This is a genomic window from Agrobacterium genomosp. 13 str. CFBP 6927 (assembly GCA_900012615.1).
Taxonomy (GTDB): Bacteria; Pseudomonadota; Alphaproteobacteria; order Rhizobiales; family Rhizobiaceae; genus Agrobacterium.
This window is the reverse complement of record LT009756.1, coordinates 149,739-261,405: the sequence shown is the minus strand read 5'-3', so window position 1 is coordinate 261,405 and position 111,667 is coordinate 149,739. Positions and strand designations below refer to the sequence as shown.

Below are 111,667 nucleotides of genomic sequence, written 5' to 3'. Positions count from 1 at the left end.
AGCCGGTCATCGATCTCGATTATCTGGAGGATTCCTCGGCCGAGACCGACGCGAATTTCGTCATCACCGGCTCCGGCGGCATCGTCGAGGTTCAGGGAACGGCGGAAGGCGCCCCCTTCTCCGAAGAGGAATTCCTGACGCTGCTTAGCCTTGCCAAGACGGGCTGCGGCGAACTGGTCGCCCTTCAGAAACAGGCGATCGCCTGAGCCACGGGAAAACGTCATGCGCAAGCTCGATACCAGAACGATCGTCGTCGCCAGCCACAACAAGGGCAAGATCGCCGAAATCGCCGACCTGATCGGACCTTTCGGCTTCTCTGCCAAGTCGGCTGCCGAGCTGAATTTCGAAGAGCCGGAAGAAACGGGCACCACCTTTGAGGACAATGCCGCCATCAAGGCGCTTGCCTCCGCAAAGGCATCGGGTCTGCCCGCCTTGTCCGACGATTCCGGTCTGGTCATCGATGCGCTGGATGGGGCACCGGGCGTCTATACCGCCAATTGGGCGGAAACGGCCGATGGCACCCGCGACTTCGCCATGGCGATGCAGAAGGTCGAGGATGCGCTGGCCGAGCGAGGCGCATCGAAGCCGGAAGACCGCACTGGCCGCTTCGTCAGCGTGCTTTGCCTCGCCTGGCCGGATGGGCATGTCGAATATTTCCGCGGCGAGGTGGAGGGCACTGTGGTGTGGCCGCCGCGCGGAACGAGCGGTTTCGGTTATGACCCCGTCTTCAAACCCGAAGGCTATGACACTACATTCGGTGAGATGACGGCGGACGAAAAACACGGCTGGAAGCCGGGTGACGCGGCAGCGCTGTCGCATCGCGCCCGCGCCTTTAAAAAATTCGTAGAAACCTGCCTGGAGGCATGAACCCGATGGTCGGGGAGCATCATTTTTCTGCCCCCGGCGCATCGCTTCTGCCGGATACGGGCGATCCCGGCTTCGGGATCTATCTACATTGGCCCTTCTGCGCGGCCAAATGTCCCTATTGCGATTTCAACAGCCATGTCCGCCACCGCCCGGTGGATCAGGAACGGTTTACGGCTGCCTTTCTCCGTGAAATGGAACATATGCGGGCATTGAGCGGCCCGCGCGTCGTCACCAGCATCTTCATGGGCGGCGGCACGCCATCGCTGATGGACCCGCAGACGGTCGCAGCACTTCTTGATGGCGTCTCGCGCTTCTGGCATGTGCCCGACGGTATCGAGATCACGATGGAGGCGAACCCTTCCAGCGTTGAGGCGGAGCGCTTTCGCGGTTACCGGGCAGCGGGTGTCAACCGCGTCTCGCTCGGCGTACAGGCGCTGAACGATCGGGACCTGAAGTTCCTTGGCCGCCTGCATGATGTTGCCGATGCCTTGAAAGCCATAAGGCTGGCGCGGGAGATTTTCCCGCGCATGTCCTTCGATCTCATCTACGCCCGCCCGAACCAGACGGTGGCCGAATGGGACGCCGAACTGAAGGAGGCGGTTTCCTATGCCGTCGACCATCTGTCGCTCTACCAGTTGACCATTGAGGAAGGCACGCCCTTTTACGGGCTGCACAAGGCAGGCAAGCTCATCGTGCCGGATGGAGAGCATTCGGCCGTGCTTTATGAGGCGACGCAGGAAATCACCGAGCGTTACGGCATGCCGGCCTATGAGGTTTCCAACCATGCCCGGCCCGGCGCGGAAAGCCGCCATAACCTCACCTATTGGCGTTATGGCGATTATGCCGGCATTGGCCCCGGCGCGCATGGACGCCTGACGAGAGGCGCCTCCAAGCTCGCAACCGCCACCGAGCGCCACCCGGAAAACTGGCTCGAAACCGTTGAGCGGGAAGGCCATGGCATGGTCGATCAGGAAATGCTCGGCGTGGATGAGCAGGCAGACGAATTGCTGCTGATGGGGCTTCGCCTGCGCGAGGGTATCGATCTTGCCCGCTGGAGCGATCTGTCCGGCCGCGATCTCGACCCGGAAAAGGAAGAATTCCTTCTCCAGCACGGTTTCGTGGAAAGGCTCGGCAATTCCCGCCTGCGCTGCACGCCTTCCGGCATGCTCATTCTGGATGCGGTGGTGGCCGATCTCGCCTGCTGACCTGCGGGACCCGAAAAGCCAATAAAAAAGCGGCCCAGAGGCCGCTGAGGGTAACAACGCAGTCGGAAAACCTCTCCTCGCGTCGTGCTCGGGCCTGTCCCGAGCATCTGCAAACGATTGACTTTCCGAAACGTGGTTGGTCCTCGGGACAAGCCCGAGGATGACGTCGCGTGACAGGGTATGATTGCCAAAAGGTTGAAGCGGCCCGAAGGCCGCTTTTATTAGGCGTTGTTTTCGTTGATCAGGCGCTTCAGCAGCTCAACCTCATGGCCGAGCTTGGTATCGCCGGAAATCAATTCCTCGATCTTGCGCACCGCGTGGAGAACCGTGGTGTGGTCGCGACCGCCGAAACGGCGGCCGATCTCGGGGAAGGAACGCGGCGTCAGCATCTTGGCCAGATACATGGCGATCTGGCGCGGCTTGACGATGACGCGGGTACGACGGTTGGACACCAGCTCCTGCCGCGACACATTATAGTGCTTGGCGACGATGCGCTGAATATCCTCGATGCGCACGCGTTTGGCCTCACCGCTTCCGACGAGGTGCGACAGCAGCTCATCGACGCGGTCAACCGAGAGGTTCGGCTCGAAAGAGCGACGGAACATCAACTGGTTGAACGCACCTTCAAGCTCACGCCCGCTTGCCGTCACGCTTTTGGCAACGTGGGTCAGGATTTCGTCCGAAATCTCGAAAGACGGATCGTCCTGACGCGCTGAACCCATGCGACGGTTGAGCATTTCATAACGCATATCGTAGTCGGGACCTTCGATCTCGATGGCCATACCGCCCTGAAGACGCGAACGGACACGCGGATCGAGCGATTCCAGCTCCCAGGGCGCCCGGTCAGCAGCGACCACGACCTGCTTGGCGCTGTCGAGCAGCATGTTCAGCAGGTGGCAGAATTCGTGCTGGATCATCTTGCCCTGCAGGAACTGCATGTCGTCGATGACGAGCAGATCGATATTGCGCAGCGTGTCCTTCAGCGTCAGCGCGTCATTGTCACGGATCGCGGTCGCGAAACGCCACATGAAATATTCGGCCGTCAGATAGACCACGCGTGGATTGCGCGGGCTGTCGATGGCGGCATTGGCAATCGCCTGCAGAAGATGCGTCTTGCCGAGGCCGACGCCCGCATGGATGAACAGCGGATTGAAGCGCACAGCGCCAGCACCCGCTTCCGCGATTGTCTTCGCCGCCGCAAGGGCCACGCGGTTGGACGAGCCTTCGACAAAGGTATCAAAGGTGAAACGTGTATCGAGCGGCGAGCCGAACAGCGGGCCGGAGCTACCCTGACGCAGGGTTGCCTGGGCCGCCGCGGGCTGCGCAGCAGGCGTCGTCGCGGGCTGCGACGGAATGAAGGACTTGTTGCGTGCAACAGTGCCCATGTCCTGAACCGGCTGCACCCTCTCCTCGGCCTGCGCGGGACGGACCGGACGGCTGGCAGAGCGGACAAGAATTTCCACCTTCAGCACATCCGCATCCTCGCTTTGCACGAGGTTGGTGATCAGATCCATATAACGGTTGTTGATCCAGGACTTCAGAAAGGTCGTCGGAACGGTAAAACGGACGACGCTTTTCGAAACGGAATGGAGTTTGAGCCGTGCAAACCAGCTTGCATAGACCTCGGGACCAACCTGTGCCTTGAGCCGCGCGCTAAAACGTTCAAACAGCGCATCGTGCTTCATTGCCGATTTGTCCCCTGCCGCATCTGAGCAAGCTGCATCACAAGCCTTCGGTGCGCGGTCCCCATCAGCCACCGCACCCATCGCCAAATTCAATTGCATATTGCCGCCTTTCAAATTGCCAATCATAGCCTGACGACCAAAAATCGATCGCCAGGGATCCCCCTCGTATTATTCTTGCCTTCAGCGCTCCCCTCGAAAGAACGTCAAAGGCTTCTACTCGTTTGCGAGCCGGTTATCCCATTTCCCTCCCCCTCATGGAGAGGCCTGCGACACGCTAAAGACGCTCCTTTCATCACAACCTAAAGGCGCATTCTTGAGGACAAAAAGCTCCCGCCCGTTCCGAGACCGAAACGGCACAAAAAGCTCCATGACCTGAGAAAACGGACCTCGAAAGACCCGCCAGCAAGAAGGTGAATACCGTCGATGTGATCATCACGATAATCTGTGGACTGCGATCCGCACCCCTTGTTGAAATGCATTTAGGCAGGATCGTGGGGAGAGATCAATGGCGTTTTTTCTGCAAAAACTCAGATCGGCCATTGACTCGCAAAGACCGTTTTGCATCACGGGCAAGGTCCGAAGCAGAATCGCTTATGAATCAATGAGATTCAATTTTGGCATTTTTTAAGAGGCGATTTTGGCAAAAAAATAAAAATCTTCTTGACTCAAAACTCGTCGGGACTTCCGTAGAGAAAGCCTCCCATTTCCAGAGACACCTCCGGCAAGCTATTGTTTTTATTTAATATTTCCTGTCGTCCATCTGACACGCGTTTGTCACGTTACGGCAGGATTGCTTAACAGGTGGTTAGAATCACAAAAAGCCCGGTCAAAAGACCAGGCTTTTAGAATAATTATTTGTGATTAGCCGGATTAGGCGGAAAGGGCCTTAACGCGCTGTGCGAGACGCGACACCTTGCGGGATGCGGTGTTGCCATGCAGAACGCCCCGGGTGGCGGCGCGCTGGATCTCGGGCTGAGCTGCCTTCAGAGCTTCGGTGGCTACTGCCAGATCGCCCGAAGCAATCGCTTCCTCGACCTTGCGGATGAAGCCGCGAACGCGCGAACGGCGAGCCTTGTTGACTGCGGTACGGCGAGCGATCTTGCGGGTCGCCTTTTTCGCCGAAGTTGTATTGGCCATGTATGCCTCTCTTCGAATTCAAACCAAATTCCGCAACCACAGGATCGGGTCGTTCGACGACCTCACGTAACCCAAGAATGCGGGAGTAATTTCGGACAAGCCGGATGGCTTTCCTTAACCGTGGGCGGGCATATACCGCTAAAGCTTACGCCCGTCAACGCGCAAAACGCTTAAAAGCGCCGATATTCCGAATCCTTAGCGATTCCGGAAAGCGGGTTTGCGCTTTTCGACGAAGGCCGCCATGCCCTCCTTCTGATCCGCTGTTGCAAAGAGCGACTGGAAGGATCGTCTTTCATATCTGAGCCCCTCCGCCAGAGGGACCTCGAAGGAGCGATTGACGCTTTCCTTGGCCATGAGGACGGAAGCGCGCGACAGCGAGGCGATGCGTGTCGCAGCCTCCACTGCCTCATCCATGAGATTTGCAGCCGGCACGATCCGCGACACGAGACCGGCGCGCTCGGCTTCCGCCGCATCCATCATGCGGCCGGTCAGAACCAGATCCATGGCCTTCGCCTTGCCCACGGCCCTCGTCAGCCGCTGCGAGCCGCCCATGCCGGGAATGACGCCGAGCGTGATTTCCGGCTGGCCGAATTTCGCCGTGTCGGAAGCGATGATGAAATCGCACATCATCGCCAGCTCACACCCGCCACCCAGCGCAAAGCCGGAGACTGCGGCGATGACCGGCTTGCGTGTCGATGCGACCTCTTCCCAGCCGCCGAGGAAGTCGCCGACATAGGCGTCGACAAAATCCAGCCCCTGCATTTCCTTGATGTCGGCGCCTGCGGCAAATGCCTTTTCCGATCCGGTGATGATGATCGCACCGATGGAATCGTCAGCGGAAAAAGAGGAAAGAATGTGCCGCAGTTCTTTCAGAAGCACCGAATTGAGAGCGTTGAGCGCCTTGGGGCGATTGAGCGTGATGACGCCCACCTCATCGCGTTTCTCCACCAGTATCGTTTCATAATCCACGGCAGTCTCCCCTTCTCCGCTATTCCAACTCAGCTATTTCTGGCAGGCAGCACAATAGAAGGTCGAACGACCAGCCTGCACCACCCTTTCAACCGTACCCCCGCAGCCGGGTGTCCGGCAAGGCTGGCCTTCCTGATCGTAGACCGAAAAGGAATGCTGGAAATAACCAAGCGTTCCATCCGTCTGTATATGGTCGCGCAGGGAAGAACCGCCGGCGGCGATGGCGTCCGCAATCACGTCGCGGATTTTTTCGGTGAGGTCGACGAGCTGCGGTTTCGGCTTGCCGGTTTTCGTCACCAGCGTTCCCGCCGCCCGCAAAGGTGAAAGGTGCGCGCGCCACAGCGCCTCGCAGACATAGATATTGCCGAGGCCGGCTATGATCTTCTGATCCAGCAGCGTGCTTTTCAAAGGCTGGCTTTTGCCGTCAAACCGGCTCGCCAGATAATCGGCGCTCAGTGTGTTGCCTGTCGGCTCCGGGCCGAGCTCCGCAAAAGCAGGGTAAAGGTCGAGCTTGTTGCGCTCGACAAGATGCATGAAACCGAAGCGGCGCGGATCGTTATAGATGACGCAGACGCGCTCTTCTCCCTTATCGAGATGAAAGACGACATGGTCATGCTTGCCGTCTTTCGAACGGGCATAATGAAACGCGCCGGGCGCGTCCCTGTCACCGGCCCCATCGATCTCTGCCTCAATACGAAATGAGCCGGACATACCCAGATGAGCGACGATGGTCAGCCCGTCCTCCAGTTCGATCAAAAGATATTTCGCCCGGCGCCCGAGCGATATGATTGTCTTGCCTTCGATCAGCGCCGCAAAATCCTCTGGAAACGGAAAGCGCAAATCGGGACGGCCGAGATGGAGCCTGCGGATGCTTGCCCCTTCCATGGCTGGTGCAAGGCCGCGTCTGACGGTTTCGACTTCTGGCAATTCTGGCATCTGGCTTATCCGGCAGTTTATCGTTAGGACCATGTGGTCTATACAGTGCACGCGAAATGTCGCGCCCAGGCGATGCGGCAACAGATAGCGTCGCCATGGCGTTTCCGCTATGGTCCGCCACGCAATAAATATGGAGACAGACGATGACCGACGCCCGTACCACTGCCCAAGGCGGCATGGAAACGTCCTATGGCTTCCACAAGGTGGACGAAGGCAAGAAGCAGGGGCTGGTCAACGAGGTCTTCCACAAGGTGGCCAAGCGTTACGACATCATGAACGACGTGATGTCGGCTGGCATGCACCGCTTGTGGAAAGACGCCATGGTCTCCTCGCTTTCGCCGCGCAAGGATGCCTCCTACAAGGTTCTGGACGTGGCGGGCGGCACCGGCGATATCGCCTTCCGCATCGTTGAAGCCTCCAATCGTCTGGCGCATGCCACCGTTCTCGACATTAACGGCTCTATGCTGGCGGTTGGCGAGGAGCGCGCGGCGAAAAAGAAGCTTTCTGACAATCTGACCTTCGTGGAGGCGAATGCCGAGGAGCTGCCCTTCGAGGCAAACACATTCGATGCCTATACGGTCGCATTCGGCATTCGCAACGTGCCGCGCATCGATGTGGCGCTGAAAGAGGCTCACCGTGTGCTCAAGCGTGGCGGGCGGCTGCTGGTGCTGGAATTCTCCGAAGTCGAAATGCCGTTGCTCGACCGTGTCTACGACGCATGGTCGTTCAACGCCATTCCGCAATTCGGCAAGATGATCACCGGCGATGCAGAGCCCTATCAATATCTGGTCGAGTCGATCCGCAAATTCCCCAATCAGGAGGATTTCGCGGCGATGATCCGCACCGCAGGCTTTTCCCGCGTGACCTATACGAATTACACCGGCGGCATCGCCGCCCTGCATTCCGGCTGGAAGCTATAAGATAATGGCCGGCAAGAGCAGGAGACAGGCATAAGCATGAGCACTTTGGGCGCATATTTCCGCCTCGCAAGGGTTGGCTGGGTTCTCGTGCGCGAAGGCGTTGTGCTGGCACTGCCGTCCGATGACCTGCCTGCACCAGCACAATTGCTGAAAGCGGTGCTGAAGCCATTCGCCCGCAGCAAGGCCAAGCGGGCGCAGCGCAGCGACCGGCTGGCCACGGCTGTCGAGCGGCTTGGCCCTTCCTATGTGAAGATGGGTCAGTTTCTGGCCACAAGGCCTGATGTCGTCGGAGCTGATTTTGCCGATGATCTCGCGAGCCTTCAGGACCGCATGGCGTTTTTTCCCGCAGCCGCGGCGAAGGCCAATATCGAAGGTTCGCTCGGGCGCCCGGTTTCAGAGCTTTACAGGGAATTCGGCGATCCGATCGCCGCCGCTTCCATCGCCCAGGTTCACCCGGCCATAGTGGATACGCCGAAAGGGCCGCGCAAGGTGGCCGTCAAGGTCATACGCCCCGGTGTACGCCAGCGCTTCCAGAACGATCTCGAGGCGATGTATCTGATCGCCGACCTGCAACAGCGTTTCGTCCGCTCCGCCCGTCGCCTGCGCCCGGTTGAAGTGACGCGCACGCTGGAACAGACCACCAAGATCGAGATGGATCTGCGGCTTGAGGCCGCCGCGCTTTCCGAACTTGCGGAAAACACCAAGGACGATCCCGGGTTCCGCGTTCCCGAGGTCGACTGGGAACGCACCGGCCGCGATGTCGTCACCATGGAATGGATCGACGGCGTCAAGATGTCGGATATCGAGGGGCTGAAGGCCGCCGGTCACGACCTGAATCAGCTCGCCGACACGCTGATCCAGTCTTTCCTGCGGCACACGCTGCGTGACGGCTTTTTCCATGCCGATATGCATCCCGGCAATCTCTTCGTGGATGCTGAGGGCGAGATCGTCGCCGTCGATATGGGTATTGCCGGACGCCTCGGCAAAAAGGAGCGCCGTTTCCTCGCCGAAATCCTCTACGGCTTCATCACCCGCGATTACATGCGCGTGGCGGAAGTGCATTTCGAGGCCGGTTATGTGCCGGGTCATCACGATAAAGCCAGCTTCGCCCAGGCGATCCGCGCCATCGGCGAACCGATCCACGGCCAGCCGGCCGAGACGATCTCCATGGGCAAGCTTTTGACGCTGTTGTTTGAAGTAACCGAACTCTTCGACATGGAAACGCGCCCGGAACTGGTGATGCTGCAAAAGACCATGGTGGTGGTGGAGGGCGTGTCGCGCATGCTCAATCCGCGCTTCAACATGTGGAAGGCGGCCGATCCGGTCGTCGGCGGCTGGATCAGGGATAATCTCGGCCCGAAGCGCATCGTCACCGATCTGAAGGACGGCGTGAAGGCGGCTCTCAAGCTTGCGGAGGCAGCGCCCGAGATCGCTGCCAAGACGGAGAAGCTTCATTCGGACCTGATGTATATGAGCGAAAACGGCCTGCGTTTCGACGCCCAGACGGCGGAAGCCATCGGCAAGGCGGAAGCGCGACATACCAGATGGGGACGAGCTGCGCTCTGGGTGATTGCGCTGACGCTTCTCTATATTGCAATCCGAATCAGTTAAGGGTTAGCCGAACGTGGAGGGTCAGCACGCAAGGTTGGAAGCCTCTGCCCGACCAATATGATCGAAGCATGCCATGCTCATGCAATCTAACGAGGAATAGTCACCTGATCTTTTAACGGAACAGGTGACCGATGAGATTGCTCACGTTTCTGGCGGCTTCGATATTCCTCAGCCTTCCGCCGGTGTCAGCGCCGGGAGTGATGGCGGAACATGTGTTTTACGACCCCTGTAAGGATGGTCGCATGAGTGATGGCAAACCGCGCAGTTGCGGCGAGCTGAAGCGTGAACTGCGGCGCACCGAGAGGCATGGCCGCAGGGAATGGGACTATTATCGGCCGACGCGGCCAATGCGAACCGATCCCTGCCGGGACGGGCGCTTCAGCGACGGGCAACCGCGATCCTGCGAGGAGTTGCGCCGCTGGTTGGATGTTAGATGATTGCCGGACGGGAATTGAGATTCATGGCAAAAACTCAGGCAATAAAACAGGTCCTTACCTACGCTTCGTGGCCGATGGTGTTTTTCTCCGGCCTTGCCGGCTCCTATGTCGCCTTCACGAGCAGCCACCCGATAACGGGGTTCCTCGCCGTCTATGCCTGTGCGGTGATGGCCCTGTTTCTTCTTGAACGCTATATTCCCTATGAGGTCGAATGGCTTGAGGGTGACGGTGAGACCGCAACCAGCATTGGCCACACACTTTTGACCAAGGGTCTTGTCCAGCTTGCCGCCGTTGCGGGGGCAATCTTTCCAATGGTTACCGCCAATGTGCTGCAACCGCTTGCAGCCATGCGGTTCGACATGTGGCCGTCCGATCTGCCGATGGTGGTTCAGGTCGCACTTGCGGTCACCATCGCCGAATTCGGTCTCTACTGGGCCCACCGCATCGCGCATGAAACCGTGTTCTTCTGGCGTTTCCATGCCCTGCACCACAGCGTTGTGCGGCTGTGGGTGGTCAATACGGGCCGCTTTCATGTGGCGGACTCGCTTTTCAAGATCGCGCTCAGCCAGATACCGCTCTATTTCATGGGCGCACCTTTGCAGGTTTTCTGGTGGCTTGGGGCCGTTACCGCCTTCATCGGCATTCTGACCCATTGCAATGTCGACATGAAAACCGGCCTGCTCGACTACGTGTTCAGCACGCCGCGGCTGCACCGGTGGCACCATTCAAAGCAGCTTCCGGAAGGAAACACCAATTACGGCGAGAATCTCGTCATCTTCGATGTGATCTTCGGCTCCTATCACAATCCGGATCGGCCCTCTTCCACCGATATCGGCATCAAGGGTGAGATCGCGAAGGGATTTGTGCCGCAGCTTTTGCAACCCTTCACCAAGGAAGGCGTCCGCCAGATCATCGGCAAAGACAAGAAGGTCAACTGAAACGAAAAACTATATCGTGGGCGTGGTGTCGGTCACTATGCCCAGTTCGCCCCGCAGCTTCTTCGTCAGGCCGGCTGCGACAAGTTCGTAGGAGCGGCGCACATAATGCTCCAGCTCTTCGTGCTCCAGCGGCGAATGGTCGGCAATCGACACCCATTTGCGTTTGGCGAAATAGGGCGCCTGACCGATACCTTCCAGTGAGGTGAGGATTTCGAAGCTTTCCTCCGAACATTTCACCACAAGCCGCCAATCCACTCGCTCTCCCAGCACCGCAAAGACCTTGTCTCCGACCTTGGCGACATGGGAATCCCATTGATCGACAAAACGCACGCCCGGCCATTCGCCGAGCACCCGGTCGAAGGTCTTTTGATCGAACAGGCTCATGCCAGTTTCTCCGCGATAAGGGCCGCCAGGCGTTTTGCGACGTCTGCCTTGTCCAGATCCGGCCAAGCCTCGACACCGTCGGCCGAAATGATCTTCACGCTGTTGCGGTCCCCTCCCATGATGCCGGTTTCGGCGGACACATCATTGGCGACGATATAATCCGCACCCTTACGTTCCAGCTTGGCCCGGCCGTTCGTTTCGACATCCTGCGTTTCGGCGGCGAAACCCACCACCAGTTTCGGGCGCTTTTCATGGTGGCCAACGGTTTTGAGAATATCGGGGTTTTCCGTCAGTTGCAGCGCCGGTGGGGCATCGCCCGGCTGCTTCTTGATCTTCTGTTCCGACGCGCCTGCCACCCGCCAGTCGGCGACGGCCGCGACCATGACGGCAATATCCGCCGGCAGTCTGGAGATCACCGCATCGCGCATCTCCTCGGCGCGCTCAACGTGGATTGTTGCCACCCCCGCCGGATCGGCAATGGTGACCGGACCGGAGACCAGCGTGACCTGGGCTCCCAGTTCAGCCAGCGCCGCTGCGATGGCATGACCCTGCTTGCCGGAGGAGCGGTTGGCGATATAACGCACCGGATCGATCGGTTCATGGGTGGGGCCGGAGGTGACGATGGCCGTCCTGCCCTTCAGAGGCTTCGGCCCGGCGTCGAGCAGCGCCGCCACGGCCTCAACAATCTGCAAAGGCTCCGCCATGCGGCCAAGACCCGCCTCGCCCTTTTCCGCCATCTCGCCCGCCATGGGGCCGATGAAAAACACGCCGTCTTTTTTCAGCGTCTCGATATTGCGCGCTGTCGGCCTGGCTGACCACATTTTCGGGTTCATTGCAGGTGCGACCAGCACCTTGCGATCAGTCGCCAGAAGGATCGTGGAGGCAAGATCGTCAGCCAGCCCATGCGCCATCTTTGCCATCAGATCGGCAGTGGCGGGCGCGACCAGCACGAGGTCACAGTCGCGCGCAAGCCGGATATGCCCGACATCCTGCTCGTCCTGCCTGGAAAAAAGCTCGGTGAAAACGTGGGTGGCGGACAGTGCGCCGACCGCAAGCGGCGTGACGAATTCCTGTGCGCCCTTCGTCATCACAGGCGTCACCTTCGCGCCGCGCTCTTTCAGGCGGCGGATGAGATCAAGGCTCTTATAGGCCGCGATGCCGCCGGAGATGATGAGAAGAATATGTTTGCCTGAAAGCGTCATGATACCGGACCAGTTTCCCGTTTAACGGGGAAACTAGAGCATTTCCGGTGAATAATCACCTTCAATGCTCTATCTCTTTGTTTTTCCGCATTTCCGGACGGAAAACCGCTGCGCACTTTTCCTGAAAATGCTTCAGGCCCTTGGCATACAAAGTGCAATCCGGCTGATATCACGCCGCCTTGGCGACGTGATATTCCTTGATCGCGACCATCTTGATCGCCGGAAAACGCTCGGACTCATAGCGGAGCGAGAAAGCGTCCTGCGCCAGAAACACCGGATCGCCATCCAGATCGCGGGCGATATCGCCGCGCTTGACGTTGAGGAACTTGTCCATTTCCGCCGGCTGATCGGAAGAAATCCAGCGGCAGACGGAAAAGCGCGACATTTCGAAGGAGACCGGCAGGCCATATTCGCCCATCAGACGCTCCTTCAACACGTCGAGCTGCAGCGCGCCGACAACGCCGACGATAGCGGGTGAACCGTCTTCCGGGGAAAAGAGCTGAACCACGCCCTCTTCCGCCATCTGCTGCAGGGCTTCCTTCAGCTTCTTGGCCTTCATGGCGTCTTCCAGACGCACACGACGCAGGATTTCCGGCGAGAAGTTCGGTACGCCCTGGAAGACGAGGTTTTCACCCTCGGTCAGCGTATCGCCGATGCGGAGCGTGCCATGGTTCGGGATGCCGACCACGTCGCCCGCAAAGGCCGTATCGGCCAGCTGGCGCTGCGAGGCGAAGAAGAATTGCGGCGCAGTGAGGCCCATCTGTTTGCCGGTGCGAGCAAGCCGCGCCTTCATGCCACGCTCCAGCTTGCCGGAGCAGATGCGGGCGAAAGCGATACGGTCACGATGGTTCGGGTCCATATTGGCCTGAATCTTGAAGACAAAGGCCGTCATTTTCTCTTCAGCCGCATGGACGGTGCGGGTATCGGCCACCTGATCGCGCGGCGGCGGCGCGAAGTCACCAAGCGCATTGATGAGATCACGCACACCGAAATTGCGCAGCGCCGAGCCGAAGAAAACCGGCGTCATGTGACCTTCGAGAAATGCCTGACGATCGAAAGGACGGCAGGCTTCCAGCGCCAGTTCGGTTTCCTCAACAAAAAGGTGGCGTTCATTTTCCGGCAGGCGGTCGGCAACAGCCTGGGGGCCGTTCACCGGCAGCCCGTCCACCTGGGTATCGTTGCCGCGGAAGGTGTTTTCAGCGAGATTATAGGCGCCGCAGAAAGTCTTCGCCCGTCCGACCGGCCAGGTGATCGGCGCGGTATCGAGCGCGAGCTTCTCTTCCACCTCATCCAGAATCTCGAAGGGATCGCGGCTTTCGCGGTCCATCTTGTTGATGAAGGTGATGATCGGAATATCGCGCATGCGGCAGACTTCGAAGAGCTTCAGCGTGCGCGGTTCGATACCCTTGGCGGCATCGATGACCATGATCGCCGCATCCACCGCCGTCAGGGTGCGGTAGGTATCATCGGCGAAATCCTCGTGGCCGGGCGTATCGAGAATGTTGAAAACGCGGTCGTTATATTCGAAGGTCATGACCGAGGTGACGACCGAAATGCCGCGCTCACGCTCGATCTTCATCCAGTCCGAACGGGTCTGGATGCGATCCTTTTTCGCCTTCACCTCACCGGCAAGCTGGATCGCTCCGCCGAACAGCAGCAGTTTTTCCGTAAGCGTGGTCTTACCCGCGTCCGGGTGCGCAATAATAGCAAAGGTGCGGCGGCGGGAGACCGCCTCGGCAAGTGTTTCGGCCATCTGACAAATCCTGTGGAATTGCGGGGTATCTAGCGTTTCAGGCCCGCTTTTGCAATTGACCTTGCCGCGATCTCGGCAAACTAATGCCCCATGACCGTTCAAAACGACAATAGACCCCTCCTCCGGCTCGTCCGTCTCGCCAATGGCGCAGACCTCGAATTGCCTTCCTATGAAACCCGTGGCGCGGCCGGCATGGACCTGCGCGCGGCGGTGCCTCTGGGTGAACCGCTGACCCTCAAACCCGGCGAACGGACGCTCGTGCCGACAGGTTTCGTTTTCGAAATTCCGCAAGGTTATGAGGCGCAAATCCGCCCCCGCTCCGGCCTCGCCATCAAGAACGGCATTACCTGCCTCAATTCCCCCGGCACGGTGGACAGCGATTATCGCGGCGAAGTGAAGGTCATTCTCGCCAATCTGGGGCAGGATGATTTCGTCATCGAGCGCGGCATGCGCATCGCCCAGATGGTGATCGCTCCCGTAACGCAGGTTGTCGTCAGTGAAGTAACCGAGACATCCGAGACAGCGCGCGGCGCCGGCGGTTTCGGTTCGACAGGAATCTGACCAGCGGGCCTCTATGATCCGATTGTTTTTACCCGGCGATTTCGCTATGGATTTAGCGGATTTCCGGGAAAGACGACTATGACGCTGACGACCCTGCTTGCCTATGCCACCGCCCTCTTCATCGCCGCCGCCATTCCTGGTCCCGGCATGACGGCAATCGTGGCGCGGGCGCTGGGATCGGGCTTCCGGGAAACCTTCTTCATGGGCCTCGGGCTGGTGCTGGGCGACATGATCTACCTGACCGGCGTGATATTGGGCCTCGCCTTTGTGGCGCAGACCTTTCAGGAGGCCTTCATGGTCCTGAAATTCGCGGGCGCGGCCTATCTCCTCTACATCGCCTGGAAGCTCTGGACCGCCGGCCTTTTGCCGCAGGACCTGAAGGCTAAAAAGAGCACCAGCATGCCCATGTCCTTCCTGTCCGGCCTGCTGATCACGCTTGGCAATCCCAAAACCATGCTGTTTTACGTGGCGCTGGTGCCGACGCTGATCGATATCCGCATGATCGGGCCGTCGGAATATGCGACACTTCTCGCCATCACCTTCGTCGTGCTGATGGCGGTTCTGCTGCCTTACATCCTGCTCGCAGCCAAGGCACGTAACCTGCTTAAACGGCCGAGCGCCTTGACGATCCTCAACCGCACCGCGGCCGGTATTCTGGCCGGAACGGCGACCATGATCGCGATCCGCAGCACCTAAAATAAATTCGTGCATTTGGCTGTTTTATCGTGAAATTTTTCCATTAAACCAGCCATATAAGGATGAACGTTCGCTAGATTGACGCGACGATTGCTCCTATTCTGCCGCTCAAATCTTGCGGTCACTATTCTGTGGCCTTCATACAGGAGAGCATCATGCCCGAAGCCAGAAAGCCCGGACGCGGACGCGTCTATTCCTCCATCACGGAAACAATCGGCGATACGCCGATCGTGCGGCTGGACAAGCTGGCGAAGGAGAAGGGCGTGAAGGCCAATCTTCTCGCCAAGCTTGAATTTTTCAATCCCATCGCTTCCGTGAAGGACCGCATCGGCGTCGCCATGATCGAGGCCCTGGAAGCGCAGGGCAAGATCACCCCCGGCAAAACGACGCTGGTGGAGCCGACATCAGGCAATACCGGCATCGCGCTCGCCTTTGCCGCCGCTGCCAAGGGCTACAGGCTGATCCTGACCATGCCGGAGACCATGTCGGTCGAACGCCGGAAAATGCTGGCCCTGCTTGGCGCCGAGCTGGTCCTGACCGAAGGCCCCAAGGGCATGAAAGGCGCGATCGCCAAGGCGCAGGAACTGGCAGAAACACTGCCCGACGCCATCATTCCGCAGCAGTTCGAAAACCCCGCCAATCCGGATGTTCACCGCAGGACGACAGCCGAAGAAATCTGGAACGATACTGACGGCACGGTCGACATTCTAGTCTCGGGCATCGGCACAGGCGGCACGATTACCGGCACGGGCCAGGTGCTGAAATCCCGCAAGCCGGAGGTAAAGGTCATTGCGGTCGAGCCCGCCGATAGCCCTGTGCTTTCCGGCGGCAATCCCGGCCCCCACAAGATTCAGGGCATCGGCGCAGGCTTTGCGCCCGCTATCCTCGACACCGGAATCTATGACGAGATCGTCACCGTTACCAATGACGAGGCTTTCGAAACGGCCCGTCTGGTGGCGAAACTGGAAGGCGTGCCTGTCGGCATCTCTTCCGGTGCCGCGCTGGCGGCGGCGATCAAGGTAGGCGCGCGCGAGGAAAATGCTGGCAAGAACATCGTCGTCATCATTCCTTCCTTCGCGGAACGTTACCTTTCGACGGCGCTTTTCGAGGGGCTTGGGCTTTAAGCCACGCCTTCAGGCGCGGCGTGATCGCGTGCCAGATTCGCGAATATTCCAATGTGCCGCTGGCCCCGCTGGCGGCACATTGATTTTCAGGCGGTGCACGACGGGCGGCCTTTTAGTGCACATCCTGTTTAGACGGAGTCGCCGACCCTACTCTAGCTCTTTGTTTTCACGCATTTTCCGGACTTAGAACCGCTTCGCACTTTCCCCGGAAATGCTCTAGGCCGCCGCCGTCAGCCTTTCGCCCGCGATACGATAGGATACGGCCTCGGCGACATGGATGCGGCCGACCGTCTGTTTGCCATCCAGATCGGCCAGGGTACGGGCAACCTTGAGAATGCGATGATAACCGCGCGCGGAAAATTTCAGCCTCTCGGCCGCGTCGCGCAGCAATTGCAGCCCGGACGCATCCGGCTCGGCATATTTTTCTATCAGGGTCGTCGTGCAGCGGGCATTCGTGCGAATGGCGGGAAATCCTGCCGCCGCATAGCGTTCCTGCTGCGCAAAGCGCGCCCGGGCGACACGGGCGGCCACCATGGCACTCGGCTCGGCCGCCACGGGGCGAATGAGATCGGCGGCGGAGACAGCGGGAACGTCGATACGGATATCGATGCGATCCAGCAGCGGGCCGGAAATGCGGGCCTGATAATCCGTCACACAACGCGGGCCGCGGGCGCAGGTGAAACCCGGCTCTCCCGCCATACCGCAGCGGCAGGGATTCATTGCCGCGACGAGCTGGATTTCCGCCGGATAGCTGACGCGGTGATTGGCCCGCGCAATGATGCATTCGCCCGTCTCCAGCGGCTGGCGAAGCGCATCCAGCACCTGTGGTGAAAATTCCGGGAACTCATCGAGAAAAAGAACGCCGTGATGGGCAAGCGAGGCCTCGCCCGGTTTGGCACGTAATCCTCCGCCAATCAGCGCTGCCATGGTGGCGGAATGGTGCGGCGTGCGAAACGGTCTGCGGTCCGAAAGCTTGCCGCCGGACAATTGGCCGGCGATGGAATGAACCATGGAAACTTCCAGCAACTCCGCCGCCTCGAGCGGTGGCAGGATGGAAGGCAGGCGCGCCGCGAGCATGGATTTGCCCGACCCGGGCGGACCGACCATGAGCAGATTATGGCCGCCGGCCGCCGCTACTTCCAGCGCCCGTCTCGCGCTCTCCTGCCCCTTGATATCGGCAAGATCAGGCAGATTGACGGGATTGGCGCGGATAGCGGGCGTCGGGCGCGACAGGAGCTGGGTGCCGCGAAAATGATTGGCGAGCGCAATGAGGCTGCGCGGGGCGAGAATATCGATACCGGCTCCGGCCCAGGCTGCCTCCGGTCCGCTTTCGGCCGGGCAGATCAGTCCCTTGCCAAGTGCATTGGCGCCAATGGCAGCAGGCAGAGCGCCCGAAACCATACCGATGGTGCCATCGAGATTGAGTTCGCCGAGAACCACATATTTTGCCAGCGCTTCCGCCGGTATGGCCCCTAAAGCGGCCATGAGACCCAAAGCGATGGGAAGATCGAAATGCGACCCCTCCTTCGGCAAATCGGCAGGGGCCAGATTGACTGTGACTTTTTTTGCCGGCAGCGCCAGACCCGAGGCATGCAGGGCGGCCTGCACCCGCTCCCGGCTTTCGGCCACTGCCTTGTCCGGCAGGCCAACGATCTGGATTCCGACCCTTCCAGGTGCGACCATGACCTGCACCTCGACCGGCACACCCTCTATGCCCTGAAATGCAACCGTATTGACCCGTGCCACCATGGCCTGCCCCCGCAAACCGGCCACGACATCAGAGCTTCATGCTCCATGGCGCGCCACCCATAAGCAACGTGCCATGCAGCAAAGAATAAAACAAGAACATCGAAGGAACAATTTCACGCGATCGGTGTATTTTAGTTGCACCGAGTTGTACGCATGGAACAAAGGGAGGCCGGTGGCGCGCCTCAGAAATCCTGCGCTTCGCGCTTTTTCTCGATCGCGTCCCACAACAGGCTTGCAACATCGGCACCGCCGAATTTTTGCACTTCGCGAATGCCGGTCGGCGAGGTGACGTTGATTTCCGTCATATAATCGCCAATCACATCGATGCCGACAAACAGGAAACCACGCTCGCGCAGGGCAGGACCGATGCGGCGGCAGATTTCCTTTTCGCGCGCTGTCAGTTCCGTCGGTTCCGGGCGGCCGCCGGCATGCATGTTGGAGCGGGCATCATTTTCCGCCGGCACGCGGTTGATTGCGCCAACCGGCTCGCCATCCACCAGCAGGATACGCTTGTCGCCCTTGCGAACATCGGGAAGATATTGCTGGGCGATGTAAGGCTCGCGGAACATCTGGCCGAACATTTCCAGCAGCGAGGAGAAATTGCGGTCATCGCGTGCCGAATGGAAGACGCCGGCACCACCATTGCCGTAAAGGGGCTTGAGGATGATATCGCCCATTTCATTGCGGAATCTGGCGATCTCGGCGACGTCCTTGGTGATCAGCGTTTTCGGCATCAGATCGGCGAATTCGGTGACGAAAATCTTTTCCGGCGAGTTGCGGACCCAAGCGGGATCGTTGACCACCAGCGTTTTCGGATGAATGCGTTCCAGCAGGTGGGTCGAGGTGATGTAGGCCATGTCGAATGGCGGATCCTGACGCAGATGGATGACATCCATGGTCGAGAGATCGACACGCTCCGGCGCGGAAAGCGAGAAATGGTCCCCCTTGATGTCGCGCAGCTCCATCTGTTCGACGGTGGCGTAAATCTTGCCGTCGCGCATGGAGAGACGGTCAGGCGTGTAGTGGAACAGCCGGTATCCGCGTGCCTGCGCCTCAAGGCTCATGGCGAAGGTGGAGTCACCGGCGATGTTGATGCCGGAGACATGATCCATCTGGATCGCGACGTTTTTGATCTTCGCCATGCGCATGTTCCTCTTGCAGCATGCGGACGCTTTGCCGGTCCACCGTGCCCATTGCCTCGTCTTTTCCCGATTCCCGGCAGGACCGGAAGTGACCCGGAAATGCTTCAGAAAACCCTGAAGATGTAGGGCAGCGACCATTCAAACGCAACTGCTGCGAGGGGTGCTTTTTGTGAGTTTTATTGAACCTTCACAATTCGGCCGACGGAGCCCGGCAGGCTCGTCGGCCGGAAGGTTTTATCGTTTCAGGCCGCGAGCTTGTAGGAGCGACCGGCAAACAGCTTGTTCTTGACCCGGTAAGCCAGAGCCAATGCCGTGGGAAATGGGCGGCGCATGAAAGCGACCTTGCGGACATATTCATCCACCCGCCAGGTGGCCCAGGTCCCCGCACGGAAATATGCGACATCGCCAACCCGCAGGATGCTGACCGAGCCGTCTTCGGCGGTCACATGCACCTCGCCTTCGAGAATATAGACGGTCTCGTCCCAGCCGAAGAACCAGCGGAATTCACCCGCCGTGCAATCCCACATGGCGGTACTGGAGGCGCGGTCGCCGCTTCTGGAGTGATCCGCCGCGCGCGCCTGGGGATTACCGGAAATAATCCAGTCAGGGTTGATGGGGGCCGGCTGAAGCCGCAAATCCGTGCACGATGCGCTGACGACACTTTCGTCTTTTGCCCGGCGCAAAGAGGCCGGCAATATCGGCACCGAGCGGATCGCCATGGTTGCCGCTGTCGCGAACATCATTTTGAAAGACATGCCAGAAAACCCCCGTGAGATATTGGAGGTCTTCTATCACCGGGATCGTAACAAACCGGTTTTGACAATCGGCGCAATTTTAGCCATCGCGCCGATTTCTCCCGATATAGTCAGGCCGTTGCCAGTTCAGACGGCTGCACCACAGCTTGCTCCGCCTTGCCGGAAATCCGCTTGCCGGTTTCGCTGGAGAAGAAGTGCAGCTTGTCCGGGGATATGGCAACCGACAGGGTAGCCGGAACCTCAACCTCGGGCGAAAACGCCACTGTGAGGTTCTGATCGCCGATCATACCGTGGATGAGACGCTGGGAGCCGAGCTCCTCGATATAATCGACGCGCAGCACGAAACCCTGCTCGCCTTCCGCCGCCAGACGGAAATCTTCCGCCCGCATACCGACCGTGACCGGACCGGAGGTCGGCGCGAAACCGCCAAGCGAGACCAGCGACGGCCCGATGGCAAGGCCATCCCCGTGCAACTCGCCGTTCAGGAGGTTCATGGCGGGAGAGCCGATGAAGCTCGCGACGAAGGTGGAAGCCGGGGTGTGATAAACCTCGAGCGGCGCGCCGATCTGCTCGATGCGGCCACCATTCAGCACCACCAGACGATCGGCCAGGGTCATGGCTTCCAGCTGGTCATGGGTGACATAGATGGAGGTTGTGCCAAGGCGCTTCTGCAGGCGCTTGATCTCGCCGCGCATCGAAACACGCAGCTTGGCGTCAAGGTTGGACAAAGGCTCATCGAACAGGAAGGCCGCCGGTTTGCGCACAATGGCGCGACCCATGGCGACTCGCTGCCGCTGACCGCCGGAAAGAGCACGCGGCTTGCGGTCAAGATAAGGTTCGAGCTGCAGCATGCGGGCGGCCTCAGCAACACGCGCATCAATCTCCGCCTTCGGCGTCTTGCGGTTCTTCAAGCCGTATTCCAGGTTCTGCCGCACCGACATATGCGGGTAAAGCGCATAGTTCTGAAACACCATGGCGATATCCCGGTCGGCCGGATCGACCTGGTTGACCAAGCGGTCACCGATCTTGACCGTGCCTTCGGAGATATCCTCAAGGCCGGCCACCATGCGCAGAAGCGTGGACTTGCCGCAGCCGGAGGGGCCGACCAGAACGATGAACTCACCGTCCCTGATGTCGATATCGACGTGATGTACGGCGCGTACGCCGCCATGATAATCCTTGCAGACCTGACTGATTTCTATCGCGGCCATTTCGGTCTCCTTATTTATCGCTCTCGGTGAGGCCCTTGATGAACCAGCGCTGGAAGATCACGACGATCAGCACAGGCGGCAGCATGGCCAGGACGGCAAGCGCGAAAGCTTCGTTATAATCGGGAATTTGCGAACCGACCCAGACCTGCAGGATCGACTTGATGCCGCGCATCAGGGTGAAGAAACTCTCATCCGTCGTCATCAGCATGGGCCAGAGATACTGGTTCCAGCCATAAACGAACATGATGATGAAGATCGCCGCCATCATGGTACGGGAAAGCGGAATGATGACATCGATGAAGAACTTGACCGGACCGGCACCATCGATGCGGGCGGCTTCCAGCAGTTCCTCCGGAATGGATTTGAAGAATTGCCGGAAATAAAAGGTGCCTGTCGCAGACGCCAGAAGCGGCACGATCAACCCGGTATAGGAGTTCAGGAGCCCGAGTTTGCTCATCACCTCGTAGGACGGCATGATGCGCACCTCGAGCGGCAGAAGCAGCGTGGTGAAAATGATCCAGAAGGCAAGCGTTGCAAAACGGAAGCGGAAATAGACGATCGCATAGGCCGCCGTCATCGACAGGATAATCTTGCCGACGGCAAAACCGATGCCGAGGATGAGCGAGTTGATCACCATGTTGATGCCGGTGATCTGCCCGGTGAAGCCACCCTTCTGCGTCAGGACCTTTTCATAGGTCTCGATGAAATTATCACCGGGAACCAGCGTCAGGCCGCTGCGGTGAATTTCCGCCGCTGTATGGGTGGAAGTCATGAAGGCCACGACGACCGGCAAGATCAGGAACAGCGCGCCGATGATCAGCACCAGGTGATCGAGGGGTTTTGTCTTGTACATCGTCTTTTCCCTCAATTGTAGTGGATGCGCTTCTCGATGAAGCGGAACTGGATGATGGTGAGGACGAAAACGACCAGCATCAGGATGACGGACTGGGCCGAGGAGCCGCCGATGTCATTGCCGCGGAAACCGTCGAGAAACACCTTGTAGACCAGGGTGATCGGGTTGTTGGCCGCCTTGTCCTTCACCATCACGTCGATGACACCGAACGTATCGAACAGGGAATAGGTGATGTTGATGATGAGCAGGAAGAAGGCGGTGGGTGCCAGCAACGGCATGATGACCGTCCAGAACCGGCGAAAACCCGAGCGGCAGTCGATGGCGGCAGCCTCACGCACGGCGACGGAGACACCCTGCAAGCCGGACAGGAAAAAGATGAAATTGTAAGGAATCTGCTTCCAGACAGCGACGACCACCATGGCGAAAGCCGTATCGAAATAATTGAGCCCGACCTTCATGTCCCAACCGAGCATCGCGGCCATCTTGACGAAAGGCCCGATATGCTGGTCGAAGAACATCATGCCGATGAGGCCCGCGACCGGCGGCGCAATGGCATAGACGGAAATAAGCACCGTCTTGTAGGTCGAACTGCCGCGAATGACGGCATCGGCCTTGACGGCTAGCAGCAGGCCAAGCGCCAGCGAGAAGAAGGTCACCAGCACGGTGAAGATGACCGTGAACTTGGCGATGCTGAGATATTCCGGATTGAATATCGCGTCCGAATAATTGGCAAACCCGACAAAAGAGGCGCCGAAGCCGAAGGGGTCTTCAATATAGAACGATGAATGCACGGCCTGAACGGAAGGCCAGTAAAAGAAGATGAAAATCACCGCCAGTTGCGGCGCCAGAAACAGATAGGGCACGAAGGACGAGGAGAACTGTACGCGCTTCATGCCGGCTTCGGCGGCGCTGACGGGTTTTCCAGCCTTTGCGGACCGGCCGGACAAAAACCGGGCCAGACGCGGTTGAGACGATGTATAGGCCACGCTTGCGCCTCCTTATCCAGAAGCGAGCCTCCCTTCCGTTGGAAAGGAGGCTCGACAACGATCATTGGTTTCGAAAAGATCGATCAGCCGGCCGTCTTGGCGAAACGGGCCAGAAGGTCATTGCCTTCCTTCTCGATGATGTCGAAGGCGTCCTTCGGCGTGACTTCGCCGGAGAAGATGCGGTTGTATTCACGTTCCATGATGGCGCGGATCTGCGGGTAGAAACCGAGACGGTAACCCTTGGACCATTCGCCGCCCGGCAGCGACAGCTGCTGGATACCAACTTCGGCAATCGGCTTTTCCTTGTAGAAACCTTCAGCCTTGGCCTTTTCGTAAGCAGCCTTGGTGATGGCGACGTAACCGGTAGCCTTGTGGTAGAAGACCTGGATTTCCGGCGAGGTCAGGAACTGGAAGAAGTCAGCCACGCACTTGTTTTCGGCTTCGGACTTGCCCGACATTGCAAAGAGGGCTGCACCGCCGATGAAGGAGTTGGTGCCGGCACCCTTGATGGAGCCCCAGTAGGGAAGGAAGGTTGCCGAGAACGGCATGGTCGCCGTCTTCTGCAGGCCGCCGAACGAACCCGAAGAACCGATCCAGAAAGCAACCTTGCCTTCTTCGAAGGGCTTCTGGTTGTCGTTCCAGCCAGCGCCGTAATAAGCGAACAGGCCCTTGTCCTTCCAGTCCTTCAGCTTGTCGAACATCATGACGAGGTTCGGGTCGGTGACCTTGAGCTTGGTGTCGGCAACGCTGTCGTAACCGTTATTGTTGGTTGCGAACTGGATATTGTTGCGGGAGAAGAAGTTCTCCGTGAACTGCCAGGTCAGCTGCGACTGGACGAGCGGGATGTAACCGGCTTCCTTCAGCTTCGGAGCGACCTTTTCAAAGTCTTCCCAGGTCTTCGGAGCTTCGACGCCGGCCTTTTTCAGGGCTTCGTCGTTGACATACATGATCGGCGCGGAAGAGTTGAACGGCATGCCGACGAACTTGCCGTCAGCAGCAGCGTAGAAATAACGCACGCCGTTGATGAAGGCGTCACGGTCGAACTTGTAGCCGGCCTTGTTGATGAGGTCTTCCGCGGGAATGACAGCGCCCTTGGCGTTGATGATGGTGGCAGCGCCAGCATCGAAAACCTGGAGAATGTTCGGCTGTTCGCCCGAACGGAAGGCGGCGATGCCGCTTGCCAGTGCTTCTTCGTAGGAGCCCTTGGAAACCGGCGTCAGCGCGCATTCCTTCTGGGCTTCGTTGAACTTCTGGGCGACTTCGTTGATGACTTCGCCGTTGCGGCCGCCCATGCCGTGCCACCAGGTGATGTTGGTCGCCGCCATGGAAGATGTAGCCGAAATGCTGACGGCCACCGCGGCCATGGAAATCTTCTTCAACATAATTTTGTCCTCTCCGCCAGTTAGTGGGGTGAGGATGCGAATAGAGACGTTCCATGACGCCTCTTTAACAGTTTGATGTCAGATTTGTTACAGCGCCTGCGAATGGAGGCCGCTCCCTCAAAAACGCGTGCCTCACGGGTCCCTGCGCTTTATCGGACGGGCCGGATTTCCCACCACGGTCGTGCCCGGCAGCACATCCCTGGTTACCACCGAACCGGCACCGACGATTGCGCCGTCGCCGATGGTGACGCCCGCAAGAAGGATCGCTCCGCCGCCGATCCAGACATCACGGCCGATCGTCACCGGCTTTGCGATTTCAATGCCCTGCGAACGCGGAACCGGGTCCAGATGGTGCTCGGCGCAATAGATCTGCACGGCGGGTCCCAGCATCGAGCCATCGCCTATCGTCACCTTTGCCGAATCCAGGATCGTGCAGCCGGTATTGAGGTAGACGTTTTTACCAAGGGTGATGTTGAAGCCGTAGGCACAATGAAACGGCGCTTCAATAAATACCCCTTCCCCGCTGGCGGCGAAAAGCGCCCCCAGCAATGGCGCCATGGCTCCGCGCTCATCCGGCGGCATGGTATTATGCTGGTGAACCGCGCGCCGGGCGCGGGAACGCAACACATCCAGTTCGGCGTCCATGCAGCTGTACCATTCGCCCGCGGCCATTTTTTCCCGCTCGGTCGGCATCATTGTCCCTCCCCTTCAAAATGCATCGATGAAATGCTGCGGCAGGCGTCGCGGCAGAACGGCGACGATATCGAAACGCAGCGAAAATCGCCCTGCATCCCTGCGCCGGGACAGCCAGAGATCGGCCGCCGCGCGGATGCGTTGCTGCGAACGCCAGCCGACGGCGTCGACCGCGCCTTCGGCGGATGATCGCGCCTTGACCTCGACGATGGCGACGACATCCTTCTTGCGGGCAATTAGATCGATTTCCCCAAGTCGGGTGCGGTATCGAATGGCGAGGATACGATAGCCTCTCAACAGCAGATAAAGCGCGGCCCAATATTCCGCGGCGTGGCCGCGTCGCTCGGCCTCGCGTCTTTTGTTGTTTCGCCCGTCAGCGGCCATCCGCGTCCTTCATATCCAGCAGCCGCTGATAAAGCTCCTTGCGCGGCAGGCCGGTCAGCTTCGACGCCTCGGCGGCGGCCCTGGCGGCAGGCATCGTTGTGACGAGATCCTTCAACAGCTTCTCAACGTCTTCGATATCGGGAATTTCATCGTAGGAGGGCGGCTCCACCAAAAGCACGATCTCGCCCTTCACCACGCGGTCGCCGTCATAATAATCTGCAAGTTCGCCGAGCGTGCCACGACGGAACTCCTCGAAAGTCTTGGTCAATTCGCGGCAGACCACGGCGCGACGGTCGCGACCGAGCACTTCCGAGGCAACCCTGACGGTGGCGCCGATGCGGTGCGGCGATTCAAAAAACATCAAGGTCGCGGGAATTTTCGCAAGTTCCGCAAATCGGTCGCGCTTGCCACGATCCTTCACCGGCAGGAAGCCCGCGAACAGAAAGGCATCGCTCGGCATGCCCGATCCGACGAGGGCGGCAAGCGGTGCGGACGCACCCGGCACCGGTACGACGCGATGACCGGCCTCGAGCGCAAGCTGACCGAGACGATAACCGGGATCGGAGACGAGCGGCGTTCCGGCGTCCGACACCAATGCCACGGACTTTCCAGCCTCAAGCGCCGCGATGAGCTTGGGACCAGCCTCTTTCGCATTATGCTCATGATAGGAAAGCGGGCGCGTGCGAATACCGTAACGTTCGAGCAGGATGCGGGTGACGCGGGTATCCTCGCAGGCGAGAACATCGGCGGATGCCAGCGTTTCCAGCGCCCGGATGGTGATATCACCCAGATTGCCGATGGGGGTGGCCACGAGATAAAGCGCCGGCTCCAGCGGCCGCGCCGGAATGGTGGCCGTGCCGATCCTGAACTCCCTGTTTGTCGGTTTGGGGTCCCTGTTCGCTATTTCTTCCGTCACGCGGCTTCCAATCATTCTGGCCGATCATTGAAGGCCGGTCGCTCCATTTTCGCCCCTTTATGGGCAATAGGGAAGCGGCGAACAAGGTCTGCGGGCTGCCGCAACCTGTGGATCATGCTGTATAGCAGCAAAATGACCTCCAGCAGATGCACTCGGCTCTTGCATTTTCTGCAATAACTCTGCCATTTTGCCCGTCCACATTATCCGGCTTTTGGGCCGGTCAAGACTCTTCTTGCCGATCCGGCGGTGGCCGGTTCGCAACGGTTGAAAGCGGTAGCGTCCATGCGTATTACTCTTGAGCGGTCGAACCTTCTTAAATCGCTGAACCACGTCCACAGGGTTGTCGAGCGTCGCAACACGATCCCGATCCTGTCCAACGTTCTCCTGCGCGCATCCGGCGCCAATCTGGACATGAAGGCGACCGACCTCGATCTCGAAATCACCGAAGCGACACCGGCCATGGTTGAGCAGGCGGGCGCCACCACCGTGCCGGCGCACCTGCTTTATGAAATCGTGCGCAAGCTGCCTGATGGTTCCGAAGTGCTTCTGGCGACCAATCCTGACGGCTCCACGATGACGGTTGCCTCCGGTCGTTCGAAATTCTCGCTGCAGTGCCTGCCGGAAACCGATTTCCCGGATCTGACCGCCGGCACCTTCAGCCACACTTTCAAACTGAAGGCGACCGATCTGAAGATGCTGATCGACCGGACGCAATTTGCGATTTCGACGGAAGAGACGCGTTATTACCTGAACGGCATTTTCTTCCACACCATCGAAAGCAATGGCGAGCTGAAGCTGCGCGCGGTTGCGACGGACGGCCACCGTCTGGCGCGCGCCGATGTGGATGCGCCCTCCGGTTCGGAGGGCATGCCTGGCATCATCATTCCGCGCAAGACCGTCGGCGAATTGCAGAAGCTGATGGACAATCCTGAACTGGAAGTCACCGTTGAAGTCTCGGATGCGAAAATCCGCCTGACCATCGGCTCGGTCGTTTTGACCTCGAAGCTGATCGACGGCACCTTCCCCGACTATCAGCGCGTCATCCCCACCGGCAACGACAAGGAAATGCGCGTGGATTGCCAGACCTTCGCGCAGGCTGTCGACCGCGTGTCGACCATTTCTTCCGAGCGCGGCCGCGCCGTGAAACTGGCGCTGACAGATGGCCAGCTGACGCTGACGGTCAACAATCCCGACTCGGGCAGCGCAACCGAAGAAGTGGCTGTGGGCTACGATAATGATTCGATGGAAATCGGCTTCAATGCCAAATATCTCCTCGACATCACCTCGCAGCTATCCGGCGACGACGCGATTTTCCTTCTGGCGGATGCCGGCTCGCCGACGCTCGTTCGCGACACGGCCGGTGACGATGCGCTTTACGTTCTGATGCCGATGCGCGTCTAAACCGCCTCCATTTTTTTCAATTTAATCAAAAACGCCGGTGGATCGCTTCACCGGCGTTTTTTGATTCGGCGGCTGCGCATTTCAAACCTTAAGTGAATTTTTCCAGTTACGACATTTTGCCTTGTTTTTGCGCCAAATGGGATCAACAGTACGTAACCGTTTTTTGACAATGACCAAAATTTATCCGAGGGGAATTATGGCACTTAACCTGAAGCGACGCCTTGAACAGAAATTCGAGGAAGAAATCCGTTTTTTCAAGGGCATGGTCAGCCAGCCGAAAAAAGTGGGAGCCATCGTTCCGACCTCCTCCATCACGGCAAAAAAAATGGCGAGCGTCATCAATCCCCATTCCGGCCTGCCGGTTCTTGAGCTCGGCCCGGGCACCGGCGTCATCACCAAGGCTATTCTGGCGCGCGGCATCAAACCGGAGAACCTGACCGCCATTGAATATTCGACCGATTTCTACAATCAGCTGCTCAGAAGCTATCCCGGCGTCAATTTCGTCAATGGCGACGCCTTCGATCTCGATGCGACACTCGGCGAGCACAAGGGGCAGATGTTCGACAGCGTGATTTCCGCCGTGCCGATGCTGAATTTCCCGATGGCCGCCCGCATCAAGCTTCTCGACGAATTGCTGAAGCGCGTGCCGCATGGCCGCCCCGTCGTGCAGATATCCTACGGCGCCATTTCCCCGATCGTCGCGCAGCCGCATCTCTACCATATCCGCCATTTCGATTTCATCGTGCGCAATATTCCGCCGGCGCAATTGTGGACCTATACGCGGGCCTGACCACGCGGCAGAATGGGCAAGACCGTCATTTCCCGGTCGTGACGGATGGTTAGGGTTTTGAGTTACCCTTTCCATCGCCATCAAGGACCGATTTTGATGCATGCGCTCTACATCACCCATCCCCAGGTCAGGATCGATCCGGCGGTTCCCGTTCCCGAGTGGGGACTTTCTGACATCGGTGCCGAGCGGGTGCGGGAGGCGAGCCGCCTGCCCTGGGCGCAGGCGTTGCGGCGCATCGTCTCCAGTGCCGAAACCAAGGCGATCGAAACCGCCCGCATCCTTTCCGATAGATCCGGTGCGGCAATAGACATCATTGAGACGATGCATGAAAACGACCGGTCGGCCACCGGTTTCCTGCCACCGCCAGAGTTCGAGAAAGCGGCTGACTGGTTCTTCGCCCATCCGCAGGAAAGTTTTCACGGCTGGGAAAGGGCAATCGATGCGCAAGCGCGGATTGTCGATGCTGTCAGAGCCGTTCTCGACCGGCACGACCTGCAGCAACCAATCGCCTTTGTCGGCCATGGTGGCGTGGGCACACTTCTCAAATGCCATATAGAAGGCCGCGGCATCAGCCGCAGCAAGGACCAGCCGCCCGGCGGCGGTAATCTTTTCCGCTTTTCCATCGCCGACTTTTCTCTTGCAGCCGCGTCCCCCACATGCGACTGGACGGCAATGGAAACATGGCAGGGATAAGACAATGACCGCGCGCGAAAAACTCATCGTCGGGCTCGATGTTCCGACTGTGCAGCAGGCCGAAGACATCGTGTCAAAAATCGGCGACGAGGTTCTGTTCTACAAGATCGGCTATCAGCTGGTATTCGCCGGCGGTCTCGAATTTGCCCGCGACCTTGCCCAGAGTGGCAAGAAAGTCTTTCTCGACATGAAGCTGCTCGATATCGACAATACGGTCGCCTCCGGCGTCGAAAACATCGCCCGTATGGGCATGTCGATGCTGACCCTGCATGCCTATCCCAAAGCGATGCGCGCCGCTGTCAAGGCTGCCGAAGGCTCCGGCCTCTGCCTGCTGGGTGTCACCGTGCTGACTTCGATGGACGACACCGACCTTGCTGAAGCCGGTTACGCCGCGGATGCCCGTTCGCTCGTATTGCGCCGGGCGCAACAGGCGCGCGAAGCGGGCATGGGCGGCATCGTCTGTTCGGCGGAGGAATCGACCGCCGTGCGTGAAATCCTCGGCCCTGATCTTGCCGTTGTAACCCCCGGCATTCGCCCTGCCGGCGCGGATCTCGGCGATCAGAAGCGGGTGATGACGCCTTACGACGCCATCAAGGCCGGTTCGAGCCATCTGGTCGTCGCCCGCCCGATCGTCAGGGCGGAGGACCCGAAGGCGGCAGCCCGCGCCATTCTGGATGACATGCTGCGCGCCAGCTTTCCGGCCAATCAATAACGACAGAAGGAGATGACATGCCCAAGGGATATTGGATCGCCCGCGTCGATGTGCGCGACAGCGAGCGCTACAAGGATTATGTCACGACGGCGAAACCCGCTTTCGAGCGGTTCGGCGCCAATTTCCTGGCCCGTGGCGGCGCCTTGACCGAACTGGAAGGCAAGGCGCGTGCGCGCAATGTCATCATCGAGTTCCCCTCCGTGCAACACGCCATCGATTGCTACAATTCGCCCGAATACCAGGCTGCTGCCAAAATCCGCCAGGAAATTGCGGATGCGGAGATGATGATCGTCGAGGGAATTTGACGGTCGTCAACCGCATTTCCAAAACCGGCCCCAAAACTAGACCCGGGCTGCACGACAACGTCTCTTCACCTGCGCCCGGCTTTGGGCTAAGAGACTGAAAAACGCTTTATCGACAGCTTCTGAGGAGCCTCCCATGACCTTGGCCAACCTTCCACCCCTCGTCACCGTTTTCGGCGGTTCGGGTTTTGTCGGGCGCCATGTCGTGAGAATGCTCGCAAAGCGCGGTTATCGCATCCGTGTCGCCGTGCGCCGTCCCGATCTTGCCGGCTTCCTGCAGCCGCTCGGCAATGTCGGCCAGATTTCCTTTGCACAGGCCAACCTGCGTTATCGCGATTCCATCGTCAAAGCCGTCGAAGACGCCGACCATGTGGTCAATTGCGTCGGCATTCTGACTGAAAGCGGCCGCAACACTTTCGACTCCGTGCAGGAATTCGGTGCGAAGGCCATTGCCGAAGCCGCCCGCGATGCAGGCGCCACGCTGACGCATATCTCCGCTATCGGCGCGGAAGCGGGCTCGCCGACCGGTTACGGCCGCACCAAAGGCCGCGCCGAAGCTGCCATTCATTCCATCCTGCCCGGCGCGGTTATCCTGCGTCCATCGATCATTTTTGGCCCTGAAGACGATTTCTTCAACAAATTCGCCAAGATGGCGCGTGGCCTACCCTTCCTGCCGTTGATCGGCGAGGGAAAAACAAAGTTCCAGCCGGTCTATGTCGAGGATGTCGCCGAGGCCGTCGCCCGCAGCGTCGATGGCAAGCTGAAGCCCGGCGCCATCTACGAACTCGGCGGTCAGGATGTGATGACATTCCGTGACTGTCTCGAGGCGGTTCTCGCTGCAACCTATCGCCAGCGTCCTTTCGTCAATCTGCCTTTCGGCATTGCCTCGACGATCGCCAAGGTCACATCGCTGGTACCGCTCATCGCACCGCCGCTGACGGTTGACCAGGTAACCATGCTGAAAAAGGACAATGTCGTTTCCGCAGACGCGGAAAAGAGCGGCCTGACGCTGGAAGGTATCGGCATTACACCTGTTCGTGTCGCTTCCGTCCTGCCGTCCTACATGGTGCAATATCGCCCACACGGCCAGTTCTCAAACGCAGGCAAGGCGGCCTGAGGCTCCCTCCGATGCCAGCGATCTAAACGAAAGCGAGAGCCATTCCCGCTTTTTGTTTTTGCGCAATTCAATCGCAACCAAACCGCTATTTGTGCATTTCCCCCTCAACTGAAGGGGATGTGTACTATCGACTAAAGCTGCTTTGAAAAGCCGGGTAAAATTTAGCGGCCATCTGACCTCCACACGCAAGCGTGGCACAAGCGCAACTGTGGAAAAGACTTCGCATTAACCCGGTATTCAGCAAGCCGCTTTATTGATAATGGCCACATTCCAAACATATCCAGAACCCTCACTTCACACACGGCGGCGTAATCCGCGCGAACGAACGTCTGAAAGGCAATAATAAAATGGGCAGATCTATCGCACTCTTTTTTGCGTGTGCGGCTTTGGTGGTTCTGGCGGGTTCTTTCATGGCGCCGGGAACGGTTGCAGCGGGCAAAAGCGGTTGCGCTCCCGCTTATGGCGTCGACCCCTGCGCAACGGCTTCGATCAGCACCAACTGATCGGCCTTTGAGAGTTTCAAAGAAAAAGCGCCTCCGGTTCTCCGGGGCGCTTTTTCGTTTTCAGTCCGGCCATTCAAAATGGCCGGCTATTTCTAAAATCGGCTCAACCGAAGACCAGAAGTGCGATTAGGCCGAGCGAACCGATGACGATGCGCCACCAGGCAAAAGGCGCAAAACCCCGTCGCGAGACGAAGTCCAGCAACGAGCGAACGACGAAGAGGCCGGAGACGAATGCGGCGATGAAGCCGACGGCAATCAGCGCGCCATCATCGAAACTCAGTGCGTCGCGGTTCTTGTAGAGATCGAGAGTAAAAGCGCCGAGCATGGTCGGCATCGCCAGGAAAAACGAAAATTCGGCGGCGGAGCGCTTGTCGGTGCCCATCAGCAGCGATCCGACGATCGTGGCCCCGGACCGGGACGTGCCGGGAATCATGGCAAGGCACTGGAAGAGACCGATCTTGAAGGCAAGCGACGGCGGATAGTCCATGATGTCGGTATATTTCGGTTTCAGCGGCATCCGGTCCACCGCGAGCAATATGACGCCGCCGATAATCAGGACGACGCAGATGAGCATCGGCGTTTCGAACAGCACGGTCTTGATGAAATCATGCGCCAGCGCCCCGATAACCGCTGCCGGCAGGAAGGCGAGAGCGACGGCCAGCACGAAACGGCGCGCCTTGGCACTTGTCGGCAAAGCGAGCGCGATCGACACAAGCTTTTGAAAATACACAAGAAGGATGGCAAGGATCGCGCCAAGCTGGATGAGGACGGCAAAGGTGTTGCCCGGCGATTTGAAGCCAAGGAAATGGCCGGCCAGCAGGACATGCGCCGTTGAGGAAACGGGAATGAACTCCGTCAGACCCTCGATAATGCCCAGCAAAAGCGCGCTGATGATCGATTGGTCACCCATGAGGTATCCTTTTTTTCAGGGGAAAGCGGCAATGGAAAGCAATTGCGTTAAACTTGTTTTAAAGTAGCCAAGCTCTTATAGCGTCTTGATGAAGCGAAACTGAAAAAGTTTTCCGGCAAATGCCGATCATGACAACCAATCGTAAAAATTGAGTACCAATGCCAACTCTCTATCATTCTCCGATGTCGACCGCATCCCGGTTCGTTCGTCTGATCCTTTCGGAATACGGGTTCCAGACCGATCTCGTCGAGGAGCAGCCGTGGGAAAGACGGCGGGAGTTTCTGGCGCTCAATCCGGCCGGTACCCTGCCGGTCTATCTTGATGATAATATGCGGTCGCTCAGTGGGCCTTATGTGCTTGCCGAGTTTCTCGACGAAACGCACGGGGTCTTGAAGCGCGACAGGCGGTTGCTGGCGGAAGACCCGTTTCAGCGCGCGGAAATCCGCCGCCTGACGGAATGGTTCCTGCAGAAGATGGAAAATGACGTGACCCGGCCGCTGGTGCGGGAGCGGGTCTATAAATTGCAGATGACGGCCGCGCAGGGTGGCGGGCCGCCGGACTCCAAGCTTTTACGCACCGCGCGCAACAACATCCGCCAGCACATCAAATATCTGGAATGGCTGGCGGGTTCGCGCACCTGGCTTGCAGGCGACCGGCTGAGCTATGCCGACCTTGCCGCCGCCGCCGGCGTTTCGGTGCTGGACTATCTCGGTGAGATCAACTGGCTCGAAGCACCCATCGCCAAGGAATGGTACCAGCGGCTGAAATCGCGGCCGTCCTTCCGGCCGTTCCTGAGCGAGCGCATTCCGCGCCTTGCCCCCTCCTCCCACTACGCCGATCTGGATTTCTAGGTTCCGGTCTTCCGGTTATTTGCTGCGGCGCGCACCAAGCATATATATGTCGCAGAATAACCTGCGGGAGAAACGGCTATCGACGTCGCCAGCGACAAGCAGCGGATACGCGCACGCAAACTGACGGATTTCATTCGTCAGGAAGCGCTTTCGCTTGGCTTTGATCTCTGCCGCATCACGGCGCCCGACAGCATTCCGCTCGCGCCGGAACGGCTGAGGCAGTTTCTCGACAAGGGCTACCACGGCACGATGGCGTGGATGGAGGAGACCGAGGCCCGCCGGGCGGAACCGAAAACGCTGTGGGGTGACGTGCGCTCCATCGTGATGTTCGGGCTCAATTACGGCCCTGAGGAAGACCCGCGCGGCGTACTTTCGAAACCGGACAAGGCGGCCATTTCGGTCTATGCCCGTAATCGCGATTATCATGACGTGATCAAGGGGCGGCTGAAGGAAATCGCCACCCGGTTTGCAGCGCGCGCCGGCGAGGATGTGAAGGTCTTCGTCGACACTGCCCCTGTCATGGAAAAGCCGCTTGCCGCGGCAGCTGGTCTCGGCTGGCAGGGCAAGCACACCAATCTGGTGAGCCGCACCCATGGCTCCTGGCTGTTTCTTGGCAGCATGTTCACCACCGCCGATCTCTGTCTTGATGAGGCCGAGAAGGATCATTGCGGTTCCTGCCGTGCCTGTCTGGATGCCTGTCCGACGGCTGCCTTCCCCGCCCCTTATCAGCTCGACGCTCGCCGTTGCATCTCCTACCTCACCATTGAGCACAAGGGGCCGATCCCGCACGAATTCCGCCCTATGATCGGTAACCGCATCTATGGCTGTGACGATTGCCTTGCCGCCTGTCCCTGGAACAAATTCGCGGCCAGCGCCTCCGAGATGAAGCTGCAGGCACGTGAGGATTTGAAGGAACCCTCCATCGCCTTCCTGCTGACGCTTGACGATGCCGCCTTCCGCAGCTTCTTCAGCGGCTCGCCTGTCAAGCGTATCGGCCGCAACCGTTTTATTCGCAATGTCCTGATCGCAGCGGGCAATTCCGCCGACCGGCAATTCCTCGAGCAATGCAAGGCGCTCGCCGGGAGAGACCCTTCGCCGGAGGTGCGCGGCATGGCCGCATGGGCCTTGTCACAGCTTATGGACAGGGAGGAATTCCGTACATACTCTGCCACACGCGCACCGGAGACTGATCCGGAAGCGGAAATGGAATGGCAACTGGCAGAGGCGTGAACCATGCATGTGATGATTTTCGGCGCGGGATATTCAGGCAAGGCCATCTCAAACGCGCTGAAAACCGAAGCCGCGACCATTGCCGGCACCACCCGCAGCGAAGACAAATTCTCAAGCCTGACCGCCGCAGGCATGACGCCCTTTCTCTTTAACGGCGCGCATCTCAATGACGAGCTCATCACTGCAATGGGTAATGTCACGCATCTGGTGCAATCCATTGCACCGGGCAAGGAAGGCGACCCTCTGCTTGCATTGCTCGGCGATGATTTGAAAAGGCTGCTGCCCAATCTGAAATGGCTGGCCTATCTTTCCACCGTTGGCGTTTATGGCGACCATGGCGGTGCCTGGGTGGATGAGGATACGCCCTGCCGCCCGGTTTCCGCCCGGTCCGTGGAACGGGTTGCCGCAGAGACCGCCTGGGCCACGGCCGCGCAAAGGGCGGATGTGCCGCTTGCCATCCTGCGTCTTTCCGGAATCTACGGTCCCGGACGCAATGCCTTCATGAACTTCGAAAAGGGAGCGGCGCGAAGGCTGGTGAAGAAGGATCAGGTGTTCAATCGCATCCGGGTCGAGGATATCGGCGCGGCCCTGGCTTTCCTGGCACAGAGAAACCAACGCGGCGTCTTCAACGTGACGGATGACGAACCCGGCCCGCCGCAGGACGTGGTGAGCTATGCCGCCACGCTGATGGGCGTTGAACCGCCGCCTGAACAGCCATTCGAGACCGCCGATCTGACGCCGATGGCCCGCTCCTTTTATGGCGAGAACAAACGCGTTTCCAACGCCAGGATCAGGCGCCTCGGCTTTGATTTCGGCTTCCCGGACTACAAAATGTCGCTGGCCCAATTGTGGAAAAACGGCCTCTGGCGGGGCTGAAAATCCCGCCATGGAAAGCGATGAAAAATCCTTCCAAACCCACTTTTGCGGATGGTTTTCGTCGCATTTCAGTCAATTAGGATTTTATTAACCAAACAAAAATCGCTAAAATCATAGTCATTAGAAAAATATTTCAGTGACATTTCGTGAAGTGGATTCACGAAGCAGTGACTTGCAATAGCATTTCCATTGAGCATTGATTCTGCATTATTTTTTCCGAATTGTGACAATAGGGGCCTCGAGGCGCCTTTCCGGCTAACGATCACAAATATTACAGACTGTAACAGTTCGTGATTTGAGCTCAGCTTTTTTTCGCCATTTTTCCCTCGCCCTACAATCTCGCATCAAAAGGCGTTCAGGCCAGCAAATGGCCGTTTAGCAAGGGCACAAACAACCGGCGCGGGGCCGGTTTTCAGGGAAGCACAGTTTGTTGAATATCCGTCGTATAACTTTCACCGCTGCAACTATAGCCGCCTGTTCCATCATCGCGCCTCTTCAGGCGAATGCGGCAAATGGTTGTGGAGGCGCATCGTGGTATGCGTTGACCTCCAAGACTGCTTCTGGCGAGCGCATGAACGCCGCCAACCTGACCGCCGCCCACCGCTCGCTGCGGTTCGGCACCAAGGTCAAGGTGACGAATGCCCGCAACGGCAAGGCCGTGGTGGTGCGCATCAACGACCGCGGTCCGTTCATCAAGGGCCGCGTTCTCGATCTCTCGAAGGCAGCCGCCAAGAACATCGGCATGATCAGCTCCGGCACCGCCAAGGTCTGCTACGAGATCGTCAAAGCCGATTGAGCCTTGCCCTTGCCGCCATTCGCGTCTACCAACCGGCTTATCAGCAAGATGAGGTAGACAATGCGTTTAGGCGGGCGTTTGGCCGGAGCAATCGAAGTATTGGCGGATATTGAGGGACGCAGGCGTCCCGTCGCTGATGCTCTGAAAGATTGGGGCCTTGCCCATCGTTTCGCCGGTTCCGGCGACAGGGCGGCAATCGGCAACATCGTCTATGACGCGCTGCGCATGAAACTGTCGCACGCCTGGCTGATGGATGACGACAGCGCCGCCTCGCTTGGTTATGCCGTGCTGCTGCGCCAATGGGGCAAAAGCTTTTCGGAACTGGCGGCGGAATTTGATGGCGATAAATTCGCCCCCGCCGCACCCGACGAACAAAGGCAGCAAGCCTTTCTCTCCCGCTCACTATCCGATGCACCAGCCCATATTCAGGGCGACATCCCCGAATGGGTGCAGCCTTCCTTTGAGGCGGCATTCGGAGAGGGCTGGCTCGCCGAGGCGCAGGCGCTGAACGAGCGGCCGACCCTTGACCTGCGCGCCAACACGCTGAAGGCAACCCGCGACAAGGTGCTGAAGGCGCTTGAGGAAAGCGGCGCGGAAGCCACACATGTCGCCCGGCAGGGTGTACGCATCCCCGCCGGTGAGGGGCCTTCCCGCCTGCCGAATGTAACCGCCGAACTGTCCTTCCAGAAGGGCTGGTTCGAAGTGCAGGACGAGGGATCGCAGATCGTCGCCGATCTCGCCGGCGCCCATGAGGGCGAACAGGTCCTCGATTATTGCGCGGGCGGCGGCGGCAAGACGCTGGCCATGGCGGCCAGCATGAACAATAAGGGCCAGGTTCACGCCTTCGATGCCGACCGCAAGCGTCTCGCGCCAATCATCGAGCGGCTGAAGCGGGCGGGCACACGCAATGTGCAGGTTCATGACCGCGCAGCCGGGTTGGTCCCCTTCCATGAGAAATTCGACCGCGTCCTGGTGGATGCGCCCTGCACCGGCACGGGAACATGGCGCCGACGCCCTGACACAAAATGGCGGCTGACCGCGCGCAATCTTGAAGAGCGCGTGCAGCAGCAGGGCGAAGCGCTTTCGCAGGCAAAGGGTTTCGTGCGCCCGGGCGGTGAACTGCTTTATGTGACCTGTTCCGTTTTGCCTGAAGAAAACGAACAGCAGGTGAGGCGCTTCTGCGAGGAAAATGCGGAATTCTCCATCAGTTCCGCGTTGCAACGCTGGCAGACGACTTTCGGCGACAATGCCAGAAAACCGCATTCCTCCGACGGACAGACAGTGACGCTGACGCCTGCAACCACAGATACGGACGGTTTCTTCTTCTGCTTGATGAAACGCAAAGCATAAAACCGGATTTGCACGCAGCGATTTTACTTGGAAAATGTCGCTCAAACTTGTTTCAAAACATTCTAAACTAGAATGTTTGACACAAGTTTGTGATTGGGTCAGAACTCGCTTGCCGCAGCGTGAAGTCTTTTCATGCCTGCCCAAGGAGAGGGATCATGATCCGCAAAACCATTCTCAGCGCGTCTTTTGCGCTTCTTGCCGCATCGGCGGCTTTCACCGCGCTTCCCGCACAGGCCGCGACCGACGCCGCCGCCGTGATCAAGCATTATGCCGATGTCGCGCACGCGAAATACGAGGATTCGCTCACCACGGCGAAGGCGCTGGACAAGGCGATCGATGCGCTTATTGCAACGCCGAGCGATGCAACCCTGAAGGCCGCCCGCGAAGCGTGGATCAAGGCGCGTGTTCCCTACCAGCAGTCGGAAGTCTATCGTTTCGGCAACCCGATCGTTGACGATTGGGAGGGCAAGGTGAACGCCTGGCCGTTGGATGAGGGTCTGATCGACTATGTCGACGGTTCCTATGGCACGGAAAGCGACGAGAACGAGCTTTATGTCGCCAACATCATCGCCAATCCGAAGATCAAGATCAGCGGTGAAGAGGTCGATGCCTCGAAGATCACCCCCGAGCTGATCGAAAGCCTTCACGAGGCGGGCGATGTCGAAGCCAATGTGACCACCGGTTACCATGCCATCGAATTCCTGCTCTGGGGCCAGGACCTGAACGGCACCGGACCCGGCGCGGGCAACCGTCCCTATACCGACTATGACAAGAAGAGCTGCACGAACGGCAATTGCGACCGCCGCGCCGATTACCTGAAATCCGCCTCCACCCTGCTGATCAAGGATCTTCAGGAGATGGTGGATGCCTGGGCGCCGGAGGGTGAAGCCACGAAGGCGGTGGAAGCCGATCCGAAAGCCGGCCTCACCGCCATTCTCACCGGCATGGGCTCGCTCTCTTATGGTGAACTGGCGGGAGAGCGCATGAAGCTTGGGCTTCTGCTGCACGACCCGGAAGAGGAGCATGATTGCTTCTCGGACAACACCTATAATTCGCATCTCAACGACGCCATCGGCATCGCTTCGGCCTATACCGGCAACTATACCCGCGTGGACGGCACGAAGATGACCGGTGCCTCGCTGGCGGAACTTGTGGGCGCCAAGGACAAGGCGCTGAACGACGAGATGACGGCGAAGCTGAACAAGACGCTCGACGCCATGCATGCGATGGAAAAGCGCGCCCAGACCGTCGAGGCCTATGACCAGATGATCGGTGAAGGCAACAAGGAAGGCAACGCCGTGGTGCAGGCGGCCATTGACGGCCTCATCGACCAGACGAAGACCGTCGAGCGTGTCATCGCCGCGCTTGATCTCGGCAAGATCGAGCTTGAAGGATCCGACAGCCTCGACAATCCGAGCGCCGTCTCCAAGTAAGTGCCAAGGCGGGCCGCAGATTGCTGCGGCCCGTTACGCCCATGCGATTTTCACTGCCGCCGATCCGTAAGCCGTTCTTCTTCACCGGGGCAGCCTGCCTTGTGGCATCGATGACGCTTGCCGAACCGCTGCGTGACGATCTGACCGCGAAAGACCGGAACAGCCGCCAGACCATGACCGCGCCTGCGACGGATTTCACCGGGCCGGAACCCTTCGAGGCCATGTCCGGTGGGGCGACGACCAGCACCAGCAAGGCCGATAGCCGCGCGTTTTCACATCCTTCCGCCACCATGTCGTTCGAGCGGAAACTGGATTTCAAGCTCGGCAATGCGTTGTTCCAGAAACTCTGGGTGTCTTCCCCCTCCTCCACACAGGCCTCGGACGGGCTGGGGCCGCTCTACAACGCCCGATCCTGCCAGACCTGCCATGTGAAGGACGGCAGGGGTCGCCCGCCGCTTGCCGGGGAAGATGCGGTCTCCCTGTTTCTCCGGCTGGCCCGACCGGCCCGCAACGAGGCCGAAAGGGCCGCGATTGCACGCCATGAGGTGCTGAATTTTCCCGATGAAACCTATGGCCGGCAATTGCAGAACCTCGCCATTCCCGGTCTCGCCGCCGAGGGCAAGCCGGTCGTCACCTATACCGAAAAGCCGGTGCGCCTTCTGGATGGCGAAGTGGTGATGCTGCGCAAGCCCGATTATGCCGTGGCCGAGCTGCAATATGGTCCCCTCGGCCCCGACACGTTGCTTTCGGCCCGCATTGCCATGCCCACCCTCGGACTTGGGCTGATCGAGGCGATTGCCGAGGCCGATATTGTGGCAGGCGCTGATCCCGATGACAAAAATGGCGACGGCATTTCCGGGCGTCCGGCCTTTGTGCGGGATCATCGCACGGGCGAGGTCAAGCTTGGCCGGTTTGGCTGGAAGGCCCAGAATGCGAGTGTGCGCGATCAAAGCGCCAGCGCCTTTTCCCACGATATCGGCATCTCTACACCGGACGCGCCGAACGCCTATGGCGATTGCACCGATGCCCAGAAGGACTGTCTTGCCATGCCGACCGGCGTGCAGCCACGGCTGGGGCCGGTGGAAGCGCCGGACCCTGTCCTCGATCTCGTGACCTTCTACACCGAGAATCTTGCCGTGCCACAGCGCCGCAATGTCGATGATCCGACCGTCCTCAAGGGAAAGCAGATTTTCTACACATCCGGCTGCACCGCCTGCCATAGGCCGAAATTCGTCACCCGTCGCGATGCGAGCGACCCCATGCATTCTTCCCAGCTGATCTGGCCCTATTCGGATTTCCTTCTGCATGACATGGGAGAGGCGCTTGCCGACGGCCAGCAGGTGGGCGAAGCAGACGGGCGGCAATGGCGTACCCAGCCGCTCTGGGGTATCGGCCTGACGCAACGGGTGAACGGCAACAGTTTTTACCTGCATGACGGCCGGGCGCGCAGCCTGACGGAAGCGATATTATGGCACGGCGGCGAAGCGCAAAAAGCGCGCGACGCCTTTGCCGCCTTGCAAAAAACCGACCGGCAGGCTTTGCTGGCTTTTCTGGAGTCCCTTTGATGAAAAATGCCATGCGAAAAATCTCCGGCCTCATGTCCGTGCTGTTGCTTATGACCCATCAGCCCGCCATGGCGCAGGATGTGGAGTTGATGCCGCCGCCGCCCCTCGATCCCGCACAGGTGCGGAGCGTCATGGAAAAGGCGGTGAACGGTTTCATTCGTCCCGGTTACGACCACTTCCGGCAATCGGCAGAGAATCTGCAAGACAGCATGAAGGCTTTCTGCGCCGCCCCTTCAAAAACGGCGGATGAGGCGGCCAAGGCAGCCTTTGCCGATACGGTCACAAGCTGGTCCACGATCGAAATCGTGCGGATTGGCCCGGTGATCGAGCAGAACCGCTTCGAACGTGTGCTCTATTACCCCGACAAGAAGGGCCTCGGCCTGAAGCAGGTGCAGCGTTATCTTGCGGAAAAGGACGAAAGCGTTACAAGCGCCGACGGCCTGAAGGGTAAAAGCGTTGCAGCGCAGGGCCTCGGGGCATTGGAATTCGTGCTCTACGGCACCGGCGCGGATGAACTGCTTGGCAAGGAAGGTGATTTCCGCTGCCGCTTCGGCGCGGCCATCGCCGGCAATATCGCCAATGTGGCGGCGGAGCTTTCCGATGGCTGGAACGCGCCCGATGGCGCACAGAAAAACTGGACCAAGCCGGGACCGGACAATCCCGTCTTTCGCGACGAGCGCGAGGCGCTGGTTGCCCTGCTCGGCATTCTCGTGCACGGCTCCGAGGCAATCCGCGACCAGCGGATCGAAACCTTCTACAAGGGGCCGGACAAGGCCAAATTTCCCCGCACCGCCATTTATTGGCGCTCTGGCCTGACCTGGAAAAGCATCTCGGCCAATATCAAGGCCGTTCAAACCCTGCTGCACACGGCGGATATGGTCGAACTCGTGCCTCCCGACCAACGCTCCATCGTCAATTCCATCGACTTCATCGCCAAATCGATGATCCGTATTGCGGGAACGATCGATACGGATGTGGAAAAGGCGCTGGACAAGGATGATCAGCGCGCCAAGGTGGATTACCTGCTGCTCAACGGCAAAGACCTGATCTACCGCCTCAACGACCAGTATGGCGGTGCGATCGGTCTCAGCTCCGGCTTTTCCTTCGCCGACGGAGACTGAACCGATGATAGCAGGCAAGAAGCGGATGCTGATAGACCGGCGCAGCTTCATCAAGGCGGCGGGTATTCCCTTTGTCGCAGCGCTGGCTCCCCGTTCACTCCATGCGCTCGAACGCGCCGACGCCGTCTTCGCTTCCGCCTTCCGCGCCCGTGACGGGTCCTACGGCATTGCGATGGTAAGTGAGCGCGGCGAGATCATCGACCGCGTTGCGCTCCCCGCGCGCGCCCATGGAATGGCGACAAGCCACGCCACGGGCATGACGGTGGCCTTTGCGCGTCGGCCCGGAACGTTCTTCATGGCCTTCGATCCTGCGCGGCGACGCGAGCCTGTCGTGATGCACACGCCGGCGAACCGTCACTTTTACGGCCATGGGCAATTTTCCCCCGATGGGGCGATCCTTTATGCCAGCGAAAACGACTTCGACGGCAATCGCGGCGTTATCGGGCTATACGACGCGCGTAACGGATTTGCCCGCATCGGCGAGTATGACGCCCACGGCGTCGGTACACATGACATGACGGTGAGCGATGACGGGCGGCTGATCGTCATCGCTAATGGCGGCATCGAGACTCACCCAGATTTCGGCCGGACGAAGCTCAATATCGACAGCATGGAACCGTCTCTCGTGCTTCTGGATGCTGCAAGCGGCGAATTGGTCCAGAAACACGCGATGCCGGATCGACTGCGGCAACTTTCCACCCGCCATGTCGATCTCGGCGATGACGGGCGCATCTGGTTCGCCTGCCAATATGAGGGGCCGCGCAACGATCTTCCACCGCTTGTCGGCCATTTTTCGAAGGGCGAGGACCTGTCTTTCATCGATCTGCCGGAGGAAACGACGGTGCGTCTTGCCAATTATGTCGGGGCCATCGCGGTCAACCGGCATGAAGGGCTGGTGGGCCTGACCTCCCCCAATGGCAATGCTGCGGTGACGCTGGACGCTAAAACCGGGCGTGTTGTAGCAGAGACATCCGTGCGGGAGGCAGCGGGCGTCGCCCCGGCGGCGAGCGGCATTGCCGTTTCTTCCTATGACGGATTTTTCGAGGCCGTTCGCAGCGACGTGGCATGGGATCAGCACATCGTGCGGATTTCTGGCTAAAATACTGAAAAGGCAAGGGAACAAAAGCATGGCCAGCGCATTGGATGGGTCATGAAAAACCTTGCCGTGTACATTGTTTTCGTGGTTGCAGTTGTTGCCATTGGGGCACTGATCGGTGTCAACAATGTGCCCGGCGAGTGGTATCAATCACTCCAGAAACCATTCTTCAATCCACCCAGCTGGATCTTCGGGCCGGTCTGGACGACGCTTTACGTGCTGATCGGCATCGCCGGCGCGCGGACATGGATCCGCAAGCCGATGGGAACGCGCATGCGCCTCTGGTTCACCCAGATGGTGCTGAATTTCCTGTGGTCGCCGATCTTTTTCGGCATGCAAAGCCCAACGGGTGCACTGGTCATCATCATTCCAATGCTGATCTGCATCATCGCCTTCGTCACGCTCACCTATAGCCGTGACAGGGCATCGATGTGGCTTTTTGTGCCCTATGCCGTTTGGGTCGCCTTTGCGACCCTGCTGAATGCAAGTATTGACTGGCTGAACTAAATTTTGCCCGCGCAACCCTTGCCTTGCCCGCCGCCACGCGCCATGTCAGTTTGCGATGGGGACTAAAAGCAGGCAGGTAGGCCATGGAGATCACGGATCCCGGCGATTTTCGTCAGCGGATAGAAAAAAGCTTTGCGCGACAGGGTGTGGTGCAGGCAATCGATGCGCAGATCAGCCGCATCGAGCACCGGCTGGTGGAAATCGAGCTACCCTTTCATGAAAAACTGACGCAGCAGCACGGCATCCTGCATGCGGGTGTCATTGCCGCCGGTCTGGACACCGCCTGCACCTATGCCGCCTACACGATCATCGAGCCGGAAGCCTCGCTGCTGACCATCGAATTCAAGGTCAACCTCATGTCGCCCGGACGCGGCGAGCGGTTCCTGTTTCGTGGCGAAATCATCAAGCCCGGAAACAATCTCATCGTCGCCGATGGCCGCGCCTACGCACTGTCGGACGGGCCCGCGAAGCTGATCGCTTCCATGACGGGGACAATGATGGTGATGAAGGGTCGCGAGGATATTACCGGATGAATTACCGGCTTTCGCAGGTTGCGGATAAATCCGTTCTTTTTGTCATGGCGGCTTCACCCGAATATGGTCCCCATCTCCAGGCTCGCATCGCGCCGCTGATGACCGGCATCGGCCCGGTGGAGGCGGCGATTGCAGTCACGGCCGTTCTTGCCGGCCTCGATGCCGCCGACCATCTGCCGGACCTCGTCGTTTCGCTCGGTTCTGCCGGTTCGCGAACGCTGGAACAGACGTGTATCTATCAGGCGACTTCAGTTTCCTATCGCGACATGGACGCCTCCGCCTTCGGTTTCGAAAAGGGCTGCACGCCGCTGCTTGATCTGCCGGCCGAGGTGGCCTTGCCTTTGCGGATACCCGAAATAGCCGAGGCGCGGCTTTCCACGGGCGCCAACGTTGTCTCCGGCGCAGCCTATGGGCTGATCGACGCCGATATGGTGGAAATGGAGACCTTTGCCGTCCTGAGAGCCTGCCAGCGCTTCGGCGTGCCGCTCATCGGCCTGCGCGGTATTTCCGATGGCAAGGCCGATGTGAACCATGTGGACGACTGGACGGAGTATCTGCACATCATCGACGAAAAGCTGGCGGATGCCGTCGACCGGCTTTGCCGCGCGATCGAGGATGGCGCGATCGCCCTTTGAAACCTTGCGATTTTCGCAAATTTCCGCTGTTCGATGCCCGCTTGCGGGTTGCCTAAAGCCGCCATTTTCTTTAAAGGCTCGCCATGACCCAGATAGCCCATCCCGACAGCATTCTCATCATCGATTTCGGCAGCCAGGTGACGCAGCTCATTGCGCGCCGCATCCGCGAAGCCGGGGTCTATTGCGAAATCCATCCGTTCCAGAATGCCGCAGAGGCGTTTGAGAAGCTTCAGCCCAAGGGCGTGATCTTCTCCGGCGGCCCCGCATCTGTCACGGCAGAAGGAAGCCCGCGCGCGCCGCAGGCGGTGTTCGACAGCAAGGTTCCGATCCTCGGCATCTGCTACGGCCAGCAGACGCTCTGCACGCAGCTCGGCGGTGTTGTCGAGGGCGGTCACGCGGCGGAATTCGGCCGCGCCGATATCGACATCAAGAAGGCGAGCCCACTTTTCGAGGGCTTCTGGGAACAGGGCAAGAGCTATCCGGTCTGGATGAGCCACGGCGACCGCGTGACGAAGCTGCCGGAAGGTTTCGAGGTCATTGCGACGTCGGAAAACGCACCTTTCGCCATCGCTGCCGACGAGACACGCCATTATTACACCACCATGTTCCATCCGGAAGTGGTGCACACGCCTGACGGCGGCAAGCTGCTCTCCAACTTCGTGCACAAGATCGTTGGCCTCAAATCCGACTGGACGATGGCTGCCTATCGCGCCGAGATGATCCGCAAGATCCGCGACCAGGTCGGCACCGGCCGCGTGCTCTGCGCCCTTTCCGGCGGCGTCGATTCCTCGGTTGCGGCGATCCTCATCCATGAGGCGATCGGCGACCAGCTCACCTGCGTTTACGTCGACCATGGCCTGATGCGGCTTGGCGAAAGCGAGCAGGTCGTCGGCATGTTCCGCGACCATTACAATATTCCGCTGGTGCATGTGGATGCCGCCGATCTGTTTCTCGGCGAACTGTCGGGCGTCTCTGACCCGGAAGTGAAGCGCAAGACCATCGGCCGCCTGTTCATCGAGGTCTTCGAGGCCGAAGCGGCCAAGATCGCCGCCGACGGCAAGGGCGCGCCGAATTTCCTGGCGCAGGGCACGCTTTACCCTGACGTCATCGAAAGCGTCTCCTTCTCCGGCGGCCCCTCCGTCACCATCAAGAGCCACCACAATGTCGGCGGTCTTCCCGAGCGCATGAACATGCAACTCGTCGAGCCGCTGCGTGAGCTTTTCAAGGACGAGGTCCGTGCGCTTGGCCGCGAGCTCGGCCTGCCGGAAAGCTTCATCGGCCGCCATCCTTTCCCCGGTCCGGGTCTGGCGATCCGCTGCCCCGGCGCGATTACCCGCGAGAAGCTCGATATTCTGCGCAAGGCGGATGCGATCTATCTCGACGAAATCCGCAAGGCCGGTCTCTACGACACCATCTGGCAGGCCTTCGCCGTTCTGCTGCCGGTGCAGACCGTCGGCGTCATGGGCGACTACCGCACTTATGACTTCGTCTGTGCGCTGCGCGCCGTGACCTCCGTGGACGGCATGACCGCGGATTTCTATCCTTATGACATGAACTTCCTTGGCCGTGCGGCAACCCGCATCATCAACGAGGTGCGTGGCATCAACCGTGTCGTCTACGACGTGACGAGCAAGCCGCCCGGCACGATCGAGTGGGAATAACGCCTACAATAGGCATAGCTTAGACGATGACGCCGCGACTAGCTCGCGGCGTTTCTGTTTTGTCTTGCGAGGTAGATGATCTGGGCGGTCAGGCCGACGACGAGGATCGCCAGCAACCCGCCCTGAACGCCGAGAAGCAGCGGCGATTTTAAATCGGCAACAAAGGGATGACCATTCGGAACACGACGCAGGGTCTCGGTCGCCGTCGGTACCATCAGGAGAAATGCGCTCACGCTCAGACAGATGGTTTCTATATATCTGGCGATGCACGTTGAGCCGAGAATGCGTTCAATTCCGTAACCTGCGAGCAGGAACAGGATGGTCAGCGCGCCGATGGCATAGCTGACCGGCTGATGCGCCACGAGGAAGGCCGTCGCAGCGCCAATCAGCATTGACACAAAATAGATTGCACCCGGCCTGGATCGCGGAACGATCCGACCGTGACGGGCAAACATGTAAGTGGCCACGGGAATGGCGGGCAGGCTGCCGAGCGTGTGGACCCAGCCAAGCGGAGAAATTCCGAACATGAGAGATTGCCTTTCTCTTCCACAGGGGCGATGACGGCCCGGGGAAGCAGACTGTTGACGACTGATCTGGAAGCGTAATGCTGTCTATTTATCGGGTCGGGATGTCGCTCAGGTCATGCATTCACCTCCCTCGCGACGTTTCATTTTCAAGCGGTGATGCGCTCCAGCATGGGACGGGTTATCGCGCCAAAGGCTGCAGCATCACCGTGGGCACGGGCCGAGAGCATTGCGCCATGCACGGTGGCCATGAACATTTCGGCATTGGTGCGCGCTGTTCCTGTCAGCACAAGGCGCCCTTGCGCAGCCCCGCGCTCCAGCACGGCGGCGAGCCAGTCCGAGAGGCTTTGAAAATGCGCACGCACTTCAAGAACCACAGATTCGGGAAGGACCGGTATTTCAGTGGCAAGCAGAGCGCAGACACAGAAGGGGTGGGTCGCATCAGCGATACAGCCTTCCCAATAGCCAATATAAGCGCGAAGCTGTTCGAGCGGATCAGAAATGTTTCGCTCCAGCTCGGCGAGCCCGGCTGCAGCTTCCTGCCTGTACTGCCCGACCAGTTTGCGGACTAGGTCTGACTTGCTCGGGAAATGGTGGTGAATGCTGGCATTGCGAATGCCGACCACGCTGGAAATATCGGCGTAGCTGAAACTGTTGTAGCCGCCGCTTACAATCAGGATACGCGCGCAACGAAGAATCTCATCGGCCTTGGTTTGTGGGTTTTTCATATTTATCACCTACCAACTAGTAGGTAGATTGTCAACTAAATGCACCATGCTGTTATTTTCTGGAATTCCCCCTGCCTGTCGGGAAGACAATTGTTCTCTTTTTGTTCTTTTAATTTCTTCTGGCAATGATAATATCGCGGCCTTGGCAAAAGCCGTGGAGCATCGTCATGGGTTTCGAGTTGACGGATAAGGGAGGTGTAAGGCAGCTTTTCTTTGAAGGGCTGGAGACGCCAAAAATACAGCGCCTTAATCCGCGATTTCGCAGCAAGCTTCTCTTATTGTTGAAGCCGCCGGCAGTCGTGGCCGATAGAATCTTTGCCGATGCTTCACAGTATGCGGAAGGACGGACAAGGCGTGCAGCCTATCCGGCGGAGCTTCTGCATATCACGCTGCTCTGTATCGGATGTTTCGAGACTGTGCCTCACGGGCTGATAAACAGGCTGAAGGCGGCGCTGGGGGAAATCAATGCTCGGCCCGTTCCTATCACTTTCGAAGAAACGTCGCTTTTTGGTAATCGCAATAGTCTGGTGCTGCGAAGCAGCCGCGACATGCCGGAAATCAAGGCTCTCGTGAAGATATTGCAACGCGCCCTTTGGCGGGCAAATCTTCCCTTTGTTACGGCATCATCTTTTACGCCGCATCTCACCATGATCTATGGCTGCGGGAAGATTGAGCTTATGCCCGCCGGTAAACCCTATAGCTGGCTGGCGGGCAATTTCGAACTTGTCTTCAGCCATAATGGCGAAACAAGGCACGAGCTGCTGGCACGCTTTGCGCTTTCAGCGAAGGCGGATCGTTATGAGCGGCCTGAGAGCCAGTTATATTTATCGGAAAAAGTGATCGGCCCGTCGAAGCGGCCGAAACAGAGTGCAGCATCTCGATGACGTGCACTCAAAGCGGCGCAACAATCCCGTGCTGACAATTTATCCCGCATCTGTCCTCCGAGGACTACGGGGCAACCTTCCTGTGTGAATACGGAATGCCTTTTGAGCCATCGGCGACGCATCCACCTCGCCCGTCGAAACCGGCATGGATTTCGACCCCGAGCGCAAGCGAGGCGGTGCCGCCTCGCTACAAATGATAACCAGCTTAGAGCTGAACCTTGTCGAAAGCCTTGCCGTCGATGCCGAGGGCTTCGAGGTCGGCGCGGGCCGGCTTGCGGTGTGCGCGAACAGCGGCCGAAACCGAAAGTGCTGCACCCAGAACGGCGAAAAGTTTCGCCGAAGAAGTTACGCGATGTCTTTGCAACCTGACGCATTTTTCTCTCCATCTTTGATGCCCAGATAATGGGCATTTCGGGCCAGTTCTACAACTCATGATGTAGCAGGGAAGCCATGCAGCTTTGCTCGCGCTCGTTTGGATATCAGCCATTGCGATTTTGCATTGCTTGGGTGCCGCAGTTCTCAAACGAGGCAGGGCACTTCAGCGGACGGTTGAATAAGGCGTATATTTTGTTATGCCGGAGAGCTTGAAGACAAAGAGGCTGGCAGCATGACGATCACGATTTACGGCATCAAGAACTGCGACACGATGAAGAAGGCCAGAAGCTGGCTGGAAACCAATGGCGTCGACTATTCTTTCCATGACTATAAAGCGACCGGCATTGACCGCGCCCATCTCGAAACATGGTGTGATGCCGCAGGCTGGGAAACGGTTCTTAATAGGGCGGGCACGACCTTCAAGAAACTGAATGACGGCCAGAAAGCTGATCTTGACCGCGAAAAGGCCATCGGGCTGATGCTGGAGCAGCCCTCGATGATCAAGCGCCCCGTGCTGGAAGCGAAGGGCAAGATCACCGTCGGCTTCAAACCGGAAACCTACCAGACCCTCTTTGCCTGAACGTCGTTCCCAATGTCCAAAACGACCCGCGCTACCCAAATGCTGGCCAAGGCTGGCGTCGCCTTCACCACCGTCAGCTATGACTACGATCCAAATGCCGACAGGATCGGCCTGCAGGCGGCTGAGGCGATCGGCGAACCGCCGCATCTGGTGTTGAAAACGCTGATGGCTGAGCTGGACGGCAAGCCGATCTGCGTCGTTGTCCCGTCCGATCGCGAGGTGAGCATGAAGAAGCTCGCCGCCGCTTTCGGCGGCAAATCTGCCAGCATGATGAAACCGGCCGATGCGGAACGCGCCACGGGTTATCATGTTGGCGGCATCAGCCCTTTCGGGCAGAAGAAACAGGTGCCGACGGCCATCGAGGCTGAGGCGATGGCGCATGATTATGTGTACATGAATGGCGGACAGCGAGGCTTGCAGGTGCGGCTTTCACCCCGCGACGCTCAGATGGCACTAAAGGCCATCATTGCGCCACTGGTGGCCGACTGAGGTTTCAATCCAGCTTTTGAAAGCATTTGGCTTTCGAAAGGAATGGGCTATGGTCGGCGCCTCCAATTGAAATATGCGAAGGCAGATCATGACCGTTTCTCCCATCGATCCCGTCAAACTCGAAAAACTGGCCGAAGTCGCCGTCAAAGTCGGCCTGCAATTGCAGAAAGATCAGGATCTGGTGATCACTGCTCCGCTGGCAGCCCTGCCGCTGGTTCGGCTTTTGACAAAACACGCTTATCTTGCCGGCGGTGGACTGGTCACCACCTTCTATTCCGACGAGGAAACCACACTTTCCCGTTATCGCCACGCCAGCGACACCAATTTCGACCGGGCTTCCGGCTGGCTCTATGAGGGCATGGCGAAGGCCTATGCCAATGGCGCAGCGCGGCTGGCGATTGCCGGCGACAACCCCATGCTGCTGGCCGAGCAGGACCCCGCCAAGGTGGCGCGCGCCAACAAGGCCAACTCTACCGCCTACAAGCCGGCACTGGAGAAGATTTCCAATTTCGATATCAACTGGAACATCATTTCCTATCCCAACCCCTCCTGGGCAAAGCAGGTCTTTCCTGATGTGACGGAAGACGAAGCGGTGCGCAGACTTGCCGACGCCATCTTCGCCGCCTCGCGGGTGGATCTGGCCGATCCGGTCGCTGCGTGGGCGGAGCATAACGCCAATCTCGCCAAACGTTCGGCATGGCTGAACGGCGAACGCTTCGCATCGCTGCATTTCACCGGCCCCGGCACGGATGTGAAGATCGGACTGGCGGATGGCCATGAATGGCACGGCGGCGCTTCCACCGCCAAGAACGGCGTGACCTGCAACCCGAACATTCCGACGGAAGAAGTGTTCACCACGCCGCATGCGCTGCGCGTGGATGGTTACGTGTCCAGCACGAAGCCGCTGTCGCATCAGGGAACGCTGATCGACAATATTCAGGTGAAGTTCGAGGCCGGCCGCATCGTGGAGGCCAAGGCTTCGAAGGGCGAAGCCGTGCTGAACAAGGTGCTGGATACCGATGAGGGCGCCCGGCGCCTGGGCGAAGTGGCGCTTGTGCCGCATTCCTCGCCGATCTCGGCAAGCGGCATCCTGTTTTACAACACGCTGTTCGACGAAAATGCCTCCTGCCACATTGCGCTCGGACAATGCTATTCGAAATGCTTCCTCGATGGCGCTTCGCTGTCGCAGGATCAGATCAAGGCGCAGGGCGGCAATTCCAGCCTGATCCACATCGACTGGATGATCGGTTCCAACAAGGTGGATATCGATGGCGTGAAGCCGGACGGCTCCACGGTTCCCGTTATGCGCAAGGGCGAATGGGCCTGATAAAAGTCTATCTCGGCAACTGGCTGCGCTGACTGAGCCAGATGCTGAAGAGCACCGCGACGAACCCGACGATCTGCGCTGGCGTGAGGCTTTGGCCAAGCGCCAGCCAGCCGAGCAGGGTTGCAACGACCGGACTTAGAAAACCGAGCGATGCGGCAGCCGAGGGTTCAATGCGGGCAAGGCCGCGAAACCACAGAAAATAGGTCAAGGCGGCACCGATGAGACCCAGATAGGCCATGCCGAGAATATTGGCCGTGGTCGGTGCAGGCAGGGCCGGTTCCAGGAAATATGCGACCGGCAGGAGCAGAATGCCACCCGCCGTCAATTGCCAGGCGGTGAAGGTGAGGTTCGAAACCGGCGGCCGCCATTTGCGGGTCAGCACGGTTCCGAACGCCATGGATACGGCACCGGCAAGACCCGCGGCCACGCCGACACTATCGAGCGCAGCACCCGGCGCCAGGACCAGAAGCGCGACGCCCATAATGCCCAAAAGACCGGCGGCGATGGCGAGCGGTCGAACCGGCGTGGTGAGAAACAGCCGGGAGAGACCAATCACGATCAGGGGCTGAACCGCGCCTACCGTCGCCGCGACTCCCCCCGGCAGCCGGTAGGCAGAAACGAAAAGCATCGCCCAGAAGAATGAGAAATTCAGCGCGCCGAGAGCAAAGCTGCGCGGCCACCAGACGCCCTGCGGGAGCTTTCGGACGAGAAGCAGCAGCAGGATACCGGCCGGCAACGCGCGCAGCATGGCAACATGGAATGGATATCCCTGCGGCAAAAATTCGGTCGTGACGAAATAGGTGCTTCCCCAGATGGCGGGGGCAAGTGCAGTTACCAGCACGTCGGCTGCATAGGTGGTATTTTTCTTCATTTCAAGAATCTCTACATCAAGATAAATGCAATCTAGCCGATTTTATCTTGACGTCAAGATATCAATTGCTATGCCTTTGTCATGAGCAAAGAACCGCTTGATCATGTCGATCACATTCTGGCGCAATGGCGCAGGGAAAGACCCGATCTCGATGTCGGCCCGATGGGGCTGCTCGGGCGCTTGAACCGGCTCACCACGCATCTCGGCCGCGAGGTGGAGGCGGTGCTGCTGAAACACGGCCTTTCGTCTTCCGCTTTTGATGTGCTGGCGACATTGCGGCGCGCAGGCTCGCCATACCGGCTCTCCCCGGGCGACTTGCTGGCGATGACGATGGTGAGTTCCGGCACCATGACCAACCGGATCGACCAGCTGGAAAAAGCCGGGCTGGTGGAGCGCATCCACAACCCGCAGGACCGGCGCAGCGTGCTGATATCATTGACGGAACGAGGCCTTACCATTGTCGAGGACGCCGTCAGCGCCCATGTCGAAAACCAGCAACGGCTGGTCGCCCCTCTCAGTGAAGAGGAACGAACAACGCTGAACCGGCTTTTGAAACGGTTTTTGCGGGACTTCGAAGAATAGGCTTGCACTGCGTTCTGGACCGCAATCGCGCTTGTTTCCTTGAAAAAAATCCTGTAAGCAATTTTCCATAAACCTGTACTACAGGTTGGAGGAAAAATGTATAACGCCATTTCCCATGAAACCGGTCTCGTCAGCAGCACGATCGGTGCGATAACCCGCCACATCCGGGAAAATGAACTTGCCCCCGGTGCGAAACTGCCGAGCGAACTATCGCTGTCGCAGCAACTCGGTGTTTCCCGCACTGTCGTTCGCGAGGCCTTCCGGTCCCTGTCGGCCATGCGGCTGATCGATGTCAGCGCCGGCAAGCGGGCTACGGTGGCGACGCTGGATCATGGTGCGATGTCGCTGATGTTCGAACACGGCATTCACACCGAGCAGATCAACATCCAGCAGATTTATGACGTGCGCCGCACCATCGAAGTCAGAACCGTGACGCTCGCGGCGCTGCGGAGAACGGATGCTGAAGCGCTCACCATTCTCGACCACGCCAATAATATGGAGCGGGATTTCGGCGACAATGACAAGGTGATGGAACACGACCTTGCCTTTCACCTTGCCGTTGCCAGAGCCTCCAAGAACCCGGTTTTCGAACTCATTCTCGGCGCCTTCCAGAATGTGACGCGCCAGACCTGGCCGATCGGCTGGAAGAGCCGCACATCCGACGCGCAGCGCCATGCCGCAGGTGAACTTCACGTCGCCATCGGACAGGCCATTGCGGCGGGCGACCCGCAAACGGCCTCAACGCTGATGGCGCGGCATTTCGATGAAAGCGTGCATGCGCTTCTGGCCGCCGGCATCGCCTGATTTTTTCAACGCAGTTCCAGACGGAACACGACCTGCCTCTGGAGGAGACACTTCATGAAAATTACGAAACTCGAAACCGTCCGCGTGGCGGAACGGGCAAACCTGCTCTGGGTTCTGGTCCACACCGACGAAGGCATCACCGGGCTTGGCGAAACCTTCTACGGCGCCGAGACGGTGGAAACCTATGTGCATGAATATATCGCACCCCGCGTGATCGGCCGCGATCCGCTGCAGATCGACCTTCTGGCGCAGGACCTCGTCGGTTATCTCGGCTTCCGTTCATCGGGCGCGGAAGTGCGCGGCAACTCGGCCTTCGATATCGCGCTGTGGGATATTTTCGGCAAGGCAACCAACCAGCCTATCGCCCAATTGCTCGGCGGTTTCAGCCGTAAGGAAATCCGTACCTACAATACCTGCGCGGGCACGGAATATATCAAGAAGGCGACCGGCCAGCAGACGGCCAATTATGGCCTCTCCGGCGGCAAGGACTATGACGACCTGAATGGCTTCCTGCACCGGGCCGACGAGCTTGCCCATTCTCTTCTGGAAGACGGCATCACCGCCATGAAGATCTGGCCTTTCGACGCGGCGGCGGAAAAGACGCGCGGGCAATATATCTCTATGCCGGACCTGAAAAGCGCGCTCGAGCCATTTGAGAAAATCCGCAAGGCCGTGGGTGACAAGATGGATATCATGGTGGAGTTTCACTCCATGTGGCAGCTTCTGCCCGCCATGCAGATCGCCAAGGCGCTCACCCCCTACCAGACCTTCTGGCATGAAGACCCGATCAAGATGGACAGCCTTTCCAGCCTGACGCGGTATGCCGCCGTTTCGCCGGCTCCTATTTCCGCATCGGAAACGCTGGGTTCCCGCTGGGCTTTCCGCGATCTGCTGGAAACGGGCGCTGCCGGCGTGGTGATGCTTGACATCAGCTGGTGCGGCGGGCTCTCCGAGGCGCGCAAGATCGCCTCGATGGCGGAAGCCTGGCATCTGCCCGTCGCGCCGCATGATTGCACCGGCCCTGTGGTCCTCTGCGCCTCCACGCACCTGTCGCTAAACGCGCCGAATGCACTGGTGCAGGAAAGCGTGCGCGCCTTCTACAAGACCTGGTATCGCGATCTCGTCACCGCATTGCCGGAAGTGAAAAACGGCATGATTACCGTCCCGCCGGGCGCCGGCCTCGGCATGGAGCTACATCCCGATATCGAAAAGAGCTTCACGGTCAGCCGCCGTTTTTCGGATGCGGCGTCGATCTGATCAGAACAGGTCGCCCTGATCGCTCGGACCAGAGGAAGCCGGCTTCTTTTTTTGCGTGGCGACAGCTTCTGTAGACGGTGTCCCCTCTCCCGTCGTGATGGCGGAAACGCGGCCATCGGCAAACTCCATCGACACCACAGCGCCGGAAGCAATGGCGGCGGCGCGGGTCAACGGCCGGTTTTCCTCGTCACGGATAACGGCATAGCCGCGTTTCAACACGTTCTTGTAGGACAGCGATTCCAAAACGCGATTATGCGCGGCAAGGCCCGAGCGGTTCTGCGCCATACGGTGCAGCACGGCGGTATCGGCCCGGCGCACTGCGGTGACGACCCGCTCCTTCTGCCGCTCAAGCTGGCCGAGCAGGCGGGCGGGAAGCGAACGCAGCGCGGAATCGAAGGCATCGACACGGCCTTTTCCCTGCAACAGGCGACGTTCCACCAGAGTCTCGGCGCGGTGCATCCGCTCGGTAATCCGCTGCCTGTGGTGCTTGAGACCGTTCAGCAAGGTTTCGGGCCTCAGACCCGACGCGGAGCGTTCGAAGGCGCGGCGCTTGTTGAGCGTCGTCATTTCAAGCCCGCGACCGAGACCGCCTGCGGCCTCATCGAAGCGGCGACGCGGCAGGGCCAGAAGCTGGTCCAGTGAAGGCAGCGCCCGTACCAGTGCCCGCAGGCCCTGGCGGCGATTGTCCATCTGGCGCGAGACGGAGCCCGAAAGGCGTGCGGCGAGGCCGGAAAGCTGCGCTTCCAGTTCGGCCCGCACCGGCACGGCCATTTCGGCGGCTCCCGTCGGTGTCGGCGCACGGACATCGGCGGCGTAGTCGATCAATGTCGTATCGGTCTCATGCCCTACGGCGGAAATCAGCGGGATTTCGCTCTCGGCTGCGGCGCGCACGACGATTTCGTCGTTGAAGCTCCAGAGATCCTCCAGACTGCCGCCGCCACGCGCGACGATCAGCACGTCGGGCCGCGCAATTTCCCCACCGGGCTGAAGCGCATTGAAACCGCGAATGGCATTCGCCACTTCCTCGCCCGAGCCTTCGCCCTGCACCTTGACCGGCCAGACGACGACGTGGACCGGAAAACGATCCGAAATGCGGTGCAGAATATCGCGAATGACCGCGCCAGTGGGCGAGGTAACGACACCGATGACATGCGGCATGAAGGGCAGACGGCGCTTGCGTTCCGGATCGAACAGCCCCTCCGCCGCCAGACGTCTGCGGCGATCTTCGAGCAGCGCCATCAGCGCCCCGGCGCCGGCCGGCTCGAGGCTTTCGATGACGATCTGATATTTCGACGAGCCGGGAAAGGTGGTGACCTTACCGGTGGCGATGACTTCCATGCCCTCTTCCGGACGGAATTTCAGCCGCGAAAACGTGCCTTTCCAGATCACCGCATCAATGCGGGCGCGATCGTCCTTCAGCGAGAAATAGGCGTGTCCCGATGAGTGGGGACCGCGATAACCGGAAATCTCACCGCGCACCCGTACCTGATCGAAAGCCGTTTCCACCGTTCGCTTGATGGAACCCGACAGTTCGGACACCGAGAATTCGGCAAGATTGCTCAATGCGGCGTGGGAAAAGATATCGCTCATGCCCGTTTGTAACCAAAACCCGTCGATTCGGAAATGCTGGCACCGGTCTGCCCAATTTTAACGGTGATGAAACCATATCCTCAACTAACGAGTTAGGAAAAGAGGGAATGGAGGAGAAAACAAGGGTTCGTTAGGGGTGAAGACGCTAGGTTTTCTCCCAAGGCCCGGCAACCAAAGAGGAGGCGGCATCATGATTTTTCTTACCGCCACAATACTCGGCGTTACCGCAGTTGCGTTGCGTTCGGTTTTCAGCATTATTTTCATCTGCATGATGATTATCGGCGCCTATGGTGTGGCAATGGCGCTTTCTTCCACGGCCGTGCCGCTGATGTCGCTGCTGCTTGCGCTCGCCGGTTACAATTTCGGCGTTGTGGGTGTCGTCATCGGCCTGCTGGTGCTGCAACGCCCGCGCTCCACTCAGCCAACCCTCTAAAAGCTCGCGGCTTTGAGGTTTTCCCGCTTTGCACTGAGCGAGATTTACGGACTGGCCGTTGACCTTGCCGTCACCTGTCTGCTGATTTTTTACGTCGGTATCGAGCCGCTTGCCGCCCGCCTGCCCGGCGCTGCGGCAGGCCTTGCGGCAAGCTGGCAGATGGGCCGCTCGAGGCGCGATGCGTCCGGCGAGGTGAGCGGATTTCTGGCAAAAGCCGTCACACTCACCTCCCGCATCGTGAGCGTCGGGCTGTTTTCCCTGCTGCAATGGCGCAACCCGCTCGTGCAGCCTCTTATCCCGCTTGCCTTTTCGGCACTCGCCGCACTGGCGTTGGCTCTTTACGGCTACAGGCGGCTTCGAAGACAGCGGCTGGATCGGGATTAGACCGGCTCCCAGCCATCCTTTTCGGCCGCCCGATAAATGGCATCGATGAAAAGCTGATTCTTCCTCGAGTTTTCCAGCGTAACGACTTCCCCCTCGCCTTTCGCTGCACGGGCAAAGGCTTCCGCCTCCAGCTTGTATTGACGGCTGTCCTGAAACCGGAAGATTTGCGACTGGTTATGGACCTGATTGGTCAGTTCGATCTCTTCCGCACCCCAGCGATTGGCGTTGAAGGGGGATTTGACCTCAATATATCCGTCCGTGCCGTGGAAGACCATCAGTTGCCGGGCGGCAAGCTGGGTTGCCAGATAAAAGCTCAGCTCGAAACCGCCGAAATCGGCCCTGACGCTGGAATAGATATCCGTACCAAATTCCCTGTCGCGCTCGACGCTCGCCTGCACGCGCTTCGGCTCGGCGCCGGTGGCAAAACGGGTCACGATCGTCGGGTAGACACCGATATCCGGCAGCGCGCCACCGCCCAGTTCAGGAATATTGCGCATATTGCCGGGATCGCGATTGAAATAGCTGAAAGCGCCCTGCACATGTTTCAGCGTTCCGATCGCGCCGGAGGCCAGCAACTCCTTCACCTTGGCCCATACCGGGGAATAAGTGACCATGAAGGCCTCAGATACGACGACGCCATTGCGGTCACGCGCGGCGATGAGGGCGTCGATCTCCCCGGCTTTCAGGGCAATCGGCTTTTCGCAAAGAACATGTTTGCCGGCATCAGCGGCTTTTATGGTCCATTCCGCATGTTGCGCGGTGGGAACCGGAATATAAACAGCGTCGATCACATCCGATGCCAGCATCTCCTCATAGGAGCCGAAGGCGTGGGGCACGGAAAAGCGGTCCGCGACCGCGCGGGCCTTTGCATGATCGCGGCTGGCGATGGCACTGACCACGCAGTTCTGGGCATCCTGTATCGCCGGGATGACATGATCCTGAGCGATTTTTGCCGTAGACATTATTCCGAAGCGCAGCATCCCGTTCTCCCATTCTGCAATCTCTCCGAAACTTATCATTGTCGGACAGCCTGGCAAGCCACGCGCGACAGGCCTTGCAAGAAGGATGGCTGAATCTGTCCTGCCTTTGTCGGTTTTCCTGCTTTCATCCGTTCTTTTGAAGGTGAATTATGCTAAGCATGAACCCAATGGAGAACCATGAAATGTCCTCTTCTCAGACAGCCCTTCTTGTCATCGACGTTCAGGAATCCTTCCGGCACGCGCCCTATTTCGAGGAAAGCGGACTGGCTGCCTATCTGGAAAAACAGCAGGCGCTGATTGACGGTGCCAAGGCTGCGGGAATACCCGTCGTGCAGATCTTCCATGTTGATGGTGACCGGGCCTTTGCAAAGGAAAGCGGTTACATCCGCGCGCTGGAAGGTGTGCGGATCAGCCCTGATGTCACCTTCCACAAGAACCGTCACTCCGCTTTTGCCGGCACCGGCCTCGAAATCTGGCTGACGCAGAAGGGCATCAACCGGCTTATCGTCTCCGGCATTCGCACCGAACAATGCTGCGAAACAACGACGCGGCATGCTTCTGACCTCGGCTATAGCGTCGACTACGTTACCGAGGCGACGCTTACCTTTCCGATGACACACGCCTCGGGCACCGTGTTCAGCCCGGACGACATCCGCAAACGGACCGAACTGGTGCTGGCGGGCCGCTTCGCACGCATCACTAGCGTGGACGACGCGCTTGCGACCGTTAAAAAGGCCGCCTGATGGACAAAGGCGGCACACGCACCATTCCGTTTTATACGCTTGTGCCGCCGCACGCGCTGCTGCTCGACATTGCAGGCCCGCTGGAAGTTATCCGTTATGCCAACGGGGAACAGAAGGATATCCATTTCGATTGCCGCTACATCGCAGCGCATGACCAGCAGCAATCCTCCATCGGTCTTGGGCTTTGCGGGCTGGAAGCCCTGCCCGCGACCCTTCCGGAAAATGCGTTCCTGCTGATTTCCGGCAGTACCTCGCGCTTCGATTACGAGCCGGAAACGCGCCGGGAACGGCAGGCGCTGGCGGCGTGGTTACGTCACACGGTGCGCGCCGACACCACGGTCGTTTCCATCTGCTCAGGTGCACTGCTGGCGGGGGAGGCCGGACTTTTCGACGGGCGGAACTGCACGACGCATGCGGATTGCGTCGAAGCGCTGCGCCGTATCGCACCTCTATCCCAGGTGGCGGAGAACCGCCTTTTCGTCGAGGATGGCAAACGTTTCTCAAGTGCCGGCATTTCGACCGGCATCGACCTCATGCTGCATGTGGTTTCCCGACTCACCTCTCCGGCGGTCGCGGCGCGTATTGCCAAAACCATGGTCGTTTATCTCAGGCGAAGTGGCAACGACCCGCAAATTTCCCCGTGGCTCACCGGCCGCAACCACATCCACCCTGCCATTCACCGGGTTCAGGACCGGGTGATGGCCGAACCGGCAGGCGACTGGTCGCTGGAACGGCTGGCGGATATCGCCGCGCTGAGTGAACGGCATCTGTCTCGTCTGTTTCGCGAGCATACCGGCATCAGCGTCATCGACTACGTCAACCTGATGCGGGTCAATCTCGCGCGCGACATTCTTGCCAACAGCCGTCTCGATATGGAAGCCATCGCCGAGCGGGCGGGTTTTGCCTCCGCCCGGCATCTGCGGCGCGTGTGGCAACAGCATAATCGCCTTCCGCCCAGCCACTATCGCGGCTTTCAGGCCTGACCTCGCCAGCTTTCTCCCTTTGCCTGATGAATGCCATCAAAGGAATTGAATGGTTATGCGGATGAGCAGTTGCTAACCTTGCCACAACGACAGCAACAGGAGCACTCCCCGTGGAAAAACGAAGCCTTGGCCGCACCGGCCTCTCCATCGCCCCGATCGTCTTCGGCGGCAACGTGTTCGGCTGGACAGCGGATGAGAAGACTTCCTTTGCCCTGCTCGACGCCTTTTTCGACGCCGGGTTCAACGCCATCGACACGGCGGATGTCTATTCCGCATGGGTGGATGGCCATGAGGGCGGCGAGTCCGAAACCATCATCGGCAAATGGCTGAAGCAGTCGAGCGTGAAGCGCGAAGATGCGGTAATCGTCACCAAGGTCGGTTTTGACAATCGCGGCCAGAAGACCGGCCTCAGCGCCAAATGGATCGCAGAAGCTGTCGATGCCTCGCTGAAGCGGCTGCAAACCGACTATATCGACCTTTACCTCGCCCATAAGCCGGATGCAGAGGTGCCGCTGGAGGAAACACTCACAGCCTTCGCAAAGCTGAAGGAACAGGGAAAAATCCGCGCCATCGGCTGCTCCAACTATTCGGCAAGCCAGCTTCAGGAGGCGCTGGATACAGCTGCGAAGAGCAATCTTCCCCGTTATGACGTGCTGCAGCCGGAATATAATCTCTATAACCGCGCGGATTTCGAAGGCCCGCTTGCTGAACTTTGCCAGAAGGAAGAGATCGGCGTCATCAATTATTACAGCCTCGCCGCCGGTTTCCTGACCGGGAAATATCGTGCCAAGGCCGATACGGAAGGCGTCGCCCGCAGCTACCGGGTAGGCGAATATGTCAATACGCGCGGTCTTGCCGTCCTCGGCGCCATGGATGCGGTGGCAGTGGAAACCGGCGCCAAGCTCGCGGATATTGCGCTGGCCTGGCTGTTGCGAAAGAAGGCGATAACCGCGCCAATCGCCAGCGCCACCAGCCTGTCCCAGCTCGAAAGCTTCAAACGCGCCGTCGAGTTAAAGCTGACGGATGAGATGATGACGCTGCTCGACAAGGCGGGCGCATAACATGGAGCTCACAATTCGCGACGCGCAGCCGGCTGACCGGACGGAATGGCTGCGCCTGTGGAACGACTACCTCGCCTTTTATGATGTCGATCTTGCCGATGACGTGACCGCGCATACCTGGGCGCGTATCCTTGACCCCGCATCCCGCGTCTCCATGCGGGTGGCATTGCTCGGCGACCGCATGGCCGGTTTCGCCATTCACCACTTTCATGATTCCACCTGGGTGAAGACGCCCGACTGCTATCTGGAAGACCTGTTCGTTGATGGCGAGATCCGCGGCAAGGGAACGGGCCGGGCGCTGATGGATGATCTTGTCACCATCTGCAAGGACAAGGGCTGGTCACGGCTGTACTGGCACACCGGCGAGGACAACCACCGCGCCCAGAAGCTCTATGACAGCTACGTGAAAAGCGACGGCCATATCCGCTATCGCATCAAGTTCTGATCGCCCCGGAAACGGAAGAAATCCACAAAAGCCCTCAGCGCCGGCCGCATCTGCCGGCGCGAGGGATAATAGATATAGAAACCATCGAAGGGCGCGCACCAGTCCTCCAGCACGCGGATCAGCCTTCCCTCCCTGATATCGTCTTCAACACGCTGCTCGAAAACGAAGGCCAGCCCTGCGCCGTCGATCGCTGCCCGGCGAATGAGGCTCTGGTCCGACAGGATCAGCGGCCCTTGCACATCAACCACCAGCGGCTTGCCATTCTTCTCCAGCTCCCAGCGGTAGATAAGGCCGCTGGCGAAACGCCGGCGGATGCAGCGATGCCGGATGAGATCCCTTGGGTCAATTGGCGGTGGATTTTCTGCGAAGTAGGAGGGCGCGCCAACAATCGCACCGCGCCATTCGCCACTGGCTTTCACCGCAATCATATCCGCCTCGAGGTGCTCGCCAAGCCGCAGGCCCGCATCAAAACCCTTCGCAACGATATCTTCGAAGCGATCATCCGTTGAAATTTCCAGCGAAATATCGGGATAGAGCCGCAGGAACTCGCCCAGCCGGGGCACGATGAGGTCCTCGGCAGCAAGCCGTGGCAGGGTGATGCGCAGGGGGCCGGCCGGCCTCCCACCCTGTTCGGCAAGTGTCTCGATGACCGTGTCTATATCGGCAAGCGCCGGGCCAAGCGTCTCGAGCAGCCGTTTGCCTTCCTCTGTCGGTGAAACGCTGCGGGTGGTACGATGAAGCAGCCGCAGCCCGAGGCTTGCCTCCAACGACGACACCGCATGGCTGACGGCGGAGGGCGCAATGGCGAGTTCAGCCGCGGCCTTGCGAAAGCTGCGGCCTTCGGCAACGGCGGCGAGAACGGCCAGTTGAGAGAGTTGCACACGGTTCATTGTTCTAAATAATAGAACAACCCAAACGGATTTGCAGCGATTATTTTTGCCGCCATGAGACGCTATTTTCTCATCACGCCCTGATGACGGGCGGTTCCTTTGGAAGGACGAACAGATGAAAAAAAGAACCCTTGGAAACAACCTTTCCGTTTCGGCGCTCGGCCTAGGATGCATGGGCATGACACATGCCTATAGCCCGACCGGCGATGAGAGCAGCGCAATTGCAACGCTGCACCGCGCCGTCGAACTCGGCGTCACCTTTTTCGATACGGCGGAGGTTTACGGGCCCTACAATAACGAGATTCTTGTCGGCAAGGGTTTGAAGCCCTATCGCGACAGGGTGGTCATTGCCACCAAGTTCGGCTTCAAAATCGACAGCAGCAAACCCGCTGGCCAGATGATGGTAGGCACCGACAGCCGCCCGGAAAATGTGCGCGCCGTCGCCGAAGCCTCTCTCAAACGCCTTGGCGTCGATGAGATCGACCTGTTCTACCAGCATCGCGTCGATCCGAATGTTCCGATCGAAGATACGGTAGGCGCCATGGCCGAGCTGGTCCGGCAGGGCAAGGTGAAGCATCTCGGCCTGTCGGAAGCGAGCGCCGAAACACTTCGCAAAGCGCACGCCGTTCATCCGATCGCGGCCATACAGAGCGAATATTCGCTGTGGACCCGCGACGTGGAGGAAAACGGCGTGCTGGAAACCTGCCGCGAACTTGGCATCGGCTTCGTCCCCTTCAGCCCGCTCGGGCGCGGCGCTTTGACTGGCGCATTAAAGACGCTCGACGGCCTTGCATCCGACGACTTCCGCCGCGGCCTGCCGCGCTTCCAGAGCGAAAACTTCGACGCCAATCTGGCGCTCATCAAGCTTCTGGAGGACATGGCGACTGAGAAGGGCGTGACCGCCGGACAACTGGCGCTGGCCTGGGTTCTGGCGCAGGGCGACTTCATCGTTCCTATTCCCGGCACGACAAAAATTGCCAATCTGGAGAAGAACGTTGCCGCAGCAGAGGTGTCGCTGACAGCAGAAGAAGCCGCCAGCCTCGGCGCGCTGCTTTCGCCTGCAAAAGTCGCCGGCGCACGTTATCCAGAACAGATGTCACGGATGGCCAATCGTTAAAAACAAAAAGCCGCGGCAGTTGCCGCGGCTTTTTTCATTCCGTTATCCGTTCTCAGGCGCGCAGAACGCCGCCCGTGGATTTCTCGACATTGCCGACGATCTTGGCCGTCAGCGCCTCGAAATCCTCGTCCGTCAGCGTCTTGTCGACCGGCTGGATCTGCACTTCGATGGCGACCGACTTGCGGTTTTCACCGAGCGATACGCCCTCGAAAATATCGAAGACATTGACGCCGGTGATCAGCTTGCGGTCAGCGCTGGTCGCAGCCTTGATGATGGCGCCCGCCTCTACCGACTTGTCGACCACGAAGGCGAAGTCGCGCTTCACCGCCTGGAAGGGCGAAAGCTCAAGCGCAGGCTTGGTGCGGGTCGCTTTCTTCTTCGGCTCCTGCATGGCGTCGAGATAAATCTCGAAACCACTATAGGCGCCGGAGACATCCAGTTCGGACAGCGTCTTTGGATGGAACTCGCCGAAATAGCCGAGCACGACCTTCGGACCCATCTTGATGGTGCCGGAGCGGCCGGGGTGGATACCAGCCGGGGCCGGCCGGCTTCGATCTGCACATTGGCCATGGGCAGGCCGCAGGCTTCCAGCACCGCCAGCGCATCGGCCTTGGCATCATAGACATCCACCGGCTTGCCACCGCCCTTCAAAGCATTGGACCACATGCGGCCGCTGCCTGCGAGCGAGGCCGTGCCACGGCGAACACCGCCGGCAACGCGGCGCTGCGCATCAGGCGTATCACCCTCATAGGTGCCGGAGACTTCGAAGATTGCGACATCGCCATAGCCCTTGTCGGCGTTGCGCTGCGCGGCGGTCAGAAGGCCGGGCAGCAGCGAAGGCCGCATGTCCGACATATCGGCCGCAATCGGGTTTGCGAGTTTCAGGGCCGGCGAACCGCCACCGAAGAGTTTCGCCTGCGCTTCCGGGATGAAGGACCAGGTGACGGCCTCGAGCATGCCACGGCTTGCCAGCGCGCGGCGCGCGGTACGCGTACGGATCTGCAGCGTGGTCAGGATACGGCCGTTGACGGCGCCGAAGCTTTCCAGCGGCTCCGGCTTGATGTTGTCGACGCCATGGATGCGCATGACCTCTTCCACCAGATCGGCCTTGCCGTCGACATCAGGACGCCAGGACGGGACGGTGACGGAAACGCGCTCGCCCGTTCCCTCGACGCTGAAACCGAGGCCTTTGAGAATGGCGAGGCTCTCTTCTGCCGAGACTTCCAGACCCGTCAGACGCTTCACTTCCGCCAGCGGGAAATCCACGACCTTCGGCTGATGGCCCTTGTAACCGACAACCCGGGCTTCGCCGGCGACGCCGCCGCACAGTTCGAGGACCAGTTCGGTGGTGCGTTCCAGACCCGGAACCATATAGTCTGGATCGACGCCACGTTCGAAACGATAACGTGCATCGGTAATGATGCCAAGCGAACGGCCCGTCTTGGCGATGTTGATCGGATCCCAGAGTGCGGACTCGATCAGCACGTCGACGGTGTTGTCATCGCAGCCGGAATGTTCGCCACCCATGACGCCGCCGATGGATTCGAGGCCTTTCTCGTCGGCGATGACGACATTGTTCGGGCCGAGCTTATATTCACGCTGGTCGAGCGCGAGGATCGTCTCGCCCTCTTTCGCGCGGCGAACCGTCAGATCGCCCTTGACCTTGGCGGCGTCGAAGACGTGCATCGGCCGGCCCTGATCGAAGGTCATGTAGTTGGTGATGTCGACAAGCGCATTGATGGGGCGCAGGCCGATCGCCAGAAGGCGCTGCTGCATCCACTTCGGGCTAGGGCCATTCTTCACGCCGCGCACGATGCGCAGCGAAAAGCCGGGGCAGAGCGCCGCATCGTCCAGCTCAAGCTTCACGTTGACCGGGGTTGCGCCTTCGATCTTGAAGGACGGCGCAGGCCTTGTCTTCAGCTTGCCGAGACCGGAAGCCGCAAGATCACGGGCAATGCCGTAGATCGACGTGCAATCCGGGCGGTTCGGCGTCAGGTTGATTTCGATGACCGGATCGTCGAGCCCGGCATAGGTGGCGAAGGAGGTGCCGACCGGCGCATCTTCCGGCAGGTCGATGATACCGTCGTGATCGTCGGAAATGTTCAGCTCCTTTTCGGAGCACATCATGCCGTGGCTTTCCACGCCGCGTATCTTGCCGACGGCAAGGGTGACGTCGATGCCCGGAACATACATGCCGGGACGCGCGAGCGCACCAACGAGGCCGGCGCGTGCATTCGGCGCGCCGCAGACGATCTGCACCGGCTTGCCGTCGCCGGCATCGACGGAGAGAACCTTCAGGCGGTCAGCTTCCGGGTGCTTCTCGGCGGAGAGCACCTTGGCGATGACGAAAGGCTTGTAGGCCGCCTTGTCGTCAACATCCTCGACTTCGAGGCCGATTGCCGTCAATCGCTCGCAAATCTCATCCAGCGTCGCATCGGTATCGAGATGCTCTTTCAGCCAGGAAAGAGTGAATTTCATGTCTTTGCTCCTTGGCTAACCGGATTAAACGCTCAAACCACCGAACAGCGTCGGCATGTCGAGTGGGCGGAAGCCGTAGTGGTTCATCCAGCGGACATCGGCGTTGAAGAAATCGCGCAGATCAGGCATGCCGTATTTCAGCATGGCGATGCGGTCGAGGCCCATGCCCCAGGCAAAGCCCTGATATTCATCCGGGTCCAGCCCACCGGCGCGCAGCACGTTCGGGTGCACCATGCCGCAGCCGAGGATTTCCATCCAGTCCTTGCCTTCGCCGAACTTGACGATGGGGCCGGAACGGTCGCACTGGATATCCACCTCGAAGCTCGGCTCCGTGAAGGGGAAGAAGGACGGGCGGAAGCGCATGACCACGCTGTCGACCTCGAAGAAGGTCTTGCAGAATTCTTCCAGAATCCAGCGCAGATTGCCGACATGCGCCTTCTTGTCGATGACAAGGCCTTCGACCTGATGGAACATCGGCGAATGGGTGGCGTCGGAATCCTGACGATAGGTCTTGCCGGGAATGACGATGCGGATCGGCGGCTTCTGGCTTTCCATGGTGCGGATCTGCACCGGCGAGGTGTGGGTGCGCAGCACCTTGCGCTCGCCCTTTTCATCCGGCTGGAAGAAGAAGGTGTCATGCATTTCGCGGGCCGGATGGCCTTCAGGGAAATTCAGCGCCGTGAAGTTGTAATAATCGGTTTCGATATCCGGACCTTCGGCGATCGAGAAACCCATATCCGCAAAGATGGCGGTGATTTCATCGACGATCTGGCTGATCGGATGAATGCGGCCGCGCTCGGCCGGGGACTGGCGAACCGGCAGGCTGACATCCACCGTTTCGGCCTTCAGCCGGGCAGTAATGGCGGCGTCCTTCAGCGCATTCTTGCGCTCGCCGATGAGGTCGGTGATTTCGGTCTTGAGCTGGTTGATGGCGGCGCCGCGGGTCTGGCGCTCTTCCGGCGTCATGCTGCCAAGCGTCTTCAGAAGCTCCGAAACCGAGCCCTTCTTGCCAAGCGCGGAAACACGCACGGCTTCGATGGCCGGCTCATCGGCAGCGGTGGCGATCTCCGACATCAGTTGCGATTTCAAGGTATCAAGTTCAGTCATCTTTTCCTGCCTTGCCGGTCTTTTTAACAGCGGCTTCGGGGTTCACAGCATTCATCAGATAGTCGGTCGCCATGATAAAGCGTCGCAGATCACTACCCATCCGCACGCGCCCGATCAACCGGGCAACCGGTAAAAAACGCCCCAGAATGCCGGTCAGACGGCACAATTCTTCCAGCGCCCGGGGCGGGGCGTTTTCGCGCCAGCGGGCGAAGGCCGCGTCGCAGGTTTTCGGTGCATCGCAGGCGCGGGTCGCGACCTGTAAAAACAGCAGCCAGATATCGCGGGCCTGCGCCGTCTCAAGCGGCATGACGTCCTGCGGGCGTTCTTCGAAGTCCATGAAACCGATGCGCCCATCCTGGAGGAAGAAATCACGCACATGCGGCCGCCCGTGGCAAAGACGCGCCGCATGCAGCTCGCCAAGCGCCTCTGCGGATTTTACAAGCAGCGCATCGTGCTCCACCGGTGTCGTGGCTTTTATCGCATCCATGCGCTCCATTATGGTGGGGCCGACATCGCCAAGCACAACGGCCGTCAGCGAGGAATAGATGACGGGGGGCACAGGGAAACCACGGGCCTTGAAGGCTTCCAGCGTTTCGAGTTCGCGGCGCATGAGACCGGCGCCATCAAGCGGCGGCGAAGGACGCATAAAGGTATAGGGAAGCAGCTTTGCAAGAAAAGTCTGCAGTTTGATCCACCAGGACGGCGTTTCCGTGCCCTGGCGCTTTATCCAGACGGTCGTTGTGGAAAGCTCGAGTTTCTGCACGCGGCGCTCGCTTTTAAGCAGAACCCGCATCAAGGCTGCGATATCGCCATCTTCGAGATGGACGTGGAAACCCTTCGCCTTTTCCGCCTCACTTGCGGCAACCAGCATTCTTGCCCCCCAATGGAACATACCGACCGAAGCCGGATGCCCCACCCTTCTGGCAACCCCGGTGCAAAACGCTCAACGCCTTTGCCGAAACTGCCGTGGATTCCAAAAAATAAAACCCGCACCGGAGAACCGGCGCGGGTTTCAAATGAACAACAGATTGTCCGCGCCGTAATTACTTTACAGCGGTTTCAAACTCGTTGGTCGTACCAGCATCCTTGAGGTACTCAAGAGCCTTCTTCGCTGCTTCAACGAGCGCGCCGAATGCTGCCGGCTCATGGATAGCCATGTCGGACAGAACCTTGCGGTCGACTTCGATGCCAGCCTTGTTCAGGCCGTCGATGAAGCGGCCATAGGTCAGGCCGAATTCGCGAACAGCAGCGTTGATACGCTGGATCCACAGAGCGCGGAAGTTGCGCTTGTTAACCTTGCGGTCGCGGTAAGCGTACTGCTTGGAACGATCCACGGCAGCCTTTGCTGCGCGGATGGTGTTCTTGCGGCGGCCGTAGAAGCCCTTGGCTGCCTTGAGTGTCTTGGTGTGCTTGGCGCGGGAAGTTACGCCACGTTTTACGCGTGCCATGTCATGATCTCCTTAAAGTGTCCAAAAGTGCGGAAAAGTCTCAGAGACCGTTCGGCAGGTAGTTCTTGACGACCTTCTTGCCGTCAGCTTCGGCGAGAACCATGGTTCCACGCGCGTCGCGAATGAACTTGTTGGTACGCTTGATCATGCCGTGGCGCTTACCGGCGGCGGCTGCAACAACCTTGCCGGTAGCGGTGATCTTGAACCGCTTCTTTGCAGCGGACTTCGTCTTCATCTTGGGCATTTTGCTACTCCGTTTTTTGTATCGAAACAGGCAGACGAGGCCTATTTCAAGCTATTCAGGAACGGCCTCGGCATGCCCTGCCGGACCGTTCGGACGCGCGCTTATAACCGCAGTCGGCTAAAAGCGCAACGGGGAATGAGAATTTCCCCTTGCGGTGGATACGCGCCGGCGCTGCGGCGACGTAAAAAGATTATTTCGGGGCGAGAACCATCATCATCTGACGGCCTTCCAGCTTCGGTTCGGCTTCAACCTTGGCAATCGCCTGGGTATCTTCCTTCACCTGAAGGAGAAGCTTCATGCCGAGTTCCTGGTGGGCCATTTCGCGGCCGCGGAACTTCAGCGTTACCTTCACCTTGTCGCCATCGTCAAAGAAACGGCCCATCGCCTTCATCTTCACGTCATAATCATGCGTGTCGATGTTGGGGCGCATCTTGATTTCTTTAACTTCGACGATCTTCTGTTTCTTGCGCGCTTCAGCGGCCTTTTTCTGGGTCGAATATTTCAGCTTGCCGAGATCAAGGATCTTGCATACCGGCGGCTCCGCGTTCGGCGAAATCTCAACGAGATCGAGACCGGCCTCTTCCGCCATTTTCAAAGCCTGATCCGTCGGCATGCTACCGAGGTTCTGGCCCTCTTCATCAATAAGCTGAACTCTGGGAACCCGAATTTCCCGGTTGGAGCGCGGGCCCTCCTTGACGGGGGCATCGGCTTTGAAAGGTCTGCGAATGGTCGTATTCTCCTGATCTGTTTCTGGATCACGTCAGCAAAAAACAGCTTGTTTGGTACAAGCGGCGGAAATGTCGTTATTGCCGTGGCGAAGTCAATAGCATATCTGCCCGAAAAGATCACCTCTTGCCACGGTTTTTGCAAATACGCCGCCGATATTGCACGAAAATCAGGAGAATTGCATATACATGACCGAACAAGCCGCTGAATTCCTGCACGTAGGGGCGGGCGATGATGCCCGCGACATCGCCTTTCTTCATCGCCCGGCGGCTTCGGGCGCGAACACGCCCATGCTGGTCTGGCTCGGCGGCTATCGTTCCGACATGACCGGAACCAAGGCGGTCGAACTCGATCGCTTTGCGGCGGAAAACGGCGTTTCCTGTTTACGGCTCGATTATTCCGGCCACGGCGCTTCCGGCGGCGACTTCAAGAAGGGCACGATCTCAAGATGGCTGGAAGAAGCGCTTGCCGTGGTGCGGGCGAAGGCGCCATCGCGCGTCATCCTCATCGGCTCTTCAATGGGCGGATGGATTGCGCTGCGCATGGTTGAGGAGTTGCGCAAAAGTGGCGACGCGCCATCCGTCGCGGGGCTGGTCCTCATTGCGCCTGCGCCCGATTTCACCGTGGAACTGATAGAGCCCAGCCTTTCGGATGCGGAAAAGACCTCGCTTGAGGAAAAGGGCTATTTCGAGGAACATTCGGAATACAGCGCCGAGCCCAACATCTTCACCCGTGCGCTCATGGAAGACGGGAAGCAGAACCGGGTCCTCAAGGGCATCATCACCACCGGCTGCCCCGTTCACATCCTGCAGGGCATGCGCGATCCCGATGTTCCCTATCAGCATGCGCTGAAGCTTATGGAACATCTTCCCGCCGATGATGTCGTCCTGACCCTGATCCGTGACGGTGACCACCGGCTTTCCCGGCCGCAGGATATCGACAGGATGCTCGCCGCCGTCAAAGCCCTTGCAATATAGGCATTTGCGCAACGCTCTTAACCATATTCAACGAGTCTTGCGCACCGCCGTTTGCTAGCGATTGACTCAAACCCCCTATCCCTCTTAACTTTTCGTTAAGAATTTAAGGGACGGGTTTCATGATGAACGCACCGCTGGCGCGTGCGCTGCTGTCTGCAGTTGCCGCCGGGCTAATGACTGCTGCTTCCGCCATGGCGGAAACCAAGGGAAGCCCTTCCATGGTGACGGGTGGAATTACATCCCAGCCGATCGGTCATTATGAATTCTGTCAGAAATATGCGGACGAGTGCAATATTCGCAGCAAGATGACGCCGCCGCCGCGCGTCACGGACTATGGCTGGGGTGTTGTTCGGGAAATCAATACCTCCGTCAATGCCACCGTCGTCGCGATGACCGATCAGGAAATCTACGGCAAGGACGAGGTCTGGGAATATCCGACGACCGCCGGCGACTGTGAAGACTTCGTGCTGCTGAAGCGCAAGAAGCTCATCGAGCGCGGTTTCTCCGTCGCCGACCTGCTGATCACCGTTGTGCGCAAGCCGGACGGCGAAGGCCATGCCGTGCTGACGCTCAGGACGACCGACGGTGACTACATTCTCGACAATCTCACCGACGACGTGAAGCTCTGGACCGACACCAACTATACCTATCTGAAGCGGCAGGCGTCCTTTAATACGGGCCGCTGGGTCTCCATCGAGGATGGCCGCGACGTTCTGGTTGGCGCATTGCGCTGATCGGCTGGAGAACCTTGCCTCCGTCATCCTCGGGCTTGACCCGAGGATCCACAATTTCAGTGGCTTATGGATTCTCGGGTCAAGCCCGAGAACGACGTCGCGTTTTAGGCAAGGCTGTTATCCGACAAGCCTCGGTCATTATTCTCGCAGCCTTTCCAGCTCTCACCCGTTGCCGATAATGATACCGGCCGCGAGTACCAGCGAGCCGCCAAGCACCACCTGAAACACTGCGCGCAGGAACGGCGTTTCCATGAAACGGTTCTGAATGAAGGCGATGGCCCAGAGTTCCACGAAAACGACGACGGCGGCAATCGCCGTTGCCGTCCAGAAATGCGGAATGAGATAGGGCAATGCGTGGCCGAGACCACCGATGGCCGTCATGATGCCGGAGGCCAGGCCCCGCTTTAACGGAGAACCGCGGCCAGAAAGCTTGCCGTCATCGTGGGCGGCCTCGGTAAAGCCCATGGAGATGCCCGCACCGACAGAGGCCGAGAGACCGATAAGGAAGGTCTGCCAGGTATCCTGCGTGGCAAAGGCGGCCGCGAAAATCGGCGCGAGCGTCGAGACGGAGCCATCCATAAGCCCCGCAAGACCCGGCTGAATATAGGTCAGAAGAAATTGCCGTTTTGCGGTTTCCGCCTCTTCGGTCTTGCCGTTTTCATCGAGGTGTTTTTCTTCCAGCATCTGCGCGATGTCTTCGTGACCCCGCTCCGCCTCGGCCAGATCGCCGAGGAGCTTGCGCGTCGAGGCATCGCTGGTGCGCTTGACGGCCTCATCATAGAAGCGGATCGCCTGGGCTTCCATCAATTCGGCCTGGGCGCGGATTTTTTCGAGCGACAGGTTCTTCACCAGCCAGTCCGGGGTGCGCTCATAAAAACCACGCACATGTTCACGGCGGATCAGCGGGATGGTTTCTCCGAAGCGGCGGCGATGCATGTCGATCAGCACGTTTCGATGCTGCTGCTCGACCTCGGCCATATCATCGAAAACTTTTGCGGATTGCGGATATTGTGCACGCAGATGATCGGCATAGGAGCGATAGATACGGGAATCGTCTTCTTCGGATGAAATGGCGAGCGCGAGGATCTCCTGCTCACCGAGGGAGGAAAAGGGACGTTTGGACAGGGAAAAAAGACTGCGAAACATGGCTGAGAACCTTTTTAGAATAATTCTAAATACATCCGCATCGCACCGGGATCAAGCCTTCTTAGAATAATTCTAATAAGGCAAAGGATCGCATTGCAGGCCACATCGCAGCGGGGTAAATTCGCAAAAAAGGAAACACCATGCAGAATGACGTTACGGCCAGAGCCGCCCACAGCGCGGAAATTCAGCACAGGGCGGAAAAAGCCATGGCAGAGATCGGCGTCGATGCTGGTTTCGTCGATCTGCTGGTGGAGACATTCTACGCTCGCGTTCTGCAACACCCGACGCTCGGGCCAGTCTTTGACGCGCGGCTTGCCGGACGCTGGCCGGAACACATGGCCAGGATGAAACAGTTCTGGTCGGCGGTCGCCTTCAAGAATGGCGGCTACGGCGGCAAGCCTGTGCAGGCCCATCTGGGCGTAAAAGGCATGACTGCCGAACTTTTCCCCCAATGGCTCGCGCTATTTTCGACCACGCTCGACGATATCGCACCAAGCAGACAGGCCCATGACTGGTTCATGGGAACGGCCGAACGCATCGCCGGAAGCCTGACGCTTTCGTTATTTTACAACCCCGCGCTGGATGACCCCGCATTAAATCGCGCGCAGCCATAAACACATCTGAGGCATGGTCACAAGAAGGGCGTGATAGGGTGCCAAAGCAACAATCGGCTAGCGTGGCAGAAGAGCGCGCAAGTTTGAAACATTCCCCTTGATGGTAACAAGGATAAATGTTTAGTAGCCAGCGGGAGGCGTACCGTGCGGTTCGCCTATAATATGCAGACATAGCAGGGCTTATCGACATGGATCGCAGATCATTTATCCGCAAGGCAGGCGCTCTTGGCGCCGGTGCTACCGCAACGGCACTGGCCGCTCCGGCTATTGCGCAGGAAAACCCCAAGATCACCTGGCGCATGACATCGTCCTTCACCAAGGGCCTCGACATTCTTTTCGGCGCGGGCCAGATGGTTGCCGATCATGTCAAGGAAGCCTCTGGCGGAAACTTTGTCATTCAGCATTTCGCCGGCGGCGAAATCGTGCCGGCGCTTCAGGCGGCAGATGCGGTGACGGCCGGGACCGTCGAAATGGCGCATACCTGCGCCTATTATTACGTTGGCAAGGATCCGACCTTCGCGCTCGGAACCTCGGTTCCCTTCGGCCTCAATGCACGCCAGACCAATGCCTGGTTCAATCAGGCCGGTGGCAACGAGTTGCTGAATGAATTCCTCGCCCAGCACAATATCTACTCGATCCTCCTCGGCAATACCGGTGCCCAGATGGGCGGCTGGTTCCGCAAGGAAATCAACACCATCGATGACCTCAAGGGCCTGAAGATGCGTATCGCCGGCCTGACCGGCCAGGTGATGCAGAAGGTTGGCGTGACACCGCAGCAGATCGCCGGCGGCGATGTCTATGCGGCTCTGGAAAAGGGCACGATCGACGCCACCGAATTCGTCGGTCCCTATGACGACCAGAAGCTCGGCTTCTACAAGGTCGCGAAATATTACTATTACCCGGCATGGTGGGAAGGCGGCCCGGCCGTGCATGCCTTCGTGAACCTGCAGAAGTTCAATGAGCTGCCCGAGAACTACAAGCGCATCCTGAAAGACGCCTGCGCCGCCGGCAGCGCCAGCATGCTGGAGCGTTACGATGCGCGCAATCCGAAGGCGCTGAAGGAACTCGTGGCGCAGGGCGCTATCCTGCGCCCCTTCAGCCAGGAAATCCTCGATGTGTGCCACAAGGCGGCGCAGGACACCTATGCGGAGATTTCGGCCAAGAACGAAAGCTTCAAGAAGATCTACGAGAGCCAGCAGGCCTTCAAGAAGGACGCTTATCTCTGGGCGCAGATCGCCGAATATACCTATGACACCTACATGATGATCCAGCAGCGCAACGGCACGCTCTGATCCCCATCATTTCCCGACGATCTTCAAACGGTCATCCGGCATCTGCCGGGTGGCCGTTTTGTTTGGCGAGACCAGCTTCCACACTTCACGCTCCCGCCAGTCGACCGGGCTCATACCGGTGACGCGGCGAAATTCGCGGTTGAAGTTGGACTTGGTCTGGAAGCCGGAGGACAGCATGATCGTCGTCACCGATTGCTCTGTCTCTTCCAGCAACCGGCAGGCTTCGCGGATGCGCAACTGGTTGACATATTGCGAGACATTGACGCCGAGCGAGCGGTTGATCGCGCCTGATATCTGCCGGCTCGGCAGGCCGAGGCGTCTTGCAAGCCGCGACAGGTTGAGGTTCTCATCACGGTAAAGCGCCTGCGTTTCCATCAGCCGATCAACCCTTGCAACGATATCCCAATCCTGTTCCGATGGCTCCGCCGACGCTGACAATTCCGCGACAGGTTCTATGGCTGTTTGCGGCGCCTTGCTCCTGCCGGCCAGCGCGGCCATGAGGCCAATCAGCAGCAGGCCGAAAAGATTGGCGTTGCTGACCAGCGCTGCAACATTCTGCCCATGCGCCCATTCGAAATCGAAAAACACCAGAAGATCGAAAAGGGCAGAAACACAAAGAGCGATGGCAGCGATAATAAGCGCCCGGTGCGCCGAGGTGACGCTGGCAAATTGCGCCTCGTCCAGCCCATCCGGGCCCTTTCTGCCAAGAAGAAGCAGGGCAATGGCGTGGCCGACGAAGATGACGATCAGCGCAAGATCAATCGCCATCGGCAAGGTGAATTCCATGACGACGATGAGCAAAGGCGACAGGACGAGGTTGGCGAGCATCGCTATCCTGCTCTCGGCCGCCACTCTCATCAGCCCACGAAAAGCGATGTAGACGAGCGGCGGCAGGCAGGCGGCGAGGACCGGCAAAACATAACGCGTTTCGCTGACGCCATACCCCCAGCGCAGGCCGACAAGGACGGATTGCACGGCACAAAGCGCGATCAGCGTCAGAAAGGCCCGATTGGTTCGCACATCGTCTCCTCCTCGCAAGAAAACGATGAACATGACAACCAGCAGAAGCGCCACGACGAAAGGTAGCGGAATGAACAGCACGAATGAATATCCCCGGAACAACGGCCTACATCGCCAATTCATGGACCAGATCGCGTTTCGGGACGACCTTTAACACGATCAAGGACGCAAAAAATATGTGGCGGCGCAGATTGAACCCCGTTCTTTCCAACTGCACGAGGTTTTCATGCGCCCTGTCACCACCATCACGACCATCCTGTTTTCCGCTCTCGTCACCCAGCCTGTTCTTGCAGGCGAGGCTGTCGGCGTCAGCGAAACCACCATCCATTCGCCAGCACGCGGCAAGGACCTTGCCGTCACGGTTTGGTATCCATCCGACGGAAAGGGCACGCAGACGCTTTCCGGCGATGACCGGATTTTTCAGGGCACGCCAATGGTCAAGGATGGCGCCGTGAAACCGGGGCGCCTGCCGCTTGTGCTTCTGTCCCACGGCTCGGGTTCACGAGTGTCCGGTATGGCATGGATCGCTGCGAAACTTGCGAGCGAAGGTTTCATTGTCGCCGGAGCCAACCACCCCGGCACCACCAGCGGCGATTCCACACCCGCCGATACACCGAAAATCTGGGAGCGAACGGACGATCTCTCCACGATTGTCACTGTTCTAACGGCAAAGGGCAAATGGTCGAGTGCGATCGACGCGCAGAGGATCGGCGTGCTCGGCTTTTCGCTCGGCGGCAGCACGGCGATGGAGATTTCGGGTGCGCGCGCCGATCTCGATGCCTATGCGCGCTATTGCAAAGACTATTCCACGATGATGGATTGCCAATGGTTCGCCGGTGGCCGGGGTTATCTCAATGGCGAGGCGGTCGACGTGCCGAAGCTCGATCTCGGGACCCTCGACAAGGCCCGTTTCGAGCAGCAGAACCGCGATCCCCGCATCCGTTCCGCAGTGCTGGTCGATCCCGGTCTGGCCCTCGCCTTTCAGCCTGATAGCCTGAAGCAGATCGATATTCCGCTGACCTTCATCAATCTGGGCAGCAAGGGCAAAATTCCGCCCGCCGTGCTTGCGGATAAACTCGCGGACGAAGTGCCCGGCGCAACATATCAGCAGGTGGACGAGGCCAATCATTTCAGCTTCCTGCCGCTATGCAAACCGGATGCCGACGCCTTTCTCAAATCCGTCGGCGAGCGCGATCCGATCTGCGAACCGGCCGGACCACGGGACCGTGCGGATATTCACGCGCAATTGGAGACGATGATCGCTGCCGCCTTCAACCGCACGCTTAAGCCGGGTCAGTAAGGCGGCAGACTGAGAGGCCTAGCCGATCCGCTTGTAAAACAGGGTCGTGCCGCAAAAGCGTCCATCCGGAAACAGGGCGTAATCGGGGATGACGCCGACCCGCTCCCAGCCGAGACGAGGATAAATCGCCTCGGCATCGCTGCCCGTGGCCGTATCCAGCACCAAAAGGGTACGACCACGTTTTGCCGCCTCCTCTTCCACCTTTTGCATGAGTTTGCGGGCAAGCCCGAGGCCTCTCGCGGACGGATGAACGAGGAGCTTCATAAGATCGCCGCGATGCGGCTGGTTGGGTTTGGAGGCAAGGCCGACCTGCACGGTGCCCACCACCCTGCCATCCACCTCCACCACCACGTGAATGGTGCTGCCCTCGCCTGCCGCTTCTGCAACGGCCTGCCAGAAAGGCTGCGCATCCTGCGGCGAAAAGGGCAACATGAAGCCGACGGAGGCGCCGCCGTTCACGCAGGCAGCCAGAACCTCACAGAGTTCGGGCAAGACATCGATGGTCTCTTGTCCGTTCAATACACGGATGGTGGTCATATTAACTCCTGTCGGGGAAATCAGCGCTGTCTTTGATCCAGCACGACGGCATAACGGGCGGGTTTTTCGGTAGGATTGTGGAAAACATGCCCCTCGCCAACCGGCATGAAAAGGCAATCGCCGGGCTCCAGCCGGTGAACGTCTCCGCCGCTCGTCATTTCCAGCACACCTTCGAAAAGCCAGACATATTGCGTCATCCCCCGGCTCGCCGCATGCGGTGGGAAACCCACGCGCGCGCCGGGCGGAAATTCGACTTCAACGATGTCGACATCGGATCCCACGCGCGGTGGGGAAATGGTGCGGCGGACATAACCGGTCTCCGGATCTTTCCAGAGCTGCTGATCACGCTTTTTCATGAGCGGGGAAACAGCCTCTTCGTTTTCGGCGAAGAAACCGGAGAGCGACAGGCCAAGGGCTGCGCAGATACGGGCCAGCAGCGAGGCCGTGGGGCTCGCCTCGCCGCGCTCGATCCGGGAAATCATGGCGCGGCTGACGCCGGATTCGGACGCAAGCCGGTCCAGCGTCAGGCCGTTTTCAGCCCGCAATGTTTTGATCCGCTCGCCGATAGAGCGTTCAAGAATATGATCTTCGTTTTCCATCATATGAGAATTGCACTCTCATATGATGGAGTCAATATCCATGATAGTGGAAATTGATCATCGTGTTTGCCGCCGGTTGCTTGGCAGCAAAATGGGTGTCTCAGGCGCCAACCTGGGCAATCCAGTCGTTCAGATTATAGTAGTTCGTTACTCGACTAACTTTCCCGTCCTTGAGATCAAAGAAGGCACCGGCTGGCAGGACGTATTTCTGGCCATCGGCTTCGGGCAAACCTTCATCGGTTGCGAGATATTCGCCGTTCACGATGAATTCCGCGGAAGCACGCTTGCCGTCGTCGCTCGCCATGATGACCATGTCGGTGAGATTTTCCTTATAGCAGCGGTTCATGTGGTCCATGAAGGAGGCGAAGGCGGCCTTGCCGGTCTGGCGCTCGCCCTGATTGATGTCGTGCACCACCTCATCGTGAAGAAGCGCCAGAAAGGCATCCATGTCCTGACGGTTGAAGGCATCGTAGTAAGCGCGGATGGTCTCTGTGGCGGTCATCGTCTTCTCCGTTCAATGCTTGCGCGGGTTTTCCATGACGGTATAACCAGTGCAACCGAAAGTGAAAATGCCCATGACCGTCGAAATCAAGTCTCTTTCCGGCATCGACGCCGCCCCCTATTTCGATGACCTGGCGCGGCTGCGGATCGAAGTATTTCGCGCCTTTCCCTATCTCTATGATGGCTCGCTGGACTATGAGCGCAACTATCTCGCGACCTATGCCGATACGGACGGCGCGGTTTTCGTGCTGGCGCTCGATCACGGCAAAGTGGTCGGCATGTCGACTGGCATGCCGATGGCGGCAGAGACCGAAGAGGTAAAGACGCCCTTCGTCAAAGCGGGTTACGATCCGGACCGGATATTCTACTTCGGTGAAAGCGTGCTGCTGCCCGGCTATCGCGGCCTTGGCGTCGGCGTGCGCTTCTTTGAGGAGCGAGAGGCGCATGCAAGACGGCTCGGCTTCGAGCGGTGCACTTTCTGCGCGGTGGAGCGGCCCGCAGACCATCCACGCCGGCCGGCGGACTACGTTCCGCTGAACGCCTTCTGGGAAAAGCGCGGCTATCGCCATCACCCTGAACTGCGCACCAGCTTCACATGGCAGGACCTCGACGAGAGCGCCGAGAGCCCGAAACCCCTGTCCTTCTGGATGAAGAACATCGCTGCAGGAGACGGAAACAGATGACCCGAGTTGCCGCCAGCCAATATGCCATCGAACTGATCGAGACATGGGAGGCTTACGCCGCACATCTTTCCGCCATTGTCCGAGAAGCGAAAGAAAAGGGTGCCGAGCTGCTGCTTTTGCCGGAATATTCGGCGATGACGCTGACAGGACAATTGCCGCCCGATATCCGAGCCGATCTGCATCGTTCCATAGAAGAACTTCAACGACTGATCCCCTCCTGGGTGGAGCTTTGCGAGGAGCTGGCGCGGCAACATCAAATCCTCTTCCAGCCGGGCAGCGCGCCGGTGAAGGACCCCGACGGCAAGTTCCGCAACCGCGCATGGCTGTTCGGCCCGGATGGGCTGATCGGTTATCAGGACAAGCAGATCATGACCCGTTTCGAGCGGGAGCAATGGAACATTCATGCCGGCATCGAGGGCCTGAAAGCCTTCGAGACGCCAATCGGCAGGCTCGGCATCCTCATCTGTTACGACAACGAGTTTCCGATGCTGGGCCGCAGGCTGGCGGAACTCGGCGTCGAACTCGTTCTCGCCCCCAGCTGCACCGACACGCTGGCGGGCGCTTACAGGGTGCGGATCGGCGCGCAGGCACGGGCGCTGGAAAATCAATATGCCGTTCTTTCCGCCCCCACGGCGGGGGAAGCCCCATGGTCTCCCGCCGTCGATGAGAATCGTGGCCGCGCCGCCCTTTACGTGCCGTCCGACTACGGCATGCCCGCATCCGGTATCGTCGCGGAAAGCGAAAGCGATGCGGTGACACAGAGCACGCTTCTGATTGCCGATATCGATCTTGCCGCTGTCGCAAGGCTCCGCACCGAAGGACAGGTGGCCACCCGCCGCGACTGGCCGGAGCAATTTGCGATCTGAAAAGCCCATTTTAAAGGGCTTTTAACCAAATTCCCGCTTTGCGGTGTGACAAGCCCCTGCTATAGCGCGGGACATGAGCACAAATTCGACCCGCACGCCCCTGGACCATATCCGCAACTTCTCGATCGTTGCCCACATCGATCATGGCAAATCGACGCTGGCCGACCGGTTGATCCAGTCGACGGGCGGCCTTGCCGAACGCGACATGTCGGAACAGGTTCTCGATTCGATGGATATCGAGCGCGAACGCGGCATCACCATCAAGGCCCAGACCGTACGCCTGCATTACAAGGCGAATAACGGCGAGACCTATGTGCTGAACCTCATCGACACCCCCGGCCACGTCGACTTCGCCTATGAAGTGTCCCGCTCGCTTTCGGCCTGTGAAGGTTCGCTGCTGGTGGTGGACGCATCGCAGGGCGTGGAAGCCCAGACGCTCGCCAACGTCTATCAGGCGATCGACAATGATCACGAGCTGGTCACCGTACTCAACAAGATCGACCTGCCGGCGGCCGAGCCCGACCGCATCAAGGAGCAGATCGAAGAAGTGATCGGCATCGATGCGTCTGACGCCGTGATGATTTCGGCCAAGACCGGTCTTGGCATTCCCGATGTTCTGGAAGCCATCGTCAACCGCCTGCCGCCGCCGACAAGCGAGGTTGGCGAAAACGGACCGCTGAAGGCGCTGCTGGTCGACAGCTGGTACGACACCTATCTCGGCGTCATGGTTCTCGTGCGCGTCATCGACGGTGTGCTGAGCAAGGGCCAGCAGATCCGCATGATGGGCTCCGGCGCGAAATACGGCATCGAGCGTGTTGGCGTGCTGACGCCGAAGATGGTCAATGTCGACAGCCTCGGCCCCGGCGAGATCGGTTTCATCACCGCCTCGATCAAGGAAGTCGCCGATACGCGTGTTGGCGACACCATCACCGACGACAAGCGCCCGACGGCGCAGGCCCTGCCCGGCTTCAAGCCGGCGCAGCCCGTGGTGTTCTGCGGCCTCTTCCCGGTCGACGCGGCCGACTTCGAAGATTTGCGCGCGGCGGTGGGCAAGCTTCGTCTCAACGACGCCTCCTTCTCCTTCGAAATGGAATCCTCCGCCGCCCTCGGCTTCGGTTTCCGCTGCGGCTTCCTCGGCCTGCTGCATCTCGAGATCATTCAGGAACGCCTTGAGCGCGAGTTCAATCTCGATCTCGTCGCCACGGCGCCTTCGGTTGTCTATGAAATGACACTGACGGATGGCACGGAGAAGGAACTGCACAACCCGGCCGATATGCCTGACGTTGTGAAGATCAAGGAAATCCGCGAGCCGTGGATCAAGGCGACGATCCTGACGCCCGACGAATATCTCGGCGGCATCCTGAAACTCTGTCAGGACCGGCGCGGCCTGCAGACGGAGCTGACCTATGTCGGCAACCGCGCGATGATCACCTATGAACTGCCGCTCAACGAAGTGGTGTTCGATTTCTACGACCGGCTGAAATCCATCTCCAAGGGTTACGCCTCGTTCGACTACAACATCATCGACTATCGCGAAGGCGATCTCGTCAAGATGTCGATCCTCGTCAACGGCGATCCGGTGGATGCGCTGTCGATGCTGGTGCACCGCTCGGCGGCTGACCGGCGCGGACGCGGCATGTGCGAAAAGCTGAAGGAACTCATTCCGCCGCACATGTTCCAGATCCCGATCCAGGCGGCCATCGGCGGCAAGGTCATCGCCCGCGAAACCGTACGCGCGCTGCGCAAGGACGTGACGGCGAAGTGCTATGGCGGCGACGCGACGCGCAAACGCAAGCTTCTGGACAAGCAGAAGGAAGGCAAGAAGCGCATGCGCCAGTTCGGCAAGGTGGAAATTCCGCAGGAAGCCTTCATCGCTGCGCTGAAGATGAACGACGAGTGATGCATCTGAATGCTACAAAAGCGTGGCGCGACAGCAGGCAGCGCGCTACGCTAGTTTAACCTGCACCTACTAGAAGTAACCGGAAAATCCGCCGCTAACACTAATCAAGAATTGCCATAGCACGTATCACGTTCGCTATCCTTGACGCCTCTGATTGAGTTAAATCGTGAGGTATACCCTGCACATAAACCGTCAAATCAGCGCGAACGGGTATCGGCAAAATCAACGTGGCAACCGGCGGCGGTGTTTGAGTGTTTAGTGTCGGTGAAGAAGCAAGCGGCGTAGTATTTTCTTTTTGCGCTCTATTGGCTGGTCGTGAATTCTCACGTGCTTTTCTACCGTTGCCTGTGCTTGGCCTAAATGCCATCGGATTTTCAACATAACTAAGAAAATCATCGATAGCAGACCTCACCCTACTCTTATAGGTGGCCAAGCTGTCGCCGGTATATTTCATTCCATTTAGGTTCTGAAAACGACGCATCACATCGTCCAGATCAATCATGGACACATCTTTCGCCTCCTCGCTGTCCAGAATCCCCAGAACATTGTTAACGGCCGCCTTTCTTGAGGAGGCTGTTGTCTTGTTCATGAGTCCCTTGCGAGCGAGATAGTCGAGAAAACCAAGCAACGCGTCTTTAGATTTTTGACCAGTCATCTTCCGACTCCTATTTATCTTATTATTACAGAGCCACTCAAACGCGTCAACGGCTCTAGTGACTCGCCATCCATTGGGACGAAAGCTGACTCAGACAACAATGATGACTACAGAAATCCAAAAACAGACAGACATAAACATCATAACACATTGTATAATATCATTTTTTTATGAACAATTTACGTCTATCAGTATATTAAAGATTGACACAGACAAATTAATCTCATGATTTTTTTGTCTGAATTTTTAAAAATCACGCATTTATCGCCGTAAATGGATTGACTCCACGGAAGTACCGATCAAGTATTGTTGCAAAGGAGAATCACATGGAAAGAATTGCACTAGCTGACCGCACCAACGAGCACCGTCGCGGTTGGCAGTAACAAAAAGGGCCACAAAGCAGGAAGGCTGGTACCCGACCTGAAATGTGACCCATGGTGTCAGCGGACAAGCCCAAATCCGTTGGACGGAATAACTGGGAATGCCGATATCTGAAGCACTTAACACTTTCAGAATCGCATTTTCCGGTCTCCGTTTCAAGAGGGCATTCCGTCGTAGTCAGGAGAATATAATGACCAACGACAATATGCCGAGCTACACGCTCACTTTTGATGACGCCATCCAGATTTGGCTTCGCCACTGGAAGGGTGAATTCCAGAACCGGATTGCAGCGAGTTTCGATGTCAATCCGGGCCGCGTTAATGATGTCCTTAAAGAGCGGAAATATGTCGGCAGCCGTGAAGCGGCCCTCTCCCGGCGTTCCGCGTGACGAAAGGTTCTGAACATGACGAATAAACGCAATCAGCACGTTGTTCCTCATCCCGATGGCTGGGCCGTAAAAGGTGCCGGCGCAGAACGGGCAACGAGGGTGGTGGAAACCCAACGTGAAGCAATCGATATTGCCCGCGGAATCGCACAAAATCAGGCAACGGAAATGCTTATCCATGGAGAAAACGGTCGTATTCGCGAGCGTAACTCCTATGGAAATGACCCGTATCCGCCGAAGGGCTGATTGATCTTTTTGCCGGTACTGGTGGCCTTTAAGAGGCCACCAGTTTTATAAATTCCCTTTACTTCATATCTCCGGGAACATGATCGACCTGTGAGCCGCAGTCCCTGCCATAGCGCCGTCGCCTACAGAAAGGGCGACCGAGCCGGCGGGCCTTGCCACATCGCCGCAGGCGAAGACGCCGCGGGCCGTGGTCTGTTTCATAGCGTCCGTCACGATGCTCGATCCCATCGGCCCCTCTTCCACCCTGCAGCCGAGCTTTTCGATCCAGCCGGCGGGAATTTTCAAGCTCGGTTGAGTGAAAAGGCCGGCCAATCCGATGCTGCGTCCGTCTGCGAGAACGACATCGGCATGTCCTGCGATTTCCTTGATGCGGTCCTTTTCCACTCGCACGCCCCGCGCCGACAACAGTGCATCCTGTTCGGCATCGGGCGCGAAGACGCCATTGGTAAAAAAGGTCGTCTCACCCCAGTCCGGCAGCATCAGCGCATGGTGTATCGCGAGCGGCGAGGCCGCGATGACGCCGATCTTGCCCTGGTTCAGTTCGTACCCATGGCAATAGGGGCAGTGGAAGACAGTGCTGCCCCAGCGCTCTTTCAGCCCAACTATATCAGGCAATTTGTCGGTAACGCCCATGGCAAGGATGAGGCGGGCCGCCCTCTCGCGACGGTCGCCATCGATCTCAACGACGAAATCGTCAAAGACCCCTGCGGCATTCGTCACCCTGCCCTGTAACCAATCTATCGTCGGATAGCGCTCGATCTGATGGCGCGCCTCGGCGATGATTTCTCCCGGAGCCTTGCCATCCTGTCCGAGAAACCCGTGGGAATGGCTGGCGAAGCGGTTTCTTCGCTCGCCTGCATCCACCACCAGGATGTTTTTTCTGGCGCGGCCAAGCTGCAAGGCGGCGGAGAGGCCGGCATAGCTGCCGCCAATGATGATGACGTCGTATTTCATGATGCACCTATCGTTTCAAAGCCGAGCCGGAAGCGCTCGCTCGATTTCACGATACTTATATTGTTACGTGATTTTTGGAGTCAATAGTCATGCAACTTATATTGTTACGTCATTCTAAAACTGGTAGCGTCGTGCAAAACAGGCGGGCTTCAGCAATGAGACACGACACGCGTCTTTCACGGGTGCTGCATATTCTGATCCATATGGAAAAACATGAGGGCGCCGCGACCTCCGAGAGCATCGCCGCCATGCTTCAGACCAATCCGGTGGTGGTGCGCAGAACCATGGCGGGCCTGCGCGAGCACGGTTACGTGTCCTCGGAAAAGGGTCATGGCGGCGGCTGGGTGCTGGCGCGGCCGCTCAGCGAAATCACGCTGCTCGATATCTATCGGGCACTTGGCACTCCCGAACTCTTCTCAATCGGTCTGGCCGGCGACAATCCGAACTGTGTCATTGAGCAGGCCGTCAATGCAGCGCTTTTCGATGCCATGAGGGAGGCGGAGACAATTCTTCTCTCCCGGTTTGGAAGTATTGCGCTTTCAGCGCTCGCCGAAGAATCGATCGCCCGCTGGTCCAGGCTTTCCAATCACCCCTCCGCCATGGAGCAGCTTTGAGCCTTATCGCAACGAAAACCGCCTGCCGATAGGCAGGCGGTTTTATCAGATCATTAAAGCCGTTACGGCTGGGTCTGCGTACCGCCGGTGTTCGGGCTGGCCGGTGCCGTGTTGTTGGCAGGCGGCGTTGCCGGGGTCGTCGGGGTCATGGGGGCCGGCGCCTGATCCGTTACTGCGGGCGGCGTGGTTGAGGATGTCGTTGCCGGATCCGTTGTTGGGCCACTCATCTGCGACCAGGCGAAGACGCCGACCAGAACAACAACGATAATCGCCAACCACGGCATCCAGGACGGAGACGTGCGGACACGCGGGTCATTGCTGATATTCACTTCCGGACGAAGATCACGGTCCGGGCGCGGGTTGTTGGGATCGAATGTCATGGTATTCCTCCTCTTCATTCTGAGGAGAAAACGGCGTTCACGGGATTTTGTTCCGATTTGTGGCAACATGCCTGGAAACGGCACTGTTCGCCCTTATCGAAGAGCTTGCGCCAATGTTGCCAGAATCTGCGGATCGGCCATTTGCGACACGTTGAAACGCATGAAACCGGATGCGTTCTGCGAGGAGCTGAAAACATTACCGGGGGCCAGCACCACCTGCTGCGCAAGCGCCCGGCGCGCCACATCGGCGGCATCGACGCCTTCCGGCAGGCGGCACCACAAAAACATGCCCGCCTGCGGCTCGATCCAGGGCACGCATCCAATCGACTTCAAACGCGCCGATACCTCCGGCACCGCCGCGGCAAGACGCCGCCTGAGAGCCTCGACATGCTTGCGATAACTGCCATCCATCAAAAGCGACAGGACCAGCGCCGCCGAAAAATGCGCCCCACCAAAAGCGGTGGCAATCTTGAGATCGGTCAAGGCGTCCACCCATGCCACAGGCGCCGCGATGAAACCGCACCGGACGGATGCGGACAGCGTTTTCGAAAAACTGCCGATCTGAACCACACGGTTCAGACCATCGAAAGCGGCGAGCCTTGGTGCCGCCTGCGTTTCGAAATCGGCAAAAATATCGTCTTCAATGATGGTCAACCCCGCCTGTTCGGCCAGCATCAGCAGGCGATGGGCGGAAACCGCGGAAAGTCTGGCGCCTGTCGGATTATGGATAGCCGAATTGGTAATATAAAGACGCGGCGCGTGTTCTTTCAGCGCCTGCTCGAAAAGCGGCAAATCCGGCCCCGTCGGTGTATAGGGCACCCCGACGATCTTCACCCGATGCGCCCGCAAAAGGGCGTGGAAATTGAAATAACAGGGATCGTCGACAATCACCGTATCTCCCGGCTGCAGCAGGAAACGGCACAGAAGATCGATCGCCTGCGTGCCGGAATCGGTGAGCATGATCTGGCTGACGCCCGCCTGCACGCCATGTTCGGCAAGCCTGCGCGATAAAAGCTGGCGCAGGGGTAACAGCCCCATCGGGCTCGCATAGTCCGTCAGCAACACGGCATCTGCCCGGGCAAGCCCTCTCATCGCCCGCCTCAGCGCCTCTTGCGGCATCCATGATGCGGGAAGCCAGCCGCAACCGGGCTTGGCAAGAGCCGCCCCCTCGTCCAGCGCCTGCCGCGACACCCATAGCGGATCCACGGCCCTGTCCAGCTGCGGTTCGATATCGGCCAGAGACAGGGGCGCAAGCGGACCTGCCACAAAAAAACCGGAGCCCGGGCGAGAGCTTATGGTGCCATCCGCCACAAGTCGGTCATAGGCCTCGACAACGGTGGAGGTGGAGAGCTGCATGGCCTTTGCCAGCGCCCTGACAGACGGCAATCTGCCCCCCGGGACGAGGCTGCGCGAGGCGATGCGTTGCCGCACACTTGCCATCACCTTTTCTATGCGCGTGCCCGCAACAACCTGCCCGTCCACAATTCCCTCCAGCCGTACCGCCTGGACCACCATAACAGTTTCTTGAAATTGTACATGATTGTCGCTGTTGTCACCAGCCGTTCCGGATCAAGAAGGCAAGAGATACAGGAGATAATCATGGACAAGACGACAAGCGGCTGGCTGAGCGGCCTTATCGGGGTGGTGATATTCAGCGGCTCCCTGCCCGCCACACGCGTCGCGGTAACGGGTTTTGACCCGGTGTTCCTGACCGTCGCCCGCGCCTCTATTGCCGGACTTCTGGCGCTCGCTTTGCTTCTTCTGTTCAAGCAAAAACGCCCGGTGCGCGATGATCTGACATCGCTTTTCATCGTGTCCTTCGGCGTGGTGGTGGGTTTTCCGCTTTTGACTGCATTGGCGCTGCGGCATGTGACATCGGCGCACTCCATCGTCTTCGTCGGATTGTTGCCGCTCGCAACCGCGATTTTTGCCGTGCTGCGCGGCGGCGAGCGACCTCGCCCTGTCTTCTGGTTGTTCTCCTGCTTGGGCAGCGCCCTCGTGGCGGGTTATTCATTGTGGAATTCGCTTGCCGCCGGGATTGGGGGCTCTCTTGCCGGCGATCTTCTGATGCTGGGCGCAATTATCGTCTGCGGGCTTGGTTACGCCGAAGGTGCAGCCCTTTCCCGCAAACTGGGTGGCTGGCAGGTTATCTCCTGGGCGCTGGTTCTATCCCTGCCCGTAATGCTGCCACTCAGCTTTTTCACAGGGCCGGAAACCCTTGCCGGCATCGATCCGCAGGCCTGGGGCGGCCTTGCCTATGTCTCGCTGTTCAGCATGCTGATCGGCTTTATCTTCTGGTATCGCGGGCTGGCGCTGGGCGGCATCGCCGCCGTGGGCCAATTGCAATTGCTGCAGCCGTTCTTCGGGCTGGTGCTTGCGGCAACCCTGCTGCACGAGGAGGTCAGCCCGGCAATGGTCGGCATCACGATTGTGGTGGTGCTGTGCGTTGCAGGCGCCAGAAAATTCGCACGCTGACGTCCGTCGTCCTCAGCTCGAGCGACGGTCCACCCAGCGATGCCAGGCATCCTCGCTGCCGTTGAAGACGTTGAGGTCGATGCGGCCATCGACGCCGTGCGACAGGCCGGAGCCGGAATATTGCCAGAACAGCCACTTGCGGCCCGGATAAACAACGGACGGGTGCTGCGCCACGGCACGAAGCCAGAAGGGATAATCCTGGAACTCGCCGGTCAGATTGTCCTTATAGAAATCAGGGGCCGTGTAGATGATCGGCCGCTGCCCGTAGTGGCGCTCCAGCTTGTCCATGAATACGCGCATCTTTTCCAGAACGCGTTCGCGGGAATGGCGCATCTTGCAGCTCGATTCGCCGTTATATTCCACGTCGATGACAGGCGGCAGCGCATCGGGATCGCGCGGAACATTGCGAATGAACCAGTCCGCCTGCTCGCTGGCAGAACGGCACCAATAGAAGAAGTGATAGGCGCCACGGCGGATGCCGGCTTCCTTTGAACGCTGCCAGTTGGTGCGGAACATCGGATCGAGATGATCGCCGCCATCCGTCGCCTTGATGAATGCGAAATTGGCGCCGCGCGTGCGCAGTTGCGGCCAATTTATATTGGCCTGCCAGCGGGATACATCCACCCCATGGACCTGGAAATGGCGCGGCTGGACCCTGCCGAAATTGATGGGTTTTGCATCGCTGAAGCTGGAGCGGAAGATGCGCGAGCGAATCTGGGCGCCAGCGCCGGCCGCCGGGGCTGCAGCCATGGCCAATTGTACCGGGCGCTCCATCTGGTTGATCGTGGGGCGCTCCGCCGGCCGCACCATTCCGGCCTGGGACGGGGCAGGCAAACGGATTTCAGGTGCACTCTGCGACAGGGGTGCTTTGGGTGTGACAGCGGAAAAGGCTCTTGGCTCTTCAGGCACCGGTCCACCCCATGCCAGGACTTCCTGCCTTGGCTGGGCGGCGATGGCCTGGGTGCCGACGCTCGCCTGCGGCACCGGCGCGGACGGAGTGACCGAACTCGTCGTTTCCTTCGAGGGCAAACCGGCCATCAGGCTTTCCGGCCCGGAACTGGACGTACAGCCACCAAGCAGAAGGCAACCGAAGAGAAGTGCTGGCACAGCCGATGAACGCATGAGAACCCGTACGCAAAACAATCGGGGGCACTCTGACGCCGCCCGGAGACCTCGAAATACAATTGCTAACGGAAGATTATCAAAAAAGACTGAATCTTATCTTTACGCCGGCACCTGCCAATGCGCCCGTCAATTCTGGCAGGCCGAAAGCAGCGAGGTCTCACGAAACGGGTCTGTTCAGGCGGTCATGGTCGTCAGATCGACGGTATTGGCGCCGGGAGAATTTTTCTTGATCGACTCAATTGCGTGAATGGCCGATGCCTTCGCCTTGTATCCTTCGGATGAAAACATCGTTTCCCCGTTGGATGCCTTGAAGCGAAAGCGATATTCCCCGGCCTTGTCCTGATAGATTTCGAATTTATACATGACGTTACGCCCCGTTTGCGAATGATGATGGACGGCGGCAATTCTGAGCGGCCTCCGTTCTTTTCGCAACCGATAATTGCTCCGTCAGATGAGGCCCACCCAGGCACGGGCAATTTCCAGACCGGCCGCGTCGGCCACCTCTGCGCGCTGGCCCTGATGGTCACGGTAATTTTCAAGCCAGCCGGGCGCCATTTTCTCGATGGAAGCCGGGAATGACTGGCACCATCCATCGACCACGGAGGTCGATGCCTCGAAATGAAATTGCGTGCCATAGGCGGCCCGGCCGATACGAAAGGCCTGATTTCGCGTCGCATCATTGGTGGCAAGCCGTGTCGCCTCGGGCGGAAGGGTGAATGTATCGCAATGCCACTGGAAAATGGAGAATGTCTTTTTGAGCCCTGCCAATAGAGGATCGGACATGCCCTCCTCCGTGAGCGATACGTCTTCCCAGCCGAATTCGGGCGGCCCGGCCAGAATATTCTCTCCCCCATAGGCGCGCGCCAGCAACTGGCTGCCAAGGCAGACGCCCATCACGGCCTTGTTCGCATCGCCAAAGGCTTTCATCAGAAGCGCAAGTTCCGGAAGATAGGGGTAAAGTGTATCATCAAGGGCGTTCTGCTCGCCGCCCAGAACGATAAGTGCATCATGATCATGCGCACCGGCAGGAAGAGGCTCACCCGCATAGGCGTGGATGACATGCACATCTGCCTTTACCTCTTGCAGAGCGACACCGAGTTGGCCATGCGGCGTGCCCGCCATGTTTTCGATAATTGCAACGCGCATGGGGCCTCTTTCGACAAAAGTGGGTTCAATCGGCGCAAATAACCGAGTGAACCCACCTTCACCATGAGAAAACCGGTTTTTCAAGTGGCGCTATATCGTCAACGGGACAATAAGCCCGGCCTGATCCGCCTCAGAACTCCCGTGACAGTCTCGCATCGGCGGAATGCCGGTTACCACCGCGAACGGCAAAGAACAGGAAGATCGCCGCCCAGAGAATCGACTTTTCCGCACCGCCCAGGCCTTCCGCCTTTACGATGCCGTGGAAATAGACAGTTACCAAAAGGACGATCATGGCTGCAAATGACGCCGGCCGCGTGAACAGACCGATAGCCACCAGAATGCCACCGAAAAATTCCGTGGCGGCCAAGAGCGGCGACCAGAATATGCCGGGATAAAAACCAAGGCTCTCCACCATACCGACCGCCCCGAAAGGATTGACGATCTTGCCGAAGCCATGGGTGACAAGCAGAAGCCCGGCCGTGACACGCAGGATGGTCTCCACCAGGTCATGTGTCGAGTTATAGAGCGGTGCGACCGCCGGAACGAAAAGACGCTCACGATTATTATCGAACTGGGCCATAGGATCTCCACGTTTCAGCCTTCGATGGCTTATCTGTTTGCAAAGCAGCATGATAAGAACAAGCGTGCGCCCGGTAAAAACATGAGTATTATAGTTGACATTATCGTGACCGGGCGTTGAAGGAGACATGATGATGACCGAGACCAAACCCCGAATCAGCATTCGCTACTGCACACAATGCAACTGGCTGCTTCGTGCAGGCTGGATGGCCCAGGAAATTTTACAGACCTTCGCTTCCGATGTCGGCGAAGTCAGCCTTATTCCTTCAACGGGTGGCCAGTTCGAGATCGCTGTCGACGGCGAAACCATATGGGAGCGCAAACGCGATGGTGGTTTTCCCGGCGCAAAAGAACTCAAACAGAGAATCCGCGATGTCATCGACCCGGAGCGCGACCTCGGTCACGTCGACCGGACGAAGCATGAAGGGCTCGACAATTGACGCGGCAAAATGTTTCAACAGCCCGCAACCAAGTTTTTTCCCTTTAAAATCAATGATCGTCATAAAAGTTCAAAAAGTCTGTTGACACCGGGCGGCTGCCCTCGTACATCGCTCTCCGTCGCCCAGATGGCGGAATTGGTAGACGCGCCAGCTTCAGGTGCTGGTACTCGAAAGGGTGTGGAGGTTCGAGTCCTCTTCTGGGCACCATTCCATTTTTGATCTTAGCCAGATCAAATACTTAAACGAAAAAACTGCAACATATAGTCCTCCTGCGAAACGCCGGAGAACATGTTGCGGTTTTTCGTTTTGCTGACGATCAGCACCAATTTTCCCTGCAAAAAATGCTGCACATAGCGAGCGCCAGACCTCCGCTATTTTTGACACGATGCCTGCCATCCCCTGATTGGGGACTGCGACCAGTTCAGCTTTTAGAGGCAGTTCGAGACCCGTTACGGCTGGGCGTCTTTGTCGCCACTGTTTTGCGAGTGCTGCTCACAATTGGGCGTACAGGAAAGCACTGTCCGCTCGGTCTGGCGAAATACGCGAACCGTGTTGCCCTCATCGATGGAAACGAGAATGCGTTCATCCACGATCGGATTGCCTTCCGCATCGAGAAGAACGAGATTTGTCGTGCCGAAACTACGGCCGGTAAGAACGATCGTGGTGGCGTCGGCAACGGTTGCATCGGCGACCTTCGAGTTGCCGACGATAACCTTGCTCACGGGACGATCAAGGCGAAGGACACGGGCGTGATTCATCGACACACGCAATATATCTTCCTGAGCAAAAACGGGTTGCAGCGCCCCTGCCAGAATGACGGACACGCCGACCACAATTTTCGCCAGTTTTCCGGATGACACGCGTTTGGCCCCTGCTCACTACCCGCACTCTGATGCCACATAGAATGCGGGGTTTTAGTGAATGAAGCGTTAAATGGTGGAAATGTGAGATACGGGCGGTAACCATGTGTAATTGAAGTCATTTCCGACCCCGTCCATCCCGCGTCAAAACTGAACACATATGTCTCATTGAGAGAGCGCTTTTCCCGAAATGGAAAACAACTTGTCGCGGCATATATTTGTTTCTCAGGAAATATAAAAATACAGGAAATACTTTTTATCTTTATTTACCAAAAGAAACTCATCCCGACGTTTACTTTGGATTAATCGTTTTTTTTAAGTGCTTGGAAATTGCTCGGCTGTAGTTTGAACCCAACCGAACAACGGAAAACAGTTGTCGGCGTGCTGAACCAAACAAGAGTTAGGAGATACTCATGACCAAGATTTTTGCTCGTTTCCTCAAGGACGAATCTGGCGCCACGGCAATTGAATATGGCCTGATCGCCGCCCTGCTTTCCGTTGCCATCATTGGCGGCGCCACAACCGTTGGCACCCGCCTGAATGCGCTCTTCACCAGCATCGGAACGAAGATGACGACTGCTGCGACCGAAGCGGCAAAGTAAGAGCTATTTAGCTTAATCTGGTGGCCGCTCCTGAACCGAGCGGCCACCTTAGCCGTTTGTCACTATGGTTGTTCCAACATTTGCCACTACCGTAAATGCTAAATCCCTGACGGAATTAACCACATGATCGTAGCCGCAATTTTCCTGATATTGCCTCTGTGCCTCGCCTTTGCCGCGCTGAACGATCTCTTCAGCATGACCATACCCAATAGAATATCGCTTGTACTTCTATTGTCTTTTATCTTGGTCGCACCGTTATCGGGCATGGACTGGCAAACTTTCGCAATGAGCCTCGTGGCTGGCGCAGCTGTCCTGTTCGCCTGTTTTGCGCTGTTTGCCGCCAACGTCATGGGCGGTGGAGACGCAAAGCTACTCACGGCTGCGGCTGTGTGGTTCGGATTCAACCCCGCACTCGCTGAGTTTCTGCTCGCGGTAACTTTTATTGGCGGTGTGTTAACACTGGGCATCCTGCTCTTGCGATCGCGATCGCAGGAAATAATGGCGGTGGGTATTCCAATCCCGGATTCTCTCCTGGTAGCAAAAAAAATCCCCTATGGTATCGGCATCGCTATAGCTGGGCTTTTAACCTACGGTGAAGCACCACTTGTAAAAGCAGCCATCGCCAGTCTTTCTTGAGCCAAGCCAGGTTAAAGGCCTGTTAACTACAAATCCAAGCATAATATTAACCATAATTATACCAATCGCACGCCATCCTGAGGGGAGAAAATTTGATTCCCTCAAGGATCGGGCATGAAACCGTCGCGTATCGTCATTCTATCCGTTGCCCTTGTCGCTGCCGGTCTTGCAGGTCTTGTCGCCATGCAGATTTCCGGCACCAAGGAGGTCATTGAAAAAGCGGAAACGATCATCCAGAAGGAGCCGACGGTCAACGTTCTCGTTTCCTCGGTCAATCTTCCCGTCGGTAGCCGCCTGAATGACAGTTCTATGCGCTGGACGCCCTGGCCGCAGGGTAATGTCGTTGATAGCTTCATAACCGAAACCAAAAGCCCGAACGCGATCACCGAACTCACGGGCGCCGTCGTGCGGCTACCCCTGTTCGAGGGCGAACCGGTGCGTCCGGAAAAGGTCGTGGACTCCAGCACCCGCATTATGTCTTCGCTTTTGCCAGCCGGTAAACGCGCCGTGGCCACGGAAATTTCCGTCTCGACCGGCGCGGGCGGCTTCGTGCTACCGAATGACCGGGTTGACGTCATCATGGTTCGCAAGGGCGATAACGGCAACTTCCTGACCGAGAACGTCTTGAACAATGTCCGCGTTCTGGCAATCGACCAACAGATCAAAGAGGGCGAAGACGGTATTTCCGCCGTCGTGGGTGCGACCGCAACCCTGGAACTGACGCCTGAGCAGGCGAAGATCATCACTGTGGCGCAGCAGATGGCCGATCGCCTCACGCTTGCTCTGCGCTCGATCGCAGATGCACAGGAAAACGATACGCTTTCAGCGGACTATCTCCTCAACGGCGGCTCCGGCCAGCCGGAAATTCAGGTGATCAAATCCGGCTCGATCGTCAAGGGCAATCAGGGAGCATCACAATGACCGGGGGGTTCATGGCGAGACACTTAAAAAGACACCTGCGTTCATCAATGGTGGGTGGGCTTGCGTTCTGCGTGGCTTTTTCAGGCATTCCCGGAAGGCATTCGCCTGAATTCCTGCGTCTCGGCGAAGCTGCGGCACAAAGCGCCAGCATCGTACGGATCACCGAAAGCGGTACGGGTATTCGTAAACGCCTGAAACTCGGCCTCAACAAGGCGCTGGTCATTGACCTGCCGGAGGATGCCCATGACATTCTTGTTGCCGATCCAAGCCTCGCTGATGCCGTCACTCGCACGTCCAGACGGATTTATCTCTTCGGCAAATCCGTAGGACAGACCAATATTTTCATTTTCGGTGAGGGTGGTCGCGAAATTGTCAGCCTCGACCTCGAGGTGGAGCGAGATATTGTCGGGCTGGAAGCCAATATTCGTCGCTTTATTCCCGAATCCGACATCAAGGTTGAAATCGTTTCGGATAACATCGTTCTGACGGGTAGTGTCCGCACCCCGCAGGATTCAGCGCGCGCGGTACAGCTTGCCGAAGCCTTTCTGAAAGGCGGCGAAGCCACCACACGCAATATATCGCTGACCGGTGGTGACAACGGCGGAGATGCGGCGATTTTTGCTGAAAACCGCCAAGTGTCGCAAATCGTCAATATGCTGACGATCGAAGGCGAAGATCAGGTGACATTGAAGGTGACCGTCGCCGAAGTCAGCCGACAGGTGTTGAAGCAGCTCGGCTTCAACGGCTCCATCAGTAGCTCGACAAGCAATAACGGCTTCGAGTTCGCAAACCCATCCAATCTTGGAAATGCAATTAGCACTGCCTCGCGAATAGCCAGTGGTTCGATCGGTTCCGGCTCGCTCAACTTTGCTACCTATCTCAACGCCATGGAGCAGGCGGGTGTCGTGCGCACCCTTGCCGAACCCAGCCTCACCGCCATCTCCGGCGAACAGGCAAAGTTCTATGTGGGGGGAGATTTCCGTCTGCCCGCGGACCAGGAAGTCTCCATCGACAAAGACACAGGCCAGCAGACCATAACGCGCACGACCGATACGGTTGACTATGGCATCACGTTGAACTTCAGGCCGGTCGTGCTGTCGCCCGGGCGGATCAGCCTTAAAATCGAGACCAATGTTTCCGAACCAACCTATGAAGGCAATGTTGTGACCGGAAATGCGGGACGTAACATCCCGGGCACCACCTACATGTCTATTCGCAAGCGCGAGACCTCCACAACGGTCGAGCTTCCATCAGGTGGCTCAATCGTCATTGCCGGTCTGGTTCAGGACAATATCCGTCAGGCCATGTCGGGACTTCCGGGCATATCGAAAATCCCGATTTTCGGCACGCTTTTCCGCAGCAAGGATTTTCTCCGTAACGAGACGGAACTGGTCATCATCGCGACGCCCTATCTGGTGCGACCTGTCGCGCGCAACCAGATCGCCCGGCCGGACGACAACTTCAACCCGGAAAATGACGCCGCCATGTATTTCATGAACCGTGTCAACAAGGTCTATGGCCGGAAAGATCAGGTTCAGGCGGCCCCTTATCAGGGTTCAGTGGGGTTCATCTACAAATGACGGCACGCGCGCTAAATCCCCTCTTCAGAACAAGCCCGGTGGTGGCAGGAAACATCATGCAGGAAACCTCTTCCTCTTTTTCCCTTAACCTGTCCGGTAGACGCGCCGGTCTCGTCGCCATCATCGCGCTCGCTGCGGGGTTGTTGCAAGGCTGCGCACGCGATCCCTTGACGACCAATGCCATCCCCGACGACTACCGTACACGCCATCCGATCACCCTGTCGGAAGCCGAACATTCTCTGGATATTCCGGTTTCGGCGGGCGACAGCCGGCTGACCACGGCAATGGCGGACAATGTCCGCGGTTTCGCGCAGAATTATGCGTCGATGTCGACGGGCGTCATCAATATCCAGACACCGTCGGGATCAGCCAATTCGGCGGCAGCCTCAAGGATGGCGAAACAAATCCGCTCGACGCTTTCAGGCGCCGGCGTGTCCTCGGGCAAGATCGTGGAGACACGTTACGCCGCATCTCCGAACGGCGACGCTGCCCCCATTCGTTTGAGCTATGTGGCGGTCACCGCCATGACCGGGCAATGCGGCCAGTGGCCCGAAGACCTCTCGGATAACACTTTCGCCAACAAGAACTGGTACAATTTCGGGTGCGCCTCCCAGAGCAATCTTGCGGCACAGGTGGCCAATCCCATGGACCTCGTTGGTCCGCGTGGCATGAGCCCGATCGATGCGGAGCGTCGTGCGGTGGTCATCGACAACTATCGGCAAGGCAAGAATACGGCGTCGAACTGATGCTATTCCAACAATGGTCACGGCAGGAAAGACGATGAGCGCGGTAGAGTACGATATAAAATCAAGCGACGGAGCAGAGCCACAGCAGTCGGTCCGGGCTGCGGATATGGATCGCCTGCGGCCGCTGCCGCGTATATCCATTCACGCTTTCTGCGTCAGCGACAGCATGCAGGGTGTCATGGACGCATTGTCCGGCGACAGGCGCATGAGCAAGGTTACCCTGCGGGTGACCAAAGGTGATATCAATGCAGCGGCGACGATGTTTTCGGCTTCGCCCACTCCCAATCTGATCGTTCTCGAAACGGCGGGTCCACCGGCTTCGCTTCTGGACGATCTCGCCCCTCTGGCCGAGGTTTGCGACCCCTCCACCCGTGTCATCATCGTCGGCCGGCACAACGACATCACGCTTTATCGCGATCTCATCCGTAACGGCATTTCAGAATATCTTGTCGCCCCAATCAACATGGCCGATCTATTGGCCTCGATTGCGACGATCTTCGTAGATCCGGAGGCCGAACCGCTCGGTCGCAACATCGCCTTTATCGGCGCCAAAGGCGGGGTGGGCTCGTCGACGATCGCGCACAATTGCGCTTTTGGAATCTCCACCCTGTTTTCCACCGAGACCATTCTGGCGGACATGGATCTTGCCTATGGCACGGCCAATATCGATTTCGACCAGGATCCCGCCCAGGGCATGGCGGAAGCGGTGTTTTCGCCGGAACGGCTGGACGAGGTGTTTCTCGACCGTCTTCTGACGAAATGTTCCGACCATCTGTCACTGCTGGCGGCACCGTCTCTCCTCGACAGGACCTATGATCTCGATCGTCAGGCTTTTCTGCCGATCCTGGAGGTTCTGCAGCGCAGTGCGCCGGTCGCGGTTCTCGATCTTCCCCACCAATGGTGCGACTGGACGCGGGCAGTGCTGGCGGAAGCCGACGAGGTCGTGATCACGGCCGTTCCGGATCTCGCAAATCTGCGCAACACGAAGAACCTGTTCGACGCGCTGATAAAACTGAGGCCTAACGACAAGTTGCCCCATCTCATTCTCAATCAGGTGGGCATGCCGAAACGTCCGGAAATCTCTCCGGCGGATTTTCTCGATCCGTTGGAAATCGAGCCGATCGCAATCATTCCATTCGATACCCAGCTGTTCGGAAATGCCGCCAATAGCGGGCGCATGATCAGCGAGATGGATGAGAAATCCCAGATCGCGGAAACTTTCTCGCAGATCGCCCATACCATTACCGGCCGTGCCGTCCTGCGCAAAAGCAGGCGCGGCGGCCTGGACAAACTCAAGAATATTCTCAAGCGCAAATAGGTCTTCTCTTCGCGCCTATAGACGGAAACGCCGATGTTCGGAAAACGGGGGCCTGAAGGCCCAGCCAGAACCACAAAGCCGGATTTTGTTGCACCTGCCGTCGCGCAGCAGGTGTCGACTGTATCCGAACCGCGGCCTCTGGCGATAGATACCCTGGAGCCCGGCCAGTCGCCAGCAACACGACAGGCACAGGCGGCCGCACAGTCGCCGCAGAAAAAACGTGCCCGTACGGAAGATTATTACAACACCAAAAGCCAGGTGTTTTCCGCACTCATCGACACGATCGACCTTTCGCAGCTCGCCAAGCTCGATGCGGAGAGCGCGCGTGAGGAAATCCGTGATATTGTCAATGACATCATCACGATCAAGAGTTTCGCGATGTCCATCGCCGAGCAGGAAGAACTGCTCGAAGACATCTGTAACGACGTTCTTGGATACGGACCGCTGGAGCCGCTTCTCGCACGCGACGATATTGCCGATATCATGGTCAATGGTTCCGGCCAGACTTTCATCGAAGTTGGCGGCAAGACCATCGAATCCGACATTCGCTTTCGTGACAACAGTCAGCTGCTCTCCATCTGCCAGCGCATCGTCAGTCAGGTTGGCCGGCGCGTGGATGAATCGAGCCCGATCTGCGACGCCCGCCTGCCGGACGGCTCGCGTGTCAACGTCATCGCGCCGCCGCTCGCCATTGACGGTCCGGCGCTCACCATCCGAAAATTCAAGAGGGACAAGCTGACGCTTGACCAGCTCGTGCGTTTCGGGGCGATCACACCCGAAGGCGCGACATTGCTCAAGATCATCGGTCGCGTCCGCTGCAATGTCGTCATCTCGGGAGGCACGGGTTCCGGCAAGACCACGCTTCTCAACTGCCTGACAAGCTTCATCGACAGGGATGAACGTGTCATCACCTGCGAGGACACCGCCGAACTGCAACTTCAGCAGCCACATGTGGTGAGGCTGGAAACACGTCCGCCGAATATCGAAGGCGAAGGCGAGATCACCATGCGTGATCTGGTCAAGAACTGCCTTCGTATGCGTCCTGAACGCATCATCGTGGGCGAAGTGCGTGGACCGGAGGTATTCGACCTTCTGCAGGCCATGAATACCGGTCACGACGGCTCGATGGGAACGCTCCACGCCAATACGCCGCGCGAATGCCTAAGCCGTATCGAATCGATGATCGCCATGGGCGGCTTCACTTTGCCGGCGAAAACCGTCCGCGAAATCATTTCAGGCTCGATCGACATCGTCGTTCAGGCCGCGCGCCTGCGCGATGGTTCACGTCGGATAACGCAGATCACCGAAGTGATCGGCATGGAAGGCGACGTCATCGTGACCCAGGACCTGATGCGATACGAAATCGAAGGCGAAGACGCTAACGGCAAGCTGATTGGCAAGCACGTATCCACGGGTATCAGCAAGCCCCATTTCTGGGATCGCGCGCGTTACTACGGTGAGGAAAAACGTCTGGCGGCCGCGCTCGATGAAATGGAAAAGACATCCTAAGGGAAGGCGAACGCCATGGACCCCACAATCGTATTGCTGGCCGTACTTGTCGCCATTTCGGCGGGAGCGCTGGCTTACGCCTTCCTTTTCCAGCAGATAGAGGTCGAGAAGAAAACCACAAACCGCGTCAAAAGGGTAAAGGCGGCCGAAACCGATCATACGAGTATCAAAGCCGCGCGTGACCGGGTTCAAGAACTCAGCAAGCGTCGCAAGTCCATGCAGGACACCCTGCGCGACATGGAAAAAAAGCAGGATGAAAAAGCAAAAAAGGCAAAGAATGTCAGCTTGCGCGACAAGCTTGTTCAAGCCGGTCTGCAGATTTCGGTCCGGCAATTTCATTTACTGAGCCTGGGCGCGGCGATCTTCGCTTGCCTTATGTCTATTCTTTACGGGTTGTCATTGCTCATCGCCCTGCTTTTGGGGGCGGTCGCGGCACTTGGGTTGCCGCGGTGGGTATTGGCGTTTCTACTCAAGCGCCGGCAGAAAAAGTTCCTTGAGGAATTTCCGAATGCACTGGATGTCATGTGCCGGTCGATCAAATCCGGCCTGCCACTGAACGACGCCGTGCGACTGATCGCATCAGATGGTCAGGAACCGGTGAAAGCAGAGTTCCAGCGCGTGGTCGATGCACAGCAGGTCGGCATCAGCATTCCGCAGGCAATCGAGCGCATGATGCTGACCATGCCGCTCTTCGAGGTCAGCTTCTTCGGCACCGTCATCAACATTCAGGCGCAGGCGGGCGGCAATCTTTCGGAAGCATTGTCGAACCTTTCGAAAGTTTTGCGCGACCGCAAGAAGATGCGCGCCAAGGTAAATGCCCTTTCGATGGAGGCAAAAGCGTCGGCAGTCATCATCGGCGCACTGCCTTTTATCGTTATGCTATTGGTGCATTTCACGTCGCCCGACTATCTGTCGATTCTCTTCTCCGACCTGCGGGGACACATCATCCTCGGCGCATCCGGCATATGGATGCTTATCGGGATATTCATCATGCGCCAAATGATCAATTTCGATATTTGAGGGCGCGCGGTGACAGAAAACCTTTTTGCAAGCCTGACAAATCCACAAACGATCATCGCCATTTTGGTGACGCTTGCTGTTTTTGCGACCCTCTACACGCTCATCATGCCGTTCTTCGAGCGGAAAGACTTTGCCAAACGCATGAAGGCCGTATCGTCAGAGCGCGATTTCATCCGCAGCCGCGAGCGCGAGCGTCTTGCTACCAGCAGCAGAGACGGCAAGACCTCCCTGCGTGGCAATAACAACCAGTCTGCACGCCGCATTGTCGAAAAATTCAACCTTCAGGAAGCACTTGCCGACAAGAATACGATGAACAAGCTGCGTGCAGCAGGTTTTCGTTCACAGAATGCACTCAACACCTTTCTTGCCGCGCGGTTCTTGCTGCCATTCGCTTTTCTTGTCGTAGCCTTCATCTGGGTTTTCGTTCTAGGAAACCTTGCCGACAAGGCTTTTGTCGTCAGGCTGATGGCTGTTCTTCTCTTCGGTTACATCGGTTTTTACGCGCCGAATATCTACGTTTCCAACGCAATGTCAAAGCGGCAGGGTTCGATCCGGCGCGCTTGGCCCGATGCGCTGGATCTGATGCTGATCTGTATCGAATCCGGTGTATCGATGGAGGCCGCGATGCGCCGTGTCGCGGAAGAGATGGGCGAGCAATCTCCCGAACTGGCGGAGGAAATGATGCTGACGACTGCGGAGCTTTCCTTCCTGCAGGACAGGCGAATTGCACTTGAAAATTTTGGCATGCGCACGCAGCTGGACGGTGTCAAAAGCGTGGTGCAGGCGCTTATACAGGCGGAACGATACGGCACGCCGCTGGCTCAGGCGCTGCGCGTTCTGGCGCAGGAAGGCCGCGACGAGCGTATGAACGAAGCCGAAAAGAAAGCCGCGGCCCTGCCGCCGAAACTGACCGTGCCGATGATCATATTTTTCCTGCCGGTGCTTATCGCCGTTATTCTCGGCCCGGCGATCATACGGGTTCTCGACACATTCTGAAAAGCAAAGGCCGCCCAACAAATTGAGCGGCGATCTGTTGTCGGCCAGCACACGGATTAAAGCGTATAAGAGCACATCAACCGGCTGGCTTATTGTCTTTTTTCGCCAGTTGCTGCCAGGAATTCTGCTGCGACAGCATTGCACGCAGATAGCCCAGATTTGCCTGCGCCTGCTGCGGCGAAAGTTCCTGAACCGCAATGCGCTCGGCCTCGGCAAAGCGCCCCTGGAGACCGACGACGAGCGCGAGGTTCTGGCGGACGCGGCTGTCAGCACCCGGCTGTGCGATGGCGGATTGCAGATATGTCTCGGCCGTGCGGGGATCACTCGACAAAACATAGGACATGCCGAGGTTTGAAAGCACGCTCGGATCGTTCGGCTTCAGGTCGAGCGCCTGCCGGTATCTGGCACGTGCTTCGTTGGAGCGACCAAGCTGATCGAGCACGGCGCCTTCGGCCGAATAGAGCCGCCAGTCGGGGCGGTCAGGCGTCTGGGCTCTCTGGATGGTCGAAAGGGCCTGTTCGAGCTGACCTGAGGCGGCCTGCGCCTTACCATAGGCGGCAAGAACCTCGCGGTCGGCCGGGTTGGCGATGGCAATCTGCTGCATCACGGCAAGGGCCTGCGTGTTCTTGCCGGTCATCATCAGCATATTGGCATAATTCATGCCGATGGACTTGTCCTTGGGGCTGCGCTCATAGGCTTTGCCGGCGCTCTCTTCCGCCTGCCGCAGCTGGTCCATGTTCATCTGGTCATAGGAGCGCGTGGCCGCGGGAATGGAGCCGGTCGACATGCGGTCCGGCTTGTTGGTGCTCGCGCATCCGGAGACGGTTAAAACAAGCGCTGCGAGACATACACTCCGCAGCAACCCTGTCCGGCCCGTCTCACCCAAAGAAAAAGCAGTCATGGCAGCGCCCCCGCCCGAGAATTATCGATCTTGCGCCCGACATACGACAGACTCACATGACGCAACTTTCGCTAAAGCAATAATCTGTTAACCCTAACAGAGCGTTAATCGCACCGATTCTCGACAGTTACGAAAGCAGACCATGGCGCCCTATCAGTTCATCGAACGCCCGACCCCTTTCAGCTCAAAAGCCGGCAGCACCCTGCCGGTTTTCGCCGTCACGCCAGCCCATATCGAACAGGGTGCCATTGATCCTGTTGCTCTGGACTGGGCGAAAAAAGCGGGCTTCAAGGCAGAGGCAGGCGCCATTTTGCTCGTTCCCTCCTCCGATGGTTCGCTGGGTGGCGTCCTTCTCGGGCTTGGCGGCAATCCGTCCGAAATCCCCTTCATCACCGGCAAACTCGCCCGCGAACTGCCGGAAGGTGAATGGCATATCGAGACTGCGCCATTGACGGCCAATCGTCTGGCTCTCGGCTTCGGCCTTGGCAGTTACCGCTTCGACAAATACAGGACCACCAAGACCAGCGGGGCAAAACTTCTCATTCCGCAGGATGCCGAAGACGGCGAGATCAAGCGTATTCTGGCGGGTGTCTTCCTGGCCCGCGATCTCATCAATGTTCCGGCCAACGACATGGGGCCGGACGAACTTGAAATCGCTTTCCGTGCGCTTGCCGCCCATTACAAGGCGAAGGTGAGCGTTACCACCGGTGACGATCTGCTGAAGGAAAATTTCCCGCTGATTCATGCCGTTGGCCGCGCCAGCGAAAGTGCGCCGCGCCTTCTGGAGATGAACTGGGGCAAGAAGGGTAATCCGCGCCTGACCCTCGTTGGCAAGGGCGTCTGCTTCGATACCGGCGGTCTCGATATCAAGCCTGCCGCTTCCATGGCCCTGATGAAGAAGGACATGGGCGGTGCTGCCAATGTTCTTGGCCTCGCGCTGATGATCATGGATGCGAAGCTGCCGATCGATCTGCGCGTCCTCGTGCCCGCCGTTGAAAACTCCATCTCCTCCAATGCCTTCCGTCCTGGCGATATCTACAAAAGCCGCAAGGGTCTGACGGTACAGATCGACAATACGGATGCGGAAGGCCGTCTCGTTCTGGCGGATGCGCTGGCCTATGCCGACGAGGATGCACCGGACCTGATGATCGACATGGCAACGCTGACAGGTGCCGCCCGCGTCGCTCTCGGCCCGGATCTGCCGCCATTCTATACTGACGACAGTGATCTGGCCCATGATATCGCCGAAGCCAGCATCGATACCGACGATCCCCTGTGGCGGATGCCGCTCTACATGGGCTACGACAAGGATATCCGCTCACGCGCGGCCGATATTACCAATGCGCCCTCAGGCGGCATGGCGGGATCGATCACCGCCGCCCTGTTTCTCAAGCGGTTCGTCACCAACACAAAGCGCTGGGCGCATTTCGATATTTACGGCTGGTCGCTCAGCGAGCGGCATCACTCGTCGATCGGTGGAGAAGCGCAGGGTATCAGAGCGCTCTTCCATTGCATCGCACACCAGTTTGCGAAGTGAGCTTGTTACGCTATTGATCTGAACAGTTGCGGGCGCTTCGTGAAGCGGAGCGCCCGGTCTCGATCACACCAGAACCTTTTGTTCCTTGTGATCTTCTTCGCCGAAGAACTTCAGATAACGTTCCACTTCGGCCGGCTCGCCCGTCGCCTTTTGCGGGTTGTCCGAAAGCTTCACCGCCGGCCGGCCATTGGCGTCGCTGACCTTGCAGACGATGGAGATCGGCTTGAGGCTGGCGATGGTCTTGGGCGCGCAGCCGGCAAAATCATTCGTGAGGTTGGTGCCCCAACCAAAGCTCATACGCACCCGGCCTTCGAAATGCCTGTAGGTGTCGATGATGGCGTTGACATCCAGCCCGTCCGAGAAGATCAGCATCTTTTTGCGTGGGTCGCGGCCCATCTTCTGCCACCAGTCGATGATCTTTTCCCCGCCTTCGATGGGCGGCGCGCTGTCGGGACGGAAACCCGTCCAATCCGCTACCCATTCCGGTGCATTGCGCAGAAACGCCGCCGTGCCGAAGGCGTCCGGCAAGACGATCAGCAGGTTGCCGCCGTAAAGACGGTTCCAGTCCTTCAGAACCTGATAGGGAGCAGCGGCCAGTTCCTCGTCGGTCTGTGCCAGCGCCGCAACCACCATCGGCAATTCATGCGCATTGGTGCCAACGGCTTCGAGATCGGAATCCATGGCGAGAAGAACATTGCTCGTGCCGGTAAAGGCGGGTCCGATGCCTTCCTTCAGCGCCTCGACACACCAGCGCTGCCAAAGGAAGCTGTGGCGGCGGCGAGTGCCGAAATCGGATATGCGCAGGCCCGGCAGTTCCCGCAGCCGTTCGACCTTTTCCCACATCTTGGCCTTTGCGCGGGCATAAAGGACGTCCAGCGTGAAATAACCAAGTGAGCGCATGGCGCTGCGCGAGCGCAGCTCGTTGATAATCGCCAGCGCCGGGATTTCCCAGAGCGTCGTGTCCATCCAGCGACCATGGAAATTCAGCTCATACTGCCCGTCGCGCTTGAAAAGCTCATATTCCGGCAATTGATAGCTGGAAAGCCAGGAGAGGAATTCCGGCTCGAAAATCTGTGAGCGGCCGTAAAATGTATTACCCGCGAGCCAGATGTTTTCCTTCTTGGAGAGCCGCAGGGTGCGCGCGTGATCGAGCTGCTCGCGCAGTTCCATCTCGTCGATCTCTTCGGCCAGCCGCACAGTCTTGGTGCGATTGATCAGGGAAAATGTCGCATCGACCTCCGGATAGAGTTTCCAGATCATCTGCAACATCAGGAGTTTGTAGAAATCCGTATCGATCAGGCTGCGGACGATCGGATCGAGCTTCCAGGTGTGATTGTGGACACGGGTTGCTATATCGGTCTTCGTCATGCTTGCATTCCCCAGCATCGGCCCAGAACATCGGCAGGGCCGACGTCACCCCGCACCTCGACAGCTATTATCAGCCTGTCATGTCAAAGATTTATCTGAAAAAGCGACAACAAGTCCAGAGTGCGGGCGGCGCAAACGCCGCTTTAAGTCATATTACTTCAGAAGGTCGGGTCGACGGGATTGATGCCGGGATACCAGTCCTTGGAGACGGGATTTCTGCCGCCAAAGCTGGAAATGCCGTTTTCATCGGTGCAGCGGTAACCCTGAACGGGAAGCCCACGGCTGCCGAAAACATCACGGTGCGGACCCCTGGCATATCCAGTCACGCCAAGTTCGCTGTGGCAGGTGTAACGGACTTTAGGTTGCAGCGTTCGCGGGTCCTTCACGCCGGGCAAATTCGCGTAGGCGTCGGGCGCCGGCGCAAAACCGTTCTGATAAACAGTCTGCGCCTCGGCGGAAGCGCTCAAGAGAACCGCCGCGATAACCGCTGCCAATCGTGTTGCCGTTTTTGTTTTCATCGATGCCGGTCCCGTACCATCACCCATTTGATGTAGGCTCTCGGCAGCATTCGCACAAAGGGCGAGGCAGGCACAATTTCGTGAAAAGCTTCCCCCTCAGCTTTCCAGACGCCGGAAGGCCGTCGGCTTTTCGTAAAGCCAGCCGATACGCTCGATGGCCGCATCGAGATTTTCGCGCGCGACATTCATCGTATGGCCATTGGCGTGCAGCAGCGTTTCCTCATTCTCCATGAGGCCGACATGGCCCTTCCAGAAGACCAGATCGCCGCGGCGCAATTCATCACGTTCTATCTCCAGGCCAAGCGATTTCACCTGCATGTCGGTATCGCGCAGAACCCGGCGGCCCGTCATCGCCATGGACAATTGCACGAGGCCGGAACAATCGATGCCGAAGCCGGAGCGTCCACCCCAGAGATAAGGCGTTTCGATAAAACGCAGCGCCACCGCCACATAGTCTTCTTCAAGAGCCGCATCGGTTTCCCGGCAATGGGCGGCGATGACCCCCTCGCCTTTTTCAGTCAACAGATAACGGGTGCCGCGTGTTTCCGCCTCGCCGACGATCCGGATCAGGCTCCCCATGGACAAGGCAGCAACGGGCGGCTTGCGCAGTTCGGCGGAAGGATAGAGGAAGGTGCGCGGCGCAACCACCCGATGGGTAGCGGCGACCACATCGCCGATCACCGTCTCGGGCACATAACCGGCATAACCATCCGCATCCGCCTGCACCCAGGCCCAGCCATTCGCCCGGTCGAAAACGCGCACGGTTTCGCCAAAGAGGAGCTCCGTATCGATACCGGCAGCAAGGTCGGGTGTTGGCCGCAGACCGGTCACGGGGGCCGTAATCTGTGCCGCGGTGCCGGTTACAAAACGTTCGGCCTGGACCAAACCTTGCAGTTTCTCGTCGGCCAGATCGGAGCGGAAGACATTCAGGCGGCGGTCGAGCATCATGGGTTCACATCCAGGGGTTAGATCTTGCGCGCCTGATCAATAATCAGATCGCCGAATTTTTCCAGATAGAGCGCACCTGCCACCGTGCGTTTTATCACAACATTACGCTTGTCCCGCTCGTCACGCACCCTGTCAACCAGCCCCAGCACCCCGAGACTGTCGAGTGCGCGGGTGATGACCGGTTTGGTCACGCCCAGCATCGCGGCCAGTCCACGAACAGTATGGGGCGGCGGCACGAGATAAATCTGCAGCAGGATCGCGGTCTGACGCAAGGTCAAATCCGGCGCATCGGCCGTTACCTGCGCCGTGGATACACGATGCCAAAGCCCAAGGGCCTCCGTAGGCGAAAGTTCTGCAGGCAAAAGGCTAAACCTTCCAGTCGTTATCCCACCGTTTTCATTCAACCGGAAGCAAAACTCAAGAACCATACCGCACAAACAAAACCGCCGCGCCTTCGCAAACCTTTAAGGTCGCGCGGCGCGGCGGTATTTATCGACCCGTTTTCCGGGCTTTAGTGTCCCCTCTGGACTTGCAATGTGAGATGCAGGAAGCGTGCCAGTTTTATTGCGGCGCACAAAAGAGAGCAGAAACAGGCCTTTAGAAGGCAAATCAGCTTTACAGTTTAAATTTTACGCAAAGAATAAATGGCAACAAAAATAGGCAACACAAGATTCAATGCCTAAAAACTGCCTTCCGCCTCAGCGGCGGAAGGCAAGGATCATCGCTGATCAGATTTCCGCGCCGCGTGCAGCGTCAACCGCATCAGCGCTTTGCTGACGGTTGTGGCGGATCGACGACCAGAGCGAGATGCCGATCAGGGTCGCACCACCAAGGCCGGTAATGACCTCCGGTATATGGAACATGGTCTGGACATACATGATGACCGACAGGATAAGGATCGCGTAGAATGCGCCGTGCTCCAGATAGCGGTATTCGGCAAGCGTTCCCTTTTCCACCAGCATGATCGTCATCGAGCGCACATACATGGCGCCGATGCCGAGGCCGATGGCGATGATGAACAGGTTCTGCGTGAGCGCGAAGGCGCCGATAACTCCATCGAAGGAGAAGCTCGCATCGAGCACTTCGAGATAGAGAAACGCCCCGAAGCCGCCTTTTGCGGCGCCTTCCAGCACTTCCTGGCTGCGATCGAGAATACCACCGACCACTTCCACCAGCAGGAAGGTCAAAAGACCCCAGATCGCCGAATGGAAGAAGGTATTGGCCGCGACCGGACCGAGCTCCGGATTGTCGCTAGCGCCGATGATGCGCGAGAAGATCAGCATAACGACCAGCACGAAGGCGATCTCGATGCCCTTGACGGAGGAATAGACCGCAGCCTTTTCCTCGATCCAACGCACCCAGTGCACGTCCTTTTCATGGTCGAAGAAGAAGTTGAGGCCAACCATCATCAGGAAGGTGCCACCGAAAGCAGCGATCGGCAGATGGGCGTCACGCATGATCTCGGAATAACGTTCCGGCTCCGTGGCGGCCATGACGAGCGCCGTCCAGGGGCCGACATTCGCGGCAACGACCACGATCAGCAGCGGGAAGACGATACGCATGCCGAAAACGGCAATCAGAATACCCCAGGTCAGGAAGCGGTGCTGCCAGACCGGCGTCATCTCCTTGAGCTTGTTGGCGTTGACGATGGCGTTGTCGAAGGAAAGCGAGATTTCCAGCACGGCGAGCACCGCACAGATGAAGAAGATCGTCGCCGTGCCGCTGACCGTTCCGGTCATTTCCCAGCCAAGATAGCCGCCGAGGATGAGACCGACGATGGTGACGATAAAAGCCCACTTGAAGTAGGACAGCGTGGTTTTCTGGGCGGCGCTCATGTCCGGGTACCTCCGGTAACGAGAGCGATAGCGGACCGACGCGAGGCGTCAGGCCGCACGCAGAAAGCACGCGCGCGAAGCACATTCAGGTTTTTCATAGTTTTTAATCCGCCGGCCAATTTTTGCAGGCGGTACCGACATCGCGAGAGCGCCGTAAAACTCTCGCCAGAGGGGCCCGGCACCTTTGTTTCCTCTGCCCTTGCGAGACAAATCATCGCAGGGCCCCTTCTTACTCCCTGAAGATCACGCCTTCGTCAAGTCCCGTGAGTGTAACAACGGCGGACAAGAAAGATCAAACCTGCTCCGCAGCCAGTCCTTCGGCGGTTTCGCGACGGCGTTTGAGCGTATTTTCGCGGAAGAAGATATAGAGGCCGGAGAGAACAATCAGGCCCGCACCGACGACGATACTCGTCTGGGGCACATCACCGAAGAACAGCCAGCCGAAAATCACCGCCCAGAGCAGCAATGTATATTGCAGCGGCGCGACAGTGGCGGCGTCCGCGAGTTTCAGGGCCCGGTTGACCAGTACATGCGCCGCCATGGCGACCACGCCGAGCAGGCCGAGAAACGCCAGATCAAAGCTGGACTGGACCGGCAACCAGCCGGATGGCGTGACGAACACCGCAACAATGCCCGCAAGGGCGGCGCCGATGATCTGCCAGAAGGCGAGTACGGTATCCGGCGTATTGCGTAGCTGGCGTCCGGACAACATCATGAAGGCAAATGCGGCGCTGCCGAGAATGGAGAACAGCGCGGCGGAGGTGAGGCTTGCCGAACTTGGTTTCAGCGCGATAAGAACGCCGACAAAACCGATGGCAATGGCCGTCCAGCGACGCCAGCCCACCTTTTCCCCAAGCAGAAACGGCGAGAGCGCCGCCACATAGATCGGGGCCGCAAGCCAGTAAGTCATGACGTCGGCCAGCGGCAGGCTCGCAACGGCGAAATAGAAACAGAAAAGCTCGGCGGTCGAGAAAAATACGCGCGCCACCTGGAGAAATGGCCGCTCGATTTTCACGAGGCCGGGAAGACCGGCTCGCCAGACAATCGGAACGAGGATGACAAGGGCCGCAGCACTTCGGATCAGGATAACCTGACCCTGGCTATAGGTGGAGACGAGCCATTTTCCCATGGCGTCGTTCAATGCAAAAAGCAGCATTCCAAGCAGCATGACGGCCACGCCAAGGCCAGTCGGCGACAGCTTTCTTATCATATTCGACATGTCAGATTCCGATTTCTCCCAATGGCTGCATTGGTCGTTCACCCAACCGTGCCTTGTCAAGCCCGGAGCCATCGGACTCGCACAATAATATTACTAATAGATCGGGAACGTCGGTTTCAGGTGAAGATTCGCCGTTCTTCGGCCACGAGTTCCTGAAGAAAATCGACCACCGTGCGGACACGAACCAATTGGCGGGCGGACTCGTGATAGGCCGTCCAGTAGGACCGGCTGATACCGAGATGTGGCATGATCCGCAGAAGTTCGGGATATTGCCCGGCGATGTAATTATGCAGGATGCCGATACCGGCGCCGGAGCGCACCGCCTCCGTCTGGCCGGTGGCACTGGAGATTTCAAAGGCGGCATCCCAATCGCGCATGATTTCGCCGGTGTAATTCAGGGAGGGCGAGAAGATCAGATCCTCCACGTAACCGATGCGGCGATGGCGTTTCAGTGCGTCGACATCCGCCGGCGTTCCGTATTCAGCGAGATAGGCCTCCGATGCATAAAGCCCCAGCGAATAGTCGGTGAGCTTCGAAAACATCAGCCTCCCCTGCTCCGGCCTTTCGATCGTGATGGCGATATCGGCCTCGCGCTGCGACAGGGAGAATGAGCGCGGCACCGGCACAAGCTGGATCTTCAGCTCGGGATACCGTGCCGTGAGCCTGCCAAGCCGAGGCGCGAGAAAGGACACGCCGAGACCATCCGGCGCGCCGATACGCACCGTTCCCGCCACCGCCGTATCGACGCGGCCGAGATTTGCCTGGGCGTTCAGCATTTCGGTTTCCATGCGTTCGGCCCCGGCAAGAAGGCGCTGGCCTTCTTCCGTCAGCTCGCAGCCATTGGTGCTTCGCAAAAACAGCTGCGTGCCGATGGCCGCTTCCAGTGCGGAAATGCGCCGGCTGAGGGTGGCATGGTTGACGCCAAGCTTTCTCGCCGCTGAAAGAAACTGGCCGCTTCGCGCAACGCTTAGAAACAAACGCACATCATCCCAGTTCACGGCACCCTCATTATGTCTATTTTTGCACAATGGATGCTTATTTCAGGCGATTGATTTGTGCAAATCGAAAGGTAATGCTGCGCCATCACATTCTGGAGGAAAACCCATGAAGGAAATCGGTCATTTCATTAACGGCAAGCATGTGCCCGGCACCAGCGGCCGCACATCGAATGTCTACAACCCGGCGACCGGCGAAGTGCAGGCAACCGTTGCGCTTGCCAGCGACGCCGAACTGCGCGCCGCCGTTGAAAGCGCCAAGGCGGCACAGCCCAAGTGGGCGGCCACCAACCCGCAGCGCCGCGCCCGCGTTTTCTTCAAGTTCGTCGAACTTCTGAACCGCGACATGAACGAGCTGGCTGTGCTGCTCTCCAGCGAGCACGGCAAGACCGTCGAGGATTCCAAGGGCGATATCGTGCGCGGCCTCGAAGTCTGCGAATTCGTCTGCGGCATTCCGCATCTGCAGAAGGGTGAGTTCACCGAAGGCGCCGGCCCGGCCATCGACATGTATTCGATCCGCCAGCCGGTCGGTATTGGCGCAGGCATTACACCGTTCAACTTCCCCGGCATGATCCCGATGTGGATGTTTGCGCCGGCGATTGCCTGCGGTAACGCCTTCATCCTCAAGCCTTCCGAGCGCGACCCGTCGCTGCCGATCCGTCTTGCCGAACTGATGATCGAGGCCGGTCTTCCGGCTGGTATTCTCAACGTCGTCAACGGCGACAAGGGTGCTGTCGACGCCATCCTGACCGATCCGGATATCGGCGCTGTCTCCTTCGTCGGCTCGACGCCGATCGCCCGTTACGTCTACGGCACAGCCGCCATGAACGGCAAGCGCGCGCAGTGCTTCGGCGGTGCGAAGAACCACATGATCATCATGCCGGACGCGGATCTCGATCAGGCGGTGAACGCATTGATGGGTGCGGGTTACGGTTCGGCCGGCGAGCGCTGCATGGCCGTTTCCGTTGCGGTTCCGGTTGG

Annotated in this window: 118 protein-coding genes, 1 tRNA gene and 1 pseudogene (2 of these 120 only partly in view); 67 read left to right on the top strand and 53 right to left on the bottom strand. The window is 58.7% G+C overall.

All coding sequences use genetic code 11. From position 1 onward, the window contains the following. The 3 genes in view from rph to hemW are tightly spaced (at most 16 nt apart) and all read left to right on the top strand, a layout consistent with a single transcriptional unit that may run on beyond the window. Positions 1-206 carry the 3' end of a ribonuclease PH gene (gene rph, locus AGR13A_RS01315; protein ID WP_035219251.1) on the top strand. 511 nt of this gene lie to the left of the window's left edge, so the window shows 206 of its 717 coding nt (coding positions 512-717); the start codon falls outside the window, past its left edge; the stop codon is at positions 204-206. A 16-nt stretch (positions 207-222) separates the two neighbouring features. Then, positions 223-867 carry an RdgB/HAM1 family non-canonical purine NTP pyrophosphatase gene (rdgB, locus tag AGR13A_RS01310; protein ID WP_035219255.1) on the top strand — a complete coding sequence of 215 codons (645 nt, stop codon included), beginning with the start codon at positions 223-225 and terminating at the stop codon, positions 865-867. A 5-nt stretch (positions 868-872) separates the two neighbouring features. Then, on the top strand, positions 873-2,072 hold the full coding sequence (gene hemW, locus AGR13A_RS01305) for a radical SAM family heme chaperone HemW (RefSeq protein WP_035219852.1): 1,200 nt from the start codon (positions 873-875) through the stop codon (positions 2,070-2,072). Between the two features lie 221 nt (positions 2,073-2,293). Here the strand turns inward: hemW and dnaA are convergent, their stop codons facing one another. From dnaA to mutM, 4 genes are all read right to left on the bottom strand, one after another. Next, on the bottom strand, positions 2,294-3,757 hold the full coding sequence (gene dnaA, locus AGR13A_RS01300) for a chromosomal replication initiator protein DnaA (protein ID WP_237681181.1): 1,464 nt from the start codon (positions 3,755-3,757) through the stop codon (positions 2,294-2,296). 870 nt (positions 3,758-4,627) lie between these two features. After that, complete coding sequence (gene rpsT / locus AGR13A_RS01295) at positions 4,628-4,894, bottom strand: 30S ribosomal protein S20 (RefSeq protein ID WP_003493474.1); 267 nt, start codon at positions 4,892-4,894, stop codon at positions 4,628-4,630. Positions 4,895-5,089: 195 nt separating this feature from the next. Further along, positions 5,090-5,863, bottom strand: a complete 774-nt coding sequence (locus AGR13A_RS01290; RefSeq protein ID WP_035219257.1) for an enoyl-CoA hydratase — start codon at positions 5,861-5,863, stop codon at positions 5,090-5,092. A 33-nt stretch (positions 5,864-5,896) separates the two neighbouring features. Beyond that, positions 5,897-6,799 carry a bifunctional DNA-formamidopyrimidine glycosylase/DNA-(apurinic or apyrimidinic site) lyase gene (mutM, locus tag AGR13A_RS01285; protein WP_035219260.1) on the bottom strand — a complete coding sequence of 301 codons (903 nt, stop codon included), beginning with the start codon at positions 6,797-6,799 and terminating at the stop codon, positions 5,897-5,899. Between the two features lie 143 nt (positions 6,800-6,942). Between mutM and ubiE the strand changes: the two genes are divergently transcribed. The 3 genes from ubiE to AGR13A_RS01270 all read left to right on the top strand — a co-directional run bounded on the left by ubiE (position 6,943) and on the right by AGR13A_RS01270 (position 10,705). Further along, the gene (gene ubiE / locus AGR13A_RS01280) at positions 6,943-7,719 is read left to right on the top strand and encodes a bifunctional demethylmenaquinone methyltransferase/2-methoxy-6-polyprenyl-1,4-benzoquinol methylase UbiE (RefSeq protein WP_035219261.1); all 777 of its coding nucleotides are present in this window, start codon (positions 6,943-6,945) and stop codon (positions 7,717-7,719) included. A 36-nt stretch (positions 7,720-7,755) separates the two neighbouring features. Continuing rightward, positions 7,756-9,330 carry a 2-polyprenylphenol 6-hydroxylase gene (ubiB, locus tag AGR13A_RS01275; RefSeq protein WP_035219262.1) on the top strand — a complete coding sequence of 525 codons (1,575 nt, stop codon included), beginning with the start codon at positions 7,756-7,758 and terminating at the stop codon, positions 9,328-9,330. Between the two features lie 460 nt (positions 9,331-9,790). After that, the gene (locus AGR13A_RS01270) at positions 9,791-10,705 is read left to right on the top strand and encodes a sterol desaturase family protein (protein WP_035219265.1); all 915 of its coding nucleotides are present in this window, start codon (positions 9,791-9,793) and stop codon (positions 10,703-10,705) included. 9 nt (positions 10,706-10,714) lie between these two features. Here the strand turns inward: AGR13A_RS01270 and AGR13A_RS01265 are convergent, their stop codons facing one another. The 3 genes from AGR13A_RS01265 to AGR13A_RS01255 all read right to left on the bottom strand — a co-directional run bounded on the left by AGR13A_RS01265 (position 10,715) and on the right by AGR13A_RS01255 (position 14,044). Then, the gene (locus AGR13A_RS01265; RefSeq protein WP_035219269.1) at positions 10,715-11,089 is read right to left on the bottom strand and encodes an MmcQ/YjbR family DNA-binding protein; all 375 of its coding nucleotides are present in this window, start codon (positions 11,087-11,089) and stop codon (positions 10,715-10,717) included. Continuing rightward, positions 11,086-12,291 carry a bifunctional phosphopantothenoylcysteine decarboxylase/phosphopantothenate--cysteine ligase CoaBC gene (gene coaBC, locus AGR13A_RS01260; protein WP_080833247.1) on the bottom strand — a complete coding sequence of 402 codons (1,206 nt, stop codon included), beginning with the start codon at positions 12,289-12,291 and terminating at the stop codon, positions 11,086-11,088. The genes AGR13A_RS01265 and coaBC overlap by 4 nt, the downstream gene beginning before the upstream one ends. A gap of 169 nt (positions 12,292-12,460) precedes the next feature. Beyond that, entirely contained in the window at positions 12,461-14,044 is a 1,584-nt protein-coding gene (locus AGR13A_RS01255) for a peptide chain release factor 3 (RefSeq protein WP_003493465.1), read from the bottom strand. A 90-nt stretch (positions 14,045-14,134) separates the two neighbouring features. Between AGR13A_RS01255 and dut the strand changes: the two genes are divergently transcribed. From dut to cysK, 3 genes are all read left to right on the top strand, one after another. Then, positions 14,135-14,605, top strand: coding sequence for a dUTP diphosphatase (gene dut, locus AGR13A_RS01250; RefSeq protein ID WP_080833245.1), 471 nt, complete (start codon positions 14,135-14,137; stop codon positions 14,603-14,605). Positions 14,606-14,683: 78 nt separating this feature from the next. Next, a complete protein-coding gene (locus tag AGR13A_RS01245; RefSeq protein WP_035219278.1) occupies positions 14,684-15,301 on the top strand; it encodes a LysE family translocator in 618 nt (205 codons plus the stop codon). A gap of 155 nt (positions 15,302-15,456) precedes the next feature. Beyond that, the gene (cysK, locus tag AGR13A_RS01240; protein ID WP_080833243.1) at positions 15,457-16,425 is read left to right on the top strand and encodes a cysteine synthase A; all 969 of its coding nucleotides are present in this window, start codon (positions 15,457-15,459) and stop codon (positions 16,423-16,425) included. A 216-nt stretch (positions 16,426-16,641) separates the two neighbouring features. On the opposite strand, the gene AGR13A_RS01235 is transcribed toward cysK, so the two are convergent. The 10 genes from AGR13A_RS01235 to rsmI form a co-directional block, all read right to left on the bottom strand. Continuing rightward, positions 16,642-18,174: a YifB family Mg chelatase-like AAA ATPase gene (locus AGR13A_RS01235; protein WP_080833240.1), complete on the bottom strand. Its 1,533-nt coding sequence runs from the start codon at positions 18,172-18,174 to the stop codon at positions 16,642-16,644. Between the two features lie 182 nt (positions 18,175-18,356). After that, entirely contained in the window at positions 18,357-19,316 is a 960-nt protein-coding gene (gene gshB, locus AGR13A_RS01230; protein ID WP_080836412.1) for a glutathione synthase, read from the bottom strand. A gap of 242 nt (positions 19,317-19,558) precedes the next feature. Further along, entirely contained in the window at positions 19,559-20,071 is a 513-nt protein-coding gene (locus AGR13A_RS01225) for a cupin domain-containing protein (RefSeq protein ID WP_035219285.1), read from the bottom strand. 110 nt (positions 20,072-20,181) lie between these two features. Next, positions 20,182-21,282 carry a sn-glycerol-3-phosphate import ATP-binding protein UgpC gene (locus tag AGR13A_RS01220; protein WP_035219288.1) on the bottom strand — a complete coding sequence of 367 codons (1,101 nt, stop codon included), beginning with the start codon at positions 21,280-21,282 and terminating at the stop codon, positions 20,182-20,184. Positions 21,283-21,292: 10 nt separating this feature from the next. Further along, positions 21,293-22,135, bottom strand: a complete 843-nt coding sequence (gene ugpE / locus AGR13A_RS01215; protein WP_035219289.1) for a sn-glycerol-3-phosphate ABC transporter permease UgpE — start codon at positions 22,133-22,135, stop codon at positions 21,293-21,295. Positions 22,136-22,146: 11 nt separating this feature from the next. Continuing rightward, positions 22,147-23,121 carry an ABC transporter permease subunit gene (locus AGR13A_RS01210; RefSeq protein ID WP_175414386.1) on the bottom strand — a complete coding sequence of 325 codons (975 nt, stop codon included), beginning with the start codon at positions 23,119-23,121 and terminating at the stop codon, positions 22,147-22,149. Positions 23,122-23,204: 83 nt separating this feature from the next. Continuing rightward, positions 23,205-24,503 carry an extracellular solute-binding protein gene (locus tag AGR13A_RS01205; RefSeq protein WP_035219290.1) on the bottom strand — a complete coding sequence of 433 codons (1,299 nt, stop codon included), beginning with the start codon at positions 24,501-24,503 and terminating at the stop codon, positions 23,205-23,207. A gap of 132 nt (positions 24,504-24,635) precedes the next feature. Further along, complete coding sequence (locus tag AGR13A_RS01200; RefSeq protein WP_080836411.1) at positions 24,636-25,196, bottom strand: sugar O-acetyltransferase; 561 nt, start codon at positions 25,194-25,196, stop codon at positions 24,636-24,638. Positions 25,197-25,211: 15 nt separating this feature from the next. After that, positions 25,212-25,580 (bottom strand): YraN family protein, encoded by a 369-nt coding sequence (locus AGR13A_RS01195; RefSeq protein WP_080833239.1) that lies wholly within the window; start codon positions 25,578-25,580, stop codon positions 25,212-25,214. Next, entirely contained in the window at positions 25,570-26,511 is a 942-nt protein-coding gene (gene rsmI / locus AGR13A_RS01190) for a 16S rRNA (cytidine(1402)-2'-O)-methyltransferase (RefSeq protein ID WP_080833237.1), read from the bottom strand. Before rsmI ends, AGR13A_RS01195 begins: the two co-directional genes overlap by 11 nt. A gap of 267 nt (positions 26,512-26,778) precedes the next feature. On the opposite strand from rsmI, the gene dnaN reads away from it, so the two are divergent. The 6 genes from dnaN (at position 26,779) to AGR13A_RS01160 (ending at position 31,511) form a co-directional block, all read left to right on the top strand. Continuing rightward, positions 26,779-27,897, top strand: coding sequence for a DNA polymerase III subunit beta (dnaN, locus tag AGR13A_RS01185; RefSeq protein ID WP_035219299.1), 1,119 nt, complete (start codon positions 26,779-26,781; stop codon positions 27,895-27,897). 196 nt (positions 27,898-28,093) lie between these two features. Beyond that, positions 28,094-28,687 (top strand): phospholipid N-methyltransferase PmtA, encoded by a 594-nt coding sequence (gene pmtA / locus AGR13A_RS01180; RefSeq protein ID WP_035219859.1) that lies wholly within the window; start codon positions 28,094-28,096, stop codon positions 28,685-28,687. Positions 28,688-28,783: 96 nt separating this feature from the next. Then, a complete protein-coding gene (locus AGR13A_RS01175) occupies positions 28,784-29,380 on the top strand; it encodes a histidine phosphatase family protein (protein ID WP_035219300.1) in 597 nt (198 codons plus the stop codon). Positions 29,381-29,384: 4 nt separating this feature from the next. After that, positions 29,385-30,092, top strand: a complete 708-nt coding sequence (gene pyrF / locus AGR13A_RS01170) for an orotidine-5'-phosphate decarboxylase (protein ID WP_080833235.1) — start codon at positions 29,385-29,387, stop codon at positions 30,090-30,092. A gap of 17 nt (positions 30,093-30,109) precedes the next feature. Then, a complete protein-coding gene (locus tag AGR13A_RS01165; protein WP_006310144.1) occupies positions 30,110-30,397 on the top strand; it encodes a DUF1330 domain-containing protein in 288 nt (95 codons plus the stop codon). A 133-nt stretch (positions 30,398-30,530) separates the two neighbouring features. Then, positions 30,531-31,511 carry a complex I NDUFA9 subunit family protein gene (locus AGR13A_RS01160; RefSeq protein WP_080833233.1) on the top strand — a complete coding sequence of 327 codons (981 nt, stop codon included), beginning with the start codon at positions 30,531-30,533 and terminating at the stop codon, positions 31,509-31,511. 606 nt (positions 31,512-32,117) lie between these two features. Here AGR13A_RS01160 and AGR13A_RS01150 read toward each other — a convergent pair. Next, positions 32,118-32,924, bottom strand: coding sequence for an undecaprenyl-diphosphate phosphatase (locus tag AGR13A_RS01150; protein ID WP_052820219.1), 807 nt, complete (start codon positions 32,922-32,924; stop codon positions 32,118-32,120). A gap of 158 nt (positions 32,925-33,082) precedes the next feature. On the opposite strand from AGR13A_RS01150, the gene AGR13A_RS01145 reads away from it, so the two are divergent. The 13 genes from AGR13A_RS01145 (at position 33,083) to guaA (ending at position 46,578) form a co-directional block, all read left to right on the top strand. Further along, positions 33,083-33,775, top strand: a complete 693-nt coding sequence (locus AGR13A_RS01145) for a glutathione S-transferase family protein (protein ID WP_035219312.1) — start codon at positions 33,083-33,085, stop codon at positions 33,773-33,775. A gap of 78 nt (positions 33,776-33,853) precedes the next feature. Continuing rightward, entirely contained in the window at positions 33,854-35,005 is a 1,152-nt protein-coding gene (gene queG / locus AGR13A_RS01140; RefSeq protein WP_080833228.1) for a tRNA epoxyqueuosine(34) reductase QueG, read from the top strand. 3 nt (positions 35,006-35,008) lie between these two features. Beyond that, positions 35,009-35,881, top strand: a complete 873-nt coding sequence (locus tag AGR13A_RS01135; protein WP_080833227.1) for an SDR family oxidoreductase — start codon at positions 35,009-35,011, stop codon at positions 35,879-35,881. Between the two features lie 427 nt (positions 35,882-36,308). Further along, on the top strand, positions 36,309-36,677 hold the full coding sequence (locus AGR13A_RS01130; protein ID WP_035219318.1) for a septal ring lytic transglycosylase RlpA family protein: 369 nt from the start codon (positions 36,309-36,311) through the stop codon (positions 36,675-36,677). 60 nt (positions 36,678-36,737) lie between these two features. Further along, the gene (locus AGR13A_RS01125) at positions 36,738-38,027 is read left to right on the top strand and encodes an RsmB/NOP family class I SAM-dependent RNA methyltransferase (RefSeq protein ID WP_080833225.1); all 1,290 of its coding nucleotides are present in this window, start codon (positions 36,738-36,740) and stop codon (positions 38,025-38,027) included. A gap of 155 nt (positions 38,028-38,182) precedes the next feature. Continuing rightward, a complete protein-coding gene (locus tag AGR13A_RS01120; protein ID WP_080833221.1) occupies positions 38,183-39,460 on the top strand; it encodes an imelysin family protein in 1,278 nt (425 codons plus the stop codon). Positions 39,461-39,501: 41 nt separating this feature from the next. Further along, positions 39,502-41,025, top strand: coding sequence for a di-heme oxidoreductase family protein (locus AGR13A_RS01115; protein ID WP_080833218.1), 1,524 nt, complete (start codon positions 39,502-39,504; stop codon positions 41,023-41,025). After that, positions 41,025-42,146, top strand: a complete 1,122-nt coding sequence (locus AGR13A_RS01110) for an imelysin family protein (protein ID WP_080833216.1) — start codon at positions 41,025-41,027, stop codon at positions 42,144-42,146. The genes AGR13A_RS01115 and AGR13A_RS01110 overlap by 1 nt, the downstream gene beginning before the upstream one ends. 4 nt (positions 42,147-42,150) lie before the next feature. Beyond that, complete coding sequence (locus AGR13A_RS01105; RefSeq protein ID WP_080833213.1) at positions 42,151-43,245, top strand: DUF1513 domain-containing protein; 1,095 nt, start codon at positions 42,151-42,153, stop codon at positions 43,243-43,245. A 51-nt stretch (positions 43,246-43,296) separates the two neighbouring features. After that, the gene (locus AGR13A_RS01100) at positions 43,297-43,749 is read left to right on the top strand and encodes a TspO/MBR family protein (RefSeq protein WP_080833211.1); all 453 of its coding nucleotides are present in this window, start codon (positions 43,297-43,299) and stop codon (positions 43,747-43,749) included. Positions 43,750-43,832: 83 nt separating this feature from the next. Then, complete coding sequence (locus AGR13A_RS01095; RefSeq protein ID WP_080833209.1) at positions 43,833-44,282, top strand: PaaI family thioesterase; 450 nt, start codon at positions 43,833-43,835, stop codon at positions 44,280-44,282. Beyond that, on the top strand, positions 44,279-44,917 hold the full coding sequence (locus AGR13A_RS01090) for a 5'-methylthioadenosine/S-adenosylhomocysteine nucleosidase (protein ID WP_080833207.1): 639 nt from the start codon (positions 44,279-44,281) through the stop codon (positions 44,915-44,917). Before AGR13A_RS01095 ends, AGR13A_RS01090 begins: the two co-directional genes overlap by 4 nt. An 83-nt stretch (positions 44,918-45,000) precedes the next feature. Next, complete coding sequence (guaA, locus tag AGR13A_RS01085; RefSeq protein ID WP_035219340.1) at positions 45,001-46,578, top strand: glutamine-hydrolyzing GMP synthase; 1,578 nt, start codon at positions 45,001-45,003, stop codon at positions 46,576-46,578. 38 nt (positions 46,579-46,616) lie between these two features. Here guaA and AGR13A_RS01080 read toward each other — a convergent pair whose 3' ends face one another. Together AGR13A_RS01080 and AGR13A_RS01075 are read right to left on the bottom strand one after the other, a co-directional pair. After that, positions 46,617-47,105, bottom strand: a complete 489-nt coding sequence (locus AGR13A_RS01080) for a hypothetical protein (protein WP_080833205.1) — start codon at positions 47,103-47,105, stop codon at positions 46,617-46,619. A gap of 146 nt (positions 47,106-47,251) precedes the next feature. Beyond that, the gene (locus tag AGR13A_RS01075) at positions 47,252-47,830 is read right to left on the bottom strand and encodes a TetR/AcrR family transcriptional regulator (protein WP_080833202.1); all 579 of its coding nucleotides are present in this window, start codon (positions 47,828-47,830) and stop codon (positions 47,252-47,254) included. 167 nt (positions 47,831-47,997) lie between these two features. On the opposite strand from AGR13A_RS01075, the gene AGR13A_RS01070 reads away from it, so the two are divergent. Beyond that, positions 47,998-48,714: a 2'-5' RNA ligase family protein gene (locus tag AGR13A_RS01070; protein ID WP_080833200.1), complete on the top strand. Its 717-nt coding sequence runs from the start codon at positions 47,998-48,000 to the stop codon at positions 48,712-48,714. A 205-nt stretch (positions 48,715-48,919) separates the two neighbouring features. Here AGR13A_RS01070 and AGR13A_RS24825 read toward each other — a convergent pair whose 3' ends face one another. Then, a complete protein-coding gene (locus tag AGR13A_RS24825) occupies positions 48,920-49,078 on the bottom strand; it encodes a hypothetical protein (RefSeq protein WP_167377354.1) in 159 nt (52 codons plus the stop codon). Positions 49,079-49,321: 243 nt separating this feature from the next. On the opposite strand from AGR13A_RS24825, the gene AGR13A_RS01060 reads away from it, so the two are divergent. The 3 genes from AGR13A_RS01060 to AGR13A_RS01050 all read left to right on the top strand — a co-directional run bounded on the left by AGR13A_RS01060 (position 49,322) and on the right by AGR13A_RS01050 (position 51,485). Continuing rightward, positions 49,322-49,669, top strand: a complete 348-nt coding sequence (locus AGR13A_RS01060; RefSeq protein WP_080833197.1) for an ArsC family reductase — start codon at positions 49,322-49,324, stop codon at positions 49,667-49,669. A gap of 12 nt (positions 49,670-49,681) precedes the next feature. Further along, complete coding sequence (gene ybaK / locus AGR13A_RS01055; protein ID WP_080833195.1) at positions 49,682-50,158, top strand: Cys-tRNA(Pro) deacylase; 477 nt, start codon at positions 49,682-49,684, stop codon at positions 50,156-50,158. An 88-nt stretch (positions 50,159-50,246) separates the two neighbouring features. Beyond that, on the top strand, positions 50,247-51,485 hold the full coding sequence (locus AGR13A_RS01050) for an aminopeptidase (RefSeq protein WP_080833193.1): 1,239 nt from the start codon (positions 50,247-50,249) through the stop codon (positions 51,483-51,485). A gap of 7 nt (positions 51,486-51,492) precedes the next feature. Here AGR13A_RS01050 and pecM read toward each other — a convergent pair whose 3' ends face one another. Further along, positions 51,493-52,356: a 4-hydroxybenzaldehyde efflux transporter PecM gene (gene pecM / locus AGR13A_RS01045; RefSeq protein ID WP_080833191.1), complete on the bottom strand. Its 864-nt coding sequence runs from the start codon at positions 52,354-52,356 to the stop codon at positions 51,493-51,495. 81 nt (positions 52,357-52,437) lie between these two features. Between pecM and AGR13A_RS01040 the strand changes: the two genes are divergently transcribed. The 3 genes from AGR13A_RS01040 to AGR13A_RS01030 all read left to right on the top strand — a co-directional run bounded on the left by AGR13A_RS01040 (position 52,438) and on the right by AGR13A_RS01030 (position 54,999). Then, positions 52,438-52,938 carry a MarR family winged helix-turn-helix transcriptional regulator gene (locus tag AGR13A_RS01040; RefSeq protein ID WP_080833189.1) on the top strand — a complete coding sequence of 167 codons (501 nt, stop codon included), beginning with the start codon at positions 52,438-52,440 and terminating at the stop codon, positions 52,936-52,938. 96 nt (positions 52,939-53,034) lie between these two features. Next, positions 53,035-53,742, top strand: coding sequence for a FadR/GntR family transcriptional regulator (locus AGR13A_RS01035; RefSeq protein ID WP_035219349.1), 708 nt, complete (start codon positions 53,035-53,037; stop codon positions 53,740-53,742). Between the two features lie 54 nt (positions 53,743-53,796). Continuing rightward, on the top strand, positions 53,797-54,999 hold the full coding sequence (locus AGR13A_RS01030; protein WP_035219350.1) for a mandelate racemase/muconate lactonizing enzyme family protein: 1,203 nt from the start codon (positions 53,797-53,799) through the stop codon (positions 54,997-54,999). On the opposite strand, the gene xseA is transcribed toward AGR13A_RS01030, so the two are convergent. Continuing rightward, the gene (gene xseA, locus AGR13A_RS01025) at positions 55,000-56,589 is read right to left on the bottom strand and encodes an exodeoxyribonuclease VII large subunit (RefSeq protein ID WP_080833187.1); all 1,590 of its coding nucleotides are present in this window, start codon (positions 56,587-56,589) and stop codon (positions 55,000-55,002) included. Between the two features lie 190 nt (positions 56,590-56,779). Here xseA and AGR13A_RS01020 point away from each other — a divergent pair, with 190 nt between their 5' ends. After that, positions 56,780-57,022 (top strand): hypothetical protein, encoded by a 243-nt coding sequence (locus AGR13A_RS01020; RefSeq protein WP_035219354.1) that lies wholly within the window; start codon positions 56,780-56,782, stop codon positions 57,020-57,022. A 12-nt stretch (positions 57,023-57,034) separates the two neighbouring features. Beyond that, a complete protein-coding gene (locus tag AGR13A_RS01015) occupies positions 57,035-57,406 on the top strand; it encodes a hypothetical protein (protein ID WP_080833185.1) in 372 nt (123 codons plus the stop codon). Here the strand turns inward: AGR13A_RS01015 and AGR13A_RS01010 are convergent. Then, complete coding sequence (locus AGR13A_RS01010; RefSeq protein ID WP_080833184.1) at positions 57,403-58,386, bottom strand: Gfo/Idh/MocA family protein; 984 nt, start codon at positions 58,384-58,386, stop codon at positions 57,403-57,405. The genes AGR13A_RS01015 and AGR13A_RS01010 overlap by 4 nt on opposite strands. Before the next feature lie 182 nt (positions 58,387-58,568). Between AGR13A_RS01010 and AGR13A_RS01005 the strand changes: the two genes are divergently transcribed. The 4 genes from AGR13A_RS01005 (at position 58,569) to AGR13A_RS00990 (ending at position 61,618) form a co-directional block, all read left to right on the top strand. Then, positions 58,569-59,129 (top strand): cysteine hydrolase family protein, encoded by a 561-nt coding sequence (locus tag AGR13A_RS01005; RefSeq protein ID WP_080833182.1) that lies wholly within the window; start codon positions 58,569-58,571, stop codon positions 59,127-59,129. Further along, positions 59,129-60,112 (top strand): GlxA family transcriptional regulator, encoded by a 984-nt coding sequence (locus AGR13A_RS01000; RefSeq protein ID WP_080833181.1) that lies wholly within the window; start codon positions 59,129-59,131, stop codon positions 60,110-60,112. Before AGR13A_RS01005 ends, AGR13A_RS01000 begins: the two co-directional genes overlap by 1 nt. A 110-nt stretch (positions 60,113-60,222) precedes the next feature. Next, complete coding sequence (locus tag AGR13A_RS00995; RefSeq protein ID WP_080833179.1) at positions 60,223-61,173, top strand: aldo/keto reductase; 951 nt, start codon at positions 60,223-60,225, stop codon at positions 61,171-61,173. 1 nt (position 61,174) lies between these two features. Further along, a complete protein-coding gene (locus AGR13A_RS00990; protein ID WP_080833177.1) occupies positions 61,175-61,618 on the top strand; it encodes a GNAT family N-acetyltransferase in 444 nt (147 codons plus the stop codon). On the opposite strand, the gene AGR13A_RS00985 is transcribed toward AGR13A_RS00990, so the two are convergent. Next, on the bottom strand, positions 61,600-62,508 hold the full coding sequence (locus AGR13A_RS00985; protein ID WP_080833175.1) for a LysR family transcriptional regulator: 909 nt from the start codon (positions 62,506-62,508) through the stop codon (positions 61,600-61,602). The genes AGR13A_RS00990 and AGR13A_RS00985 overlap by 19 nt on opposite strands. Before the next feature lie 115 nt (positions 62,509-62,623). Between AGR13A_RS00985 and AGR13A_RS00980 the strand changes: the two genes are divergently transcribed. Then, positions 62,624-63,625, top strand: a complete 1,002-nt coding sequence (locus AGR13A_RS00980; protein ID WP_080833172.1) for an aldo/keto reductase — start codon at positions 62,624-62,626, stop codon at positions 63,623-63,625. A gap of 52 nt (positions 63,626-63,677) precedes the next feature. Here AGR13A_RS00980 and pheT read toward each other — a convergent pair. The 6 genes and pseudogenes from pheT to infC all read right to left on the bottom strand — a co-directional run bounded on the left by pheT (position 63,678) and on the right by infC (position 69,629). Further along, positions 63,678-66,103: pseudogene (gene pheT, locus AGR13A_RS00975) on the bottom strand (phenylalanine--tRNA ligase subunit beta). Positions 66,104-66,127: 24 nt separating this feature from the next. Further along, positions 66,128-67,210, bottom strand: coding sequence for a phenylalanine--tRNA ligase subunit alpha (pheS, locus tag AGR13A_RS00970; protein ID WP_080833170.1), 1,083 nt, complete (start codon positions 67,208-67,210; stop codon positions 66,128-66,130). Next, the gene (locus AGR13A_RS00965) at positions 67,203-68,081 is read right to left on the bottom strand and encodes a phosphotransferase (protein ID WP_035219374.1); all 879 of its coding nucleotides are present in this window, start codon (positions 68,079-68,081) and stop codon (positions 67,203-67,205) included. The genes pheS and AGR13A_RS00965 overlap by 8 nt, the downstream gene beginning before the upstream one ends. A 172-nt stretch (positions 68,082-68,253) precedes the next feature. Beyond that, positions 68,254-68,658: a 50S ribosomal protein L20 gene (gene rplT / locus AGR13A_RS00960; RefSeq protein ID WP_003507464.1), complete on the bottom strand. Its 405-nt coding sequence runs from the start codon at positions 68,656-68,658 to the stop codon at positions 68,254-68,256. Between the two features lie 40 nt (positions 68,659-68,698). Next, entirely contained in the window at positions 68,699-68,902 is a 204-nt protein-coding gene (gene rpmI, locus AGR13A_RS00955; protein ID WP_003493355.1) for a 50S ribosomal protein L35, read from the bottom strand. Positions 68,903-69,092: 190 nt separating this feature from the next. Next, a complete protein-coding gene (infC, locus tag AGR13A_RS00950) occupies positions 69,093-69,629 on the bottom strand; it encodes a translation initiation factor IF-3 (protein ID WP_077767695.1) in 537 nt (178 codons plus the stop codon). A gap of 187 nt (positions 69,630-69,816) precedes the next feature. Between infC and AGR13A_RS00945 the strand changes: the two genes are divergently transcribed. Together AGR13A_RS00945 and AGR13A_RS00940 are read left to right on the top strand one after the other, a co-directional pair. Then, positions 69,817-70,605: an alpha/beta hydrolase gene (locus AGR13A_RS00945; RefSeq protein ID WP_080833168.1), complete on the top strand. Its 789-nt coding sequence runs from the start codon at positions 69,817-69,819 to the stop codon at positions 70,603-70,605. 119 nt (positions 70,606-70,724) lie between these two features. Next, a complete protein-coding gene (locus AGR13A_RS00940) occupies positions 70,725-71,339 on the top strand; it encodes a transglutaminase-like cysteine peptidase (protein WP_035219376.1) in 615 nt (204 codons plus the stop codon). A gap of 162 nt (positions 71,340-71,501) precedes the next feature. Here AGR13A_RS00940 and mbfA read toward each other — a convergent pair whose 3' ends face one another. Then, positions 71,502-72,485 carry an iron exporter MbfA gene (mbfA, locus tag AGR13A_RS00935; protein WP_080833166.1) on the bottom strand — a complete coding sequence of 328 codons (984 nt, stop codon included), beginning with the start codon at positions 72,483-72,485 and terminating at the stop codon, positions 71,502-71,504. Positions 72,486-72,625: 140 nt separating this feature from the next. Between mbfA and AGR13A_RS00930 the strand changes: the two genes are divergently transcribed. Next, complete coding sequence (locus tag AGR13A_RS00930) at positions 72,626-73,099, top strand: group III truncated hemoglobin (RefSeq protein WP_139785998.1); 474 nt, start codon at positions 72,626-72,628, stop codon at positions 73,097-73,099. Positions 73,100-73,287: 188 nt separating this feature from the next. Then, the gene (locus AGR13A_RS00925; RefSeq protein ID WP_080833164.1) at positions 73,288-74,391 is read left to right on the top strand and encodes a TRAP transporter substrate-binding protein; all 1,104 of its coding nucleotides are present in this window, start codon (positions 73,288-73,290) and stop codon (positions 74,389-74,391) included. 6 nt (positions 74,392-74,397) lie between these two features. Here AGR13A_RS00925 and AGR13A_RS00920 read toward each other — a convergent pair whose 3' ends face one another. Next, complete coding sequence (locus AGR13A_RS00920) at positions 74,398-75,492, bottom strand: helix-turn-helix domain-containing protein (protein ID WP_167377369.1); 1,095 nt, start codon at positions 75,490-75,492, stop codon at positions 74,398-74,400. Between the two features lie 145 nt (positions 75,493-75,637). Here AGR13A_RS00920 and AGR13A_RS00915 point away from each other — a divergent pair, with 145 nt between their 5' ends. Continuing rightward, positions 75,638-76,711 carry an alpha/beta hydrolase family protein gene (locus tag AGR13A_RS00915; protein ID WP_080836408.1) on the top strand — a complete coding sequence of 358 codons (1,074 nt, stop codon included), beginning with the start codon at positions 75,638-75,640 and terminating at the stop codon, positions 76,709-76,711. 18 nt (positions 76,712-76,729) lie between these two features. On the opposite strand, the gene AGR13A_RS00910 is transcribed toward AGR13A_RS00915, so the two are convergent. From AGR13A_RS00910 to AGR13A_RS00900, 3 genes are all read right to left on the bottom strand, one after another. Then, positions 76,730-77,248 (bottom strand): GNAT family N-acetyltransferase, encoded by a 519-nt coding sequence (locus AGR13A_RS00910; RefSeq protein WP_080833158.1) that lies wholly within the window; start codon positions 77,246-77,248, stop codon positions 76,730-76,732. 20 nt (positions 77,249-77,268) lie between these two features. After that, positions 77,269-77,850, bottom strand: a complete 582-nt coding sequence (locus AGR13A_RS00905; RefSeq protein WP_080833156.1) for a helix-turn-helix domain-containing protein — start codon at positions 77,848-77,850, stop codon at positions 77,269-77,271. A 97-nt stretch (positions 77,851-77,947) separates the two neighbouring features. Then, positions 77,948-78,349 (bottom strand): ketosteroid isomerase-related protein, encoded by a 402-nt coding sequence (locus tag AGR13A_RS00900; RefSeq protein WP_035219388.1) that lies wholly within the window; start codon positions 78,347-78,349, stop codon positions 77,948-77,950. 73 nt (positions 78,350-78,422) lie between these two features. Between AGR13A_RS00900 and AGR13A_RS00895 the strand changes: the two genes are divergently transcribed. The 3 genes from AGR13A_RS00895 to lepA all read left to right on the top strand — a co-directional run bounded on the left by AGR13A_RS00895 (position 78,423) and on the right by lepA (position 81,797). Further along, on the top strand, positions 78,423-79,031 hold the full coding sequence (locus AGR13A_RS00895) for a GNAT family N-acetyltransferase (RefSeq protein ID WP_167377368.1): 609 nt from the start codon (positions 78,423-78,425) through the stop codon (positions 79,029-79,031). Continuing rightward, entirely contained in the window at positions 79,028-79,897 is an 870-nt protein-coding gene (locus AGR13A_RS00890) for a carbon-nitrogen hydrolase family protein (protein ID WP_080833152.1), read from the top strand. The genes AGR13A_RS00895 and AGR13A_RS00890 overlap by 4 nt, the downstream gene beginning before the upstream one ends. Positions 79,898-79,958: 61 nt before the next feature. After that, the gene (gene lepA / locus AGR13A_RS00885; protein WP_167377505.1) at positions 79,959-81,797 is read left to right on the top strand and encodes a translation elongation factor 4; all 1,839 of its coding nucleotides are present in this window, start codon (positions 79,959-79,961) and stop codon (positions 81,795-81,797) included. 100 nt (positions 81,798-81,897) lie between these two features. Here the strand turns inward: lepA and AGR13A_RS00880 are convergent, their stop codons facing one another. Beyond that, complete coding sequence (locus AGR13A_RS00880) at positions 81,898-82,452, bottom strand: hypothetical protein (protein ID WP_080833147.1); 555 nt, start codon at positions 82,450-82,452, stop codon at positions 81,898-81,900. Between the two features lie 571 nt (positions 82,453-83,023). Here AGR13A_RS00880 and AGR13A_RS00875 point away from each other — a divergent pair. Together AGR13A_RS00875 and AGR13A_RS00870 are read left to right on the top strand one after the other, a co-directional pair. Further along, a complete protein-coding gene (locus tag AGR13A_RS00875; protein WP_080833145.1) occupies positions 83,024-83,221 on the top strand; it encodes a hypothetical protein in 198 nt (65 codons plus the stop codon). A gap of 15 nt (positions 83,222-83,236) precedes the next feature. Then, positions 83,237-83,464 carry a DUF2188 domain-containing protein gene (locus AGR13A_RS00870; protein WP_080833143.1) on the top strand — a complete coding sequence of 76 codons (228 nt, stop codon included), beginning with the start codon at positions 83,237-83,239 and terminating at the stop codon, positions 83,462-83,464. A gap of 63 nt (positions 83,465-83,527) precedes the next feature. On the opposite strand, the gene AGR13A_RS00865 is transcribed toward AGR13A_RS00870, so the two are convergent. Next, positions 83,528-84,418: an NAD(P)/FAD-dependent oxidoreductase gene (locus AGR13A_RS00865; protein WP_080833141.1), complete on the bottom strand. Its 891-nt coding sequence runs from the start codon at positions 84,416-84,418 to the stop codon at positions 83,528-83,530. 155 nt (positions 84,419-84,573) lie between these two features. On the opposite strand from AGR13A_RS00865, the gene AGR13A_RS00860 reads away from it, so the two are divergent. Beyond that, the gene (locus tag AGR13A_RS00860) at positions 84,574-85,032 is read left to right on the top strand and encodes an Rrf2 family transcriptional regulator (RefSeq protein WP_080833139.1); all 459 of its coding nucleotides are present in this window, start codon (positions 84,574-84,576) and stop codon (positions 85,030-85,032) included. 62 nt (positions 85,033-85,094) lie between these two features. On the opposite strand, the gene AGR13A_RS00855 is transcribed toward AGR13A_RS00860, so the two are convergent. Continuing rightward, on the bottom strand, positions 85,095-85,412 hold the full coding sequence (locus tag AGR13A_RS00855) for a hypothetical protein (protein ID WP_035219405.1): 318 nt from the start codon (positions 85,410-85,412) through the stop codon (positions 85,095-85,097). Positions 85,413-85,505: 93 nt separating this feature from the next. After that, entirely contained in the window at positions 85,506-86,894 is a 1,389-nt protein-coding gene (locus AGR13A_RS00850; protein ID WP_167377367.1) for an aminotransferase-like domain-containing protein, read from the bottom strand. A gap of 117 nt (positions 86,895-87,011) precedes the next feature. Here AGR13A_RS00850 and AGR13A_RS00845 point away from each other — a divergent pair, with 117 nt between their 5' ends. Beyond that, entirely contained in the window at positions 87,012-87,887 is an 876-nt protein-coding gene (locus AGR13A_RS00845) for a DMT family transporter (protein ID WP_080833135.1), read from the top strand. A gap of 12 nt (positions 87,888-87,899) precedes the next feature. Here the strand turns inward: AGR13A_RS00845 and AGR13A_RS00840 are convergent, their stop codons facing one another. The 4 genes from AGR13A_RS00840 to AGR13A_RS00825 all read right to left on the bottom strand — a co-directional run bounded on the left by AGR13A_RS00840 (position 87,900) and on the right by AGR13A_RS00825 (position 90,738). Beyond that, complete coding sequence (locus tag AGR13A_RS00840; RefSeq protein ID WP_080833133.1) at positions 87,900-89,009, bottom strand: glycoside hydrolase family 25 protein; 1,110 nt, start codon at positions 89,007-89,009, stop codon at positions 87,900-87,902. Between the two features lie 177 nt (positions 89,010-89,186). Further along, positions 89,187-89,375: a YegP family protein gene (locus AGR13A_RS00835; RefSeq protein ID WP_035219412.1), complete on the bottom strand. Its 189-nt coding sequence runs from the start codon at positions 89,373-89,375 to the stop codon at positions 89,187-89,189. Between the two features lie 84 nt (positions 89,376-89,459). Next, complete coding sequence (locus AGR13A_RS00830; RefSeq protein WP_167377366.1) at positions 89,460-90,158, bottom strand: type 1 glutamine amidotransferase; 699 nt, start codon at positions 90,156-90,158, stop codon at positions 89,460-89,462. 130 nt (positions 90,159-90,288) lie between these two features. Beyond that, on the bottom strand, positions 90,289-90,738 hold the full coding sequence (locus tag AGR13A_RS00825; protein WP_035219419.1) for a DoxX family protein: 450 nt from the start codon (positions 90,736-90,738) through the stop codon (positions 90,289-90,291). 133 nt (positions 90,739-90,871) lie between these two features. Between AGR13A_RS00825 and AGR13A_RS00820 the strand changes: the two genes are divergently transcribed. After that, positions 90,872-91,177 carry a SelT/SelW/SelH family protein gene (locus AGR13A_RS00820; protein ID WP_080836405.1) on the top strand — a complete coding sequence of 102 codons (306 nt, stop codon included), beginning with the start codon at positions 90,872-90,874 and terminating at the stop codon, positions 91,175-91,177. 120 nt (positions 91,178-91,297) lie between these two features. Next, positions 91,298-91,384: transfer RNA gene (locus AGR13A_RS00815), tRNA-Leu, on the top strand. Positions 91,385-91,626: 242 nt separating this feature from the next. On the opposite strand, the gene AGR13A_RS00810 is transcribed toward AGR13A_RS00815, so the two are convergent. Further along, entirely contained in the window at positions 91,627-92,037 is a 411-nt protein-coding gene (locus tag AGR13A_RS00810) for a pilus assembly protein N-terminal domain-containing protein (protein ID WP_167377365.1), read from the bottom strand. 413 nt (positions 92,038-92,450) lie between these two features. On the opposite strand from AGR13A_RS00810, the gene AGR13A_RS00805 reads away from it, so the two are divergent. The 9 genes from AGR13A_RS00805 (at position 92,451) to AGR13A_RS00765 (ending at position 101,365) form a co-directional block, all read left to right on the top strand. Next, on the top strand, positions 92,451-92,639 hold the full coding sequence (locus AGR13A_RS00805; RefSeq protein WP_035219443.1) for a Flp family type IVb pilin: 189 nt from the start codon (positions 92,451-92,453) through the stop codon (positions 92,637-92,639). A 123-nt stretch (positions 92,640-92,762) separates the two neighbouring features. Then, positions 92,763-93,275: an A24 family peptidase gene (locus AGR13A_RS00800; protein ID WP_080833128.1), complete on the top strand. Its 513-nt coding sequence runs from the start codon at positions 92,763-92,765 to the stop codon at positions 93,273-93,275. 114 nt (positions 93,276-93,389) lie between these two features. Then, entirely contained in the window at positions 93,390-94,196 is an 807-nt protein-coding gene (cpaB, locus tag AGR13A_RS00795; RefSeq protein WP_035219447.1) for a Flp pilus assembly protein CpaB, read from the top strand. Next, on the top strand, positions 94,193-95,776 hold the full coding sequence (locus tag AGR13A_RS00790) for a type II and III secretion system protein family protein (RefSeq protein WP_080833125.1): 1,584 nt from the start codon (positions 94,193-94,195) through the stop codon (positions 95,774-95,776). The genes cpaB and AGR13A_RS00790 overlap by 4 nt, the downstream gene beginning before the upstream one ends. A 56-nt stretch (positions 95,777-95,832) precedes the next feature. After that, positions 95,833-96,522, top strand: coding sequence for a CpaD family pilus assembly protein (locus tag AGR13A_RS00785; RefSeq protein ID WP_035219450.1), 690 nt, complete (start codon positions 95,833-95,835; stop codon positions 96,520-96,522). A gap of 34 nt (positions 96,523-96,556) precedes the next feature. Beyond that, a complete protein-coding gene (locus AGR13A_RS00780; RefSeq protein WP_035219460.1) occupies positions 96,557-97,840 on the top strand; it encodes an AAA family ATPase in 1,284 nt (427 codons plus the stop codon). Between the two features lie 33 nt (positions 97,841-97,873). After that, complete coding sequence (locus tag AGR13A_RS00775) at positions 97,874-99,349, top strand: CpaF family protein (RefSeq protein ID WP_035219463.1); 1,476 nt, start codon at positions 97,874-97,876, stop codon at positions 99,347-99,349. Between the two features lie 15 nt (positions 99,350-99,364). Then, positions 99,365-100,369 carry a type II secretion system F family protein gene (locus tag AGR13A_RS00770; protein WP_080833123.1) on the top strand — a complete coding sequence of 335 codons (1,005 nt, stop codon included), beginning with the start codon at positions 99,365-99,367 and terminating at the stop codon, positions 100,367-100,369. 9 nt (positions 100,370-100,378) lie between these two features. Beyond that, positions 100,379-101,365: a type II secretion system F family protein gene (locus tag AGR13A_RS00765; RefSeq protein WP_080833120.1), complete on the top strand. Its 987-nt coding sequence runs from the start codon at positions 100,379-100,381 to the stop codon at positions 101,363-101,365. A gap of 76 nt (positions 101,366-101,441) precedes the next feature. Here the strand turns inward: AGR13A_RS00765 and AGR13A_RS00760 are convergent, their stop codons facing one another. Further along, on the bottom strand, positions 101,442-102,152 hold the full coding sequence (locus tag AGR13A_RS00760) for a tetratricopeptide repeat protein (protein ID WP_162180483.1): 711 nt from the start codon (positions 102,150-102,152) through the stop codon (positions 101,442-101,444). Between the two features lie 256 nt (positions 102,153-102,408). Here AGR13A_RS00760 and AGR13A_RS00755 point away from each other — a divergent pair, with 256 nt between their 5' ends. Continuing rightward, on the top strand, positions 102,409-103,803 hold the full coding sequence (locus tag AGR13A_RS00755; RefSeq protein ID WP_080833117.1) for a leucyl aminopeptidase family protein: 1,395 nt from the start codon (positions 102,409-102,411) through the stop codon (positions 103,801-103,803). A gap of 63 nt (positions 103,804-103,866) precedes the next feature. On the opposite strand, the gene pncB is transcribed toward AGR13A_RS00755, so the two are convergent. The 7 genes from pncB to AGR13A_RS00720 form a co-directional block, all read right to left on the bottom strand. Beyond that, on the bottom strand, positions 103,867-105,171 hold the full coding sequence (gene pncB, locus AGR13A_RS00750) for a nicotinate phosphoribosyltransferase (RefSeq protein ID WP_080833115.1): 1,305 nt from the start codon (positions 105,169-105,171) through the stop codon (positions 103,867-103,869). A gap of 158 nt (positions 105,172-105,329) precedes the next feature. Continuing rightward, on the bottom strand, positions 105,330-105,689 hold the full coding sequence (locus tag AGR13A_RS00745; RefSeq protein WP_035219873.1) for a hypothetical protein: 360 nt from the start codon (positions 105,687-105,689) through the stop codon (positions 105,330-105,332). Between the two features lie 96 nt (positions 105,690-105,785). After that, a complete protein-coding gene (locus tag AGR13A_RS00740) occupies positions 105,786-106,637 on the bottom strand; it encodes a C40 family peptidase (protein WP_080833113.1) in 852 nt (283 codons plus the stop codon). A gap of 17 nt (positions 106,638-106,654) precedes the next feature. Next, positions 106,655-106,999, bottom strand: a complete 345-nt coding sequence (locus tag AGR13A_RS00735; RefSeq protein ID WP_080833110.1) for a MarR family winged helix-turn-helix transcriptional regulator — start codon at positions 106,997-106,999, stop codon at positions 106,655-106,657. A gap of 366 nt (positions 107,000-107,365) precedes the next feature. Continuing rightward, positions 107,366-108,472 carry a DUF475 domain-containing protein gene (locus tag AGR13A_RS00730; protein ID WP_080833108.1) on the bottom strand — a complete coding sequence of 369 codons (1,107 nt, stop codon included), beginning with the start codon at positions 108,470-108,472 and terminating at the stop codon, positions 107,366-107,368. 292 nt (positions 108,473-108,764) lie between these two features. Then, positions 108,765-109,682 carry a DMT family transporter gene (locus tag AGR13A_RS00725; RefSeq protein ID WP_035219874.1) on the bottom strand — a complete coding sequence of 306 codons (918 nt, stop codon included), beginning with the start codon at positions 109,680-109,682 and terminating at the stop codon, positions 108,765-108,767. Between the two features lie 125 nt (positions 109,683-109,807). Further along, on the bottom strand, positions 109,808-110,689 hold the full coding sequence (locus tag AGR13A_RS00720; protein ID WP_080833104.1) for a LysR family transcriptional regulator: 882 nt from the start codon (positions 110,687-110,689) through the stop codon (positions 109,808-109,810). Between the two features lie 106 nt (positions 110,690-110,795). Between AGR13A_RS00720 and AGR13A_RS00715 the strand changes: the two genes are divergently transcribed. Further along, positions 110,796-111,667, top strand: partial view of a CoA-acylating methylmalonate-semialdehyde dehydrogenase gene (locus AGR13A_RS00715; protein ID WP_035219487.1) — the 5' portion only. 625 nt of this gene lie beyond the right edge of the window; the window shows 872 of its 1,497 coding nt (coding positions 1-872); the start codon lies at positions 110,796-110,798; its stop codon lies off the right edge, out of view.

Coding starts and splice junctions, on each gene's coding strand:
- rdgB (WP_035219255.1), top strand. CDS start 223: ATGCGCAAGCTCGATACCAGAACGATCGTCGTCGCCAGCCACAACAAG.
- hemW (WP_035219852.1), top strand. CDS start 873: ATGGTCGGGGAGCATCATTTTTCTGCCCCCGGCGCATCGCTTCTGCCG.
- dnaA (WP_237681181.1), bottom strand. CDS start 3,757: ATGAAGCACGATGCGCTGTTTGAACGTTTTAGCGCGCGGCTCAAGGCA.
- rpsT (WP_003493474.1), bottom strand. CDS start 4,894: ATGGCCAATACAACTTCGGCGAAAAAGGCGACCCGCAAGATCGCTCGC.
- mutM (WP_035219260.1), bottom strand. CDS start 6,799: ATGCCAGAATTGCCAGAAGTCGAAACCGTCAGACGCGGCCTTGCACCA.
- ubiE (WP_035219261.1), top strand. CDS start 6,943: ATGACCGACGCCCGTACCACTGCCCAAGGCGGCATGGAAACGTCCTAT.
- ubiB (WP_035219262.1), top strand. CDS start 7,756: ATGAGCACTTTGGGCGCATATTTCCGCCTCGCAAGGGTTGGCTGGGTT.
- AGR13A_RS01270 (WP_035219265.1), top strand. CDS start 9,791: ATGGCAAAAACTCAGGCAATAAAACAGGTCCTTACCTACGCTTCGTGG.
- AGR13A_RS01265 (WP_035219269.1), bottom strand. CDS start 11,089: ATGAGCCTGTTCGATCAAAAGACCTTCGACCGGGTGCTCGGCGAATGG.
- coaBC (WP_080833247.1), bottom strand. CDS start 12,291: ATGACGCTTTCAGGCAAACATATTCTTCTCATCATCTCCGGCGGCATC.
- AGR13A_RS01255 (WP_003493465.1), bottom strand. CDS start 14,044: ATGGCCGAAACACTTGCCGAGGCGGTCTCCCGCCGCCGCACCTTTGCT.
- dut (WP_080833245.1), top strand. CDS start 14,135: ATGACCGTTCAAAACGACAATAGACCCCTCCTCCGGCTCGTCCGTCTC.
- AGR13A_RS01245 (WP_035219278.1), top strand. CDS start 14,684: ATGACGCTGACGACCCTGCTTGCCTATGCCACCGCCCTCTTCATCGCC.
- cysK (WP_080833243.1), top strand. CDS start 15,457: ATGCCCGAAGCCAGAAAGCCCGGACGCGGACGCGTCTATTCCTCCATC.
- AGR13A_RS01235 (WP_080833240.1), bottom strand. CDS start 18,174: ATGGTGGCACGGGTCAATACGGTTGCATTTCAGGGCATAGAGGGTGTG.
- gshB (WP_080836412.1), bottom strand. CDS start 19,316: ATGGCGAAGATCAAAAACGTCGCGATCCAGATGGATCATGTCTCCGGC.
- AGR13A_RS01225 (WP_035219285.1), bottom strand. CDS start 20,071: ATGTCTTTCAAAATGATGTTCGCGACAGCGGCAACCATGGCGATCCGC.
- AGR13A_RS01220 (WP_035219288.1), bottom strand. CDS start 21,282: ATGGCCGCGATAGAAATCAGTCAGGTCTGCAAGGATTATCATGGCGGC.
- ugpE (WP_035219289.1), bottom strand. CDS start 22,135: ATGTACAAGACAAAACCCCTCGATCACCTGGTGCTGATCATCGGCGCG.
- AGR13A_RS01205 (WP_035219290.1), bottom strand. CDS start 24,503: ATGTTGAAGAAGATTTCCATGGCCGCGGTGGCCGTCAGCATTTCGGCT.
- AGR13A_RS01200 (WP_080836411.1), bottom strand. CDS start 25,196: ATGCCGACCGAGCGGGAAAAAATGGCCGCGGGCGAATGGTACAGCTGC.
- AGR13A_RS01195 (WP_080833239.1), bottom strand. CDS start 25,580: ATGGCCGCTGACGGGCGAAACAACAAAAGACGCGAGGCCGAGCGACGC.
- rsmI (WP_080833237.1), bottom strand. CDS start 26,511: ATGATTGGAAGCCGCGTGACGGAAGAAATAGCGAACAGGGACCCCAAA.
- dnaN (WP_035219299.1), top strand. CDS start 26,779: ATGCGTATTACTCTTGAGCGGTCGAACCTTCTTAAATCGCTGAACCAC.
- pmtA (WP_035219859.1), top strand. CDS start 28,094: ATGGCACTTAACCTGAAGCGACGCCTTGAACAGAAATTCGAGGAAGAA.
- AGR13A_RS01175 (WP_035219300.1), top strand. CDS start 28,784: ATGCATGCGCTCTACATCACCCATCCCCAGGTCAGGATCGATCCGGCG.
- pyrF (WP_080833235.1), top strand. CDS start 29,385: ATGACCGCGCGCGAAAAACTCATCGTCGGGCTCGATGTTCCGACTGTG.
- AGR13A_RS01165 (WP_006310144.1), top strand. CDS start 30,110: ATGCCCAAGGGATATTGGATCGCCCGCGTCGATGTGCGCGACAGCGAG.
- AGR13A_RS01160 (WP_080833233.1), top strand. CDS start 30,531: ATGACCTTGGCCAACCTTCCACCCCTCGTCACCGTTTTCGGCGGTTCG.
- AGR13A_RS01150 (WP_052820219.1), bottom strand. CDS start 32,924: ATGGGTGACCAATCGATCATCAGCGCGCTTTTGCTGGGCATTATCGAG.
- AGR13A_RS01145 (WP_035219312.1), top strand. CDS start 33,083: ATGCCAACTCTCTATCATTCTCCGATGTCGACCGCATCCCGGTTCGTT.
- AGR13A_RS01135 (WP_080833227.1), top strand. CDS start 35,009: ATGCATGTGATGATTTTCGGCGCGGGATATTCAGGCAAGGCCATCTCA.
- AGR13A_RS01125 (WP_080833225.1), top strand. CDS start 36,738: ATGCGTTTAGGCGGGCGTTTGGCCGGAGCAATCGAAGTATTGGCGGAT.
- AGR13A_RS01120 (WP_080833221.1), top strand. CDS start 38,183: ATGATCCGCAAAACCATTCTCAGCGCGTCTTTTGCGCTTCTTGCCGCA.
- AGR13A_RS01115 (WP_080833218.1), top strand. CDS start 39,502: ATGCGATTTTCACTGCCGCCGATCCGTAAGCCGTTCTTCTTCACCGGG.
- AGR13A_RS01110 (WP_080833216.1), top strand. CDS start 41,025: ATGAAAAATGCCATGCGAAAAATCTCCGGCCTCATGTCCGTGCTGTTG.
- AGR13A_RS01105 (WP_080833213.1), top strand. CDS start 42,151: ATGATAGCAGGCAAGAAGCGGATGCTGATAGACCGGCGCAGCTTCATC.
- AGR13A_RS01100 (WP_080833211.1), top strand. CDS start 43,297: ATGAAAAACCTTGCCGTGTACATTGTTTTCGTGGTTGCAGTTGTTGCC.
- AGR13A_RS01095 (WP_080833209.1), top strand. CDS start 43,833: ATGGAGATCACGGATCCCGGCGATTTTCGTCAGCGGATAGAAAAAAGC.
- AGR13A_RS01090 (WP_080833207.1), top strand. CDS start 44,279: ATGAATTACCGGCTTTCGCAGGTTGCGGATAAATCCGTTCTTTTTGTC.
- guaA (WP_035219340.1), top strand. CDS start 45,001: ATGACCCAGATAGCCCATCCCGACAGCATTCTCATCATCGATTTCGGC.
- AGR13A_RS01080 (WP_080833205.1), bottom strand. CDS start 47,105: ATGTTCGGAATTTCTCCGCTTGGCTGGGTCCACACGCTCGGCAGCCTG.
- AGR13A_RS01075 (WP_080833202.1), bottom strand. CDS start 47,830: ATGAAAAACCCACAAACCAAGGCCGATGAGATTCTTCGTTGCGCGCGT.
- AGR13A_RS01070 (WP_080833200.1), top strand. CDS start 47,998: ATGGGTTTCGAGTTGACGGATAAGGGAGGTGTAAGGCAGCTTTTCTTT.
- AGR13A_RS01060 (WP_080833197.1), top strand. CDS start 49,322: ATGACGATCACGATTTACGGCATCAAGAACTGCGACACGATGAAGAAG.
- ybaK (WP_080833195.1), top strand. CDS start 49,682: ATGTCCAAAACGACCCGCGCTACCCAAATGCTGGCCAAGGCTGGCGTC.
- AGR13A_RS01050 (WP_080833193.1), top strand. CDS start 50,247: ATGACCGTTTCTCCCATCGATCCCGTCAAACTCGAAAAACTGGCCGAA.
- pecM (WP_080833191.1), bottom strand. CDS start 52,356: ATGAAGAAAAATACCACCTATGCAGCCGACGTGCTGGTAACTGCACTT.
- AGR13A_RS01040 (WP_080833189.1), top strand. CDS start 52,438: ATGAGCAAAGAACCGCTTGATCATGTCGATCACATTCTGGCGCAATGG.
- AGR13A_RS01035 (WP_035219349.1), top strand. CDS start 53,035: ATGTATAACGCCATTTCCCATGAAACCGGTCTCGTCAGCAGCACGATC.
- AGR13A_RS01030 (WP_035219350.1), top strand. CDS start 53,797: ATGAAAATTACGAAACTCGAAACCGTCCGCGTGGCGGAACGGGCAAAC.
- xseA (WP_080833187.1), bottom strand. CDS start 56,589: ATGAGCGATATCTTTTCCCACGCCGCATTGAGCAATCTTGCCGAATTC.
- AGR13A_RS01020 (WP_035219354.1), top strand. CDS start 56,780: ATGATTTTTCTTACCGCCACAATACTCGGCGTTACCGCAGTTGCGTTG.
- AGR13A_RS01010 (WP_080833184.1), bottom strand. CDS start 58,386: ATGCTGCGCTTCGGAATAATGTCTACGGCAAAAATCGCTCAGGATCAT.
- AGR13A_RS01005 (WP_080833182.1), top strand. CDS start 58,569: ATGTCCTCTTCTCAGACAGCCCTTCTTGTCATCGACGTTCAGGAATCC.
- AGR13A_RS01000 (WP_080833181.1), top strand. CDS start 59,129: ATGGACAAAGGCGGCACACGCACCATTCCGTTTTATACGCTTGTGCCG.
- AGR13A_RS00990 (WP_080833177.1), top strand. CDS start 61,175: ATGGAGCTCACAATTCGCGACGCGCAGCCGGCTGACCGGACGGAATGG.
- AGR13A_RS00985 (WP_080833175.1), bottom strand. CDS start 62,508: ATGAACCGTGTGCAACTCTCTCAACTGGCCGTTCTCGCCGCCGTTGCC.
- AGR13A_RS00980 (WP_080833172.1), top strand. CDS start 62,624: ATGAAAAAAAGAACCCTTGGAAACAACCTTTCCGTTTCGGCGCTCGGC.
- pheS (WP_080833170.1), bottom strand. CDS start 67,210: ATGACTGAACTTGATACCTTGAAATCGCAACTGATGTCGGAGATCGCC.
- AGR13A_RS00965 (WP_035219374.1), bottom strand. CDS start 68,081: ATGCTGGTTGCCGCAAGTGAGGCGGAAAAGGCGAAGGGTTTCCACGTC.
- rplT (WP_003507464.1), bottom strand. CDS start 68,658: ATGGCACGCGTAAAACGTGGCGTAACTTCCCGCGCCAAGCACACCAAG.
- rpmI (WP_003493355.1), bottom strand. CDS start 68,902: ATGCCCAAGATGAAGACGAAGTCCGCTGCAAAGAAGCGGTTCAAGATC.
- AGR13A_RS00945 (WP_080833168.1), top strand. CDS start 69,817: ATGACCGAACAAGCCGCTGAATTCCTGCACGTAGGGGCGGGCGATGAT.
- AGR13A_RS00940 (WP_035219376.1), top strand. CDS start 70,725: ATGATGAACGCACCGCTGGCGCGTGCGCTGCTGTCTGCAGTTGCCGCC.
- mbfA (WP_080833166.1), bottom strand. CDS start 72,485: ATGTTTCGCAGTCTTTTTTCCCTGTCCAAACGTCCCTTTTCCTCCCTC.
- AGR13A_RS00930 (WP_139785998.1), top strand. CDS start 72,626: ATGCAGAATGACGTTACGGCCAGAGCCGCCCACAGCGCGGAAATTCAG.
- AGR13A_RS00925 (WP_080833164.1), top strand. CDS start 73,288: ATGGATCGCAGATCATTTATCCGCAAGGCAGGCGCTCTTGGCGCCGGT.
- AGR13A_RS00915 (WP_080836408.1), top strand. CDS start 75,638: ATGCGCCCTGTCACCACCATCACGACCATCCTGTTTTCCGCTCTCGTC.
- AGR13A_RS00910 (WP_080833158.1), bottom strand. CDS start 77,248: ATGACCACCATCCGTGTATTGAACGGACAAGAGACCATCGATGTCTTG.
- AGR13A_RS00905 (WP_080833156.1), bottom strand. CDS start 77,850: ATGATGGAAAACGAAGATCATATTCTTGAACGCTCTATCGGCGAGCGG.
- AGR13A_RS00900 (WP_035219388.1), bottom strand. CDS start 78,349: ATGACCGCCACAGAGACCATCCGCGCTTACTACGATGCCTTCAACCGT.
- AGR13A_RS00895 (WP_167377368.1), top strand. CDS start 78,423: ATGACCGTCGAAATCAAGTCTCTTTCCGGCATCGACGCCGCCCCCTAT.
- AGR13A_RS00890 (WP_080833152.1), top strand. CDS start 79,028: ATGACCCGAGTTGCCGCCAGCCAATATGCCATCGAACTGATCGAGACA.
- AGR13A_RS00880 (WP_080833147.1), bottom strand. CDS start 82,452: ATGACTGGTCAAAAATCTAAAGACGCGTTGCTTGGTTTTCTCGACTAT.
- AGR13A_RS00875 (WP_080833145.1), top strand. CDS start 83,024: ATGACCAACGACAATATGCCGAGCTACACGCTCACTTTTGATGACGCC.
- AGR13A_RS00870 (WP_080833143.1), top strand. CDS start 83,237: ATGACGAATAAACGCAATCAGCACGTTGTTCCTCATCCCGATGGCTGG.
- AGR13A_RS00865 (WP_080833141.1), bottom strand. CDS start 84,418: ATGAAATACGACGTCATCATCATTGGCGGCAGCTATGCCGGCCTCTCC.
- AGR13A_RS00860 (WP_080833139.1), top strand. CDS start 84,574: ATGAGACACGACACGCGTCTTTCACGGGTGCTGCATATTCTGATCCAT.
- AGR13A_RS00855 (WP_035219405.1), bottom strand. CDS start 85,412: ATGACATTCGATCCCAACAACCCGCGCCCGGACCGTGATCTTCGTCCG.
- AGR13A_RS00845 (WP_080833135.1), top strand. CDS start 87,012: ATGGACAAGACGACAAGCGGCTGGCTGAGCGGCCTTATCGGGGTGGTG.
- AGR13A_RS00840 (WP_080833133.1), bottom strand. CDS start 89,009: ATGCGTTCATCGGCTGTGCCAGCACTTCTCTTCGGTTGCCTTCTGCTT.
- AGR13A_RS00835 (WP_035219412.1), bottom strand. CDS start 89,375: ATGTATAAATTCGAAATCTATCAGGACAAGGCCGGGGAATATCGCTTT.
- AGR13A_RS00830 (WP_167377366.1), bottom strand. CDS start 90,158: ATGCGCGTTGCAATTATCGAAAACATGGCGGGCACGCCGCATGGCCAA.
- AGR13A_RS00825 (WP_035219419.1), bottom strand. CDS start 90,738: ATGGCCCAGTTCGATAATAATCGTGAGCGTCTTTTCGTTCCGGCGGTC.
- AGR13A_RS00820 (WP_080836405.1), top strand. CDS start 90,872: ATGACCGAGACCAAACCCCGAATCAGCATTCGCTACTGCACACAATGC.
- AGR13A_RS00805 (WP_035219443.1), top strand. CDS start 92,451: ATGACCAAGATTTTTGCTCGTTTCCTCAAGGACGAATCTGGCGCCACG.
- AGR13A_RS00800 (WP_080833128.1), top strand. CDS start 92,763: ATGATCGTAGCCGCAATTTTCCTGATATTGCCTCTGTGCCTCGCCTTT.
- cpaB (WP_035219447.1), top strand. CDS start 93,390: ATGAAACCGTCGCGTATCGTCATTCTATCCGTTGCCCTTGTCGCTGCC.
- AGR13A_RS00790 (WP_080833125.1), top strand. CDS start 94,193: ATGACCGGGGGGTTCATGGCGAGACACTTAAAAAGACACCTGCGTTCA.
- AGR13A_RS00785 (WP_035219450.1), top strand. CDS start 95,833: ATGCAGGAAACCTCTTCCTCTTTTTCCCTTAACCTGTCCGGTAGACGC.
- AGR13A_RS00780 (WP_035219460.1), top strand. CDS start 96,557: ATGAGCGCGGTAGAGTACGATATAAAATCAAGCGACGGAGCAGAGCCA.
- AGR13A_RS00775 (WP_035219463.1), top strand. CDS start 97,874: ATGTTCGGAAAACGGGGGCCTGAAGGCCCAGCCAGAACCACAAAGCCG.
- AGR13A_RS00770 (WP_080833123.1), top strand. CDS start 99,365: ATGGACCCCACAATCGTATTGCTGGCCGTACTTGTCGCCATTTCGGCG.
- AGR13A_RS00760 (WP_162180483.1), bottom strand. CDS start 102,152: ATGTCGACCGGCTCCATTCCCGCGGCCACGCGCTCCTATGACCAGATG.
- AGR13A_RS00755 (WP_080833117.1), top strand. CDS start 102,409: ATGGCGCCCTATCAGTTCATCGAACGCCCGACCCCTTTCAGCTCAAAA.
- pncB (WP_080833115.1), bottom strand. CDS start 105,171: ATGACGAAGACCGATATAGCAACCCGTGTCCACAATCACACCTGGAAG.
- AGR13A_RS00745 (WP_035219873.1), bottom strand. CDS start 105,689: ATGAAAACAAAAACGGCAACACGATTGGCAGCGGTTATCGCGGCGGTT.
- AGR13A_RS00740 (WP_080833113.1), bottom strand. CDS start 106,637: ATGATGCTCGACCGCCGCCTGAATGTCTTCCGCTCCGATCTGGCCGAC.
- AGR13A_RS00730 (WP_080833108.1), bottom strand. CDS start 108,472: ATGAGCGCCGCCCAGAAAACCACGCTGTCCTACTTCAAGTGGGCTTTT.
- AGR13A_RS00725 (WP_035219874.1), bottom strand. CDS start 109,682: ATGATAAGAAAGCTGTCGCCGACTGGCCTTGGCGTGGCCGTCATGCTG.